At 50.9% G+C, this 115,343-nt stretch carries 105 protein-coding genes, 7 tRNA genes, 4 pseudogenes and 1 CRISPR repeat array (2 of these 117 cut by a window edge); of the genes and pseudogenes, 57 read left to right on the forward strand and 59 right to left on the reverse strand.

Annotated features, from left to right (window positions below; genetic code table 11):
- From MON40_RS08835 to cas2, 10 genes and pseudogenes are all read left to right on the forward strand, one after another.
- Positions 1-738 carry the final stretch of a CRISPR-associated helicase/endonuclease Cas3 gene (locus MON40_RS08835; RefSeq protein WP_003777787.1) on the forward strand. Its footprint begins 1,545 nt before the window's first position, so 738 of the gene's 2,283 nt are visible here — the last part of the coding sequence; its start codon lies off the left edge, out of view; its stop codon occupies positions 736-738.
- Between the two features lie 177 nt (positions 739-915).
- Positions 916-2,658 carry an ATP-dependent nuclease gene (locus tag MON40_RS08840; RefSeq protein WP_003777784.1) on the forward strand — a complete coding sequence of 581 codons (1,743 nt, stop codon included), beginning with the start codon at positions 916-918 and terminating at the stop codon, positions 2,656-2,658.
- The gene (locus MON40_RS08845) at positions 2,658-4,565 is read left to right on the forward strand and encodes an ATP-dependent helicase (RefSeq protein WP_242925873.1); all 1,908 of its coding nucleotides are present in this window, start codon (positions 2,658-2,660) and stop codon (positions 4,563-4,565) included. The genes MON40_RS08840 and MON40_RS08845 overlap by 1 nt, the downstream gene beginning before the upstream one ends.
- Positions 4,566-4,778: 213 nt before the next feature.
- Positions 4,779-5,456, forward strand: a complete 678-nt coding sequence (cas5c, locus tag MON40_RS08850; RefSeq protein ID WP_003777778.1) for a type I-C CRISPR-associated protein Cas5c — start codon at positions 4,779-4,781, stop codon at positions 5,454-5,456.
- Entirely contained in the window at positions 5,453-7,237 is a 1,785-nt protein-coding gene (gene cas8c / locus MON40_RS08855; RefSeq protein WP_003777776.1) for a type I-C CRISPR-associated protein Cas8c/Csd1, read from the forward strand. Before cas5c ends, cas8c begins: the two co-directional genes overlap by 4 nt.
- 11 nt (positions 7,238-7,248) lie before the next feature.
- On the forward strand, positions 7,249-8,115 hold the full coding sequence (gene cas7c, locus MON40_RS08860) for a type I-C CRISPR-associated protein Cas7/Csd2 (protein WP_003777774.1): 867 nt from the start codon (positions 7,249-7,251) through the stop codon (positions 8,113-8,115).
- Between the two features lie 15 nt (positions 8,116-8,130).
- On the forward strand, positions 8,131-8,781 hold the full coding sequence (gene cas4, locus MON40_RS08865) for a CRISPR-associated protein Cas4 (RefSeq protein WP_003777772.1): 651 nt from the start codon (positions 8,131-8,133) through the stop codon (positions 8,779-8,781).
- Between the two features lie 19 nt (positions 8,782-8,800).
- Positions 8,801-9,916, forward strand: coding sequence for a Shedu immune nuclease family protein (locus MON40_RS08870; protein WP_242925874.1), 1,116 nt, complete (start codon positions 8,801-8,803; stop codon positions 9,914-9,916).
- A gap of 92 nt (positions 9,917-10,008) precedes the next feature.
- A pseudogene (gene cas1c / locus MON40_RS08875) lies at positions 10,009-11,012 on the forward strand (type I-C CRISPR-associated endonuclease Cas1c).
- A gap of 74 nt (positions 11,013-11,086) precedes the next feature.
- Positions 11,087-11,380 carry a CRISPR-associated endonuclease Cas2 gene (gene cas2 / locus MON40_RS08880; protein ID WP_003685729.1) on the forward strand — a complete coding sequence of 98 codons (294 nt, stop codon included), beginning with the start codon at positions 11,087-11,089 and terminating at the stop codon, positions 11,378-11,380.
- 189 nt (positions 11,381-11,569) lie between these two features.
- Positions 11,570-11,996: direct repeats of the CRISPR family, unit length 33 nt; unit sequence CAGCCGCCTTTAGGCGGCTGTGTGTTGAAACAG.
- 143 nt (positions 11,997-12,139) lie between these two features.
- Here cas2 and MON40_RS08885 read toward each other — a convergent pair.
- From MON40_RS08885 to yhbY, 8 genes are all read right to left on the reverse strand, one after another.
- Complete coding sequence (locus MON40_RS08885) at positions 12,140-13,036, reverse strand: IS3 family transposase (RefSeq protein ID WP_242925875.1); 897 nt, start codon at positions 13,034-13,036, stop codon at positions 12,140-12,142.
- Positions 12,940-13,290 carry a helix-turn-helix domain-containing protein gene (locus MON40_RS08890; RefSeq protein WP_003756443.1) on the reverse strand — a complete coding sequence of 117 codons (351 nt, stop codon included), beginning with the start codon at positions 13,288-13,290 and terminating at the stop codon, positions 12,940-12,942. The genes MON40_RS08885 and MON40_RS08890 overlap by 97 nt, the downstream gene beginning before the upstream one ends.
- A 161-nt stretch (positions 13,291-13,451) precedes the next feature.
- On the reverse strand, positions 13,452-14,189 hold the full coding sequence (gene ubiE / locus MON40_RS08895) for a bifunctional demethylmenaquinone methyltransferase/2-methoxy-6-polyprenyl-1,4-benzoquinol methylase UbiE (RefSeq protein WP_003760056.1): 738 nt from the start codon (positions 14,187-14,189) through the stop codon (positions 13,452-13,454).
- A 438-nt stretch (positions 14,190-14,627) separates the two neighbouring features.
- Positions 14,628-15,059, reverse strand: a complete 432-nt coding sequence (locus MON40_RS08900) for a gamma-butyrobetaine hydroxylase family protein (RefSeq protein ID WP_003777759.1) — start codon at positions 15,057-15,059, stop codon at positions 14,628-14,630.
- A gap of 30 nt (positions 15,060-15,089) precedes the next feature.
- Positions 15,090-15,347 carry a cytochrome b6 gene (locus MON40_RS08905; protein ID WP_242925876.1) on the reverse strand — a complete coding sequence of 86 codons (258 nt, stop codon included), beginning with the start codon at positions 15,345-15,347 and terminating at the stop codon, positions 15,090-15,092.
- Positions 15,348-15,444: 97 nt separating this feature from the next.
- Complete coding sequence (locus tag MON40_RS08910) at positions 15,445-16,734, reverse strand: CAP domain-containing protein (protein ID WP_242925877.1); 1,290 nt, start codon at positions 16,732-16,734, stop codon at positions 15,445-15,447.
- 296 nt (positions 16,735-17,030) lie between these two features.
- The gene (locus MON40_RS08915; protein WP_003760069.1) at positions 17,031-17,297 is read right to left on the reverse strand and encodes a hypothetical protein; all 267 of its coding nucleotides are present in this window, start codon (positions 17,295-17,297) and stop codon (positions 17,031-17,033) included.
- A gap of 204 nt (positions 17,298-17,501) precedes the next feature.
- Positions 17,502-17,786 carry a ribosome assembly RNA-binding protein YhbY gene (gene yhbY, locus MON40_RS08920; RefSeq protein WP_003760073.1) on the reverse strand — a complete coding sequence of 95 codons (285 nt, stop codon included), beginning with the start codon at positions 17,784-17,786 and terminating at the stop codon, positions 17,502-17,504.
- 108 nt (positions 17,787-17,894) lie between these two features.
- Between yhbY and MON40_RS08925 the strand changes: the two genes are divergently transcribed.
- The 3 genes from MON40_RS08925 (at position 17,895) to recB (ending at position 24,637) form a co-directional block, all read left to right on the forward strand.
- The gene (locus MON40_RS08925; RefSeq protein WP_003777754.1) at positions 17,895-18,515 is read left to right on the forward strand and encodes an RlmE family RNA methyltransferase; all 621 of its coding nucleotides are present in this window, start codon (positions 17,895-17,897) and stop codon (positions 18,513-18,515) included.
- A 64-nt stretch (positions 18,516-18,579) separates the two neighbouring features.
- The gene (gene ftsH, locus MON40_RS08930) at positions 18,580-20,571 is read left to right on the forward strand and encodes an ATP-dependent zinc metalloprotease FtsH (protein WP_003777751.1); all 1,992 of its coding nucleotides are present in this window, start codon (positions 18,580-18,582) and stop codon (positions 20,569-20,571) included.
- Positions 20,572-20,995: 424 nt separating this feature from the next.
- Positions 20,996-24,637, forward strand: coding sequence for an exodeoxyribonuclease V subunit beta (recB, locus tag MON40_RS08935; RefSeq protein ID WP_003777749.1), 3,642 nt, complete (start codon positions 20,996-20,998; stop codon positions 24,635-24,637).
- A gap of 392 nt (positions 24,638-25,029) precedes the next feature.
- On the opposite strand, the gene MON40_RS08940 is transcribed toward recB, so the two are convergent.
- The 6 genes from MON40_RS08940 to tssK form a co-directional block, all read right to left on the reverse strand.
- Entirely contained in the window at positions 25,030-25,248 is a 219-nt protein-coding gene (locus MON40_RS08940) for an HP1242/YdcH family protein (RefSeq protein WP_003760086.1), read from the reverse strand.
- Positions 25,249-25,836: 588 nt separating this feature from the next.
- A complete protein-coding gene (gene tssH / locus MON40_RS08945; RefSeq protein WP_003777748.1) occupies positions 25,837-28,659 on the reverse strand; it encodes a type VI secretion system ATPase TssH in 2,823 nt (940 codons plus the stop codon).
- 71 nt (positions 28,660-28,730) lie between these two features.
- Positions 28,731-29,219 carry an Hcp family type VI secretion system effector gene (locus tag MON40_RS08950; RefSeq protein ID WP_003760091.1) on the reverse strand — a complete coding sequence of 163 codons (489 nt, stop codon included), beginning with the start codon at positions 29,217-29,219 and terminating at the stop codon, positions 28,731-28,733.
- Positions 29,220-29,290: 71 nt separating this feature from the next.
- Positions 29,291-30,931, reverse strand: a complete 1,641-nt coding sequence (locus tag MON40_RS08955; RefSeq protein WP_242925878.1) for an OmpA family protein — start codon at positions 30,929-30,931, stop codon at positions 29,291-29,293.
- Positions 30,932-30,949: 18 nt separating this feature from the next.
- Complete coding sequence (locus MON40_RS08960) at positions 30,950-31,609, reverse strand: DotU family type IV/VI secretion system protein (protein WP_003777744.1); 660 nt, start codon at positions 31,607-31,609, stop codon at positions 30,950-30,952.
- Between the two features lies 1 nt (position 31,610).
- Positions 31,611-32,957 (reverse strand): type VI secretion system baseplate subunit TssK, encoded by a 1,347-nt coding sequence (gene tssK, locus MON40_RS08965; RefSeq protein ID WP_003777742.1) that lies wholly within the window; start codon positions 32,955-32,957, stop codon positions 31,611-31,613.
- 168 nt (positions 32,958-33,125) lie between these two features.
- On the opposite strand from tssK, the gene tssB reads away from it, so the two are divergent.
- The 3 genes from tssB to MON40_RS08980 all read left to right on the forward strand — a co-directional run bounded on the left by tssB (position 33,126) and on the right by MON40_RS08980 (position 36,540).
- Positions 33,126-33,623: a type VI secretion system contractile sheath small subunit gene (gene tssB / locus MON40_RS08970; RefSeq protein WP_003760099.1), complete on the forward strand. Its 498-nt coding sequence runs from the start codon at positions 33,126-33,128 to the stop codon at positions 33,621-33,623.
- A gap of 40 nt (positions 33,624-33,663) precedes the next feature.
- Positions 33,664-35,193 carry a type VI secretion system contractile sheath large subunit gene (gene tssC / locus MON40_RS08975; protein WP_003780432.1) on the forward strand — a complete coding sequence of 510 codons (1,530 nt, stop codon included), beginning with the start codon at positions 33,664-33,666 and terminating at the stop codon, positions 35,191-35,193.
- 339 nt (positions 35,194-35,532) lie between these two features.
- On the forward strand, positions 35,533-36,540 hold the full coding sequence (locus MON40_RS08980; RefSeq protein WP_242925879.1) for an IS5 family transposase: 1,008 nt from the start codon (positions 35,533-35,535) through the stop codon (positions 36,538-36,540).
- Positions 36,541-36,716: 176 nt separating this feature from the next.
- Here MON40_RS08980 and MON40_RS08985 read toward each other — a convergent pair.
- The 5 genes and pseudogenes from MON40_RS08985 to MON40_RS09005 all read right to left on the reverse strand — a co-directional run.
- Positions 36,717-36,842, reverse strand: a pseudogene (locus tag MON40_RS08985) (IS5/IS1182 family transposase); the annotation flags it as partial.
- Between the two features lie 62 nt (positions 36,843-36,904).
- Positions 36,905-38,470: a glutamine-hydrolyzing GMP synthase gene (gene guaA / locus MON40_RS08990; protein ID WP_039862888.1), complete on the reverse strand. Its 1,566-nt coding sequence runs from the start codon at positions 38,468-38,470 to the stop codon at positions 36,905-36,907.
- Between the two features lie 126 nt (positions 38,471-38,596).
- Positions 38,597-38,935, reverse strand: a complete 339-nt coding sequence (locus MON40_RS08995) for a hypothetical protein (protein ID WP_003760104.1) — start codon at positions 38,933-38,935, stop codon at positions 38,597-38,599.
- 178 nt (positions 38,936-39,113) lie between these two features.
- Positions 39,114-39,560 (reverse strand): SsrA-binding protein SmpB, encoded by a 447-nt coding sequence (smpB, locus tag MON40_RS09000; RefSeq protein WP_003760109.1) that lies wholly within the window; start codon positions 39,558-39,560, stop codon positions 39,114-39,116.
- Between the two features lie 166 nt (positions 39,561-39,726).
- Complete coding sequence (locus MON40_RS09005) at positions 39,727-40,371, reverse strand: LURP-one-related family protein (RefSeq protein WP_003777738.1); 645 nt, start codon at positions 40,369-40,371, stop codon at positions 39,727-39,729.
- A gap of 191 nt (positions 40,372-40,562) precedes the next feature.
- Between MON40_RS09005 and MON40_RS09010 the strand changes: the two genes are divergently transcribed.
- Positions 40,563-40,913, forward strand: coding sequence for a helix-turn-helix domain-containing protein (locus tag MON40_RS09010; RefSeq protein WP_242925880.1), 351 nt, complete (start codon positions 40,563-40,565; stop codon positions 40,911-40,913).
- Entirely contained in the window at positions 40,817-41,713 is an 897-nt protein-coding gene (locus MON40_RS09015) for an IS3 family transposase (RefSeq protein ID WP_242925881.1), read from the forward strand. The genes MON40_RS09010 and MON40_RS09015 overlap by 97 nt, the downstream gene beginning before the upstream one ends.
- 66 nt (positions 41,714-41,779) lie before the next feature.
- Here MON40_RS09015 and MON40_RS09020 read toward each other — a convergent pair whose 3' ends face one another.
- On the reverse strand, positions 41,780-42,265 hold the full coding sequence (locus MON40_RS09020; protein ID WP_003760112.1) for a DUF4189 domain-containing protein: 486 nt from the start codon (positions 42,263-42,265) through the stop codon (positions 41,780-41,782).
- Positions 42,266-42,390: 125 nt separating this feature from the next.
- A complete protein-coding gene (locus tag MON40_RS09025) occupies positions 42,391-42,747 on the reverse strand; it encodes a winged helix-turn-helix transcriptional regulator (RefSeq protein ID WP_039862887.1) in 357 nt (118 codons plus the stop codon).
- A 163-nt stretch (positions 42,748-42,910) separates the two neighbouring features.
- Here MON40_RS09025 and MON40_RS09030 point away from each other — a divergent pair, with 163 nt between their 5' ends.
- Positions 42,911-43,783, forward strand: a complete 873-nt coding sequence (locus MON40_RS09030; RefSeq protein WP_003760115.1) for a pirin family protein — start codon at positions 42,911-42,913, stop codon at positions 43,781-43,783.
- Positions 43,784-44,077: 294 nt separating this feature from the next.
- Positions 44,078-44,572 carry a thiol peroxidase gene (tpx, locus tag MON40_RS09035; protein ID WP_003760119.1) on the forward strand — a complete coding sequence of 165 codons (495 nt, stop codon included), beginning with the start codon at positions 44,078-44,080 and terminating at the stop codon, positions 44,570-44,572.
- A gap of 68 nt (positions 44,573-44,640) precedes the next feature.
- On the opposite strand, the gene MON40_RS09040 is transcribed toward tpx, so the two are convergent.
- The 4 genes from MON40_RS09040 to miaA form a co-directional block, all read right to left on the reverse strand.
- Positions 44,641-44,805, reverse strand: a complete 165-nt coding sequence (locus MON40_RS09040) for a hypothetical protein (protein WP_003760121.1) — start codon at positions 44,803-44,805, stop codon at positions 44,641-44,643.
- A complete protein-coding gene (gene hemF / locus MON40_RS09045; protein WP_039862886.1) occupies positions 44,805-45,710 on the reverse strand; it encodes an oxygen-dependent coproporphyrinogen oxidase in 906 nt (301 codons plus the stop codon). The genes MON40_RS09040 and hemF overlap by 1 nt, the downstream gene beginning before the upstream one ends.
- A gap of 161 nt (positions 45,711-45,871) precedes the next feature.
- Positions 45,872-46,594 (reverse strand): tRNA adenosine(34) deaminase TadA, encoded by a 723-nt coding sequence (tadA, locus tag MON40_RS09050; RefSeq protein ID WP_039862926.1) that lies wholly within the window; start codon positions 46,592-46,594, stop codon positions 45,872-45,874.
- Positions 46,595-46,609: 15 nt separating this feature from the next.
- Entirely contained in the window at positions 46,610-47,551 is a 942-nt protein-coding gene (gene miaA, locus MON40_RS09055) for a tRNA (adenosine(37)-N6)-dimethylallyltransferase MiaA (protein WP_003777730.1), read from the reverse strand.
- Between the two features lie 264 nt (positions 47,552-47,815).
- Between miaA and MON40_RS09060 the strand changes: the two genes are divergently transcribed.
- A complete protein-coding gene (locus MON40_RS09060) occupies positions 47,816-48,397 on the forward strand; it encodes a superoxide dismutase (RefSeq protein ID WP_003777725.1) in 582 nt (193 codons plus the stop codon).
- Positions 48,398-48,575: 178 nt separating this feature from the next.
- Here MON40_RS09060 and MON40_RS09065 read toward each other — a convergent pair whose 3' ends face one another.
- The gene (locus MON40_RS09065) at positions 48,576-49,949 is read right to left on the reverse strand and encodes a DEAD/DEAH box helicase (protein ID WP_003777723.1); all 1,374 of its coding nucleotides are present in this window, start codon (positions 49,947-49,949) and stop codon (positions 48,576-48,578) included.
- 337 nt (positions 49,950-50,286) lie between these two features.
- Between MON40_RS09065 and MON40_RS09070 the strand changes: the two genes are divergently transcribed.
- The 7 genes from MON40_RS09070 (at position 50,287) to MON40_RS09100 (ending at position 60,556) form a co-directional block, all read left to right on the forward strand.
- Positions 50,287-51,234, forward strand: a complete 948-nt coding sequence (locus MON40_RS09070; protein ID WP_003777721.1) for a class I SAM-dependent methyltransferase — start codon at positions 50,287-50,289, stop codon at positions 51,232-51,234.
- Between the two features lie 166 nt (positions 51,235-51,400).
- Positions 51,401-52,240, forward strand: coding sequence for a KPN_02809 family neutral zinc metallopeptidase (gene ypfJ / locus MON40_RS09075; RefSeq protein ID WP_003777719.1), 840 nt, complete (start codon positions 51,401-51,403; stop codon positions 52,238-52,240).
- Positions 52,241-52,361: 121 nt separating this feature from the next.
- Positions 52,362-53,744, forward strand: coding sequence for a phosphomannomutase/phosphoglucomutase (locus MON40_RS09080; protein WP_003777717.1), 1,383 nt, complete (start codon positions 52,362-52,364; stop codon positions 53,742-53,744).
- Between the two features lie 744 nt (positions 53,745-54,488).
- Positions 54,489-56,399: an amylosucrase gene (locus MON40_RS09085; RefSeq protein ID WP_039862925.1), complete on the forward strand. Its 1,911-nt coding sequence runs from the start codon at positions 54,489-54,491 to the stop codon at positions 56,397-56,399.
- Between the two features lie 268 nt (positions 56,400-56,667).
- A complete protein-coding gene (locus tag MON40_RS09090; RefSeq protein ID WP_003777708.1) occupies positions 56,668-58,086 on the forward strand; it encodes an MFS transporter in 1,419 nt (472 codons plus the stop codon).
- A 101-nt stretch (positions 58,087-58,187) separates the two neighbouring features.
- Positions 58,188-59,711, forward strand: coding sequence for a phospholipase D family protein (locus MON40_RS09095; protein WP_003777707.1), 1,524 nt, complete (start codon positions 58,188-58,190; stop codon positions 59,709-59,711).
- Between the two features lie 308 nt (positions 59,712-60,019).
- Complete coding sequence (locus tag MON40_RS09100; protein WP_003777705.1) at positions 60,020-60,556, forward strand: C40 family peptidase; 537 nt, start codon at positions 60,020-60,022, stop codon at positions 60,554-60,556.
- Between the two features lie 299 nt (positions 60,557-60,855).
- Here MON40_RS09100 and clpP read toward each other — a convergent pair whose 3' ends face one another.
- The 6 genes from clpP to MON40_RS09130 form a co-directional block, all read right to left on the reverse strand.
- The gene (clpP, locus tag MON40_RS09105; RefSeq protein WP_003760163.1) at positions 60,856-61,476 is read right to left on the reverse strand and encodes an ATP-dependent Clp endopeptidase proteolytic subunit ClpP; all 621 of its coding nucleotides are present in this window, start codon (positions 61,474-61,476) and stop codon (positions 60,856-60,858) included.
- Positions 61,477-61,563: 87 nt separating this feature from the next.
- Positions 61,564-62,874 (reverse strand): trigger factor, encoded by a 1,311-nt coding sequence (gene tig / locus MON40_RS09110; protein WP_003762579.1) that lies wholly within the window; start codon positions 62,872-62,874, stop codon positions 61,564-61,566.
- A gap of 349 nt (positions 62,875-63,223) precedes the next feature.
- On the reverse strand, positions 63,224-65,671 hold the full coding sequence (locus MON40_RS09115; RefSeq protein ID WP_003777702.1) for a DNA translocase FtsK: 2,448 nt from the start codon (positions 65,669-65,671) through the stop codon (positions 63,224-63,226).
- A gap of 172 nt (positions 65,672-65,843) precedes the next feature.
- Positions 65,844-66,644 (reverse strand): phosphatidylserine decarboxylase, encoded by an 801-nt coding sequence (locus tag MON40_RS09120; protein WP_003777701.1) that lies wholly within the window; start codon positions 66,642-66,644, stop codon positions 65,844-65,846.
- A 102-nt stretch (positions 66,645-66,746) separates the two neighbouring features.
- Positions 66,747-67,514 (reverse strand): type I 3-dehydroquinate dehydratase, encoded by a 768-nt coding sequence (aroD, locus tag MON40_RS09125; RefSeq protein ID WP_003777697.1) that lies wholly within the window; start codon positions 67,512-67,514, stop codon positions 66,747-66,749.
- Entirely contained in the window at positions 67,511-68,209 is a 699-nt protein-coding gene (locus MON40_RS09130; protein ID WP_003777695.1) for a TIGR02117 family protein, read from the reverse strand. Before MON40_RS09130 ends, aroD begins: the two co-directional genes overlap by 4 nt.
- Positions 68,210-68,589: 380 nt before the next feature.
- Here MON40_RS09130 and MON40_RS09135 point away from each other — a divergent pair, with 380 nt between their 5' ends.
- The 4 genes from MON40_RS09135 to MON40_RS09150 all read left to right on the forward strand — a co-directional run bounded on the left by MON40_RS09135 (position 68,590) and on the right by MON40_RS09150 (position 71,685).
- Positions 68,590-70,005, forward strand: coding sequence for an SLC13 family permease (locus tag MON40_RS09135; RefSeq protein WP_003777693.1), 1,416 nt, complete (start codon positions 68,590-68,592; stop codon positions 70,003-70,005).
- Positions 70,006-70,112: 107 nt separating this feature from the next.
- The gene (locus MON40_RS09140) at positions 70,113-70,622 is read left to right on the forward strand and encodes a peptidylprolyl isomerase (RefSeq protein WP_003743061.1); all 510 of its coding nucleotides are present in this window, start codon (positions 70,113-70,115) and stop codon (positions 70,620-70,622) included.
- A 485-nt stretch (positions 70,623-71,107) separates the two neighbouring features.
- Positions 71,108-71,446 carry a hypothetical protein gene (locus tag MON40_RS09145; RefSeq protein ID WP_003777686.1) on the forward strand — a complete coding sequence of 113 codons (339 nt, stop codon included), beginning with the start codon at positions 71,108-71,110 and terminating at the stop codon, positions 71,444-71,446.
- Positions 71,446-71,685, forward strand: a complete 240-nt coding sequence (locus tag MON40_RS09150; RefSeq protein ID WP_003777683.1) for an NF038104 family lipoprotein — start codon at positions 71,446-71,448, stop codon at positions 71,683-71,685. Before MON40_RS09145 ends, MON40_RS09150 begins: the two co-directional genes overlap by 1 nt.
- A 223-nt stretch (positions 71,686-71,908) precedes the next feature.
- Here the strand turns inward: MON40_RS09150 and MON40_RS09155 are convergent, their stop codons facing one another.
- From MON40_RS09155 to MON40_RS09165, 3 genes are all read right to left on the reverse strand, one after another.
- Entirely contained in the window at positions 71,909-72,688 is a 780-nt protein-coding gene (locus tag MON40_RS09155; protein ID WP_003777681.1) for a ferredoxin--NADP reductase, read from the reverse strand.
- A 283-nt stretch (positions 72,689-72,971) separates the two neighbouring features.
- On the reverse strand, positions 72,972-73,430 hold the full coding sequence (locus MON40_RS09160; RefSeq protein WP_003777679.1) for an META domain-containing protein: 459 nt from the start codon (positions 73,428-73,430) through the stop codon (positions 72,972-72,974).
- 92 nt (positions 73,431-73,522) lie between these two features.
- A complete protein-coding gene (locus MON40_RS09165; protein WP_003777676.1) occupies positions 73,523-74,680 on the reverse strand; it encodes a trans-sulfuration enzyme family protein in 1,158 nt (385 codons plus the stop codon).
- Positions 74,681-74,861: 181 nt separating this feature from the next.
- Between MON40_RS09165 and folE2 the strand changes: the two genes are divergently transcribed.
- Together folE2 and dsbD are read left to right on the forward strand one after the other, a co-directional pair.
- Positions 74,862-75,635: a GTP cyclohydrolase FolE2 gene (folE2, locus tag MON40_RS09170; RefSeq protein WP_039862883.1), complete on the forward strand. Its 774-nt coding sequence runs from the start codon at positions 74,862-74,864 to the stop codon at positions 75,633-75,635.
- 392 nt (positions 75,636-76,027) lie between these two features.
- A complete protein-coding gene (gene dsbD, locus MON40_RS09175; protein ID WP_003777672.1) occupies positions 76,028-77,833 on the forward strand; it encodes a protein-disulfide reductase DsbD in 1,806 nt (601 codons plus the stop codon).
- An 85-nt stretch (positions 77,834-77,918) separates the two neighbouring features.
- Here dsbD and MON40_RS09180 read toward each other — a convergent pair whose 3' ends face one another.
- From MON40_RS09180 to ccoG, 14 genes are all read right to left on the reverse strand, one after another.
- On the reverse strand, positions 77,919-78,308 hold the full coding sequence (locus MON40_RS09180; RefSeq protein ID WP_003777670.1) for a hypothetical protein: 390 nt from the start codon (positions 78,306-78,308) through the stop codon (positions 77,919-77,921).
- 336 nt (positions 78,309-78,644) lie between these two features.
- A complete protein-coding gene (gene pflA / locus MON40_RS09185; protein WP_003777668.1) occupies positions 78,645-79,457 on the reverse strand; it encodes a pyruvate formate lyase 1-activating protein in 813 nt (270 codons plus the stop codon).
- 292 nt (positions 79,458-79,749) lie between these two features.
- Complete coding sequence (gene pflB / locus MON40_RS09190) at positions 79,750-82,035, reverse strand: formate C-acetyltransferase (RefSeq protein WP_003777666.1); 2,286 nt, start codon at positions 82,033-82,035, stop codon at positions 79,750-79,752.
- Between the two features lie 394 nt (positions 82,036-82,429).
- Positions 82,430-82,519: transfer RNA gene (locus tag MON40_RS09195), tRNA-Leu, on the reverse strand.
- Positions 82,520-82,542: 23 nt separating this feature from the next.
- Positions 82,543-82,620: transfer RNA gene (locus MON40_RS09200), tRNA-Cys, on the reverse strand.
- Between the two features lie 10 nt (positions 82,621-82,630).
- Positions 82,631-82,704, reverse strand: a tRNA-Cys gene (locus MON40_RS09205).
- A gap of 27 nt (positions 82,705-82,731) precedes the next feature.
- A tRNA-Gly gene (locus tag MON40_RS09210) sits at positions 82,732-82,807 on the reverse strand.
- A 22-nt stretch (positions 82,808-82,829) separates the two neighbouring features.
- Positions 82,830-82,905, reverse strand: a tRNA-Gly gene (locus MON40_RS09215).
- A 26-nt stretch (positions 82,906-82,931) separates the two neighbouring features.
- Positions 82,932-83,007 (reverse strand) — tRNA-Gly (locus MON40_RS09220).
- Positions 83,008-83,046: 39 nt separating this feature from the next.
- A tRNA-Gly gene (locus tag MON40_RS09225) sits at positions 83,047-83,122 on the reverse strand.
- A gap of 86 nt (positions 83,123-83,208) precedes the next feature.
- Positions 83,209-83,769, reverse strand: a complete 561-nt coding sequence (gene pgsA, locus MON40_RS09230; RefSeq protein WP_003744331.1) for a CDP-diacylglycerol--glycerol-3-phosphate 3-phosphatidyltransferase — start codon at positions 83,767-83,769, stop codon at positions 83,209-83,211.
- 101 nt (positions 83,770-83,870) lie between these two features.
- Positions 83,871-84,416 carry a hypothetical protein gene (locus tag MON40_RS09235; RefSeq protein ID WP_003777663.1) on the reverse strand — a complete coding sequence of 182 codons (546 nt, stop codon included), beginning with the start codon at positions 84,414-84,416 and terminating at the stop codon, positions 83,871-83,873.
- A 340-nt stretch (positions 84,417-84,756) separates the two neighbouring features.
- Complete coding sequence (locus tag MON40_RS09240; RefSeq protein WP_049222620.1) at positions 84,757-85,269, reverse strand: FixH family protein; 513 nt, start codon at positions 85,267-85,269, stop codon at positions 84,757-84,759.
- Positions 85,270-85,329: 60 nt separating this feature from the next.
- A complete protein-coding gene (ccoG, locus tag MON40_RS09245) occupies positions 85,330-86,841 on the reverse strand; it encodes a cytochrome c oxidase accessory protein CcoG (protein ID WP_003777661.1) in 1,512 nt (503 codons plus the stop codon).
- Positions 86,842-87,357: 516 nt separating this feature from the next.
- Here ccoG and tkt point away from each other — a divergent pair.
- The 16 genes and pseudogenes from tkt to MON40_RS09330 form a co-directional block, all read left to right on the forward strand.
- Positions 87,358-89,337 carry a transketolase gene (gene tkt, locus MON40_RS09250; protein ID WP_003777658.1) on the forward strand — a complete coding sequence of 660 codons (1,980 nt, stop codon included), beginning with the start codon at positions 87,358-87,360 and terminating at the stop codon, positions 89,335-89,337.
- 399 nt (positions 89,338-89,736) lie between these two features.
- Positions 89,737-91,749 (forward strand): LTA synthase family protein, encoded by a 2,013-nt coding sequence (locus MON40_RS09255; protein ID WP_003777652.1) that lies wholly within the window; start codon positions 89,737-89,739, stop codon positions 91,747-91,749.
- A 301-nt stretch (positions 91,750-92,050) separates the two neighbouring features.
- Complete coding sequence (locus tag MON40_RS09260) at positions 92,051-92,488, forward strand: acyl-CoA thioesterase (RefSeq protein WP_039862881.1); 438 nt, start codon at positions 92,051-92,053, stop codon at positions 92,486-92,488.
- 47 nt (positions 92,489-92,535) lie between these two features.
- Complete coding sequence (locus MON40_RS09265; protein WP_039862880.1) at positions 92,536-93,126, forward strand: LolA family protein; 591 nt, start codon at positions 92,536-92,538, stop codon at positions 93,124-93,126.
- A gap of 550 nt (positions 93,127-93,676) precedes the next feature.
- Entirely contained in the window at positions 93,677-94,585 is a 909-nt protein-coding gene (locus tag MON40_RS09270) for a hypothetical protein (RefSeq protein ID WP_039862923.1), read from the forward strand.
- A 37-nt stretch (positions 94,586-94,622) separates the two neighbouring features.
- Positions 94,623-95,042: a nuclear transport factor 2 family protein gene (locus MON40_RS09275; RefSeq protein ID WP_003777642.1), complete on the forward strand. Its 420-nt coding sequence runs from the start codon at positions 94,623-94,625 to the stop codon at positions 95,040-95,042.
- A gap of 115 nt (positions 95,043-95,157) precedes the next feature.
- Positions 95,158-95,403, forward strand: a complete 246-nt coding sequence (locus MON40_RS09280; protein WP_009174195.1) for a GNAT family N-acetyltransferase — start codon at positions 95,158-95,160, stop codon at positions 95,401-95,403.
- Positions 95,404-95,482: 79 nt separating this feature from the next.
- Complete coding sequence (locus MON40_RS09285) at positions 95,483-96,640, forward strand: beta-ketoacyl-ACP synthase III (protein WP_003777638.1); 1,158 nt, start codon at positions 95,483-95,485, stop codon at positions 96,638-96,640.
- Positions 96,641-96,667: 27 nt separating this feature from the next.
- Positions 96,668-97,066 (forward strand): DarG family dialkylresorcinol biosynthesis protein, encoded by a 399-nt coding sequence (locus tag MON40_RS09290; RefSeq protein WP_003777636.1) that lies wholly within the window; start codon positions 96,668-96,670, stop codon positions 97,064-97,066.
- A 231-nt stretch (positions 97,067-97,297) separates the two neighbouring features.
- Positions 97,298-98,290 (forward strand): BtrH-related acyltransferase DarH, encoded by a 993-nt coding sequence (gene darH, locus MON40_RS09300; RefSeq protein ID WP_003777634.1) that lies wholly within the window; start codon positions 97,298-97,300, stop codon positions 98,288-98,290.
- Positions 98,291-98,371: 81 nt separating this feature from the next.
- A complete protein-coding gene (locus MON40_RS09305) occupies positions 98,372-99,115 on the forward strand; it encodes an SH3 domain-containing protein (protein ID WP_039862879.1) in 744 nt (247 codons plus the stop codon).
- A 45-nt stretch (positions 99,116-99,160) separates the two neighbouring features.
- Positions 99,161-99,904, forward strand: a complete 744-nt coding sequence (locus MON40_RS09310; RefSeq protein ID WP_039862878.1) for an SH3 domain-containing protein — start codon at positions 99,161-99,163, stop codon at positions 99,902-99,904.
- Between the two features lie 45 nt (positions 99,905-99,949).
- The gene (locus MON40_RS09315; RefSeq protein WP_003777627.1) at positions 99,950-100,693 is read left to right on the forward strand and encodes an SH3 domain-containing protein; all 744 of its coding nucleotides are present in this window, start codon (positions 99,950-99,952) and stop codon (positions 100,691-100,693) included.
- A gap of 28 nt (positions 100,694-100,721) precedes the next feature.
- On the forward strand, positions 100,722-101,636 hold the full coding sequence (locus MON40_RS09320; protein ID WP_009174199.1) for an ABC transporter ATP-binding protein: 915 nt from the start codon (positions 100,722-100,724) through the stop codon (positions 101,634-101,636).
- A complete protein-coding gene (locus MON40_RS09325) occupies positions 101,633-102,886 on the forward strand; it encodes an ABC transporter permease (protein WP_003777624.1) in 1,254 nt (417 codons plus the stop codon). Before MON40_RS09320 ends, MON40_RS09325 begins: the two co-directional genes overlap by 4 nt.
- Positions 102,886-103,029: pseudogene (locus tag MON40_RS09330) on the forward strand (transposase); the annotation flags it as partial. The gene MON40_RS09325 and the pseudogene MON40_RS09330, both read left to right, overlap by 1 nt.
- A gap of 100 nt (positions 103,030-103,129) precedes the next feature.
- On the opposite strand, the gene MON40_RS09335 reads toward MON40_RS09330, so the two are convergent.
- Positions 103,130-103,981, reverse strand: coding sequence for an alpha/beta fold hydrolase (locus tag MON40_RS09335; protein ID WP_003767211.1), 852 nt, complete (start codon positions 103,979-103,981; stop codon positions 103,130-103,132).
- Positions 103,982-104,038: 57 nt separating this feature from the next.
- On the opposite strand from MON40_RS09335, the gene MON40_RS09340 reads away from it, so the two are divergent.
- Positions 104,039-104,476, forward strand: coding sequence for a hypothetical protein (locus MON40_RS09340; RefSeq protein WP_242925882.1), 438 nt, complete (start codon positions 104,039-104,041; stop codon positions 104,474-104,476).
- A gap of 13 nt (positions 104,477-104,489) precedes the next feature.
- Positions 104,490-104,867 (forward strand): annotated as a pseudogene (locus tag MON40_RS09345) (transposase); the annotation flags it as partial.
- 201 nt (positions 104,868-105,068) lie between these two features.
- Here the strand turns inward: MON40_RS09345 and MON40_RS09350 are convergent.
- Both MON40_RS09350 and MON40_RS09355 read right to left on the reverse strand, forming a co-directional pair.
- Positions 105,069-105,524 carry a DUF6636 domain-containing protein gene (locus MON40_RS09350; RefSeq protein WP_003777618.1) on the reverse strand — a complete coding sequence of 152 codons (456 nt, stop codon included), beginning with the start codon at positions 105,522-105,524 and terminating at the stop codon, positions 105,069-105,071.
- Positions 105,525-105,555: 31 nt separating this feature from the next.
- Complete coding sequence (locus MON40_RS09355; RefSeq protein WP_039862921.1) at positions 105,556-105,957, reverse strand: hypothetical protein; 402 nt, start codon at positions 105,955-105,957, stop codon at positions 105,556-105,558.
- A gap of 301 nt (positions 105,958-106,258) precedes the next feature.
- Between MON40_RS09355 and MON40_RS09360 the strand changes: the two genes are divergently transcribed.
- The 4 genes from MON40_RS09360 to MON40_RS09375 all read left to right on the forward strand — a co-directional run bounded on the left by MON40_RS09360 (position 106,259) and on the right by MON40_RS09375 (position 110,841).
- A complete protein-coding gene (locus MON40_RS09360) occupies positions 106,259-106,549 on the forward strand; it encodes a phosphopantetheine-binding protein (RefSeq protein ID WP_003763573.1) in 291 nt (96 codons plus the stop codon).
- Entirely contained in the window at positions 106,546-107,580 is a 1,035-nt protein-coding gene (locus MON40_RS09365) for a beta-ketoacyl synthase N-terminal-like domain-containing protein (RefSeq protein WP_003777613.1), read from the forward strand. Before MON40_RS09360 ends, MON40_RS09365 begins: the two co-directional genes overlap by 4 nt.
- The gene (locus MON40_RS09370) at positions 107,562-108,296 is read left to right on the forward strand and encodes a hypothetical protein (RefSeq protein WP_003777611.1); all 735 of its coding nucleotides are present in this window, start codon (positions 107,562-107,564) and stop codon (positions 108,294-108,296) included. The genes MON40_RS09365 and MON40_RS09370 overlap by 19 nt, the downstream gene beginning before the upstream one ends.
- A 199-nt stretch (positions 108,297-108,495) precedes the next feature.
- Complete coding sequence (locus tag MON40_RS09375) at positions 108,496-110,841, forward strand: MMPL family transporter (protein WP_003777607.1); 2,346 nt, start codon at positions 108,496-108,498, stop codon at positions 110,839-110,841.
- Positions 110,842-111,075: 234 nt separating this feature from the next.
- On the opposite strand, the gene pyrC is transcribed toward MON40_RS09375, so the two are convergent.
- The 3 genes from pyrC to MON40_RS09390 form a co-directional block, all read right to left on the reverse strand.
- Positions 111,076-112,110, reverse strand: a complete 1,035-nt coding sequence (gene pyrC / locus MON40_RS09380; RefSeq protein ID WP_003777603.1) for a dihydroorotase — start codon at positions 112,108-112,110, stop codon at positions 111,076-111,078.
- Positions 112,111-112,179: 69 nt separating this feature from the next.
- Positions 112,180-112,782, reverse strand: coding sequence for an NMCC_0638 family (lipo)protein (locus MON40_RS09385; protein WP_003777601.1), 603 nt, complete (start codon positions 112,780-112,782; stop codon positions 112,180-112,182).
- A gap of 13 nt (positions 112,783-112,795) precedes the next feature.
- Entirely contained in the window at positions 112,796-113,020 is a 225-nt protein-coding gene (locus MON40_RS09390; RefSeq protein ID WP_039862876.1) for a sulfurtransferase TusA family protein, read from the reverse strand.
- Between the two features lie 108 nt (positions 113,021-113,128).
- Here MON40_RS09390 and MON40_RS09395 point away from each other — a divergent pair, with 108 nt between their 5' ends.
- Positions 113,129-113,740, forward strand: a complete 612-nt coding sequence (locus MON40_RS09395) for a CNP1-like family protein (RefSeq protein WP_003777596.1) — start codon at positions 113,129-113,131, stop codon at positions 113,738-113,740.
- 87 nt (positions 113,741-113,827) lie between these two features.
- Here the strand turns inward: MON40_RS09395 and MON40_RS09400 are convergent, their stop codons facing one another.
- From MON40_RS09400 to fumC, 4 genes are all read right to left on the reverse strand, one after another.
- A complete protein-coding gene (locus tag MON40_RS09400; RefSeq protein WP_242925883.1) occupies positions 113,828-114,241 on the reverse strand; it encodes an IS3 family transposase in 414 nt (137 codons plus the stop codon).
- Positions 114,242-114,298: 57 nt separating this feature from the next.
- A complete protein-coding gene (locus MON40_RS09405) occupies positions 114,299-114,724 on the reverse strand; it encodes an IS3 family transposase (protein WP_242925884.1) in 426 nt (141 codons plus the stop codon).
- Complete coding sequence (locus MON40_RS09410; RefSeq protein WP_003756443.1) at positions 114,628-114,978, reverse strand: helix-turn-helix domain-containing protein; 351 nt, start codon at positions 114,976-114,978, stop codon at positions 114,628-114,630. Before MON40_RS09410 ends, MON40_RS09405 begins: the two co-directional genes overlap by 97 nt.
- A gap of 93 nt (positions 114,979-115,071) precedes the next feature.
- Positions 115,072-115,343, reverse strand: partial view of a class II fumarate hydratase gene (fumC, locus tag MON40_RS09415; RefSeq protein WP_003777594.1) — the 3' end only. Its footprint extends 1,117 nt past the window's final position; the window shows 272 of its 1,389 coding nt (coding positions 1,118-1,389); its start codon lies beyond the right edge, outside the window; the stop codon is at positions 115,072-115,074.

A 115,343-nucleotide genomic window follows, 5' to 3' on the forward strand; every position in this document is an offset into this window, starting at 1 on the left:
CTAGATGAAATCCGAGGTCGTCTGAAAAAGAGCGAACCCTGCCGCGTTATTGCCACCTCCCTAATTGAAGCAGGTGTGGATGTGGATTTTCCGCTGGTGATGCGCGCCGAAGCAGGTTTAGACAGCGTTGCCCAAGCCGCAGGACGCTGCAACCGCGAAGGCAAAAGGCTACCTGAAAACAGCTTTGTATGGATATTCGCACCCGAAGAACAATGGAAAGCCCCGCCCGAACTTGCCGCCCAAGCCGCCGTTATGCGCCTGACCGCCGACAGCTTTTCAGACGACCTCTTATCTACCCAAGCCGTCGCCGCCTATTTCAAAGACCTTTACGACCTAAAAGGCAAAGAACTGGACTACAAACAAATCCTACAAATGCACCGCAACGCCGGGCAAAGCCTCGATTTCCCATTCCAAACCATCGCCAACAAGTTCCGCATGATTGAAAGCCATATGCAGCCGCTGATTATTCCGTTCGATGTTGATGCCGAAAACCTCATTAGCAGCCTGCACCATGCCGACCACATCGGCGGACTCTTACGCAAACTGCAACCCTATACCGTCCAAATCCCCGAAAAAGCCCTCGCCGCCTTGTATAAAGCAGGGCGTATCGAATCGATTAACGAAAAAAACTTTGGCAAACAGTTTTATACGCTGATTGGACTGGATTTGTATGATGAAGTGGCAGGGTTGAGTTGGGAGGATTTGAACTTTTTTAGGGCAGAAGGATTGACCTTTTAATAAACTTTAATTAAATTATCTTCTATAGAAGAATTATATTCACACTAAAGGTGCCGAGTCAGCAATCTTAAATATAATTCTGAGCGGAAAATCAAAGTAACTGACTGTTCGATTAAATTGAGCAATTGGTAGAAATTTTGCAGTTTTAACCAGAAGAAAAGAGATGTTCTGGATTGAATGGGAAATGATGTAATGCTTTTAACTAAAATTCAAATTAGCAATTATCGTGGTATTAAGAATCTTGATCTTGATCTAGCACCAACAACAGTATTGATTGGGGAAAATAATTGTGGGAAAACCACAGTACTGCATGCGTTACGTGCCTGCCTACAGACATTAAAAAATTCAGGTCGTTCAACTCCTTTTGATGAATTTGATTTTCACTTTGATAGTCAGACAGCAGATCCTACAACAGCCCCAAAAATTGAAATTATATTAACTTTTGAAGAATCAAAGCCTGGCGAGTGGTCTGATAAAGTGGAACAAAAGCTAGGTGGTGATGGAGGAGTAATTTCTTTCATACCACCAGATGATAGAGGTCGTGTTCAATTGCGTGTGAATGCTGAATACTCTATGGCTACTCAGGATATTGATACTACTTTTGATTTCCTTGATGCAGCAGGTAATCCACTAAATACAAAGAATCGTAGTCGTTTAGGTAGCTTGCAACAGTTACGGCCGCTGTTCTATTTGTCTGCACTGCGTGATGCAGGTAGAGAGTTTTCTCGAACTTCACAGTTTTGGTCGCCCTTTGTCAAAAACTCCCAGATAGATGAGCCTACCAAGGCTGATATTGAAGAACAACTTGAAAAAATAAATGCCAAAATTATAGAAGCTCACGGCACCTTTAAAGATGTGCGTGAGCATTTGAACAAGGTACAGGAACTCGTCGCCCTAGGGAAGCAAGATGTGGTTAGTGTTGATGCAGTACCTGCAAGAATTTTCGATATACTCAATCGCACCCAAGTCAGTATCTCGTCAACTACAGGTGCGCGATTACCTATTGGCAGACATGGCGAAGGTACACAGAGTCTAACCGTTTTGATGCTCTTTGATGCTTTTTTAAAGTCTGAACTTGCTCGCAAGCAAGGTGTGCAGGAGTCTAAGCCCATTGTTGCGCTAGAGGAGCCTGAAGCTCACTTGCACCCAAATGCTGTGCGGGCACTATGGAAAACGATCAATGATATTGATGGACAGAAGTTGATTGCGACTCATTCAGGAGACCTTTTGTCGGAAGTTGATTTGACAGCAATCCGTCGAATTTACAAGTCTCGGGGATTGGTAAAGGTGGGAAGCATTGCCCCCGATTTATTAAATCCACGTGAGCAACGGAAATTTGATTTTCTGATACGCCGGGCACGTGGCGAACTATTTTTTGCGCGATGTTGGCTATTGGGAGAGGGTGAAACGGAAGCCATTTTATTTTCAGGTGTGGCGGAGGTGCTGGGGTTAGATCTTGCGCAGGAGGGAGTTCGCTGTATTGAATACCGATTAGGCGATATTGACTACTTTTTGAAAGCAGCCAATGCTCTCGGTATTTCTTGGCACTGCCTGACGGACGCCGATTCGCAAGGGCTTGTGGATGCAAGTAAAGCGCAAAATCGTATTCCGGATATGCCTAAACGCAAAGATCGTCACATATCTGTGTTGACCGGAGCATCATCAATAGAGCCGTATTTAGCTAATCATGGTTTTTTAGATGTTTACGAGAGTATTGCAGTGCCAGCAAAGAAGGCCGTGAAACTAACCGCTTCTCAAGGTGCCCCTGAATATGCAGACCAGATTATTCAGTGCATCCCGGACAAACCGAGTGCCGCTTATGCAGTAGTCGAGGCCATGCGTGAGCGTGGTGTAGGTTCAGTTCCAAAAGCACTAGCTGGAGCGGTCATGAAAGCAGTTGCGCTAGCAAGGAGACAGTGATGGATTACTTGAAAAAACTAAACCCTAATCAACTTGTTGCTGCTCAGTGGAATGAAGGGCCGATGCTTGTTCTAGCTGGGCCAGGGTCAGGCAAGACTGCAACATTAACCGCACGTGTTGCTCGACTGATTGAGCAAGGGAGAGATGAATCTTTCCGCATTCTATGTTTGACGTTTACACGCAAGGCTGCTGCGGAAATGCGGGAGCGCCTTTTGAGTCTGGTGCCTGATGCGAAAGAACGGGCATTGCTGACGACTTTCCATTCTTTTGCTACTGATATTCTACGTCAGCATGGTAGTCATTTTAATCTGAGCCCGGATTTTGAAATTTTGGAAGATGCTGAGCGTGTCGGCATTGTTAAATCAGTACTGGAGGGGGGGGAATTTACGAAATTTGTTTCAGCAGAAAAGGCGATGGCAGCAATAGATTTTCTGCTCAGAAATGTAGTGTCTGATGAACAAGTGCTCACGCTATTGAAAGACGAGGAAGCGGGAAGACAACTACAGTTACTTTTTGTCCAATACAAAGAGAGCTTGAAGCAGCAAAACTGCTTAGATTACGGGGCAATCCTTTATTTTTGCGAAGAGCTATTAAGAGCAAGACCGCGTGTCAGTAAACAGCTACGGACGGTGTATCGGTATATTTGCGTAGATGAGTTCCAAGATACCAATGTAGCACAGTTCAGAATACTTCTTGCTATTGCGCCAGATAAGAATTCCAATATTTTTATCGTTGGGGATGACGATCAAGTCATTTACCAATGGAATGGTGCCAGTCCAAAACGAGTGAAGGAGTTGGAGGAACACTACGATCTGACCACCATTCAGTTGCCAGAAAACTACCGATGCCCGTCTGAAGTAGTTGAATTGGCGAATTCACTCATCTTGCATAATAGTGAACGCTCACCGGATAAGAGGCCTTTACTTTCGATGAGGGTAGGCACTGATTCCAACCCAATCGAATTGCTTTCATTTGACGATGAGCAGCAGGAAGCCAATGGGGTCGCAGAGCATGTGGCTGCACGGTTGCGGAATAGCGTGCATCCATCAGACATTGTGATCTTGGCGCGTACCACCAAACTCTTGGAGCGAGTACAGCAGGCACTAAGCAAGCTGTCAATTGAAACTCACATACAGCGACGAAAATCTCAATTTGAAAGTGCACCATTTAGGTTTTTGGTGTCGGCATTGAAACTGGCGTTAGTTCGGTCTGACAAAGACTTAGCTGCGACAGTCACAAAAGCACTTTCCGACTGTGTAAAGCAAGAAATTAGCAGTGAGAATTTGGCTGAATTTTCGACTGTACTTAATGGAGATCAATTAGAAGCGCTTGGAGTGTTGGTTACTACTAGCAATGCGGTGCCACAAGAGCTGTGTCAAGCTGTTCAATCGCTTGTTCAGGGACAGTACGCCCAATTTGTTCAATTAACACTATCCTACTTTGATACTGTAGAGAAGGAGAGTGAAGACGACGGTAATGAGCAGTACGCCGAGTATGAGGCAGAGAGAGCTGTATGGCAGAAAATTCTTCGTGATGATATGGGTGGTGAGAATGATGCTTACTCATTGTCTTTGGGACAGTTCCTGCAAGAACTTGCGTTAGCAAACAAGACACCAGAGGCACCATCAAGCGCTGTGCGATGCTTGACGATTCACAGTTCAAAAGGCATGGAGTTCCAGCATGTGTATTTAGTCGGCATAGCTGAAGATCAACTGCCATCTTTTCAGAGTAAAAAAGCAGGCGATAACAGTCGGGAAATGCAGGAAGAACGTCGAAACTGCTTTGTAGCGATTACAAGAACGATGCAAACCCTGACATTGAGCTATAGTCAGAAGTACAACGGGTGGCATAAAGAGCCTTCAAGATTTTTGTTTGAAATGGGCTTGTTAGAACACAAGAATAACTAATAGGAGAGTAAAAATTTAGTGAAAAACAAAAAACTTGAACATACTAAGTAACAGGCATCTAACTTATATCGAACTACAGATAAATTTAGAGATAGGCCGTCTGAAAAAAAACTAGTGTATACGCAGCCTACGGGCTGTGTGGGTTGAAACTAAAGTAGATAGTTGAAAGTAAAAATCAGCCGCCTTCGGGCGGCTGTGTGTTAAGGAGTTTATATGGCAAATCAAATCCGCCTACACATTTGGGGCGATTATGCCTGTTTTACCCGTCCGGAGATGAAGGTGGAGCGGGTGTCTTATGATGTCATCACGCCGTCGGCGGCGCGCGGGATTTTGGCGGCGGTGCACTGGAAACCGGCGATTCGGTGGGTGATTGACCGCATTTATGTGTTGAAACCGATTCGGTTTGAGTCGGTGCGGCGCAATGAGTTGGGCGGCAAGATTTCGGCGGGTAAGGTCAGCGGCGCGATGAAGCGCAAGAGCGTTGCCGATTTATATACGCTGATTGAAGACGACCGCCAGCAGCGCGCGGCGACGGTGCTTAAAGATGTGGCTTATGTGATTGAAGCTCATGCGGTGCTGACGGCAAAAGCGGGGGCGGATGAGACCGTTACCAAGCATATTGAAATGTTCAAACGCCGTGCGAAAAAGGGGCAATGCTTTCAGCAGCCTTGTTTGGGCGTGCGTGAATTTCCTGCCGATTTTGCCTTGATTGACGAGGGTGAACCGCTGCCGCTGCCGGTATTATCGGAAAGCGAGGCAAACCGCGATTTGGGCTGGATGCTGCACGATATTGATTTTGACCACGGCAACACGCCGCATTTTTTCCGCGCACAAATGAAAGACGGCGTGATTGATGTGCCGCCGTTTTACGCCGAGGAGGTAAAAGCATGATTCTTGCGTCCCTTGCCCGCTATTACCGCCGTTTGGCAGCGGAAAACGATGAAATGGGCAACCCGAAAGTACCGCCTTATGGCTTTAGCGAGGAGAAAATCGGCTGGATTTTGGTATTGGATAAAGAAGGTCGTCTGAAAACCGTTGTGCCGAATCTGACCGCCGATAAAAAGCCGCAGCCGAAGCTGATGAGCGTGCCTCAATCTTTCAAACGCCCTGGTACTACACCCAAGCCATTTTTTCTGTGGGATAAAACTTCTTACGCGCTTGGCGTGGAAGCCAATAAAAACAAAGCCGAAGCCAAAGAAAAACCGTTTACGTCGTCTGAAAAAACTTTTGACGCCTTTAAGCAATACCATCTCGATTTACTGCAAAACAGCGAAGATGAAGGCTTGCAGGCCTTGTGCCGTTTTCTGCAAAACTGGCAGCCTGCACATTTCGCTGCCGAAAATCTGCCAGCTGAAATGCTCGATGCCAACATCGCATTTTCTCTTGAAAAACCGACCGCACTTATCCATAAACGCGAAGCCGCACAAACCTTGTGGGCGGGCTGCCTGAAAAGCGATGAAGCACTCGAGGGTTTGTGCCTGATTAGCGGCGACACCGCCCCGATTGCGCGGCTGCATCCGGCGATTAAAGGCGTGTTTGGCGGGCAAAGCTCCGGCGGTTCGATTATTTCGTTCAACAAAGAAGCCTTTGCTTCTTTTGGCAAGGAGCAAGGCGCAAATGCGCCCGTTTCCGAACAATCCGCCTTTGCCTACACCACCGCGCTGAACTATCTGTTGCGCCGCGAAAATAATCACTGTCTGACCATCGGCGATGCCAGCACGGTCTTTTGGGCGGAAGCGGATGATAGCGCAACGGCGCAGGCTGCCGAGGGCTTCTTCGCGCAAGTGTTCACGCCGCCGGATGATGAACAAGAAAGCGCCAAAGTTTTCAACGTATTGAAACAAATAAGTAACAAAGGCCGTCCGCTGCAAGAAATTGCACCCGAACTCTCTCCCAATACCCGTTTTTATATCTTAGGGCTTGCCCCCAATGCCGCACGGATTTCCGTTCGGTTTTGGCTGGATACCACGTTTGGGCAGTTGGCGGAAAATTTGGCGCAGCATTGGCAAGATTTAGCCCTTGAGCCTTGCGCATGGAAAACGCCGCCGTCTATTTGGCGACTCTTATTGCAAACTGCCGTATTGGGCAAAAGCGAAAATATCTCGCCCGTGTTGGCAGGTGAGATGACTCGCGCCGTGATTTGCGGCACGCAGTATCCCTTGAGTTTACTGTCGCAACTGATTACCCGAATCCGTGCCGACGGCGACGTGAACGGTCTGCGCGTGGCAATGATGAAAGCCGTATTAGAGCGGCGTTTTAGAAAAGGTTTTATCGAAGAAGGAGTTCCTATGAGTTTGAACAATGAAAGCCCGAATCGCGCCTATCTTTTAGGGCGGCTGTTTGCCGTGTTAGAGCGCATTCAATATCAGGCGTTGGGCGAATTAAATGCCGGCATCGCCGACCGCTATTACGGCTCTGCATCCGCCGTGCCGTTTTCGGTTTTTCCGCGCCTTTTGTCGGGTGCAAAACACCATTTGTCGCGCTTGCGTAAAGACAAAGCCGGCATGGCGGTGAATTTGGATAAAGATTTGGGCGAAATCATTGCTAAACTGCCCGAAACCTTTCCGCGCCATTTGAGCATTGACGAGCAAGGCCGCTTTGCCATCGGCTATTACCATCAAAAACAAAGCTATTTTGCTAAAAAAGAAACCGCTGAAACCATTGAAAACTAAGGAGCCAGAAAATGTCTGCCATTCAAAACCGCTATGAATTTGTTTACTTTTTTGACGTAACCAACGGCAACCCCAACGGCGACCCCGATGCGGGCAATATGCCGCGTCTTGACCCCGAATCCAGTAAAGGCTTGGTAACCGATGTCTGCCTGAAACGCAAAATTCGTAATTTTGTCGAAATCAGCAGTGAAAACGAAGCCGGTTACGAAATCTACGTCAAAGAAAAGAGCGTGTTAAACCTGCAAAACAAACGCGCTTATGAAGCACTTGGCATTGAATCTGAGGCCAAAAAATTGCCAAAAGACGAAGCCAAAGCCCGCGACATTACCGCCTGGATGTGCAAAAACTTCTTCGATATCCGCACTTTTGGTGCCGTGATGACCACCGAAGTCAACAGCGGACAGGTGCGCGGCCCGGTACAACTGGCGTTTGCCCAATCCATCGACCCGATTGTGCCGCTGGAAGTTTCCATCACCCGCATGGCGGTAACCAACGAAAAAGACTTGGAAAAAGAACGCACTATGGGGCGCAAATACATCGTTCCTTACGCGCTTTACCGCGTGCATGGCTTTATCTCCGCCAACCTTGCCGCCAAAACCGGTTTTTCAGACGATGACTTAGCCAAGCTCTGGCAAGCACTGACGTTGATGTTTGAACACGACCGCTCTGCCGCCCGTGGCGAAATGGCGGCGCGCAAATTGATTGTTTTCAAACACGACAGCGCGCTCGGCAGCCAGCCTGCACATAAATTGTTTGATGCCGTGAAAGTTGAACGCGTAAACGGCGAATCAGGTACGCCCGCAAGCGGTTTTGGCGATTACAACATCAGCGTGGTTTCAGACGGCCTGAATGGCGTAAGCGTGGAAGAGTTACTTTAAAAAACACTTGAAAAGATGACCGCACTTTCAACCGAAACCCAAAGGGAAAATCAGGACACGCGCTTGATTCCCCTTTCCGCCCTGCAACATTACGCCTTCTGCCCGCGCCAATGTGCATTGATTCACAACGAGCAGGCGTGGGCGGAGAACTATTTGACCGCGCAGGGCAAGGCGCTGCATGAGCGAGTGGATTCGGGCGAGCCCGAAACGCGTAAGGGCGTGCGTTTTGAGCGGACGGTGCATGTGTCGGCGGAGAAACTGGGCATTAGCGGCGTGTTGGATTTGGTGGAAGTGGACACGAAAACAGGCAGCCTGAAACCTGTGGAATACAAACGCGGCAAGCCCAAACCTGACTCGATGGACGAAATCCAGCTCTGCGCCCAAGGCTTGTGCTTGGAAGAAATGACGGGGCAAACCGTCTCTGAGGGTGCGCTGTGGTATATGAAGATCCGCCACCGCGTCCCCGTCGTGTTTTCAGACGACCTGCGCGCCCAAACACTCGCCACCATCGCCGCCGTGCGCGAACTCTTAAACAGCGGACAAACTCCGCCGCCTGACTACGGTAAACGCTGCAAAGCCTGCTCGCTGGTGGAAATTTGCCAGCCGGAGCTGCTGGGGAAATGGGATAGGAGTGTGGGGTATGTGGAGAAGTTGTTTGGGGAATAAAAAATAGGAGATTCATATTATGAAGATATTAGATTTTGTTTTTGATTTTGGTAAACCATCATTTAATGGAACTGGAGGCTTATGTCGAGTACGTACATACGTAACGAAAGACAGTAAACCCGTTACTTTTTTAACTGAATTGGATAAAAATGATGGCCAATCTGTTACGAATGCTGTTGAATTTATTATCGATAAACTAATTTTAGATAGAGGATTTAATGAGCATGTTTTTATAGAACATTATGAACGAGATAACGATATATTGTTTCATGATACCTTTGATATGGTATTTATTGAAAATAAGAAACCCAAGTGGAATCAGTTGAGTAAAATTGAAGTTGAAAACCTTATTGGTAATGATGATTTTACTGACTTAAAAAATGATAGATCATCGAAAAATGAAAGAATATTAAAGCAAGCTGATAGCATTAGATTCAAAAGAAATCCGTGGATTGATTCGCCATATCAAAAGAGTAACTCTTTTATTCAAAGAAAGTTATCAATTGAAAAACAAATGAAATCTAAAAATGATCTTATCAAATTAATTGAAAGTAAATGTATAGAGCAAGATCTTCTAGCTTTTCTAAAGCAAGATTTATCATTTTTTGGAGAGGTATATTCTAATCCTGAAGATGAATATATTGTATTTTCCGAGTTTCCAATTGAAAATGGTTCAAAAGATAAAAATGGTTCTATAGATTTTGTTGTATTTACAGGTCGGAGTCGAATGGATGTAATATTAATTGAAATAAAAGGAGCGAATTTCAATTTATTTAATCAAAATGGATATTGCCAACCTCACGCAGATATTTCGAAAGCTCACCAGCAAATACGAGACAGATTACACGTAGCCTATTACGAGAACATGTCTAGTTTCAGAAAGCAATGTCATATTTTTAGAAATGAAGCTGAAAATGGAAAATCCTCATTTAAAAATTACTTAGTGGGGGCGGAAGGAAAACTACAAGTAGATCCAAATAAAGAAATTAAAATTCGAACAGTAATTATTGGAGGTAGAACACAAGATGACCAAAAAGAAAGTTTGGAAAGGCATAAGTTTGAAAGATCACACACTATACCTATTACTTTAGAATCTTGGGATACATGGATTAGAAAATTGAAACGAGAAAACTAAATTTGAAATTATTGCAGTGATTAGCTACCAATAATTTTCAGGCAGTCCAACTATCACACTTAAAAGTGCGTTCAAAACCCAAGGAGTTTCCCATGCGCAAACTGCAAAACACGCTCTACATCACCACCCAAGGCAGTTATTTGCACAAAGAGCGGGAGACGCTGGTGGTGGAGCAGGAGCGTAAGAAGGTAGCGCAGTTGCCGGTGCATTCCATCGGGCATATTTTCTGTTTCGGGAATGTGCTGGTGTCGCCGTTTTTGTTGGGGTTTTGCGGTGAAAATAATGTGAATTTGGCGTTTTTTACCGAAAACGGACGTTTCTTGGGGCGGCTTCAGGGGCGGCAGAGCGGCAATGTGCTGCTGCGTCGGGCGCAGTATCGGGTGTCGGAGCAAAATCCCGTGCCGATTGCGCGCAATATCATCGCGGCGAAGATTCAGGCGAGTAAGCGGGTGCTTCAGCGGCAGATTCGTAATTATGGCGAAAATGCGGCGATTCAAAGTGCGGTCAATGCTTTGAATATTTCGCTGCGGCAGTTGAAGGGCGCGGCGGAGCTGGACGTGGTACGCGGCATTGAGGGCGATGCGGCGGCGCATTATTTTGGCGTATTCGGGCAGCTTTTGAGCGAAAAAAGCGGCTTTTCTTTTGACGGGCGCAACCGCCGTCCGCCCAGAGACGGGGTGAACGCGCTACTGTCGTTTGTGTACAGCATCTTGGGCAAGGACATTAGCGGCGCGCTGCAAGGCGTGGGGCTCGGTCCTCAGGTGGGCTTTCTGCACGCCGACCGACCGGGGCGCGACAGTTTGGCGCAAGATATTTTGGAAGAATTCCGCGCATGGTGGGTGCTTTCCTTGATTAACCGCGGGCAAATCAAACCGCAGGATCTTGTTACCGAGGCAAGCGGTGCGGTAAACCTGAAAGCCGAGGCGCGTAAGCTGTTGTTCCAAGCTTTGCAGGCGAAAAAGCAGGAAAAAATCGTTCATCCGTTTTTTGGGGAGGAAGTGGAAATCGGGCTGTTGCCGTATATATTCAGGCAATGCTGTTAGCACGCCATTTGCGCGGGGATTTAGCGGGATATCCGCCATTTTTGATGAGATAGGTTTGCAGGCTGCCTGAAAACAGGTCGGACGTTTTCAGACGACCTCTAAAGCAGCCTGCACATGGGAATATAAAATGCTGATGCTGATTACTTACGATATTTCGCTGGAGGACGCGGAAGGACAGGCAAGACTGCGGCGCGTGGCGAAATTGTGTTTGGACTATGGCGTGCGTGTGCAGTATTCAGTGTTCGAATGCGACATCGCGCCCGACCAGTGGGTTGTTTTAAAAGACAAACTCTTGAAAACCTACAACCCCGAAACCGACAGCCTGCGCTTTTACCATCTGGGCAGCAAATGGCGGCGCAAAGTGGAACACCACGGCGCGAAGCCAGCGGTGGATGTGTTCAAGGATACGTTGATTGTGTGAATCGCCAACCTACAGTTCTCATGAAAATGCTGCAAGGTTGGCGAACTGGGATTGTTCTTTAACAATCAGGATATTGTGAATGCGGGTGTAACAGAAAAGGCTGTGTTATACTCGCGTTCACGCTTTTCTTAGGAGCTTAGCGAAATCAGGGCTGCGAAACCTGATGGAGCAAGGCTTTTGAGAGAGGCTCAGCCGCCTTTAGGCGGCTGTGTGTTGAAACAGCCGACCGTTATCTTGAATGGGTTAAGAAACAGCAGCCGCCTTTAGGCGGCTGTGTGTTGAAACAGGGATAAAGGCAACGAATCCCAATGCATCAAAACCAGCCGCCTTTAGGCGGCTGTGTGTTGAAACAGGGATAAAGGCAACGAATCCCAATGCATCAAAACCAGCCGCCTTTAGGCGGCTGTGTGTTGAAACCTGCGTACTCTTACACCATCAAGGGCGCGCCGCCCAGCCGCCTTTAGGCGGCTGTATGTTGAAACAACGGACAAATCGAAGGCAAGAATTTCGACTATTCCAGCCGCCTTTAGGCGGCTGTGTGTTGAAACATCGGCTCAGTCGCAGAACCGCGCATATCTGGATTCATCCGCCTTCGGGCGGCTGTGTGTTGAAACGGGCGGTAAAGTGAAGTCATGCCGCCGTCTGTTTGCCAGCCGCCTTCAGGCAGCTATATATCAGTACAACTCAGAGATTTCTTACAACAAAGGTCGTCTGAAAACTGAACTGGCCCCCAAATCTTGGACGCTCATAAAAGCCTATTCAGGCGCTCTGTGCAAGCTGGGTTCTGTATGCGACAGGACTCAGCTTTTTCAATTTCAAACTGCAACGCTCCCGGTTGTAGTAATCCATATAGTCATCTATCTGCTTCATCAATTCATCTACCGTCAATTCACCTGCGTTATAGAAACACTCCGTCTTCAACACCGCAAAGAAGCTTTCCATCGGCGCATTGTCCCAACAGTTCGCCTTTCGCGACATGCTTTGAACCATGGAATGCTCCGCAAGCAATTCCCTATACCCCGCCGTACGGTACAGCACACCTTGGTCCGAATGAAGCATCGTTCCTTTATCAGTCAGACGGGGGGCGGCTTTTTCGAGCATTTCCTTCACCATTTCGCTGTCGGCTCTGCGGCTCATGGCGTAGGCGACGATCTCGCGGTTGAACAAGTCCAAGATTGGCGAGAGGTACAGTTTGCCGTCCTTTCCTTTGAGTTCGGTAACGTCGGTCAGCCATTTTTCGTTGGGCTTTTCAGCTTTGAATAGGCGTTTGAGGAGGTGCTCCGATATCTCGCCCATGGCGGGATGGCGGTAGGCTTTTTTCGCCCGTATGAGGGCTTTCAGTTCCAACTGCTTCATCAACCGCGCCACTTTTTTGCGGTTCCAATCTAATGCGGCGGCAATGCGCCTTTGTCCGTAGCGTCCTTTATGCCGCCGGTAGGTTTCGACAAGGAGTGCTTTGTCGGCTGCGTCGGGATCGGGTCGGTCTTGGTGATGGTAGTAAAAGCTGCTTTTGGGCAGGTTTGCGATGTGCAGCAGGTATTTGAGCGGGTGTTGCGCCCTCAGTGTTTGGACGGTTTGGCTTTGTCCTTTTCGGTCTGTTTTTGGCTGAGGGCTTTTAACTCCTTTAGGTAGGCGACCTCTGCGCGCATATAGCACAACTCTTCGATAAGCTCTGCCTGCGTTTTTTCTTGGTCGGGTTTGTCGGCGATGAAGGGGTTTTTGCGGTGTTGGGGCATGGTTTTGGATTGGGGATGTTCGAGTGCGCCGATACCGCCTTCTTGATAGGCGCGTATCCATCGTCTCAGGTGGGTTCGGGAAATGCCGTAGTGGTCTGCGGTACGCTGTTGGCTGCGTATATGCAGGTAGTGGAGTACGGCTTGGTATTTGAAGTGTAATGTATATTTGCTCATAAAAAAACTGCACCTTGTGAGTTGGAGGGGATGTCCAACTTTTGGGGTGCAGTTCAAACTTATCAATCGGTTTTCAGACGACCTTTTTCAGCCATCAAAATAAGCCCGATACTTTGGAATAGGCTATGGGCATCAGACAGATAGGTCAGCCGATTCGGGCATCAGAATTTCACACCTTTATGTAAGGCTACGATGCCTGCGCTCATATTATGGTAATCAACGCTGTCGAAACCGGCATCCAGCATCATTTGTTTCAATGTTTCCTGATCGGGGTGCATGCGGATGGATTCTGCCAGATATTGATAGCTGTCTGCGTCTTTGGCAATGAGTTTGCCCATGACCGGCAGCAGTTTGAAGGAATACAAATCGTATGCGCCTTCCAGTGGTTTGTAGACTTTGGAAAATTCCAACACCAAGAGCGTTCCGCCCGGTTTGAGCACACGGTACATTTCTTTGAGCGCGGCATCTTTGTGGGTCATGTTGCGCAAACCGAAAGCAACGGAAACCAAGTTGAAATAGTTGTCGGGAAACGGCAATTTTTCGGCATCGGCCAGCGATACGGGCAGAATCAAACCTTCATTCAGCAGTCTGTCTCTGCCCACTGTCAGCATGGATGAGTTGATGTCGGTCAGCCACACTTCGCCCTCTTTGCCCACACGCTTGGCCCAGCCGCGCGACAGGTCGCCGGTACCGCCGGCGATATCCAGCACTTTATCGCCCTTTTTCAGACGGGCGGTATTGATGGTGAAATGTTTCCAAACGCGGTGCAGGCCGGCAGACATGACATCGTTCATGATGTCGTAGTTTTTGGCTACGGAATGGAACACTTCGGCCACTTTACCTGCCTTTTCTTCTTCGTTTACGGTAGTGAAACCGAAATGGGTTTTGTGGTCGCTCATAGAGGTGCTTTCCTAAAATAATCTGAAATCAATATGGTTCAAACGGTATTTCGATTTTCAGACGACCTTGCTCTAGGGGTCGTCTGAAAGTTTAATCATTGAGAGGCAAACCTGTCTTTCAATTTGTTCATGGCTATGCCGAATGCTGAAATTTCATCTCTGAAGGTGATGGTGTTTTTATCATCATTCACGATATGCTTTTTGCGGACCGGCTTAGCGTAGTCTATCAAATGGATGGCTAAATAATCTTTTTTATTCAGGTAACAACGCAACTCGCCCGTGCAGTGGCATTGTACCCTCAAGACCGTATCTTTCCAGCCGATTCTGTTTGACATCAGACAGGCTGATATATTTTTTCAAGCGAGGAACAGAGCTGCTTTGCCGACATCCTGCTGTCCGTCACAATGCCGCTTCAAAAAGAACAAACACGCTCAGTAATCAATGATGCCCGCCACAACCGCCGCTGCCGCAGGAATGCTTTTTACCGGCAATAAGGTCGGCGGCACTCGGTATTCTGGAAGCTCCGGCTTCTTTTAACCTGCGGAGATAATCCTGCCAAAGCACATCATAATCGTAAGCCAATTTGTAAAGATAAGCCCAGTCATACAAACCGCTATTATGACCGTCTGAAAAAGTAATTTTGAGCGCATACTGACCGACAGGGTCTAAATCAGAAATCGTGACTTCTGCTTTACCCGTCTGCAAGACATCTTGTCCCGCGCCATGTCCGCGCACTTCGGCGCTTGGAGAATAAACGCGGAGAAATTCGGCAGGAAGGGTTTTGCGTTCGCCGCGATAAACCAAAACCAAAGCCGATCGGTCATGTTGCAAACGGATTTCTTCAGGAATGTTGTTATCAACTTGGTTCATGTCATACCCCCATTTTCTTTCGCAGCACCGCTACCCGGATTGAAAAACGCCGCCCAAAAACGCAAACAGCAAGATTAAAATGAGCGAAAAACGGATCAGCGCAATCCGCATCGACATATCCAAGCCCAAATCAAACACTGCCAAAACCACATATATCAGGAAAGAAAGCATCATCAGTCCGATACAGATAAAGGCATAACGCGTATGGGCGGCAATTTTCGGATGGCGGATCATTGTTTGAGAAACAAGAAATAAAATTTCCGCTATTCTAACAGTTTTACGGTTCACCCAAACAATAAAGTATCTTGCCCTACCCTGCTTTGTCTTGTTGCGTATGAAAGAAGGTCGTCTGAAAACCTGTTTGTGTTTCAGACGACCTTGATTGCTATTGCCAGATATAAAGTAAGACCGCCTTATCATTTTCTTCTTTCGGCGTTAACCGGACATCATCGCCTTTGTCTCCGGTAACCCGTACCACCATACCGCCGATCTGACGCTCCATGACTTCGAGTTTCGCTTTGCCACGTTGGCGGTAAACATACTCCTCGCATTCCCGCTGACACCAAAAATCCTTCCAATGAATGAAATATTTCTTACCCGATTCAACTGCCAATTTTTCTCCGCCTTTAACGATAAAGTAAGGATAATCAGGCTTTTTCGTTCGGAAAGTCCATTCGGCTTTTTCAGATTTGCCATTGCGCTCATACTCGAATACGGCACGATACGCGGTATCGTATTCCAAAGGCAATAAAGGAAATAAGGCAAATTGACGATCAGAAAACGTTTGATTCGGATCATTGCTTGCCGTCAACACCTTGACCTTCTCTATCTCGGATTTGCCCTGATAAAGCTTGAACGACCGCATTTTGATTTTTCCGGCAGATTCCGAAAAAGCGATACTGACCGGATTGCCGGTAAATTCGTGTCCCGGCATGGGATCGGGGCGTTCGCCGTGAAAATCCGGCATGGCAAAATCACCTTGCGGATAAACGACATATAAGAACTCGCGTTGCGCCTTGACTTCGTCCGCATAAACAATGGCATTGTTGTTGCAGGCATTTTGATAATAACGCCGCCCCGGTTCAGGATAAACCCTGCCTAAACCGCAATAAAAATTAAACTGATGATTTCCCTGATTGATGGCAACCGATATCCGCCCATCACGATGCTCAAATGCCGCACCGGCTTCATCAATGCCTTGTTCCAACAGAGAGAAGCGGTGATAAATAGCGGTCATCAAACCGTCAATCTGCTGCTGAACCGGCAAATTGGTATCCATATCTTCAGGATACGGATAAAAACCGGTGGTGATATTTTCATGTACGCCATCATAAAGATAACCGACCTTGCGGGCGCGTTCATTCGGGCGGTAACCGGTAAAAAACGGATTGCTGCGATGACGTTCGTCATGACCGTCTTCGGGGTTCTGCAACAAATAACGCGCATGATTGCGGGCGGACTTTTCTAAAACCGACGAATACGCCAAAGTCGGCAGCCCCGCGCCTGCACGCAAAAAATTCAGGTAAGCCAATCCGCCGAATGAAGACACGGAAGACCTGTCATGCGGCGACTCAGCATGAATCAGTTCGTCCTGAGAAATTCTATGGTTTTGCTGATAATAAAAAAAACCGAAAGCCGCAGCCAACAGCGCAAGCCAGAAAATGAGATTTTTCATATTGTTATAAATAGATAGTGGATTAAATTTAAATCAGGATAAGGCGACGAAGCCGCAGACAGTACAGATAGTACGGAACCGATTCACTTGGTGCTTCAGCACCTTAGAGAATCGTTCTCTTTGAGCTAAGGCGAGGCAACGCCGTACTGGTTTAAAGTTAATCCACTATAAGTAAGAAGACGGCTAAAGATATGCCCATTTCATTGCCAATCCCGAATCATACAGGATAAAGGTCGTCTGAAAAACCAAAACCCCGACTACAAACCATGTAATCGGGGTCGGCATTAAAAAAAGACTTAGTATTGGTATTGATTCTGCTCAGGATATTGGTTCTGCGCCGGGTAGGGATATTGATTCTGTCCGGACATTTGAGGCTGTACTTGTTGGCGGTTGTCGATTCTGCTGCCGGTACGTTCCAATGCCTGACCTGCCTTACCGATACCGTGTCCAATACCGCTGACAGAACGCCCGATAATGCGTGAACCATCTTCCCGAACGCCGTTCCAAGTATTGTGACAGCCTGCCAAAGTCAATAAAACCAGTGCAACAGATAATGCTTTCATGATGTGCTCCTATCGTTAGTATAGCCAATCCGCAGCTTTAAAAACTGCGGGTATGTTCCCATTGACAGTAATCAATCTCAGAGAGTTTATCGATTTTCCTGATTTTACGAGCGCATAACAAAAACACTTGGTAAGAGTCATAAATATTTTCAGACGACCTTTTGTACATCTGTCCTTAAGATGTCTGAATATGCTCTTGAAGAATCAAACCTCCAAGTTTTTACGCCACAACACCAACAGTTTGCCGATATGCTGAACCAGTTGCGCATCGACGGCTTCGCACAATGCATTGCAAATTTCAACGCGCTCGGCGCGGTCGTCGCCGAATACACGGACTTTGATTAACTCATGCGCCGTCAGGGCGGCATCGGTTTCTTTGATAACGGACTCGGTCAAACCTTGCTGTCCCACCATTACAACAGGATGAAGGTGATGGGCGCGGGCTTTCAATTCCAAAATTTCTTTAGTGCTTAATTTATTGTCAGTCATGTTCTAGTGCTTGAAAAGAAAGAATAATGCGGCATTGTACGCGATTTGGCGCAATCTCGGGGGAAAATAACGTACAATACGGCGTTTCTCTAAATCATTAAATAAATTATGGCAGTACGTTCAAAATCATCAAAAGCCTGGCTTCACGAACACGTCAACGATCATTACGTCCACATGGCGCAAAAAGACGGCTATCGTGCCCGCGCCGCATATAAACTGCTGGAAATCAACGAAAAAGACAAATTAATCAAACCCGGCACGGTTTTGGCGGATTTAGGCAGCGCGCCGGGCAGCTGGTCGCAAGTAGCGGCAAAACTGGTCGGCAATTCAGGGCGCGTGTTCGCATTGGATATCCTGCCTATGGATGAAATAGAAGGCGTTTCTTTTATTCAGGGCGACTTCAGGGAGGACGAAGTATTAGCGCAATTTGAAACCCTGCTGGACGCCCGCCCACTAGACCTTGTAATTTGCGATATGGCACCCAATATGTCGGGTAACGCCATAACCGACCAAGCCCGCAGCTTTTACTTGTGCGAACTGGCTTTGGATTTTGCCGCCAATCATTTGAAAACGGGCGGCAGCTTTTTGGTGAAGGTATTTCAGGGAGCGGGCTATCAGGAATATATGGCAGCCATGCGCGAAATCTTCGGAACGGTGCAGACGCGCAAGCCCGAAGCATCACGCAATCGTTCCAGTGAGATTTATTTATTAGGAAAAAATAAACGCTGACAATACAGGCAGCGTGTTTTAAAATCTTCCTTTCGTTTATCTTAATATCATGGAGTCTGGCTAAGTGGGGAATACCTTTAAGTCCATCCTGTTATGGGTCGCTTTGTGCGTCGGTCTGATGGCTGCGTTCAACGCACTGACCAGCAAGCAGGAAAACAAGCAGCAAATCGAATACTCTCAATTTATCCAACAGGTAAACAACGGTGAAGTGAGCAACGTCAAAATCGAAGGCTCCGCCATCATCGGCTATCTGATCAAAGGCGAACGTACCGATAAATCCACTTTCTTCACCAATGCGCCTTTAGACGATAATTTGGTCAAAACGCTTTTGGACAATAAAGTCCGCGTCAACGTTATCCCTGAAGAAAAACCGAGTATCTTTACCAGCCTGGTTTTCAGCCTGCTGCCGGTATTGCTGCTGATTGGTGCATGGTTCTACTTCATGCGTATGCAGAACGGCGGCGGTGGCAAGGGCGGCGCATTCTCTTTCGGTAAAAGCCGCGCCCGCCTGATGGACAAAGAAACCAATAAAGTTACCTTTGCCGATGTTGCCGGTTGTGATGAAGTAAAAGAAGAAGTACAAGAAATCGTTGATTATCTGAAATCCCCCAACCGCTATCAAAGCTTGGGTGGTCGCGTTCCGCACGGCATTTTGCTGGCAGGAAGCCCGGGCACCGGTAAAACTTTGCTGGCAAAAGCCATCGCAGGCGAAGCCGGTGTGCCGTTTTTCAGCATTTCAGGCTCCGACTTTGTTGAAATGTTCGTCGGCGTCGGTGCAAGCCGCGTGCGCGATATGTTTGAACAAGCGAAGAAAAACGCCCCTTGTATCATTTTCATTGACGAAATCGACGCTGTCGGCCGTCAACGCGGTGCCGGCTTGGGCGGCAGCAACGACGAACGTGAACAAACCTTGAACCAACTTTTGGTCGAGATGGACGGTTTTGAAAGCAATCATACCGTTATCGTCATCGCCGCAACCAACCGTCCCGACGTACTGGATCCGGCATTGCAACGCCCAGGCCGCTTCGACCGTCAGGTTGTTGTTCCGCTGCCCGATATCCGCGGTCGCGAGCAAATCCTGAAAGTCCACGCGAAAAAAGTACCTTTGGACGAATCCGTAGATTTGACATCATTGGCACGCGGCACACCCGGCTTCTCCGGTGCGGATTTGGCCAACTTGGTCAATGAAGCCGCCCTGTTTGCAGGCCGCCGCAACAAAATCAAAGTTGACCAAAGCGATTTTGAAGATGCCAAAGACAAAATCTATATGGGTCCCGAACGCCGCAGCATGGTAATGCACGAAGACGAAAAACGTGCGACTGCCTACCATGAAGCAGGTCATGCAATTGTTGCCGAAAGTCTGCCGTTTACCGATCCGGTTCACAAAGTGACCATTATGCCGCGCGGCCGTGCGCTCGGTTTGACTTGGCAGCTTCCCGAACGCGACCGTATCAGCATGTATAAAGACCAAATGCTGAGCCAATTGTCGATTCTGTTTGGCGGACGCATTGCCGAAGACATCTTCGTCGGCCGTATTTCTACCGGCGCATCCAACGATTTCGAACGTGCCACCCAAATGGCGCGCGAGATGGTCACCCGTTACGGCATGAGCGATAAAATGGGCGTGATGGTTTATACGGAAAACGAAGACGAAGTATTCTTGGGACGCAGCATTACCCGTTCCCAAAACATTTCCGAAAAAACCCAACAAGAAATCGACGCAGAAATTCGCCGCATCTTGGATGAGCAGTATCAAGTAGCTTACAAAATCCTTGATGAAAACCGCGATAAGATGGAAATTATGTGTAAAGCCTTGATGGATTGGGAAACCATAGACCGCGATCAAGTGCTGGAAATTATGGCAGGCAAGCAACCCAGCCCGCCTAAAGACTACAGTCACAATCTGCGCCAGGACAATCCGGAACAATCTGAAACCAAAGAGGCTACACAAGCTCCGGAAGCAATCAGTCAGCATGAACCTGCTTCCACAGAAACAGCTCAAGAGCCAACTGTTAAAGCCCAAGAGTTATCTGACAAACCGGAAGACCAAGCTTAATCGCACAAAAGAAAACGGCAGCCTAAAAGCTGCCGTTTTTTTGTTTGCCTCACCCTATTTTAGGGCTGATATCAACAATTATAGTGGATTAACTTTAAACCAGTACGGCGTTGCCTTGCCGTAATATCTGTATTGTCTGCGGCTTCGTCGCCTTGTCCTGATTTATAGTGGATTAAAATAAAAATGAGACAAGGCGGCAACGCCCGCCGTGTACGGGTAGTACATAAGGGCGTTAGCAACGCCGTATCATTGCAATTTTAATCCACCATAAATTTAATCCACTATAAATCCAACGGAACGCAACCAAAAATCGCAAGCCTGCCATACAACCAAGCCAAAGCCCGTTTTCACTCCAAGCTCCCCACCGTTTTCAGACGACCTCTGCTATGATTACGCCTTCTGTCCGTACTTCCCTCCTTTTATCATGCCCGCTAACGCCTCCATTCCAGCATTCGATCCCCTAAGCATCCCCATAGCAGGTACCAATCTGATTGAAGCCTCTGCCGGCACGGGCAAAACCTACGGCATTGCGGCTTTGTTCACGCGCTTGGTCGTGCTTGAACAGATGCCGGTCGAAAGCATTTTGACCGTTACTTTTACCAAGGCGGCAACGGCGGAATTGAAAACCCGTTTGCGCGCACGTTTGGACGAAGTATTGCAGGCTTTGGAGAGCGTGGAGGATACGGACAATCTTTCAGACGACCTTGAAGCATACTGCCGAGACAATCATCCGGGCGATGTGTTTCTGACCGGTTTGCTCAAACAGGCATTGGCTCAAGAAAGTCGGGCGCGGCTGATTGTCCGCCTCAAGGCTGCCATCGGGCAATTCGACAACGCCGCGATTTATACCATTCACGGCTTCTGCCAACGCATTTTGCGCGATTATGCATTTTTGTGCCGCGTGCCTATGGATGTTGAGTTGACCGAAGACAACCGCGACCGCCTGCTGATTCCCGCTCAAGATTTTTGGCGCGACCGCATCGTCAATCATCCCGTTTTAGCGAAGTTGGTATTCCAACGCCGCCAAACGCCGCAAACCATGTTGGCGGCAATACAAAAGTTCGTCAGCCGTCCGTATTTGGTTTTCAGACGACCCGAAGCAGACTTAATCGCCGCGCAGGAAAACTTTCGGAAAACATGGGAAAAAGTGCGTTCCAAACTGGACGCTTTGGAAGAAACATTCTGGCGCATCCGTCCGATATTAAATGGGCAATCCTATCAAGAAAAAACATTCAAGACCGTCTTTCTCGAACTCCACTCCGCCTCCCAATCCGATGCCCTTCCTTCTTTTAGCAAAACGACGGCAGAAAAGCTGCCCATGTTTGCCGTAGAAGCTTTAGCGTCCAAAGTCAAAAAAGGCAATACTCCCGATGCTGCCGCCTTTGCCGATTTGCAGATATTGGCGAATCTCGGCGCGGATTCGGCTGCCATCGCGCAAGCCGAAGAAGAGACGCTTACCCTGCTCCACCTCGACCTGCTCGACCATCTTAATGCCAGTCTGAACGAACAGAAAAAATCCAAGCGCGAACGCGGTTTCGACGATTTGCTGCTTGATGTTTACGACGCATTAACCGACAACCCGCAGGCCGATTCACTGGCTCAGGCGGTAGCTCAAAACTGGCGAATCGCTTTGATTGACGAATTTCAAGACACCGACCCGCTGCAATACGAAATCTTCCGAAAAATCTTCATCAGCCAAAACAAGCCTTTATTCTTAGTCGGAGACCCGAAACAAGCCATTTACAGCTTTCGCGGCGCCGACATTTACGCCTATCTGCAAGCCGCAGCAGACGCGCAACACAGCTACACGCTGGCGACCAATTACCGCAGCCATGCCAAGCTAATTAACGGCATAGGCGCATTGTTCCGCTGCAAAAACCGTCCTTTCGTCTTAGACGGCATAGACTATACCGAAGTCGGCGCCGCACGTTCCGAAAGCCGGCTTTCGCCGCCCCAAACCGCCATACAGATACGCTGGCTCAACGGCAAAGACGACGAAGTGCTCAACAAAGACATCTTGCGCCGCCGTGCCTCCGAATATTGCGCCGACGAAATCGCCCACACGCTCAACGAAGCTGCCGAAGGTCGTCTGAAATTCAAAAACAGACCGGTCGTTTCAGGCGATATTGCCGTCTTGGTCAGGACGTTTAACGAAGGCGTGATGATAGCAAAAGCGCTGAAAACGCGCGGCATACAAAGCGTTTTACTCTCAAGGGAATCGGTTTTCACCACGCCGGAAGCCCTCGCCCTTGCCGCGCTGTTGGATTATTGGCTCAATCCCGGACAAATCGGCTCGCTGCGCTTCGTCTTATCCGGCACATTGTTCGGCTACGACGCGCAAGCCTTGTATCAACTCAACCACAACGAAGCCGAATTATTAAACTGGATAAACACCTCCGCCGAATCCGTTGCCATTTGGCGGAAAAGCGGGATTTATGCCGCGCTGCAACACTTCTCCTCGTTGCACGGCATCGAAACCGAATTGCTTGCACGCGGCGACGAGCGCGGCCTCACCAATTTCCATCAGCTTTTAGAGTGTCTCTCCGAAGAAGAAGGACAAAGCCTCAGTCCCGCTGCCCTACATCAATGGCTCAACGACCAAATCAGTCTGGCGCAAGACCGATCTGTCGGCGAATCAGGGCTGTTACGGCTTGAAAGCGACGAAGCACTGGTCAAAATTGTCACCATGCATGCCTCCAAAGGTTTGCAATATCCTTTGGTCTATTGCCCTTTCGTTTGGGACGCGAAAGACATGAAGCCCGCCGATTGGCAAATCCTCCACACCGCCGACCACACCACGGAACTGCTTGCCAAATCGCAACTCAACGATGAAGACCGTATCCACCTTGCCGACGAAGAAATGGCGGAACGCCTGCGCCTGCTGTACGTCGCGCTGACCCGTGCCGAAGAGCAGCTCGTCCTTTATGCCGCCCATTGCGGCGATACCGCCGATTCCCCTTTCGCCTACCTGCTTGAAGGCAGCACCGACAGCAATCAGGTGTCTACCCGCCAAGCTTATGAACAAGAACGCAAAGCAAACAAAGCCCTAGGCGAGCTGCAAATGCTGAAAAACAACTGGCTGCGTTTCCTCAAAAATCCTCCCGAACATACCGACTTCAGCTTTTCCGAAGACGCGCCGCAACCCGCTGCCGCGCAAAACCGCCATCTTTCAGACGACCTCTATCAAGCCGCCGTTATCCCCGCCCGCGGATTTCAGTTCATCCGGCATACCAGCTTTACCGGCCTCAGCCGCCAAGTCAAAACCCGAGACGACGAACGCGAAGAATTACAACCCGCACTCGATCCCGCAGAAACCGCCGCCGAAACAGAAAGGTCGTCTGAAACCGCCCTCCCCGTTTCAGACGACCTCCCGAATACCGACATCCACCATTTCCCGCGCGGCGCCAACGCTGGCGTCTGCCTGCATGAAATGTTGGAAAAATTCGACTTTGCCCAAAGCACCGAAAGCCAAAGCAGCCTGATAGCCGAAACCTTGACCCGCTACGGCTTCGACCTACTCTGGACAGATGCCGTCAAACAAATGCTCGACACCTGCCGCAAAACGCGCCTTGTTGCACAAAGCCTGTCTGAAATCCCACCCGAGCGCCTCCTTCCGGAAATGGGATTTACCCTCTACACCGAAGACTTCAAACTCCATGACCTGCGCCGCTGGTTTGCCCGCGAAAACAGTTCACTGCCGCCGGAATGCATCGAAGCCGCAGAAAGATTAGATTTCCAAGACGTACAAGGTTTTCTCAACGGCTTCATCGACATGGTCTGCCAAGATTCAGACGACCTTGTGTGCATCATCGATTACAAATCCAACCATCTGGGCGACAGCGCCGAAGCCTATACGCAACAAGCCATGAACGAAGCCGTAGCAGACCACCACTACTACCTGCAAGCGCTCATCTACGCCATCGCCGTGGCCCGCTATTTCAAACTGCGCGGCAAACCGTTACCCAAAATCGCCATCCGATACCTCTTCCTGCGCGGATTGGACGGCACGGACAACGGCATCTGGCAATGGGACTTGGATACCGAATCCTTAGCACAATGGCTGTAAATGGAATGGAAAAGGTCGTCTGAAAATATACGCGCAAGCGTTTTCAGACGACCTTTACTTGGTGTTCATAATATAGTGGATTAAATTTAAATCAGGACAAGGCGACGAAGCCGCAGACAGTACAGATAGTACGGAACCGATTCACTTGGTGCTTCAGCACCTTAGAGAATCGTTCTCTTTGAGCTAAGGCGAGACAACGCCGTACTGGTTTAAAGTTAATCCACTATACGTGCAAGCGTTTTCAGACGACATTTGCTTTGTATTCATGCAATAAACCAGCACCTGTTTATTGTCTGTACTTCCCTTGCCTTATCCCGTCCTACGTTTCATCCGCAAACAAAAAGGTCGTCTGAAATCCCGATATCGGTTTCAGGCGACCTGAGAAACTCGAATTATTTGCCTGCTGCTTTTTGCAGAAGAGCGTACAACTCGTCTTTCAGTTTCAATTTAGCTTTTTTCAGCTCTTCGATTTCTTCAGAGCCGCTGGTAACAGGGTTGTTTACCAAACCGGTAATTTTGTCATCCAGCTCGTTATGCTCATCAAACAATCGTGCAAAATGCGCATCTTCTTGTTTTAATTTTGAAATTAAATCGCGATATTCTGGAAACATTTTGTTTTCCTCTTTCGTTAATATGGATAAAACGGCGCAATGCCAAGAAACTGATGGAAATCTCTATAGTTTCATTATAACAAAGCTATCGCTTTTATTCAGCCTTTTTTATCAGGCTGAGTCTGAGCGATATCAAACCCATTCGTTCGTAGAACAGCTTTTAAATATCCGTGTTTTGACACAATATAAAGAAAGTAACAAGACATTATTTTCTCAATATTTATCAATACACTGCATAAAACCCGATTAAGCCCGCAATCCCAATATAGTGGATTAACTTTAAACCAGGACGGCGTTGCCTCGCCTTAGCTCAAAGAGAACGATTCTCTAAGGTGCTGAAGCACCAAGTGAATCGGTTCCGTACTATCTGTACTGTCTGCGGCTTCGTCGCCTTGTCCTGATTTAAAGTTAATCCACTATATAATGGGTTTCAACAATACGTTAGCTATAAAAAGTCGTCTGAACTAAGAAAAGCTTTTTTTCAGACGACCTTTCTAATGACTCTTGGGATGCGTTATCAATAAAGTGAAAGATTAATGAAGATCGTCTGAACAACATAATGATTTCAGACGACCTATTCTCTTCCCATTATTCAAATAAAACGTCTATACCATCTTCGCCCAACTCCAATTTTGCATGTTCAGGCATATGCCCTGCGGTTTGCTGCCATTGCAAAAAGCTTTGCGCGATAGCAGGCATGACTTGGCGGTTGAGCAAATGGTCGATATTGCGTGCGCCGCTGTCGCCGGTAGTGCAAGAATCAGCCAGAAGCGCTGCAAAATCTTCGCTGTAACTGAGGCGTGTTTGATGGGCTTCGTACAGTCGGTCAGCAATTTTGTCCAGCTTCAGTCTGACGATTTGAGCCAATGCCTCTTTTTCCAACGGACGATAAGGAACAACCTGCATACGCGCCAACAGAGCAGCTTGGAAATGGTCTGTCAGTATCGGACGAATCGCTTCTGCCAACTCTTCCAGACTGAATTCAGGCGTTTCATCGGTTTCAACAGGGTCGTCTGAAACGCAGGCGTTTTCAGACGAGCCATCAGGCATTTGTGCAGAAAGTTCGACTTCAGTGTCCACAATCTGCTCTTCTTGCACGTTTTGCTCTTTACCCTCTTCTGCAACAGCTTCTTCTGTTTCTTCAGGTTCTTGCGGTTTCAGCAATTGGGTCAATTCGTTCGCACCCAAGTTTGACGTCATCAGGATAACGGTATTTTTGAAATCGATTTCCCGACCTTCGCCGTCACGCATCATGCCTTTGTCAAAGACTTGGTAGAAGAGATTGAGAATGTCTTTATGGGCTTTCTCAACTTCATCCAATAATACGACGCTGTAAGGTTTTTGACGTACTGCTTCGGTCAAAACGCCGCCTTCGCCATAACCGACATAACCCGGAGGCGAGCCTTTGAGTTGGGAAACGGTATGCGCTTCGCGGTATTCGGACAGGTTGATGGTAATCAGCGATTTTTCGCCGCCGAACAGCGCATCTGCCAAAGCCAGCGCCGTTTCTGTTTTACCTACACCGGACGGACCGCTCAACAGGAATACGCCCAATGGGGAATCGTTGGTTTTCAAACCGGCTTTAGCGGCTCTCAAACTTTGCGCGATAGCATGAATGGCTTCACTTTGCCCAACCACGCGTTTCTCAAGCAGGCTTTCCAGTTGCAGCAGGTTTGCCAGTTCGTCTTTGAGAACGCTGCCTGCGGGGACGCCCGTCCAATCGGCAATAATATCGGCGATTACGGTCTCATCAACGCTGGTGAAAATCAACGGTTTACCGGCGACAACGGCATCAAGCTGTTGCTGTTTCTCGGTCAGACTGTGTTGCGCGGCTTGTCGCTCTTCAGAAGTCAATTCTGTATTCTTGGCAGCTTCCATCAAGGATTGGATTTCATCCGCCAATTGTTTTTCTTCCTGATATCGGCGGTTCATTTCTTCGCGCTCTTCATTCAATTGGGCAATCTCTTGCTCAACTTGTCGAATGTTATCTTGCTGCGAAGCATTCAGACGACCTAATTGCTTGTCGGCATCCAATGCTTCCAGCTCGCGCTGCAGTGAAGAAATTTGGGCATCCATCAAACCGAAAATATGAGGCACGGTATCCAAACTCATACGGACGCGTGCGGCTGCCGTATCCAACAAATCTACGGCTTTGTCCGGCAGTTGGCGGCCGGTAATGTATTTTCGGGAAAGTTGTACGGCTGCGATGACGGCGGAGTCCTGAATATGGACTTTATGGTAAGCGGCATAACGTTGCTTCAAACCGCGGAGCATGGTGAATGCAGCCTCATCATCGGGTTCGTCAACTTTGACCATTTGGAAACGGCGTTCCAACGCGGCGTCTTTTTCAAAGTATTGTTTGTATTCGCTCCAGGTTGTCGCTGCGATGGTACGCAATTCACCCCGCGCCAAAGCCGGTTTTAAGAGGTTGGCTGCATCCGCGCCGCCCGCGCTGTTTCCGGCACCGATTAATGTATGCGCTTCGTCGATGAATAATAAAACGGGTTCTTCAGAATTCTGAACAGCCTCGATAACATTGCGCAGGCGTTGTTCAAATTCACCCTTCACCCCCGCACCCGCTTGCAGAAGACCTAAGTCCAACACTAATACTTGGGTGTTTTCCAATACCTTAGGCACCTCGCCTGAAGCGATTTTCAATGCCAGACCTTCTACCAATGCAGTTTTACCGACACCCGGTTCGCCAACCAAAATAGGGTTGTTTTTGCGGCGACGCGATAAAATATCCATCATTTGACGGATTTCAGTTTCACGTCCAAATACAGGGTCAATACCGCCCTGAGCGGCTTTTTCAGTCAAATTGACGGTAAAACGTGCAAGCGCATCGTTTTGTCCTGCTGTAGCGGTTTGTTGGGGTTTAGATTCTGCTGAAACTGTATGCTGACCTTCTTCTGAAGCCGGCTGCGCAAATGTATTATTCTCACCTTCGATAGAAACCTCGTCCAACCAGGTTTTCAGACGACCTATCTGTGTTTCAGTCAGGCTTAATAAGGGCCATGCTTCCTGCGTCATCAGACGGTAAGGAGATTTCAGCAATGCCTGATACAGGAAAGCTGAACGGATCTCAGATGCACCTTCGTCACTTGCCAACAACCATGCATCCGACAATAAACTAATCAATGATTTAGACAAAGAAGGATTACCACGAACATTGCGTGGAAGTTTGTCCATCGTACTCAACAAAGGATTCCAAATATTTTCTAAATCAATTTCGTAACGCCTCAATAAGGCATTAACGTCTCCATCCCCTAGTTCGAGCAATTTGATAAATAAATGGTCAACCGTAATTTCGGCATGACCTCGTGTTTGACATAAGCCGGCTGCAGCTTCCATCGCCTGCTGACAATGCGTGTTCAGACGACGTAATAATAATGCTTGATCATGTGCAGACATTTGATATCCCTGATGTAAAAATGTGTTATAAAAAAGTGCTACCTTTATCAGGCAGCACTTTATGTGGATTATTAAGCGCGGCTTTCGTTCCAGCTGTCGGAATGAATGATGTTTCCGTCTTTATAAGTCCAAGTGATTTTTTCGTAACGCAATTCAACGCGTTCCAAGTGATTGTAACGTTCACGAGCAGGATCTTTGATGTTGTGCATTACAGGACCCACTGCTACAACTTTAACGTTGTCCAGTTTGGTATTGAAATACTCTTTCTCTTGACCGGAAGCGTCAATTTGGTACCACTTGATTTCTACTTCTTTCAAAGTTTGACCAGTTGTTACTGCTTTGTACAGGTATGGTGAAGAAGCATCGTATTCTTTGAACAATACGATAGGTTCGTGAACGCGAGTACCTGTCAGTTTGCCGGTATTGGCATCCGTAGGAATACGGACATTGTGCAGAAACTCAACGATTTCAACGCTGTCTTCGCGACCATTGACGTCAACAGAACCTTTAATAACGGAACCGCCATCGTCTTTCAACCACATATAAGCAGGAATTGCCATATTTTTACTCCTTAGTTTTATTGAAAACGCCTTAAGTTGTGAGGCTTAAAGCAACTTGTGCTGCATTAAATTTACTGTTTTACAGCCGGAATCAGTATGATCTCAACCCTACGGTTTTTGGCCTTACCTTCTTCCGTCTGATTATCTGCAATAGGCTTGGTATCACCCAATCCTTTAACCTCAAACCGACTCTCCGGAACATTAGAAGAGATAACCAACCAATCTTTGACCGATTGAGCACGCTTTTCTGATAACTGCTGATTAGAAACAGGATTTCCAACATTATCAGTATGTCCTTCAACTAAAATTCGTGTATCAGGATGTGACTCGATTGCTTTTAATGCACCAATCAATGCTTTATTGGCATTATTTTTTAGTTCAAACTGACCTGTTTCAAACAAAGCCAAGCTGTCTAAAGTAATAACTACAGGTTTCACAGGTTCCGGTTTTATCGGTTTTGGAGGTGGAGGATCTTTCGGCATTAAGGCTTTTAACTTTGGAATATATAAATCCGCACGATATAACCCTAATCCTAAATGTGCTGGTACACCCTCATCACGGTATTTCTCAAGCAATTGCAAATCCTGCTTTAGCAATACCAAATGTTGTTGCCGCTCATTTGAATTTGCCTCAGACCGAACATTTTCTACATGCCGGCTGATTTGTTCTATTAAACGGCTATTGTTTTTCATAGAGAAAAACGAAGCAGATAAAAAACCTAATGCACAAACAGATAATACTTTAAAAAGTATATCAATAGCATGATTTTTATGATAAACGGTATATTTATCTGACAATTCGGTATGAATATATTGAAATTGATTACCTTGATAATTATTAAAAGAATGGATTAACCCTTGTGTATTCTTAGAAATATAAGTTGCCCATACTGATTTGGCTTGGCAGTCTCCATCGTCAACTACGCTTAAGCTGCGCACATCGACATATTCCCACCCCCCGTCTGTACGATTCAACAATTGCTCCTCGACGCAATTGAGTGCCTCGATCAGCCATATATATTGACAGCCGTTTGATTGTTTATTTTGCTGTAAAAACTCAATAGACAGACTTTCTTTAAAATCAGTAAAAAACTGATTAATATTTAATACATTCCATCTGCCTTGAGTTTTTAAGGCAAAAAATAGCTCTCTTTTATCTGAAGACTCTTTGAAAAGAAAGGGAGCACGAATAACAAAACTTACAGGTATAGATATACCCATCTTTTTTTGCAAAAACAATATATTGCGCAACCACCCCCGCATAACCATAGATACATCGGCATTTATGGCGGGAGACAACACCAGCTCTATGCTAAGTGAGATTTGTTTACGGGCTATATTCTGAAGCAGATTCCAAACTACAGTGTATAAATGTTCTGGATTAAAAATATTTATATATACTGTGTCATCATACCTCTCGACTAAATTCGACATCTTCACTGCAGAATCAGGCATACGTAAAACGTAACGCCCAGTAAATCCAGTATTATTTAATTCTGTCGCAATTTGCTGCCAAACTTCTGAACCAATACTGATATTTTCCTTGTTCTTACGCTGCCTGATTAACCAAGCACAAAATATAGCAACAATTGACAAAGCTAGAATACCGCCTTTCAGCATCCAACTAGCTTGCCAATATATTGCCAATACATAAAACAGTATAAGCTCAACTACTATAAAAATAATGAAAGACGAGAGCTTTTGATAAGTCATTATGAAATTACTCTAAATTTATAATGCTTGAGTTTGTTCAACCAAAGTATCCAGATAGTATCCAAATGCAAAATAAGCTACTACTACAATAACAGAACAACAGATAAATACCCATATCGGACTAATCGTCAGCAAACTCTTAAGAGGCATGCTTTTACGATCAACATAGAATATTTGCCCATCTTGAGTTACCGCATTGCTAGACAACCCAGCAACCATTTTTTTCAAGCTATTTTGTGAATTTTGAAGAGCCATTTCATCTAAAATATAACGTCCCTTGAAGCCCAAATTGATTACACTCAAATATGCCTCAGCGATCAAAGAATTGGCACTGCCTGTTTTGCACAGCTTTTCAATTTTGTCGCACAATACATCGCCTGCATTGTATGATTGGAAGAAATGTACTTGCATGGGATTCATTTCCCACACTTCTCGATCACTTCCTTGCAAATTCTGCAATGCAACCTCATCCAAAAGCGCACACTGCGCATAAGAAATCTCTTCAATCTCCTCTGCACTACGACCAGAGCTTGCTAAATTCTTTCTTAAATTCTCTACCAAAGTTTTGCCATACTCATACCATGTTGAGGCATGCTCGGGACTAAAACCTGCCGATAATGCGGATACGGTCAAAGCAGTATCTCTTAATTCACTTCGAATCAATGGATTATGGTTCATATTAAATACTCACTACTGCAAACAAGCTTAAATGTAAATTGGGTATAGATGTTGGAACGTAAATACTACATACCTGCGATTGCATCATTCTTGAAAATGCCACATGCCGTTTGTCTAATCTGAAGTAAACATTATCCATTCGGAACGGCAAACCAGGAGGGGTTTGATTCAACAACTGCAAAGGCACTCCCATTACTGCCGTATTGATAACGCGTTCCACGTCTTCAGGTGCACCAATTTTGCTAACCAATGGCAATTGCTTCTGCAATTCAGCAAAAACAACGGAATCAGAATGTGCCGAGATATAAAACTCCGCATTATCATCAATTCTGCTGTCAAATATCTGCGCTCGCCAATGTGTGGATTTTGTATGTTCTAACGACAATTCGATGACAGGCGATGGAATGACTTCATCTAACAGACTGCGGATTTTCAACTCCAAACGGTTGAAGGTTCCAAACAGATCAAAATGATCGTATGGTTCCATCTCATTCACAGATTCACTCACCCTGAATGTGTACAACATACCAAGTAAACGAACCAAGAGCTTATAAAGCTCCTCTGGATGTTGCTGCGGGTAATCATTCAAATGTTTCAATTCAGGATAAATCGTATTTAATCCGTGCAAGAACCAGAACAAGGTCGAGTCAGACACAGAAAAATCGACCGTATTTTCACTACGCGCCCGGCGGCGGGCAGATAAGTTATCTATACGGGACAACACCAGCAAAGTGATTCTATTCAGACATGAAAGTAAAACTTCCGAACCTGTAATCGACAATAATGGAGGGATGTAGTCTTTAGACCAAATCAATGCTCCATTCTCGTTTTTTTCCACTACGCCGATGGGGCATGTAATGTAATCGTCATTATCCTCGAAATCAAAACGAATTTGTAAATTTAATTGCTCAACGGCAAGTTCTGCCTCCTCAGCGGAAAATAAATCCTCAACTTGCTCGAACTTTTTCACAAACCGTCTGGGGGTATTTCCAGCCCCGTTTTCATCCACCAAATTCGGTACATGCGCTTGATAAACCGGGAGAGCCAGCAACACTGTATTTCGCGCTCTCATAGGCAGGCTATTAATATCACGAACTTCAACAGAGCCACTGCCCGACTGCAAGTCGATTAGAGTTCCGTCCGGCAGGCAGGCCTGAAGCTCATTCAATTTAATTTTTCCTAATTCAAGCGTCTGCTGGTCGAACTCGCAACGAAAACATCCCCACCTGAATTCACCCATCAATTTTATTACTGTTGCATAAATGTAACTATTAAAAACGTTTTGTTGTTGGAAGTGCTGAGGAGAGAGCAAGACACCCTCTTCCCATAATGGTTTATGAAATTTCACTGTTTATACCTTTTAAATACCTTTTGTCAGATAAATTTTGAATGCAATAGACAACAGTATACCTAACATTTATACTATTTAGATAGAAATATATCCAAATTTAGTATTTATATTTCATTTGAAACGAAAGATTTTCCCTTCAACACATAACAGAGAATAGGATTAGCCGTGAGCAAAAGTTTCCAAAACGAAGTTCCACCTTCACGTATCAATATCAAACTAGACCTCCATACCGGAGGCGCACAGAAAAAAGTCGAGCTTCCGCTCAAACTTTTAGTCACCGGTGATTACAGCAATGGTCAAGACAAACGCGACCTTGCCGAAAAAGAAAAAGTCAATATCAACAAAAACAACTTTGATTCCGTATTGTCCGACTTCAATCCTAAAGCCAACCTGACTGTGAAAAACACCCTCTCTCCTGCCGGCGGCGAGATGAACATCAATTTGAATTTCAAATCTATGCGGGATTTCCATCCGGAACAAATTGCACAAAATGTTCCCGAGCTGCGCGCTTTATTGGCTATGCGTAACCTGCTCCGTGACTTGAAATCCAACCTGTTAGACGATTCTGCATTCCGTCGCGAACTGGAAACCATCTTGCGTGACGAAAATCTGTCTGCCGAACTGCGCGACCGCCTCGAAAAAATTGCACCTGTTAACAAATAAAACACAAGGTCGTCTGAAAACACCCGTAAGGATTTAAAATATGCAAAAACGCCAAGAAGCCCAAACAACCGTTATAGAACAAGAAAACACAGCCAGTGTTTATGAAACACTGTGTCAAAAAATCAACTTAAACGCCGTCGACTCCGTCATCGATATCGAACAGTTCCAAAGCGCCGAAAAAATGTCCGAAGCCTCTGCGGATGAACGTATCGCAGCAGCGGTCAGCGTATTTTTAAAGATGATTCAGGACTCATCTCAAAAAGTAGAACGCCTCGACAAAAGTCTGTTGGACTACCACATCGCACGCATTGACGAACAGCTCAGCCGCCAATTAGATGAAATCCTCCATAACGAAGAATTCCAAAAAATCGAATCTGCATGGCGCGGTCTGAAATTCTTGGTTGACCGTACAGACTTCCGTCACAATGTTAAAATCGAAATCCTCGACGTCTCCAAAGAAGACTTGATTCAAGACTTTGAAGATGCCCCTGAAATTGTCCAAAGCGGACTGTATCGCCACACCTATAGCAACGAATACGACACCCCGGGCGGCGAACCTATCGGCGCAGTCATCTCCAACTACGAATTTGACCGCAGCCCGCAAGACATGGCTTTACTGCGCAATATTTCACGCGTCTCCGCCTCTGCACACATGCCATTCATCGGCTCTGTCGGCCCATCTTTCTTCGGTAAGGAAAGCATGGAAGAAGTCGCCGGCATTCAGGACTTGGCGAACTATATGGACCGTGCCGAATACATCAAATGGAAAAGCTTCCGAGAAACCGATGATGCGCGCTATATCGGCCTGACCCTGCCCCGCTTCCTTGCTCGTCTGCCTTACGGTAGCGATACAGTTCCTGTACGCAGCTTCAATTACGAAGAACAAGTTAAGGGCACCGAACACGATCGTTACTTATGGGCAAACGCATCCTTTGCCTTCGCTGCCAACATGGTTCGCAGCTTCATCAACAACGGCTGGTGCGTTCAAATCCGCGGACCACAAGCCGGCGGTCTAATTGAAGACTTGCCTATCCATATGTATGATTTGGGTACCGGCAATCAAGTAAAAATCCCTACCGAAGTCCTGATTCCCGAAACCCGCGAATTTGAATTTGCCAATTTGGGCTTCGTACCGCTGTCTTTCTATAAAAACCGCGATTACGCCTGCTTCTTCTCGGCCAACTCAACACAAAAACCTGCGCTCTACGAAACCAAAGAAGCAACGGCAAACAGCCGCATCAATGCCCGTTTGCCTTACGTTTTCCTGCTTTCCCGTCTGGCTCACTATCTCAAGCTGATCCAACGCGAAAACATCGGTACAACCAAAGACCGCCGTATGCTCGAACTGGAATTGAACACTTGGATCAATACATTGGTTACTGAAATGACAGACCCAAGCGACGAGTTGCAGGCAACACATCCTCTGCGTGAAGCCAAAGTCTTGGTTGAAGATATCGAAGACAACCCCGGCTTCTTCAAAGTCCGTCTGTTTGCCCGTCCTCACTTCCAAATCGAAGGCTTGGATGTGAACCTGTCCTTGGTATCTCAAATGCCGAAAGAGAAAAAATAAACCCTTGAATAACGGTATCGCATGATTTGTCTTCCATATATTCATGCAATGAATCATTAAGACAGCAGAGCCTTAATCGTTTACTGCTGAAGACAATCTAAAATGATGCTGGACTCAAGCGGTCGTTCTGTATTTGCTACATGAACGACCGCTTTATTTTTTGGCAAATGAAATTCATTAGGACGACATCGCGTTTTCTCCTTATATAGTGGATTAAATTTAAATCAGGACAAGGCGAGGTAACGTCGTCCTGGTTTAAAGTTAATCCACTATATTGAGACCTTTGCAAAATTCCCCAAAATCCCCTAAATTCCCATCAAGACATTTAGGGGATTTTCCATGAGCACCTTCTTCCAGCAAACCGCACAAGCCATGATTGCCAAACACATCGACCGCTTCCCATTATTGAAGTTGGATCAGGTGATTGATTGGCAGCCTATCGAACAATACCTGAACCGTCAAAGAACCCGTTACCTTAGAGACCACCGCGGCCGTCCGGCCTATCCCCTGTTGTCCATGTTCAAAGCCGTCCTGCTCGGACAATGGCACAGCCTCTCCGATCCCGAACTCGAACACAGCCTCATCACCCGCATCGATTTCAACCTGTTTTGCCGTTTTGACGAACTGAGCATCCCCGATTACAGCACCTTATGCCGCTACCGCAACTGGCTGGCGCAAGATGACACCCTGTCCGAATTGCTCAAACTGATTAACTGCCAACTGGCCGAAAAAAACCTAAAAGTAGAGAAAGCATCCGCCGCCGCCGTTGACGCCACCATTATTCAGACCGCCGGCAGCAAACAGCGTCAGGCCATAGAAGTCGATGAAGAAGGACAAGTCAGCGGCCAAACCACACCGAGTAAAGACAAAGATGCCCGCTGGACAAAGAAAAACGGCCTCTACAAACTCGGTTACAAACAACATACCCGTACCGATGAGGAAGGCTATATCGAGAAACTGCACATCACCCCCGCCAATGTCCATGAGTGCAACCATCTGTCCCCTTTGTTGGAAGGTATTGCCGAAGGCACGACCGTCTATGCCGACAAAGGCTACGACAGTAAGGAAAACCGGCAACATCTGAAAGAGCATCAGTTGTTAGACGGCATTATGCGCAAAGCCTGCCGCAACCGTCCGCTGACGGAAGCGCAAACCAAACGTAACCGATATTTGTCGAAGACCCGTTATGTGGTCGAACAAAGCTTCGGTACGCTGCACCGTAAATTCCGCTACGCCCGAGCAGCCTATTTTGGTCTGTGTAAAGTGAGTACGCAAAGCCATCTGAAGGCGATGTGTTTGAACCTGTTGAAAGCGGCCAACAGGCTAAGTGTGCCTGTTGCTGCCTAAAAGGTGGCCTGGATGCCTGATTATGAGGCGTCCGGGGAGGATTAAGGGGGCATTTGGGTAGAATCGGGAGTGATTGGGGCGGAAACAGCCGAAAACCTGTGTTGGGGTTTCGGTTGTCGGGAGGAGGGCTTTTTTGCAAAGGTCTCATATTATCTAAATGCACTTCAGCCATCTCATTGTTCCATTATTCTTTTATATAGTGGATTAACTTTAAACCAGTACGGCGTTGCCTCGCCTTGCCGTACTATCTGTACTGTCTGCGGCTTCGTCGCCTTGTCCTGATTTAAATTTAATCCACTATAAAAACCAAAAGGTCGTCTGAAACCATTTCAGACGACCTTTTTATGCGTTTATCTCTTTACTTTTATTCCCACTCGATCGTGGCAGGCGGTTTGCCGCTTACATCGTAAACCACGCGGTTGATGCCTTTGACTTCGTTGATGATGCGGTTGGACACGCGGCCGAGCAGCGAGTACGGCAGTTCTGCCCAGTGTGCGGTCATGAAGTCGCTGGTGATGACTGCGCGCAACGCGACGACGTAGTCGTAAGTGCGTCCGTCGCCCATTACGCCGACGGATTTTACGGGCAGGAACACGGCGAAGGCTTGGCTGGTCAAGTCGTACCAAGATGTGCCGTTTTCGTCGGTGGTGTTGCGCAATTCTTGGATGAAAATGTCGTCCGCTTGACGCAGCAAGTCGGCGTATTCTTTTTTCACTTCGCCCAAGATGCGCACGCCCAAACCGGGGCCGGGGAACGGATGGCGGTACACCATTTCACGCGGCAAGCCCAAAGCGACGCCCAGTTCGCGCACTTCGTCTTTGAACAAGTCGCGCAACGGCTCAAGCAGCTTGAGTTTCATGTTTTCAGGCAGGCCTCCGACGTTGTGGTGCGATTTGATGGCGTGGGCTTTTTTGGTTTTCGCGCCTGCGGATTCGATTACGTCGGGGTAAATCGTGCCTTGCGCCAGCCATTTGGCGTTGGTGAGTTTTTTTTCTTCAGCATCAAATACTTCGATAAATTCCGCACCGATGATTTTGCGTTTTTTCTCGGGATCGGTAACGCCGGCGAGTTTCGCCATGAATTGCTCTTCGGCATCGACATGAATCACTTTCACACCCAAATTGCGGGCGAACATATCCATCACCATTTTGCCTTCGTTCAGGCGCAAAAGACCGTGATCGACGAACACGCAAGTCAGTTGGTCGCCGATGGCGCGGTGAATCAGCGCGGCGGCTACGGAAGAGTCCACGCCGCCCGACAGACCCAAAATCACTTCGTCGCTGCCGACCTGTTCGCGGATTTTGGCAACGGCTTCTTCGATGTAGTTCGGCATCGTCCAGCTGGGTTGCGCGCCGCAGATGTCCAAGACAAAGCGGTTCAACAGGGCGCGGCCTTGTTTGGTGTGGGTCACTTCCGGGTGGAATTGGATGCCGTAGAATCGTTTTTCAACGTTTTCCATCATGGCAATCGGGCATGACGGAGTATCGCCGATCACAGCAAAGCCGTTGGGCAGTTTGGATACTTTGTCGCCGTGGCTCATCCATACGTCCAGCGTATTCGGCGCGTCGTCGTAAATATCGCGTGTCAGTTCGCTATCGATGGTTTTGACTTGCGCGTAACCGAATTCGCGCTGGTTGCCGGGCTGAACTTCGCCGCCCAAGTGGTGCGCCATAAACTGCATTCCATAGCAGATACCCAAAACCGGAATACCCAAATCAAAGATGCCGGTATCGGCTTGATAGTCGGATTCGTAAACGGAATTGGGGCCGCCGGAAAGGATGATGCCTTTCGGATTGAAGGCTTTGATTTCGTCCAAAGGCATGTCGAAAGAATGCAGCTCGCAGTAAACATGAGCCTCGCGCACGCGGCGGGCGATCAGCTGGGTAACTTGCGAACCGAAGTCGAGGATGAGGATTTTGTCTTGGGTCATGGCGGAAACTTTGCAGAGTGATAGGGAACGGTCTGACTGTTTCAAAACGGGATTCCGATAACAAAACAGGTCGTCTGAAAACGGCGGATTATACCATTTTCAGACGACCTTTGCAGAGAGAGGGGCTTAGTTATCCTGCTGTTTATGCTGCTTATAAGGCACCATATCGCTGCGCGAAAGCAGCAGCAGGCAGCCCAGTACCATCATTCCCAAAGCAACCAGCGGCGAATAACCGAGCCAGTATTGATTGTGCAGATATACCGCCGCGCCGATATACACCAGCAGCGGGCCTGAAACGATAGACTGCTTGTTGACACCGTCCATCACCAAAACCGCAATCCCCGCCAGCACCATACCGGCGGACACGATGGTCGAAGTTGCGGGCAGGATGTCCGTCGTTTTCAAAAACCAAACGGCACCGAAGATAATCAAAAACAGCGGCAGGAAAAGCGAAGAGCGGGACATGGCGTTACTCCGTAAAATTTCAGACGACCCTGATTATTGGGTCGCAGGGGTCGTCTGAAAAGCCTGAAGAAAGCAATCTTGGGTATGTTTTTGCAAACATAGGGCTTGATGTGTAAAAAGCAGATACAAGTTTGCAGCAGCATCGGCGCCCAGCGTTCCATTCACGCTGTTATCAGTCTCAGCGCACATTTTTCATCAAACGTTGTTTTTCGCGTTTCCAGTCGGCTTCTTTCAGGCTTTGGCGTTTGTCGTGTTGTTTTTTACCCTTCGCCAGACCGATTTCCATTTTGATTTTGCCGCGCGTAAAGTGCAGGTTCAACGGGACGATGGTATAACCCGCACGCTCGGTTTTACCGATGAGCTTGTTGATTTCGGATTGCTTGAGCAAAAGCTTGCGCGGACGGACGGGGTCGGGTTTGACGTGCGTCGAGGCAGTCGGCAGCGCGGTAATATGGCAGCCGACCAGATAAAAAGCGTCTTTTTTCCAGTAGATATAGCTTTCTTTCAGCTGCACCCGTCCGGCGCGGATGGCTTTGACTTCCCAACCTTCCAATACCAGGCCGGCTTCGAGTTGGTCTTCGATAAAGAAGTCGTGAAAGGCTTTTTTATTATTGGCAATACTCATTATTTTGATTCTTCTATACTTTTCAGACGAGCTATTTTATCAGCGCGTCCTAGAAATGAAAATGTTTGAATGTGAATGGATGCGATAAACCTTGAGCGGCCCTGTCCTCAAAATCAAATGCCCGACATTTCATCCGCAAGCCTGCCTTAACGCTATACCGCCCTGTTTATCCTTTATTTCTCTCCATCAACAAAAACAACATCACCGAATTCAATATCAAGATATCGTCGTTCAAACTCGCTTGGGCTTCTTTGTGCAGGCTGAATTTCCCTTCCCATAACGCCCTCAATTTCTTCAAGCGGTACACCAAAGTCCCGTCGGGTCGGGTAATCAAATAAGTAGGGTTGAAAAAAAGACCCGTCAGCGAACCCAGATAAGGAATCTGCCCTGCCATTTTGTCCAATACTGCCACCCACGGATTTTTTTCACGGATATGGAAAAGCAGCTGATCTTCCGCATCCGTCACCTGATAGCTGGTGCGCCAAAGCGACCCGACGCCATCATGCACCACTTTCCCCAACACCTTGCCGGAGGCATCTTGGATGATATAGGTCGCACCAAAATCAATAATCTGTTCCGAATGAATGGTGAATACGGGCGTATCCTGATTGCGATTAGGGAAAACATTAATCAACTCTTTGAGTTTAAACATTTTCTGCCGCGTATAAGCGATTTCGTTACCCGCTTCGTCTTTGACAAAAAAATCATTGGCAATGGATAAAAGTTTGAAATTGAAATAAAGCGGAAAGCGCAGACTTTTGGTTTCATGAGAAGCGCTCATGCTTTCATACATTTTTATATAATCAATCATCAGATTTTTCCTTGCCGTTTTATAGTGGATTAACTTTAACCCGGTACGGCGTTACCTCGCCTTGTCCTGATTTAAAGTTAATCCACTATACATAGAAGATGAATTGAAAGGTCGTCTGAAAGCCGTTATGTGGTTTGAACTGCACCCCAAAAGTTGGACATCCCCTCCAACTCACAAGGTGCAGTTTTTTTATGAGCAAATATACATTACACTTCAAATACCAAGCCGTACTCCACTACCTGCATATACGCAGCCAACAACGTACCGCAGACCACTACGGCATTTCCCGAACCCACCTGAGACGATGGATACGCGCCTATCAAGAAGGCGGCATCGGCGCACTCGAACATCCCCAATCCAAAACCATGCCCCAACACCGCAAAAACCCCTTCATCGCAGATAAACCCGACCAAGAAAAAACACAGGCAGAGCTTATCGAAGAGTTGTGCTATATGCGCGCAAAGGTCGCCTACCTAAAGGAGTTAAAAGCCCTCAGCCAAAAGCGGACCGCAAAGGACAAAGCCAAACCGTCCAAACACTGAGGGCGCAACACCCGCTCAAATACCTGCTGCACATCGCAAACCTGCCCAAAAGCAGCTTTTACTACCATCACCAAGACCGACCCAATCCCGACGAAGCCGACAAAGCCCTCCTTGTCGAAACCTACCGGCGGCATAAAGGACGCTACGGGCAAAGGCGCATTGCCGCAACATTGGATTGGAACCGCAAAAAAGCGGCGCGGTTGATGAGGCAGTTGGAACTGAAAGCCCTCATACGGGCGAAAAAAGCCTACCGCCATCCCGCCATGGGCGAAATATCGGAAAACCTCCTCAAACGCCGGTTCAAAGCCCGAAAGCCCAACGAAAAATGGCTGACCGACGTTACCGAACTCAAAGGGAAGGACGGCAAACTGTACCTCTCGCCAATCTTGGACTTGTTCAACCGCGAGATCGTCGCCTACGCCATGAGCCGCAGAGCCGACAGCGAAATGGTGAAGGAAATGCTCGAAAAAGCCGCCCCCCGTCTGACTGATAAGGGAACGATGCTTCATTCGGACCAAGGTGTGCTGTACCGTACGGCGGGGTATAGGGAATTGCTTGCGGAGCATTCCATGGTTCAAAGCATGTCGCGAAAGGCGAACTGTTGGGACAATGCGCCGATGGAAAGCTTCTTTGCGGTGTTGAAGACGGAGTGTTTCTATAACGCAGGTGAATTGACGGTAGATGAATTGATGAAGCAGATAGATGACTATATGGATTACTACAACCGGGAGCGTTGCAGTTTGAAATTGAAAAAGCTGAGTCCTGTCGCATACAGAACCCAGCTTGCACAGAGCGCCTGAATAGGCTTTTATGAGCGTCCAAGATTTGGGGGCCAGTTCAGTTTTCAGACGACCTTTTTACACCGCTTATTGCGATTTCAAGCGGTTTAACAACGTTTTGACCGTACCGCCGTAATAAGCGCTTGAAGTGCAGTACACCGTTTCCAAGCCGCATTGACCTTGCGAGCCGTATTTTTTAATACACTGATTCAGCGCAACCTGATGCACGCTCTTAAAACGCGGCGAAGTAATCACAACCGCATTGTTTGTCGTCAGCTTGCCTTCCGATTTCGGGTATGCGACGGCGATGCAGGTGTTATGAAGCGGAACAACGGATTTACAGCCTGTCGCCTCGCCGTTTTGCACGCCCGAAAGCGTGTCCTGCCCGCGGCAAAACGCTTCCAGCTCCGCATTTGCCTCGATTTGCGACATATTTTCTTTAGTCGTTTTAATCAGCAGCGCATCATTGCCGTCTTGCGGGTTCTGCCACATGGCGAGATAACCATAAGTATCCGCTGCATTTGCGCCTGCTGACAAAATGGTGGCGATAAGTGCCGTTACAATTTTTTTCATTATTGATTCCAAATGCTTATGTCGTTATGTTTGACTGTCATCATTATAAAGCAAAGCCCGTTGCGAATATATGCCCGCATCACTTTTCATTTTAAAGGCCTGACCAAGAGGTCGTCTGAAACGGCTTACTCTTGCGGCTGCTTTCTGTGTTTTGCACATTCTGCGGCATATTGCTCGCCCCAGCGGTGCATCGCCTCGATGACGGGCATCAATGTCTGCCCGAACGCGGTCAGCGAATACTCCACTTTCGGCGGCACCTGCGGATACACTTCGCGATGGACAATACCGTCGTGCTCCAACTCGCGCAATTGCAACGTCAGCATCCGCTGGGTAACGCCCGCCAGCAGACGCTGCAACTCGTTGAATCGTCGGGTTTCCCCGTGTAAATAATATAAAATCAACACCTTCCACTTGCCGCCGATAATATCCAAGGTATTAACGACCGGACAGCAGGCGCCGTGTGTCGGTTCTGTTTCCGCCATTATTGACCTCCGAATGACAGTATAAAAATTGTGCGTACTTGCGAATAAGTTTGTACCCCATATAATACACGCAACAAAGTATGGCAACCATGACATTATTAATTTCATTACACAAAGGTCGTCTGAAAAGATTTCAGACGACCCCACAAGAAGGAACCTCATCATGCGCAACGTCAAACAAATCTACCGTGCAACCAGCCAACACTGGGTCGGCGACGGATTCCTCGTCCAACCCCTGTTCTCCCACATGGGCGACGACCGCGGCACCAACCCTTTCCTGATGCTCGACTACGCCGCACCCTATGAATTCTCCACCAACGAAGCCCGCAGCCCGCGCGGTGTTGGACAACACCCGCACAAAGGCTTTGAAACCGTTACCATCGCCTACCACGGCGAAGTGGCACACCGCGACTCCAGCGGCGGCGGAGGCATCATTTACGAAGGCGACGTGCAATGGATGACCGCAGGTTCGGGCATCATCCATGAAGAATTCCACTCCGAAAACTTCAGCAAAAAAGGCGGACTGTTTGAAATGGTCCAACTTTGGGTCAACCTGCCCGCCAAAGACAAAAACACGCCGCCGCGCTATCAGCATCTCGCCAAAGCCAGTATCCCCGTGGTTGAGCTCCCTGACGAGGCAGGCCGCCTGCGGCTGATTGCAGGAGAATACAAAGGCGTAAAAGGCGCAGCCGACACCTTCACCGAAATGAACGTCTGGGACATCGTTTTGAATGCCGGTAAAAAAGCCGTATTGGAAATACCTGAAACCCACAACCTGTCCATGGTCGTCCTGCGTGGCAACGTTACCCTAAACGGCAAAGAGCAGGCGGACGCAGGACAACTGGTCGGCTTTGAGAAAAGCGGCGGCAACGTACACATAGAAGCCGGCAGCGAAGAAGTCAAAATCCTTTTGCTCTCCGGCGTCCCGATTGACGAACCCGTCGTCGGCTATGGCCCGTTTGTGATGAACACCGCCGAAGAAATCCGCCAAGCCATCAGCGATTTCAAAAGCGGCAAATTTGGAAGCATCGATTGAGCATCTGCGCCGAAACAAAATAGGCTGTCCGCAAGCAGACTTCTCATGCTGAAAACGGATATCACGCGTTTCACTATAGTGGATTAAATTTAAATTAGGACAAGGCGAGGCAACGCTGTACTGGTTTAAAGTTAATCCACTATAAAAGCCAATAGACAATGGTTTCGGCTATACTGTCGGCTGTCGCGGCGTTGGCCTATTTTGCTCTGCGCAATCTGTAAGCCATCGCCCGATATTGATAACCTATTCATTTCGCTCTATTTATTTTCCGTCAACCCCAAAAAGGAAACCCTTATGGCTCAAATTACCTTCCACGACAACCCTGTCCATACTTCCGGCGACCTGCCCGCTGTCGGTCAAACCGCGCCTGCATTCAGCCTGACCGCCGCCGACCTGTCCGACAAAACTTTGGCGGATTTTGCGGGCAAACGCAAAGTATTGAACATTTTCCCAAGCGTCGACACCGGCGTGTGCGCCCAATCTGTGCGTACGTTTAACCAACGCGCGTCTTCTTTGGACAACGCGGTCGTGTTGTGCATCTCCGCCGACCTGCCGTTTGCCCAAGCCCGCTTCTGCGGCGCGGAAGGTTTGGACAATGTTGTGAACCTGTCTACGTTCCGCAGCAGCTTTGCCGCCGATTACGGCGTCGCCCTGACCGACAGCCCGTTGCGCGGACTGACTGCGCGCGCCGTTGTGGTTTTGGACGAAAACGACAAAGTCCTGCACAGCGAACTGGTTGCCGAAATCGCCAACGAGCCTGATTACGACGCGGCTTTGGCTGTTTTGTAAACAAGGGTTTTAAAGCAGAAAAAGGTCGTCTGAAATATTTCAGACGACCTTTTGTCTTTCTTCCTAAACTATTTTGCAGGCGGCTTCAATTCAAACACTTCGGGATGCGCCTTAAAATATTCTACGGCGATAAATCCGCCGCCGATGATGATCACCAGGAACACCGCCATGACAATCATGGCAAGGATGAATTTATCGGAAGGATGGGCGTCGGGCTTGCGTTTATCCGCCATTATTTCATCTCCGAGAGCCAGTCGCGGGCGGTGAGAAACTCGTTCAGCCGCGCTTCGGGCGAACCTTCTTCCGGCGCATATTGATACTCGAAACGCACCAAAGGCGGCATGGACATCAAAATACTTTCCGTGCGTCCGCCGCTTTGCAGGCCGAACAGCGTGCCCCTGTCCCAAACCAAATTAAATTCCACATAACGACCGCGCCGGTAAAGCTGGAAATCGCGCTCGCATTCACCGTATGGCGTGTTTTTGCGTTTCGCCACAATCGGCAGATACGCCCCGATATAGCCTTCGCCGACCGCCTTGATGAAATTCAGGCAGGTGTCGAAATCCCAGCGGTTCAAATCATCGAAAAACAAACCGCCCACACCGCGCGTTTCGCCGCGGTGTTTCAGGTAAAAATACTCGTCGCACCATTTTTTGAACTCGGGATAAACCGCTTCCCCAAACGGCGCACACACGTCCCGCGCCACCGTGTGCCAGTGCAAAATATCTTCTTCAAACGGATAAAACGGCGTCAAATCAAAGCCGCCGCCGAACCACCACACAGGCTCGCCGCCTTCCGGATACGCGATAAAAAAGCGCACGTTCGCATGGCTGGTCGGTACATACGGATTTTTCGGATGAATCACCAGCGACACACCCATCGCCTCAAACGCCGCGCCCGCCAGTTCAGGACGGTGCGCCGTTGCCGAAGCGGGCATTTTGTTGCCCTTCACATGCGAAAAATTCACGCCCGCCTGCTCGAATACCGCGCCGTTTTTCAAGACGCGGGTTTCGCCCACGCCCAACTTGCCCGTCCATTCTTCACGCGCAAACACCGCCCCGCCGTCTTCTTGCTCAAGCGCGGCGCAGATTTGGTTTTGCAGGTTTTTCAATACAGTTAAAACGGTTTCGGTGTGCATGGCGGGTTCCTTATGGATGGGGTCGTCTGAAAACCGTATTTTAATACGGCGCGCCGGATATTTATCAGAATTGCTGAAAAACGGGATGAAACAAAGTTCGCAATCTCTCAAAAGGTCGTCTGAAATCTTGGATTTAAGCTTTCAGACGACCTTTTTTGCGCTTAATACTGTTTCCGCCTCGTCTGAAAAAACGCCTGCAAAACGGCTTTGCATTCGTCTTCCAAAATGCCGCCTTTGATTGCCGTGTGTTTGTTCAGCAGCGGGTTGGCAAACAGATTGACTACGCTGCCTGCCCCGCCGGTTTTGGGTTCAGCCGCGCCGTAGATGACGCGGTGGACGCGGGCCTGGATGATGGCGGAGGCGCACATGGCGCAGGGTTCGAGCGTGATGTAGAGGTCGCAGCCGTCGAGGCGGTAGTTTTGGAGGGCGGCACCTGCGGCGGCAAGGGCGCGGATTTCGGCGTGGCGGCTGATGTCGTGGTCGCTGACGCAGGTGTTGTGGGCGGCGGCGATGATTTGGTTGCTGGAGACGACGACCGCGCCGACGGGGATTTCGCCGATGCGAGCGGATTGTTCTGCCTGCGCCAAGGCAGCGCGCATGAAGGTTTCCATTTCAGACGACGTGGGGAAAACGGCGACGGGCGGATGGTTTTTAAGGGCTTGTTCCAAAGCGGTTTTCTGCGTTTGCGGTAGGTCTTGCGATTTGATACCGAGCAGCAGGGCTTCGAGTTGCCAAAGCGTGCTGCGGGTAACGGTCAGTCCGGCGGCTTTGAGCAGCAGAAAGGCTTGGACGGAACCGGTGTCACGCAGCTCCTCTACGCTGCGGATGCCGAGGGCTTGCAGGGCGGCTAAGGTTCGCGGGGCGACGGGCGGCGTGGTCAACAGGGTCGGCATAGCGTTTTAAATTTGGAAATGGCGGCGCACGAGTGCTAAGGTCGTCTGAACGTGGTTGCCGTCAGTGTAGGGGTCGATGCTGTGCGCCAATGGGATTTTGCGCAGCCAAGTCAGTTGGCGCTTGGCAAGCTGGCGGGTGGCGGCAATACCTTTTTCGACAAAGGTGTCGTAATCGGTCAAGCCTTCGAGGTAATCCCATGCCTGTCGGTAGCCGACGCAGCGCATAGAGGGCATATCGGCGGTCAGCTCGGAATATTTTTGACGCAGGGCGCGTATTTCGTCGATGAAGCCTTGTTCCAGCATTTGCGTGAAACGGCGGGCGATGTTGTCGTGCAGCAAGGCGCGGTTTTCGGGAATCAGGGCGGTGGTGCAGAGGTCGAGCGGCGGGGTGTATTCGGCTTTTTCGACAAAATGCGCGCTCAAAGGCTTGCCGGTCAGGTGGTACACTTCCAAAGCGCGTTCGATACGTTGGCTGTCGTTCGGTTTCAGACGACCTGCGGTTTCAGGGTCTATGGTTTGCAGGCTTTGATACAGATGCGCCAAGCCGTATTGTTGTTTTTCTTCCTGCAACCGGGCGCGCACGGCGGCATCGGCTTCGGGCAGGTCGTTCAAGCCTTCGGTCAGCGCGTGGAAATACATCATCGTGCCGCCGACAATCAAAGGCAGCCTGCCGCGCGCGCGGATTTCCTCCGCCAGCTGCACGCAATCGCCGACAAACTCCGCCGCGCTGTAAGACTCCGTCGGCGGGATGATGTCGATAAGGTGGTGCGGCACGGCATTAAGCTCGGCAGCCGTCGGCTTTGCCGTGCCGATGTCCATATCGCGGTACACCAGCGCGGAATCGAGGCTGATGATTTCAACCGGCAGGGCTTCGGCGATTTTCAAGGCAAGGGCGGTTTTCCCGCCGGCAGTCGGGCCGAGGATGGCAAAGGCTTTTGGGGTGTTCATATCAAAAGGGGCATGGGGAAACGGACGGATTATAGCAAAAGGTCGTCTGAAATCATTGCTTCATTCATGATAAATATCTGTATCGACACCCGATTTCCCTCAATTTTTCTCAAACTGCAACAGGATCGAAATATCGGCCTGCCCTAGTTTCTTTAATCTAAAGCAGGTAAAATGGCAGCCGTTGCCTGATGCGGGCGAACACCCGCACCATCCGACGAACACTACCAAAATACAATCATATATAAATAATTTAGGAGCACTAAAATGGAACATAAGCTGCCACAACTGCCTTATGAACTGGACGCATTGTCCCCACATCTGAGCAAAGAGACTTTGGAGTTCCACTACGGCAAACACCATCAAACCTACATCACCAATCTGAACAATCAAATCAAAGGTACCGAATTTGAAAACCTGCCTTTGGAAGAGATTGTGAAAAAATCTTCAGGCGGCGTGTTCAACAACGCAGCCCAAACTTGGAATCACACCTTCTACTGGCTGGGTTTCACGCCCAAAGGTCAAGGCAAACCTTCCGGCGAGCTGGCCGCCGCCATCGACGCCAAATGGGGCAGCTTCGAGAAGTTCCAAGAAGCATTCTCCGCTTGCGCGGCAGGTACTTTCGGTTCCGGTTGGGCATGGCTGGTGAAAACCCCTGCCGGCGAATTGGATTTGGTTTCCACTTCCAACGCGGCAACTCCGCTGACCACTGAAAACACTCCGCTGCTGACCTGCGACGTATGGGAACACGCCTACTACATCGACTACCGCAACAGCCGCCCCAACTACCTGAAAGGTTTCTGGGAAATCGTCAACTGGGACGAAGTCGCCAAACGCTTTGCTGCTTAAGTTGAACGTTTAAAATAAAAGGTCGTCTGAAATCGATTTTCAGACGACCTTTTTGTTAGGCAACGCGGTATCAAAGTTTCTTCATATAGTGGATTAACTTTAAACCAGTACGGCGTTGCCTCGCCTTGTCCTGATTTAAATTTAATCCACTATATCCGCTATTGATTTGACTTTAGCATCAGCCTCTTTTCGCTGGACGGTTTGGTTTCGAGCCGAAAGAATCGTTGGCTTTACGTTTGCCTTTGAAGCCTTCGCCGCCTTTCTTAAATCCTTCTTTTTTGAAACCTTCGCCGCGCGATTTGCCACCGAAGCCTTCTTTGCCCGGTTTCTTATCGCCGCGCCAGCCGCCGGATTTTCTATCGCCCCAGCTACCTTTGCCTTTCGGCTTGCCACCTGCGGATTTGCGCTTGCGGGTCGGTTCCATGCCTTCGACGGTCAGCTCGGGCAATTTACGGCCGATGTATTTTTCGATTTTGTGTACTTTGACGTATTCGTTCACTTCGGCGAAGGTAATCGCAATACCTGTGCGCCCTGCCCGTCCGGTACGGCCGATGCGGTGAACATAGTCTTCCGCCTGTTTCGGCAGGTCGTAGTTGATGACGTGGGTAATGGTCGGCACGTCGATACCGCGTGCGGCGACGTCGGTGGCAACCAAAATTTTACAGCGGCCTTTGCGCAAATCCATCAGCGTGCGGTTGCGCCAGCCTTGCGGCATGTCGCCGTGCAGGCAGTTGGCGGCGAAACCTTTTTCGTACAAATCGTCGGCGATGACTTCTGTCATGGCTTTGGTGGACGTGAAAATCACGCATTGATCGATGTTGGCGTCGCGCAGGATGTGGTCGAGCAGTCGGTTTTTGTGGCGCATATCGTCGCAGTACAGCAACTGCTCTTCGATTTTGCCTTGGTCATCCACGCGCTCGACTTCGATGATTTCAGGGTTTTTCGTCAGTTTGCGCGCCAGCTTACCGACCGCGCCGTCCCAAGTGGCGGAGAACAATAAAGTCTGACGGTCGGTCGGGGTGGCTTCGACGATGGTTTCGATGTCGTCGATAAAACCCATGTCCAGCATACGGTCGGCTTCGTCCAAAATCAGCACTTCCAAACGGGCAAAATCGACTTTGCCGCTTTGCATCAAGTCCATCAGACGGCCCGGCGTGGCGACAATCAGGTCAACCGGTTTGCTCAGGGCACGGGTTTGGTAGCCGAAAGATGCGCCGCCGACGATGCTGACGGTGCGGAACCAACGCATATTTTTGGCGTACGCCAGCGCGTTTTTCTCGACTTGCGCCGCCAATTCGCGGGTCGGCGTCAACACCAACGCGCGCGGACCTTTGCCCGGTTTTTCGCTGCGTTTGGTCAGCCGCTGCAACGTCGGCAGCAGGAAGGCGGCGGTTTTGCCGGAGCCGGTTTGCGCCGAAGCCATGATGTCGCGGCCTTCCAAAGCAAACGGAATGGCTTGCGCCTGAATCGGCGTCGGGCTTTCGTAACCCTCGCTGCGCACGGCGGACAAGATGTTTTTATCAAGGTTCAAATCGGCAAATTTAATAGACATGGCTATCCTAAAGAGACAACAACGCGCACGTCTGAACGGTTTTCAGACGACCTGAAGCAAAGGAAAGTAACGATACGGGAAATGTGAAGTTACAGGGTTGTCGCAAGCATCTTGCTTGTGGTTAACATCGACGACAACCTGCACAGAAAGGCTTGGCAAATATGCAAGCAATAAAAGAAACGCGCCCGAAACGGCGGTTTAGGTTGGAAGACGATGGCTTCGTATAAAAAGGCGAACGGCGGATAATATCGATTTTATGGATAACGGTCAAGCAAAAAGGCATCAAGTGCGTTAAAATCCAAACCCTTCCCAATCCTCATTCAGGCCGTCTGAAACCATGACCGACATCACACCCTTCGCCAACCGCATGGGCAAAAACATCAAACACCTCATGAAATGGGCGAAACGCAACGGCATCGAAGCCTGGCGCATTTACGACCGCGACATCCCCCAATTTCCCTTTGCCGTCGATGTTTACGGCGACCAAATCCACCTTCAGGAATACGATACCGGCTGGCTGATGCAGCCCGAAGAATACGAAGCGTGGCTTGCCGAAGTATTGGAAGCCGTCGCCTTCGTTACCGGTTTTGCGCCCGAACAAATCCACCTCAAACGCCGCGAACGCCAAAAAGGCCTGCAGCAATACGAGAAAACCGGCAAAACAGGCGACGATTTTGTCATCACCGAAAACGGCCGCAAGTTTTGGGTCAACCTCGACAAATACCTCGACACCGGCCTCTTTCTCGACCACCGCAACACGCGCAAAAAAGTTGGCGAAACCGCAGCAGGCAAACGCTTCCTCAACCTGTTTTCCTACACCGGCAGCTTCACCGTCTATGCCGCCACCGGCGGCGCGGCATCGAGCGAAACCGTCGATTTATCCAACACTTATCTCGATTGGGCGAAACGCAATTTCGAACTCAACGGCATCAGCCCCGAACAACACAAAATCGTCCGCGCCGACGTATTCCAATACCTGCAAAACGCCGCTGCCGAAGGCAAACAGTTCGACCTCATCGTCATGGATCCGCCCAGCTTCTCCAACAGCAAAAAGATGCTCGACATCCTCGACATCCAGCGCGACCACAAAAAGCTGATTGACGGCGCGATGAACCTGCTCGCTTCAGACGGCATTTTGTACTTCTCCAACAACTTACGCAGCTTTGTCTTGGACGATTCGGTATCGGAACAATACGCCGTCAAAGACATTTCCAAACAATCCGTTCCCGACGATTTCCGCAACAAGAAAATCCATCAGTGTTGGGAAATCAGGCACAAAGCCTGACTGTCCTCGTCGTTGGTTGAAATACCCAACGGTTTACCTGCCCAAAGGTCGTCTGAAAACTCCGTTTGGTGTTTTCAGACGACCTTTTCTCAATATAGGCAGGCATCACGCCGCCCCTTCACGGTATAATCCGCCCCATATCACTTCACAACAAGGAACACACAAGATGGATTGGAAAGGACGCGAACAGAGTCAAAACGTAGAAGACCGACGCGGCAGCGGCGGCGGAGGCGGCGGCGGGAGGACGCCCGGCATCCTCGGCATCATCGTCGTTTTGATCGGCGCTTATTACGGCGTCGATTTGAGCGGCTTGGTCGGCACGCCTTCCATGGGTACGGGTTCAACCCAAACCTCCCAGCTCAAACCTCAAGAAGAAGCCGAGCTAAACGAACTTGCCCGCGTCGTCCTCGCCGACACTGAAAAAGCTTGGGGCAGCTATTTCAAGCAAATCGGACGGACCTACACCCCGACCACGCTGGTGTTATACAACGGCGGTACATCCACCGCCTGCGGCATGGGTCAATCGGCAATGGGGCCGTTTTACTGCCCGGGCGACCAAAAAGTCTATCTCGACTTAGACTTTTATAGGGATATGCAGACCAAACTCAACTCTGCCAGCGATGCCGCGTTTGCCTACGTCATCGCACACGAAGTCGGACACCACGTCCAAAACCTGCTCGATATCCTGCCCAAAGTCCACAGAATGCAGCAGCAGGTCGGCAAAAAAGAAGCCAATGCCCTTTCCGTCAAACTCGAATTGCAGGCGGACTGCTACGCGGGCATTTGGGGGCATTACGCCGTCAACAATAATATCTTCAAACCCGAAGACATCCCCAAAGCCATGCTGGCTGCCGAATCCGTCGGCGACGACCGCCTGCAGAAAGACGGGCAGGGCTACGTCGTTCCCGACAGCTTTACACACGGCTCGTCCGAACAGCGCATGGCATGGCTCAAACGCGGTTTGGACAGCGGCGACATCAATCAATGCAACACATTCGGCAATTGATTGAAACCGCAGTAAATGGTTATTTGATATAACCCCCAAAGGTCGTCTGAAAGCCTTCAGACGACCTTTGCCTATGTTAGAATAAGCCTGTTTTCCATTCATAATCACAAAGGAAACCATCATGGCAAACATTGCCCGCGACATCTTCAAAGCCTACGACATCCGAGGCATTGTCGGCAAAACCCTGACCAACGAAGCCGCCTACCTTATCGGCAAAGCCATCGCAACCCGAGCCGCCGAAAAAGGCATTACCCGCATCGCACTCGGACGCGACGGACGCTTGAGCGGTCCCGAACTGATGGAACACATCCAGCACGGCTTTACCGACAGCGGCATCGACGTCCTCAATGTCGGCATGGTCGCCACCCCCATGCTTTATTTCGCCGCCATCAACGAATGCGGCGGCAGCGGCGTGATGATTACCGGCAGCCACAACCCGCCCGATTACAACGGCTTCAAAATGATGCTCGGCGGCGACACCCTCGCAGGCGAAGCCATCCAAGGACTGCTCGCCCTGATCGAAGCCGACAAACTGACCGCTTCCGACAAAAAAGGCAGCGTAACCGAAAAAGACATCTCCGGCGAATACCACAACCACATCGTCGGCCACGTCAAACTCAAACGCCCCATGAAAATCGCTATCGACGCGGGCAACGGCGTAGGCGGCGCATTCGCAGGCAAACTCTACAAAGGTTTGGGCAACGAAGTGACCGAACTTTTCTGTGAAGTGGACGGCAATTTCCCCAACCACCATCCCGACCCTTCCAAACCGAAAAACCTGCAAGATTTGATTGCCGCGCTGAAAAACAGCGACGCCGAAATCGGCTTGGCTTTTGACGGCGATGCCGACCGCTTGGGCGTCGTGACCAAAGACGGCAACATCATCTATCCCGACCGCCAACTCATGCTGTTCGCCCAAGACGTTTTGAGCCGCAACCCCGGCGCGAAAGTCATCTTCGACGTCAAATCCACCCGCCTGCTGGCTCCGTGGATTAAAGAACACGGCGGCGAAGCCGTCATGGAGAAAACCGGCCACAGCTTCATCAAGTCCACCATGAAAAAAACCGGCGCGCTGGTTGCCGGCGAAATGAGCGGACACATCTTCTTCAAAGAACGCTGGTTCGGCTTCGACGACGGCATGTACGCCGGCACGCGCCTCTTGGAAATCCTGTCTGCCTTCGACAATCCGTCCGAAGTCCTGAACAGCCTGCCGCAAAGCATTTCCACGCCCGAACTCAACATCGACCTGCCCGAAGGCAGCAACGGCCATCAGGTTATCGACGAACTCGCCGCCAAAGCCAAATTCGAAGGCGCGACCGAAATCATCACCATCGACGGCCTGCGCGTAGAATTCCCCGACGGCTTCGGTCTGATGCGCGCCTCCAATACCACGCCGATTTTGGTGTTGCGTTTCGAGGCGGATTCCGACGAAGCCATCGGGCGGATTCAAAACCAGTTTAAAGCCGTCATCGAAAGCAATCCCGCGCTGAAATGGCCGCTGTAAACGGTTAACGCTTTAAAGCTCAAAAGGTCGTCTGAAAACGAGTATTCCCGTTTTCAGACGACCTTTTGTTTCGATGTTTATGCCCTTCAAACTTATAGTGGATTAAATTTAAATCAGGACAAGGCGACGAAGCCGCAGACAGTACAGATAGTACGGAACCGATTCACTTGGTGCTTCAGCACCTTAGAGAATCGTTCTCTTTGAGCTAAGGCGAGGCAACGCCGTACTGGTTTAAAGTTAATCCACTATACTCATGGCAACGCCCTATTCTTCCAAGCCAATACGCCCAAACTTCCCCATCAACGACCTTTGACTTCCATCAAACAAAATTATCTTCTTCAAAAAACGCCCGTTGTCCTTTATCCAAGAAAATAAATGTGTTCACCTCCTCATCCAATACCCAAATATTGCCTATTGGATAAATACACAGCCGACACATCAGCAAATTATTGTTCAGAACATAAAAAATAGAGCCATTTATCTAAAAAATAACCACCCAATTAACATTAAATACCAAACATTCAAACCCACTCCAACCCATACAAAAAAATCCATGCCGTTTTCAGACGACCCCAACCCGATTAAAAGCCTATTTTCCCAACCATTTCAGGCTACTATGCACAAACAGCTTCTTACAGTATGATGGACTTCTCAATTTTGCCTTAAGCCTGCATGCGTTTCAGCGGCGCAGGCAGCAGGAATCAGGCTTCCAAACAAATCCAACCTCAACTCGGAGTAAACATCATGTTGACCCAGACCCAACAGGTCGATTTGACCCTGCATCATCTCAAAGAGCGCGCCTTGGCAGAATATAGCCCCAAACAGCGTGCGACCGTCGAAGCTTCCGAAGACTGGAAACAGTTTGACCGGCGTTTGAAAGAGCATTTCCCCAAGCTGATGCACGAGCTGGACAACGTTTACAACGACAACGAAGCCGTCCTGCCCATGCTGGAACAACTGATTGCCCAAGCATGGCAAAGCTATTCCCAACGCGACAAGTCTCTGAAAGCCATCGATGCCGCGCGTGAGAATGACCCCGATTGGATTTTGTCCAATAAACAGGTCGGCGGCGTGTGCTATGTCGATTTGTTCGCAGGCGATTTGAAAGGCTTGAAAGCCAAAATCCCTTATTTTCAAGAGCTGGGGCTGACCTATCTGCACATGATGCCCCTGTTTAAATGCCCTGAAGGCAAAAGCGACGGCGGCTATGCGGTCAGCAGCTACCGCGACGTCAATCCGGCTTTGGGTACGATAGACGATTTGCGCGATGTCATTGCCGCGCTGCACGAAGCGGGCATTTCCGCCGTCGTCGATTTCATCTTCAACCACACTTCCAACGAACACGAATGGGCGAAACGCTGTGCCGCCGGCGACCCGCTTTTCGACAATTTCTACTATATCTTCCCCGACCGCTGGATGCCCGACCAATACGACCGCACCCTGCGCGAAATCTTCCCCGACCAGCATCCGGGCGGCTTCTCCCAATTGGAAGACGGACGCTGGGTATGGACGACGTTCAATTCCTTCCAATGGGATTTGAATTACAGCAATCCATGGGTATTCCGCGCTATGGCAGGCGAAATGATGTTCCTCGCCAATCTGGGGGTCGATATCCTGCGTATGGACGCCGTCGCCTTCATTTGGAAACAAATGGGTACGGATTGCGAAAACCTGCCGCAAGCCCACGCCTTAATCCGCGCGTTCAACGCCGTCATGCGCATCGCCGCACCTGCCGTGTTCTTCAAATCCGAAGCCATCGTCCACCCCGACCAAGTCGTCCAATACATCGGACAAGACGAATGCCAAATCGGCTACAACCCGCTGCAAATGGCATTGTTGTGGAACACCCTCGCCACCCGCGAAGTCAACCTGCTCCACCAAGCCCTCTCCTACCGCCACAATCTGCCCGACCATACCGCATGGGTCAACTACGTCCGCAGCCATGACGACATCGGCTGGACGTTTGCCGACGAAGACGCATGGCAGTTCGGCATCCACGGCTACGACCACCGCCAATTCCTCAACCGCTTCTTCGTCAACCATTTCGACGGCAGCTTCGCGCGCGGCGTCCCTTTCCAATACAACCCCAACACCGGCGACTGCCGCGTCAGCGGTACTGCCGCCGCACTGGCTGGTTTGGCGCAACACGACCCCCACGCCGTTGACCGCATCAAACTTTTGTACAGCATCGCCCTGAGTACCGGCGGCCTGCCCCTGATTTATCTCGGTGACGAAGTCGGCACGCTCAACGACGACGACTGGTCGAACGACCGCAACAAGAGCGATGACAGCCGCTGGGCGCACCGTCCGCGTTACAACGCCGAGTTATACGAACAGCGCCACGACCCGTCAACCGCGGCAGGGCAAATCTATCAAGGCCTGCGCCACATGATAGACATCCGCCAAAACAACCCGCGTTTGAACGGCGGCCGTCTGGTTACCTTCAACACCAACAACAAACACATCATCGGCTACATCCGAAACAATGCGCTGTTGGCGTTCGGCAACTTCAGCGAACACCCGCAAACCATCAGCGCGCACACCCTGCAAGCCATGCCCGCACGCGCCAAAGACCTCATCAGCGGCAAAACTGTGGCACTGAATCAGGATTTGGTGCTGCGCCCCTACCAAGTAATGTGGCTCGAAATCGCCTGATGATTGAAGCAGCTTAAAAACGCAAAGGTCGTCTGAAACTCGGCATTGCCCGTTTTCAGACGACCTTTTCGACAAAATAAATGTTCCACACACAACCTGCCCACCGCCTTTCCCCATAGGCGCAAGCCGTTCGTTTCTTCATCCTCCAGTCAACAAATCTGTCAAAAATCCATTCATTCAACAGTCATCCGGTTCTCATCCCAAAGCCTGAAAAACACCAAGCCGCCTTTCAGACGACCTCCTGCCAAATCAGTTACAATTCATCCCTATGAACAAAACCGAATCAAACGTTTCGGAAACGCCGCCCGTCCGCCCGTCCCAATGGCTGCCCCTACTGTTGGCGATTGCGATTTTCATGCAAATGCTGGACGCAACGATTCTGAACACCGCCCTGCCCGAAATCGCCAAAGATTTCAATGTATCGCCGCTCAATATGCAGCTGGCGGCGATCTCCTATACGCTGACCGTTGCCCTGCTGATTCCTTTAAGCGGCTATTTGGTGGACAGGTTCGACACTAAAAACGTATTTTTCGGTTCAATCGGCATTTTCATGCTCGGATCGGCATTGTGTGCGGCGGCAGCCAATCTGCCCATGCTGGTGATGGCGCGGGTGATTCAGGGCATAGGCGGGTCGATGTTGGTACCCGTACCGCGCCTGACGATTTTGCGTGTGTACGACAAATCCCAACTGCTCAACGCCATCAACTATGCCGTGATGCCCGCGCTGATCGGCCCGATATTCGGACCTTTGGTCGGCGGCTATTTGGTTGAATACGCATCTTGGCATTGGATTTTCCTGATGAACCTGCCCATAGGGCTGCTCGGCGTCTTGCTGGGCTGGCGGATTATGCCCGATGTCAAAGGCGAAAATACGATTCTGGACTTGAGTGGCTACCTGACTTTCACTTCGGCGGCGTGTCTCTTGATGTTGGCGGTGGAAATGGTGTCCCACTCTGGCGCGGTTTGGTTTTCACTCTTGCTCGCGCTCGGCGGTACGGCATTCGCCCTGCTCTACTACCGCCACATGAAAACCGCCGCCAACCCGATTTATGCGGCGGATTTGTTCCAAGTCCGCACCTTCCGGCTGGGTCTGACAGGCAATCTGTTCAGCCGGCTCGGCATCAGTTCCATCCCTTTTTTGCTGCCGCTATTGTTTCAAGTCGCGTTCGGCTTTGCCGCCAGCGTATCTGGCTGGCTGGTCGCGCCCGTCGCTTTCGCCTCGCTTGTTGTCAAACCGCTCATCAAGCCCCTGATGTCGCGCTTCGGCTACCGCAACGTGTTGATTTGGAACACGCGCCTCCTCGCCATACTGATTATGCTGCTTGCCCTACCCGACGCCGACACGTCCTTAAGCGTCTGGATAGTCCTGCTGCTCCTCATCGGCACCTGCAACTCCATCCAGTTTTCCGCCATGAACACCCTGACCATCGCCGACCTGCGCGCGCACCAAACCGGCAGCGGCAACAGCCTGATGGCGGTCAACCAACAACTCGCCATCAGCCTCGGCATTGCGCTCGGCGCGCTTATCCTGCAAAACTGGTCGCAAAGCAGCTTCACCGCAGGCAACCTCCACCTCTCATTCCGCCTTACCCTGCTTTCCATCGGTTTGATTACACTCGTCTCCAGCACCATATTCAGCCGCCTGCACATTTCCGACGGACGCAACCTAACGACTTCAAAAAAATAGGTTAAAATGCGAACCGTATAAACATCGAACTTCTTTTCAGACGACCCTTCTAAATAAAAATACCGTTTCAGCGAAAAAGGTCGTCTGAAACGCCCTCAAGAATGAAAAAAATCCATCTCATCCTTATGCTTCCGGTTTTTCTGACAGGTTGCGCCGGCCTGCCCTCACTGGACGATCGCCCTGAAAGCCACTACCTCGACATCCGTTCCGCCCCGCGCATGGATGCTCTGCTCAACACCGCCACTGCCAAAACCGGCGGCGATATTTCCAATGTCTATCTGCTCAACGACGCGCACGAAGCCTTCGTCGCCCGCGCCGCCCTGATTGAAGCCGCCGACCACACCCTGGACCTCCAATACTACATCTGGCACAACGACATCTCCGGCAAGCTCATGTTCAACCTGATCCACCGGGCCGCCGAACGCGGCGTGCGCGTGCGCCTGCTGCTGGACGACAACAACACCAACGGTCTGGACAACGTCCTGCTCGCCCTCGACAGCCATCCCAATATCGAAATCCGCCTGTTCAACCCCTTCGTCCGCCGCAAATGGCGCGCGCTGGGCTATTTGACCGACTTCCCGCGCCTCAACCGCCGGATGCACAACAAATCCTTCACCGCAGACAACCGCGCCACCATCCTCGGCGGGCGCAATATCGGCGACGAATATTTTAAAGTCGGCGAAGACACCATCTTTGCCGACCTCGACATCCTCGCCACCGGCCGCGTCGTGACCGAAGTTTCCCAAGACTTCGACCGCTATTGGGCAAGCCATTCCTCCTACACTGTCGCCAGCATTATCAAAAAAGGCGATATCGAAAAAGGCTTCCAAGAGCTGGGTTACAACGACAAAGACAAAAACGAAACCCTCAGCCGCTACCGCAGCAGCATCGAAAATTCCGAACTCTACAAAAAAATGCAGAGCAACAGCATAGACTGGCAAAGCGTCCACACCCGCCTGATCAGCGACGACCCCGCCAAAGGGCTGGACCGCGACCGCCACAAACCGCCCATTTTCGACCGCATGCAGGACGCTCTGAAAACGCCCGAAAAAAGCGTCTATCTCGTTTCGCCCTATTTCGTTCCCACCAAATCAGGCGTGCGCGCGCTCGACCAACTCGTCCAAAACGGCGTGGACGTAACCGTCCTGACCAACTCGCTCCAAGCGACCGATGTCGCCGCCGTCCATTCAGGCTACGTCAAATACCGAAAACCCCTGCTCAAAGCCGGTGTTAAACTCTACGAGCTGCAACCCAACCACGCCGTCCCCACCACCAAAGACCGCGGCCTGACCGGCAGCTCCGCCACCAGCCTGCACGCCAAAACCTTTATCGTGGACGAAAAACGCGTCTTCATCGGCTCATTCAATCTCGACCCGCGCTCCGCCAGACTCAACACCGAAATGGGCGTCGTCCTCGAAAGCCCCAAAATCGCAGGCGAAATGCAGCGCACCCTCGTCAATACCACCCCGAAATACGCCTATCAGGTTACCCTCGACAAATACAACAAACTTCACTGGTACGACCCCACCACCCAAAAAACCTACTCCGCTGAACCGGAAGCCAAATTCTGGAAACGCGTTACCTCCAAAATCCTCTCCATCCTGCCGATAGAAGGATTGCTGTAAAACCCAAACGAAAGGTCGTCTGAAAACCTGTATTTCAAGTTTTCAGACGACCTCAAGACAAAAATACGGACAAAACCATCACACAAATATAGTGGATTAACTTTAAACCAGGACAAGGCGACGAAGCCGCAGACAGTACAGATAGTACTGAACCGATTCACTTGGTGCTTCAGCACCTTAGAGAATCGTTCTCTTTGAGCTAAGGCGAGGCAACGCCGTGCTGGTTTAAAGTTAATCCACTATAGAAAAACCTTTTTCAGACGACCTCTTGTCAAACCTCGTCTGAAACGTCCCTAAAAAGGAATCCCATGAAACCGATTATCCGCACCGTCCTGACCGCCGCCATCATCCTGCCCCTCGCCTCCTGCGGCCTTTTTTCCGGCAAACATCACCCGAAGACCAAAACCCACACCACCGTCCGAACAGTCCAACCCATCCGCATCAGCAACATCGACCGCACTCAAGGCTCGCAAGAACTTATGCTGCACAGCATGGGGCTAATCGGCACGCCTTACAGATGGGGCGGCAGCAGCACTGCCACCGGCTTCGATTGCAGCGGCATGATTCAATTCGTCTATAAAAACGCCCTCGATGTCAGCCTCCCGCGAACCGCCCGCGACATGGCGGCAGCCAGCCGCAAAATCCCCGACAACCAATTAAAAGCCGGCGACCTCGTCTTTTTCAACACCGGCGGTTCATCCCAATATTCCCATGTCGGCCTCTACATCGGCAACGGCGAATTTATCCACGCCCCAAGCAGCGGCAAAACCATCAAAACCGAAAAACTCTCCAGCCCGTATTACGCTAAACATTATCTCGGCGCGCATACTTTCTTTACGGAATAAGGCATACAGCGGGATTCTTCATCTATCGGCACAAAACAAAAACGAACCAACGTCGTTAACGTAATCTCAATTCCAATACGGCAAATCAAAAAGGTCGTCTGAAAACCTGTTTTTCAAGTTTTCAGACGACCTTTTCGTCAACTCCATTTAAACACCGCCGCTAGCGACGCTTCAACAAAACCGCTCTTTCCTTACCCAAGCAGTTTCATCAAAAACAGCCGCTCCGTTGTACAGGCGAAATAGCGGAATAATCAGCGCGTCTTCTGTCCGCGTGTGTTCAAATCGCCGAAATCAAACATTTAAGCCTGCAAAGAAGCGCGATTTTCCAGAACTTGGTCAATAAGACCATATTCTTTGGCTTCTTCGGCGGACATGAAGTTGTCGCGGTCGGTGTCACGTTCCAAATCTGCCAAGTCGCGGCCGCAGTGTTTCGCCATCAGGCGGTTGAGTTTCTCTTTGATTTTCAACAGCTCGCGGGCATGGATTTCAATGTCGGATGCCTGACCGCCCAAACCGCCGCTGATTAAAGGCTGGTGAATCATGATACGGCTGTTGGGCAGGGCGAAACGTTTGCCTTTTTCGCCTGCCGAGAGCAGGAATGCGCCCATGCTTGCCGCTTGTCCCAAGCACAAAGTGGAGACGTTGGGCTTGATGAAATTCATGGTGTCGTAAATCGACATGCCTGCCGTTACCGAGCCGCCGGGGGAATTGATGTAGAAGAAAATATCTTTGTCCGGATTTTCACTTTCCAAAAACAACAGCTGGGCAACCACCAGATTGGCGGACTCGTCGGTTACCGGACCGACCAAAAATACGATGCGCTCTTTCAAAAGGCGCGAGTAAATATCAAATGCACGCTCGCCGCGGCCGCTTTGTTCGATAACGGTAGGAACGAGGTAATTATTGAAATCGAAGGACATTTTTGTCTCCTGTCAATGTTGCGAAAGCACCAAAGGGGTGCTTTGGTGCTTTCAAGTTGCCTGTTTCAGACGACCTTTTGAAGATGATTAGGCTTGTGCGCCCATCACTTCGTCAAAAGACAAAGCTTTTTCGGTTACTTTGGCTTTGCCCAAAACGAAATCAACGACGTTGCTTTCTACTGCCAAAGAAGTCGGACCTTGCAGGCGGGAAGGCTCTGCGTAGTACCAGTCGATCACTTCTTGAGGATCTTCGTAGCTTTCTGCGAAGTTGGCAACAACGGCTTTGATTTGCTCTTCAGTCGGTTCCAGTTTGTTTTCTTCAACCAGTTTGGCCAAAATCAGACCCAAAGATACGCGGCGTTCGGCTTGCTCTTTGAACATATCCAAAGGCAGATCCAAGTTGGCAGCGTCAGCCATGCCTTGGTTGACGAAGTTTTGTTTCATTTCGTTTGCCAAGCGGGCGGCTTCTTCATTTACCAAAGCAACAGGCGCTTTCAGCTCTACGGCTTTGAGCAGCGCGTTCATTACAGATTCTTTGGTTTGTTCGTTTACGCGGCGCTCAACTTCGCGGCCTACGTTTTTCTTCACTTCTTCGCGCATTTTGGCAACGTCGCCGTCAGCGATACCCAATGCTTTGGCGAAGTCGGCATCAACTTCGGGCAGGGTGGGTTCGGATACGTTGTTCAATGTGATGGTGAAGACAGCGGATTTACCGGCAACGTCTTTACCGTGGTAGTCTTCAGGGAAGTTGACGGTAACGTCTTTGCTTTCGCCTGCCTTCATGCCGACTACGCCGGCTTCAAATTCAGGCAACATTTGACCTGCGCCCAATACGAAGGCGTAGTTTTTGGATGCGCCGCCGGCGAAAGGTTCGCCGTCGATTTTGCCTTCGAAGTCGATGATGACGCGGTCGCCGTTTTGGGCTTCGCGTTCAACATGGTTGAAGCGGGTGCGTTGTTTGCGCAAGATTTCTACGGTTTGGTCCACTTCGGCATCGCCGACGGAAGCGGTTACTTTTTCGACTTCTTGTGCAGACAAATCGCCGATAACGACTTCAGGGAACACTTCGAAAATCGCAGCGATTTTCAGGGATTCTTTATCGTCTTGTTCTTCAACGCCTTCGAAACGCGGATAGCCGGCAACTTTCAATTCTTGGGCAACGGCAACATCGTAGAAGCGGCGTTGGACCATTTCATTGATGACATCATTTTGAGCGCTTGCACCGTACATTTGTGCAATCATTTTTAAAGGTGCTTTACCCGGACGGAAACCGTCGATTTTTGCACGGCGTTGGGTTTGTTTCAGTTTTTTATCGGTTTCTGCATTGATTTCGGACCAAGGCAGAGACAACACTACTTTGCGTTCCAGATTTTCTAAAGTTTCAACAGTTACGCTCATCGTAAGACCTTAATTTGTTGTGTTAAATAAAAAATGGGAATCCTTTTGCCAATGATGACTGCAAAAGCGGCCCCGACCCATCGGGGCTTTATCGTCCGTTGCTTGCAAAAGGCAGGAAAATTAGCTGGCTAGTATATCACAATGTTTGATTGACTGGATAATATAGTGGATTAACTTTAAACCAGCACGGCGTTGCCTCGCCTTGTCCTGATTTAAATTTAATCCACTATATCGCCGAAAGGCGGGCCGATTTTGCCCCGATAAAATAAGGTATTGAATCCGACATCATAAAAGGTCGTCTGAAAACAGGTATAACCGGTTTTCAGACGACCTTTGGTAATTATTGAGATTACAACTGGTCTTTTTGCGCCAGAATCCTGCGGCTGCCGTTGATGTCTGCGGGGGAAACGACACCGGCGTTTTCGAGCGCTTCCATCAGGTTGGCTGCGCGGTTGTAGCCGATGCGCAACTGGCGTTGCAGGGAGGAGATGGAGGTTTTTTTGCTTTCCAAAATGTAGGCGACGGCTTGGTCGAACAATTCGTCGCTGCCCGCATTTGGATTGACGATGTTGGTGGTTTCCAGCGCGGCTTCACCGCTGAGCAAACCTTCGACATAGTCGGCGGGGGCTTGCGATTTGACGTAGTTGACGACTTGATGCACCTCGTCGTCTGAAACGAACGCACCTTGCAGGCGGGTCGGCTCGGCGCTACCCGGTTGCAGGAACAGGGAGTCGCCGTATTTCAGCAGTTCGTCCGCGCCCATTTGGTCGAGGATGGTGCGGCTGTCGATTTTGCTTTGCACGGTAAACGCCATGCGCGTCGGGATATTCGCTTTAATCAAGCCGGTGACGACATCGACGCTCGGTCGTTGGGTCGCGACAATCATATGGATACCGGCGGCACGCGCTTTTTGGGCGAGGCGGGCGATTTGTTGCTCGACGGCTTTGCGTTCGGTCATCATCAGGTCTGCCAACTCGTCGATAACGACCACAATCATCGGCAGTTTTTCCAGCGGCTCGGGGTCGTCCGGATTCAGGCTGAACGGGTTGGGCATGGGTTTGCCCGATGCTTTGGCGGCTTCGACTTTTTGGTTGAAGCCTTCCAAGTTGCGCACGCCGGCGTGGGAAAGCAGGCGGTAGCGTTTTTCCATTTCGGCGACACACCAGTTCAACGCCTGCCCCGCTTCACGCATATCGGTAACGACCGGGCAGAGCAGGTGCGGAATGCCGTCGTAAATACTCAATTCGAGCATTTTCGGGTCTATCATGATGAAGCGGACTTCGTCGGGCGTGGCTTTGAAAAGCATGGACATAATCATACCGTTCACGCCAACGGATTTACCCGAACCGGTCATACCGGCGACCAAAAGATGCGGCATTTTTGCCAAGTCGCCGACGACGGGCGTACCGGAAATGTCTTTACCCAACGCGACGGTCAGCTTGGATTTGGCTTCAGTAAACACGGGCGAAGACAAGATTTCGCTCAACATCACGTCTTGGCGTTTTTCGTTGGGCAACTCGATGCCCATGGTGTTTTTGCCCGCGATGGTTTCCACGATGCGCACGGATTGCAGCGACATGGAACGCGCCAAATCTTTAGACAGGGCAACGATTTGGCTGCCTTTTATGCCTTGCGCGGGTTCGATTTCATAACGCGTAATCACAGGGCCGGAAGTGGCGGAAACGACTTGCACGCCGATGCCGAATTCTGCCAACTTGGATTCAATCAATTCGGCAGTGCGCTCTAATTCGGCAGGATTGATGCTGACGGGTTCGCCGTTGGGCAGGCGCAGCAGGTTCATGCTGGGTTTGTGGTATTCGCCTGTCTGTTGCGGCTCGTTGTCTTCAAACAAGGAAGCCTGAATTTTGGGTGGTGGCGCGACGGAGACCGCAACGGATTTGCGGTTGCTGGTGCTGCCTGCAAGCGGAGTAACTGGCGTAGCGGTGATGTTTTTGGCTTCTTTCACCATGCGGCGGGTGTTTTCCGTTTCCAAGGCTTCGGCAGTCGAGCCGTCGTCCTTGCGTCTGCCCAATGCCTTTTTCAGACGACCCCAAATGCCTGAAAACAGGCTTTCGGTATTGCGTCCTGTTTTTGCCATGACTTCCAGCCAAGACACTTGCGCCAGCAAGGAAACGGAAAGCAGCAGCATGACACACATAATCAGCAGGCTGCCGGATTTGCCCAGCAGCCAAGCCAAGCCCGAACCAGCCAAAGCGCCGACCAAACCGCCCGCACCGACAGGCAGGGTTTCGTCCAAAGTATTTTGAAGGGTGAAATATTCGAGAATCGGGCTGCACACCAAAAGCAGGAACAAAGCCAGCGCGGCAACGCCGTGGTTGTACGATTTGTAGTTTTCGCGCTTTTGCAGCGGGCGGAAATTTTTATAGAGGAAAACGCACGAAGCGGCGATCCACCACCAAAACGACAGTCCAAAAAGATAATAGCCGACATCGGAAACATACGCGCCAAAGAGCCCGCCGAAATTGGCGATGTCGTCCGATTTCGGCACGCTGCGCGACCATGCGGGGTCGGTCATTTTGAAGCTGGCGAGGGAAATGGCGATGAAGACCGTCACCATCAGCCCAAAGAGCCACAGCGCGTCGTTAATCAGATTGACGACATGCTCGGGGCGCGCTTTTTTTTCTTCATTTTTTTGCAGCGCTTTGGCAGCCTTCAAACGCTCGGAAACCTTGTTCGGCTCTGTCTGCACCTTCGTTTGGCTTTGACGGCGCGTGCTCGGTTTGGCGTTTGTTTTGGCTTTAGTTTTTGATGCGGTTTTAGAGGATTTTGCGGTCATGGATGGATTTTTGATATTCGGTACAGGTCGTCTGAAAAGGGAAAACCGACGGGGAATCAATCCGTCGGGTGTAATGTGTGTTGGGTTCAAATTATACCGTATTTACCGTTTCTGATAAAACAAGGTCGTCTGAAAAAGGTTTTCAGACGACCTCTTGTTCAGCTTTCAGCCGTCAGTCTTTCAATGACTGCTCTGCGGCATTGCGGACTTTATCGGCAGCCGCTTCGATTTCGGATTGGACTACTTCGGCAGCAGCTTGCGCCGGAGCGGGCGTTTCCGCTTGCGCGGCGCTGGTGGTTTCAGTCGGCGCGGCAGCTTCAGGGGCTTGGAGCGGCAGGCGCGCCAAAACGGTGCGCACGCCGGTGACTTTGTCGCCGATGGCGACTTGTGCCTGCGCGTCAACCGGCAGATACATATCGACGCGCGAACCGAAGCGGATAAAGCCGTAACGTTCGCCGCGGGTCAGTTTCTCGCCTGCTTTGGTGTAACACAAAATACGGCGGGCAACTAAACCTGCGACTTGGACGAAGGTGATTTCGCGGCCTGACGCGGTAGTCGCCAGTACGGCGTTGCGTTCGTTTTCGGTACTGGCTTTGTCCAAATCGGCATTGAGGAATTTGCCTTTATTGTATTCGACGGCGGTCACGGTGCAGTCGGCAGGCGATTTTTGCGAGTGGACGTTGAAGACGTTCATGAACACGCTGATTTTCAACGCTTCGGTATCACGGTAAGGATCGCGCGCGCGCTCGACAACGACGATGCGCCCGTCAACGGGGCTTAAAATCGCTTCGGGGTCTTGCGGGATTTCGCGGGCGGGATCGCGGAAAAATTGCAGGGCAAATACGGTGAAAATCCAAAACGGCAGCGACCACCAGCCGCAGCAGGCAGACACCAGCAAACTCAATACCAAACCGCCGCCGATAAACGGCCAGCCCTCGCGGGCGATAATCGGGTGGGGGTACAGACGGTTCATAACTTTCCTTTTCTATTCAAATTGCCGCCATTATAGCGGAATATCCTAAAAAGGTCGTCTGAACGCTGTTTCAGACGACCTTTTGTCTTTTTGTATTTATTGTTATCCGGCGGTGTTACCGTTTTCCAAAACATCCAAGATGTTTTTCAGGTTGGCGGAATCGAGCTGACCGGGGGCGGAGGCGGCTCCTGCCGTGCCGAACGTGATGGCGGAGCCGAAGGTCGAGCCTGCGACGCGGCTGACGAGTCCGAGCTTGCCCATGGAGATGGTAACAATCGGGCGGTTTGCGGTTTGACGGGCTTCCCAAGTGGCGTCCAAAAGCGTCAGGACATCGGCGGGGCTTTGGGGCATCACGGCGATTTTGCAGATGTCCGCGCCTGCCTCTTCCATTTTTTTCAGACGACCTGTGATGTCCGATTTGGCGGGCGTTTGATGGAAATCGTGGTTGCTCATCAGGACGGCGGTGTTGTGCGCTTTGGCGGCGGCAACCGCTTGGCGGACTTCGCCTTCGCCGGCGGAAAGTTCGATGTCGATGATGTCGATGATGCCTGAAGCGGCGGCTTTATCGAGCAACTCGAAATAATACGCTTTGCTGCAAGGGTATTCGCCGCCTTCCTCTGCTCGTCTGAAGGTGAACAGCAGCGGGGTTTCGGGAAAGGCGCGGCGTACGGCGGCGGCTTGGGTAAGCAGGTATTCGGGGTTGCCCACCTGGTCGAAATAGTCGGCTCTGAACTCGATAATATCGAAACAGGCGTGTTCGAGGTTTTTCAGGGCGGCAGATAAGGCTGCTTCGTCTCGGGCAACCAAGGGAACGGCGATTTTCGGCTGTCCGCTGCCGAGCGTGAGATGGCGGATGGTCAGGGTTTTCATGGTTTTTCTGCTGTATTGGTACGATGGCTGTCGAGCAGCGGATCGGGGAACGGTGTCCAAACGACGCCGTTGATGCCGCTTTCGGTCAGGCGGCGGTTGAGCCAGCTGTTGCACGTATTGAAAAGATGGTAGCGTCCTTCTGCCTCGTAGAATGCGTCGTCAGCGCTGTAATGTGCACCGGCGACGGGGATGGCTTTGCCCGCTTTCAACTTGAAATGGCGCATCAGGTTGGCACTCAGGCGGCGGTATTGTTCGCGGCTGACGGTGAATTTGACGGTATTTTCGCCTTCTCTCGGCGGCTCGCGGTAGTAGATGGCGTGAATCAGCGTGCTGTTGACTCCGCTTAACGCCTGTACTGCCGTAGAGGCGGTCAAATCCGACCACTGCGGCGTTTTCAAATAGAAATTGCGCTCGCCCCAACCTATGCCGACGTAGCGGATGGGGGCATCGCCTTGCCCTGCGGGGCTGTCGGCAGGGTTGATAATGCTGGTCCAGTCGAAAAGGTCGTCTGAAAGCGGCATGACGATGTCGGCGTGTACGCCGTTGCTGTGCAGGTAAAGGGTTACCTCGCCGTCGGAGGCTTCAATGCTGTCCTGCGGAATCTTACCAAGTATGTAGGCGGCGGCAAAGTAAAGGATGGCGGCGATGATAAATGCCAACAGGGCTTTCAGGAGGATTTTGAATATTTTTTTCATTGACGTGACGGCGTCGTTAAAGATGCGGCATCATATCACGATAACGGCATGTTTTAGACATTTCAGACGACCTTAACGCTTTAACTACAAAGGAGGTCGTCTGAAAATCAACAAAAAGATATTTTTAGTTTCCCATCAATCCGTTTTCGTAAAAAACCGCGCCCGATTGTTAACATTATATTTACACTACACCCGATTACAAATATACTCATTACCATGCCGCACGGCTTTGTTTGCTTGAAATCCAAAGCTTGCGAACAACCCGCTGCGGGAAACAAGAAAAACCGATTCAGTGAAATCAATAAAAAAGCAATGTTAGGCGATGAGCCCAGGCATCCGTGGTTTTAGCGATTTCACGTTATGTTTCAGAGGAATACTCCATGGACTTACATGCAAAGGACAAAACCCAGCATCCTGAGAATGTCGAGCTGCTCAGTGCGCAAAAGCCGATTACCGACTTTAAAGGCCTGCTGACCACCATCATCTCCGCCGTCGTCTGTTTCGGCATTTACAGCATCCTGCCTTACAGCACCGATGCCAACAAAGGCATCGCGCTGTTGATTTTCGTTGCTGCGCTTTGGTTTACCGAAGCCGTCCACATTACGGTAACCGCATTGATGGTGCCGATTCTCGCCGTTGTGCTCGGCTTCCCCGATATGGACATCAAAAAAGCGATGGCGGGCTTTGCCGACCCGACGATTTACATCTTCTTCGGCGGCTTCGCGCTTGCCACCGCCCTGCACATGCAGCGCCTCGACCGCAAAATCGCCGTCAACCTCTTGCGCCTGTCGCGCGGCAATATGAAAGTCGCCGTATTGATGCTGTTTGCCGTTACCGCCTTCCTGTCCATGTGGATCAGCAATACCGCGACCGCCGCCATGATGCTGCCTTTGGCAATGGGTATGATGAGCCACCTCGACCAAGAAAAAGAACGTAAAACCTACGTCTTCGTCCTGCTCGGCATCGCCTACTGCGCCAGTATCGGCGGTTTGGGTACCGTGGTCGGTTCGCCGCCGAACATGATCGCCGCCAAAGCGCTGAATCTGGATTTCGTCGGCTGGATGAAGCTCGGTCTGCCGATGATGCTGTTGATTCTGCCGCTGATGCTGTTCTCCATGTACGTCATCCTCAAGCCCAATCTGAACGAGCGCGTCGAAGTCAAAGCCGAGTCTATCCCTTGGACGCTGCACCGCGTGATCGCGCTGTTGATTTTCTTGGCTGCTGCCGTTGCCTGGGTATTCAGTTCCAAAATCAAAGAAGCGTTCGGCATTTCCAACCCCGATACCGTCATCGCCCTGATTGCCGCCGTCGCCGTCGTCGTATTCGGCGTGGCGCAATGGAAAGAAGTCGCCCGCAACACCGACTGGGGTGTGTTGATGCTCTTCGGCGGCGGTATCAGCTTGAGCGCGCTGCTGCAATCTTCCGGCGCATCCGAAGCCTTGGGTCAGCAGGTGGCTACCACTTTCACCGCTGCGCATCCGCTGCTGGTGATTTTCGTAGTCGCCTCCTTCATCATCTTCCTGACCGAGTTCACCAGTAACACCGCCTCCGCCGCGCTGCTTGTACCTATTTTCGCCAGCATCGCCACGCAAATGGGGCTGCCCGAACAAGTCTTGGTATTCGTCATCGGCATCGGCGCATCTTGCGCGTTCATGCTGCCGGTTGCCACGCCGCCCAACGCGATTGTGTTCGGTACAGGCTTGATTAAGCAACGCGAAATGATGAACGTCGGCTTGCTGCTGAACGTCCTTTGTATCGTATTGGTTGCGCTGTGGGCTTATTTCATTCTGATGTAAACCCATAAAACCCTAGCCAAGGTCGTCTGAAAGAATATTTTTCAGACGACCTTGAAGTTTTTCCGCCCAGCTCCATTTGTAAAAAGATTCTTAACGAAAGGAAACCCATGATTATCCTGCACACCAACAAAGGCGACATCAAAATCGAACTCGACTTCGACAAAGCCCCCGTTACCGCCAAAAACTTCGAACAATACGTCAAAGACGGCTTCTACGACGGCGTAATCTTCCACCGCGTCATCAAAGGCTTCATGATTCAAGGCGGCGGCATGGACGAGAACATGAACGAAAAAGAAACACGCGAGCCGATTCAAAACGAAGCGTCCAACGGCCTGCCCAACGAAAAATACACCATCGCCATGGCGCGCACCTCCGACCCGCATTCCGCCAGCGCGCAATTCTTCATCAACACCGCCGACAACGCCTTCCTGAACTTCCGTTCCAAAGAGCTGTACGGCAAAACCGTCGTCCAAGACTGGGGCTACGCCGTATTCGGCAAAGTCGTCGATGGTTTTGATGTAGTCGATGCCATCGAAGGCGTCGCCACCAAACGCCACGGCTACCACGACGACGTACCGACCGAACCTGTCGTCATCACCAAAGCCGAAGTAGTATAAGATTGACGCGTTACATCCCATGACGCAAAAAGCAGCCTGAAACGGGCTGCTTTTTTATTGGGCAAATATTTGAACGCAATCCGCCGCGCTTGTTTTCAGACGACCTTTTGTACAGAAACCGTCGCCTACGGATTCAAACCCGCTTTGCCCCATCTCAAAAGACGATTTATAGTGGATTATAGTGGATTAAAATAAAAATGAGACAAGGCGGCAACGCCCGCCGTGTACGGGTAGTACATAAGGGCGTTGGCAACGCCGTATCATTGCAATTTTAATCCACTATAAATTTAAATCAGGACAAGGCGACGAAGCCGCAGACAGTACAGATAGTACGGAACCGATTCACTTGGTGCTTCAGCACCTTAGAGAATCGTTCTCTTTGAACTAAGGCGAGGCAACACCGTACTGGTTTAAAGTTAATCCACTATAATCCGCCATGGATTTTCCGTTACAATTAAAACTGATTTTGTTCACAGGTACCCATCATGCAGATTCAACCCTACCAAGCCGACATTGCCGAAAGAATGCTGGTCGGAACGACCGGAGAAACCATTCATCCCGATGCCCAATTCGTCCACACCGAAAACGGCTATTGGATCGCGTGGCATGACCAAACCGCCGCCCTACTCGCTCCCGATACGCCGCCCGATATCCCCTGCTTTTGGGTCGAAGGGGCGCAAAGCCTCGAAGAGCTTGTCGCGCTGGTTGAAAACGGCGAATTTGACGAAATGGAAGAATTCGACGGCGACGACGAAAGCTGGCACGAAGCGGCTTCCGGATGCAGCGGCGGACACCACGACCATCAATGCGGATGCGAACATTGATGAACATAAAAGCCCTTCTTCTTCCCGTGTTCCTCAGTTTGGCACTCAGCGGCTGTATCGTTACCAGCGCCGTCAATCTGGCCGCCACCACCGTCATGACCGCAGGTAAAATCGCCGTCAAAGGCACAGGCGCGTTAATCAATGCCGCCATTCCCGACAAGGACAAAAAGAAGGACAAAGAAAAGAAATCCCGCGAACAACAGGCGGAGGATTACTTAGAAGAACCGCGTGAAGAATAAGCAGCCGCGCCCCACACCGACGGCTGAAAAACCATTCAAACAAAAGGTCGTCTGAAACGGCAAACCGTTTTTCAGACGACCTCTTTTGCTTCTATAGTGGATTAAATTTAAATCAGGACAAGGCGACGAAGCCGCAGACAGTACAATAGTACGACAAGGCGAGGCAACGCCGTACTGGTTTAAAGTTAATCCACTATATTAAGACCTTACCGGATCATCAGGCTCAAAACCCGTTTTCCATCATGATTTCGCCCGGGATGCGGTTGCGGTGCATGGCGAAGCCCAAGTCCATCAGGGCTTGGAACGTGTCTTTGACCATGGCGGGATTGCCGCAGACCATAAAGCGCGTGTCGGCTTTGGTGAACTTGAATCCCGCGTATGTTTCGAGGCTGCCGTTTTTCAGCAGCTCGGGAATGCGCTTGCCGCTCAACGCGCCTTCGGTTTCCTCGCGCGTGGTAATGGGGATGAAGCGGAATTTGTGGAAATATTCGCCAATCAGCGGATGGTCTTTCAACGCTTCAACACGTCGTCTGAAAATCAGTTCGCCGGAGAAAGAAACCGAGTGCGCCAAAATCAAGCGGTCGAAACGCTGCCAGATTTCTGGCTGCTCGATGATGGAAAGGAAAGGCGCGATGCCAGAACCGGTGCAGAGCATGACCAAGTCCTTGCCGTCGGGAAAGCGTTCGGGCAGGAGGAAGCCCGTAGCAGTTTTGTCGAGCAGTATGGTGTCGCCCTCTTTCATGGCGGCAAACCGCGCGGACATGGGGCCGCCTTCGATCAAAACGGCAAAATATTCAAGCGTGTCGGCGTATTCGGCGGACACGACGGAATACGCGCGCCAGATAAAGCCTTCGCCGTCGCGAAACCCGAGCCGCGAAAACTGCCCCGCCGAGAAGCGGTAGGATTCGGGGCGGCTGATGGCAAAAGTCATCAGTTTGGGCGTATGGTGTTTAATCCACAAGACTTTTTCTTCGGTAAACTTGGCTTCGGGCGAGGCTGCCATAATGGGATTCCTTGTGTATGCGGTATGGGAAACGGAAGGTATAGTGGATTAACTTTAAACCAGTACGGCGTTACCTCGCCTTAGCTCAAAGAGAACGATTCTCTAAGGTGCTGAAGCACCAAGTGAATCGGTTCCGTACTATCTGTACTGTCTGCGGCTTCGTCGCCTTGTCCTGATTTAAATTTAATCCACTATATTATACCCGTTCGCTTGACGAAAGGTCGTCTGAAAACCTGATTGCCCGGTTTTCAGACGACCTTTAAGCGGAACTGAAACTCAAATTTTACGGCTGACGGCGCAGGCGCATGGTTTTGCCGTTTTGCTCCAAAATCAAATCATTGCCGTCGAAACGATAGTTCCACACGCTTTTCATGTTCAAGAAAGCCTCTTCCAGCTTCATGTCTTCACACAGCATCATCGTCGTGGCAATCGGACCAAAATCAATTTTGCCCGCTCCGGCTTCCTGCGCTTGAAGCGTCAAATGATTGCAACCCATCTTGCCATGAGCCTTGGGCATTTTGCTCAAATCCAAAAAAGCCGTTCTGCCCGCCAAATCTTTTTCGGTGAATTTGTCGAAAGAAACCACAAACCATTTCGCCGCCAAAGCCGGCGTTGACGCTTGACGCGGTTCGGATGGTTTTTCAGACGACGTGACAGGCTGGGACGGCTGCGGTTTTTCAGCAGGCGAAGTACAGGCGGTCAGAATGATTGCGGTCATAAGGGTGGGGATCAGGGTTTTCATGATTTTGCCTTTCTAACGTGAGGTCAGCTAAAAGGTCGTCTGAAACCGCTTCAGCGAAACCCGCTACGCACTTTTCAGACGACCTCTTTATCTTACAGCGTCAAATCCAAAGCCTTGGAAATGTCGTTCCAAATATCGTCCGCGTCTTCAATGCCGATGGAGAAGCGCAACAGGCCGACTTTGATGCCCATTTCCATTTTCACATCATGCGGCACGCCGCTGTGGGACTGGGAATAGCAATGGTTGACCAAACTTTCGACGCCGCCGAGGCTGGACGCCATTTTGACCAGTTTCATGTTTTTAATCACGCTGTTTGCCGCTTCGCGCGTGTCGTTTTTCAAATAAACCGTTACCACGCCGCCTATGCCTTTGGGCATTTGGGTTTTCGCCAGTTCGTAATGTTCGTGCGACGGCAGGCCGGGGTAGAACACTTTTTCCACGGCAGGATGGGCTTCGAGGCGGCAGGCGATGTCGAGCGCGTTTTTGCAGTGCGCCTCCATGCGCAAGGTGAGCGTTTTGATGCCGCGCAACACCAGCCAGCAATCCATCGGGCCGGCAATCGCGCCGGTATGCACCATCATGTCGTGCAACGGTTTTGCCAGTTCTTTGGTTTTGACAGCAACGATGCCCATCAATACGTCGGAGTGTCCGCAAAGGTATTTGGTGGCGGAGTGGAACACGATGTCGCAGCCCATTTCCAGCGGCTGTTGCAGATACGGCGTGGCGAAGGTGTTGTCGATGCCGACCAACGCGCCGGCTGCGTGGGCTTTGGCGGCAAGCGCTTTGATGTCCACCAGCCGCAAAAGCGGATTGGACGGGGTTTCCAGCCAAACCAGTTTCACCTTGTGCGCGGCAAGCAGTTCGTCCAAGCGGTTGGGGTTGCCCAAATCGGCAAAGACAACGTTCACGCCCCACTCTTTATAGACGTCAACCAACAAGTCATACGCGCCGCCGTAAATATCGGCGACGGCGACAATGGTATCGCCCGGACGCAGGAAGGTACGCCACACGGCATCGATGCCCGCCATGCCGCTGGAAAAGGCAAAACCCGCCGCTCCGTGTTCCAAGTCGGCAACCGTGTCTTCCAAAACCTGACGGGTCGGATTGCTCAGGCGCGAATAGCGGTAGGGAACCTGCTCGCCGATTTCGTGCAGCGCGAACATACTGTTCTGATAAATCGGCGGCATCAGCGCGCGGTTGTGTTCGTCGCAATCGTAGCTGGAATGGATGGCTTTGGTGGCGAATTTCATCTCGGTTCGACCTTGTAAAGATGTGAATAATTCAGGATTTTATCACTATCCGAAAAATAGAAACAATCAATGCGGACACGGTTTGCAAGTGATATAATCTCGCATTTGCAAAACGGACGGCATGAATCCGTTTCCAAACGACACACACCCCAACAATCCGACAATTAAGGACAAACAACGCATGAACGCCATTGCAGACGTGCAATCCAGCCGAGATTTACGCAATCTGCCGATTAACCAGGTCGGTATTAAAGACTTGCGCTTTCCGATTACTTTAAATACCGCCGAAAGCAGCCAATCCACCGTCGCCCGCCTGACCATGACGGTTTTCCTGCCCGCCGACCAAAAAGGTACGCATATGTCGCGCTTCGTGGCGTTGATGGAACAACAAACCGAGGCTTTGGATTTCGACAGGCTGCACAAACTCACCGCCGAAATGGTCGCGCTTTTAAACTCTCATTCCGGCAAAATCAGCGTTTCCTTCCCCTTCTTCCGCAAAAAATCCGCCCCTGTTTCCGGCATCCAATCCCTGCTGGACTACGACGTTACCCTGACGGGCGAAATCAAAAACGGCGCATACAGCCACAATTTGAAAGTCATGGTGCCCGTAACCTCGTTGTGCCCGTGTTCCAAAGAAATTTCCCAATACGGCGCGCACAACCAACGTTCACACGTTACCGTCAGCCTGACCGCCAACGCCGAAGTCGGTATCGAGGAAATCATCGACTGTGTCGAAGCGCAGGCAAGCTGCCAGCTTTACGGCCTGCTCAAACGCCCCGATGAAAAATACGTTACCGAAAAAGCCTATGAAAACCCGAAATTCGTGGAAGACATGGTGCGCGACGTAGCCACCGCGCTGATTGCCGACGGACGTATCGAAAGCTTCATCGTCGAAAGCGAAAACTTCGAGTCGATACACAACCACTCGGCTTACGCCTATATTGCTTATCCTTAAACAAGCAAAAAAATCGGAAAGGTCGTCTGAAAACCGGAAAATCAGTTTTCAGACGACCTTTCCCGTTCCAATCGACTATGAAAAAGAGACAATCCGACGGGCATCATCTATCAAGCAGTCCGATAATTCCCCCTCGCAACGATATAGTGGATTAACTTTAAATCAGGACAAGGCGACGAAGCCGCAGACAGTACAGATAGTACGGAACCGATTCACTTGGTGCTTCAGCACCTTAGAGAATCGTTCTCTTTGAGCTAAGGCGAGGCAACGCCGTACTGGTTTAAAGTTAATCCACTATAAAAAACAATCGCTGCTTTTAATATAAATTAAGGCCTATAAACGGCTGCTGCGTTTATAATGCGCCTGTTCAACCCTTCCACTGAGAAGACGCCATGAAAAAACTCCTTTACTTCTTTACCGCCTTTTTTGCCCTGTGTTCCAGCGCGTTCGCTGTAAACGCCGACGATTTGCTGCCGCCTGAAAAAGCGTTCGTGCCGCAAGTGAACGTTACCGACAAAGGCATCAACGTCGAATTCAAAATCGCCGACGGCTACTATATGTACCAATCGAAAATCGTCGCCGCCACCGCGCCTGAAGGCGTATTGGGCGAACCCGTTTTCAGCAAAGGCGAAGCCAAAGAAGATGAGTTTTTCGGCAAACAAACCGTGTTCCACCGCGCCGCTCAGGTCAACTGGCCTTACAAAAAAGCCGCGCCGACCTACAAGCTGACGCTGACTTATCAAGGTTGTGCCGAAGCCGGCGTATGTTACCCGCCTGTGGACACTTCTTTCGAGATTAATGGTAACGGCCTGTACCAGCCGCAAAGCGACGAACCCATATCCGCCAAAGACCGCTTCCTGCAACCCGATTCCGCCAAACCATCCCCCGCCGCCGCGCCTAAAGCCTCGCAAAACGACGACAGCAGCCGCTTCAAATTATCGTGGGACACATTAAACGCCAACCTGTTGGCGTTTTTTACCGCAGGGGTATTCTTGAGCTTTACCGCCTGTATGTATCCGCTTTTGCCGATTGTTTCCAGCATTATTGTCGGCGATAAAACCGCCGGCAAAGGCCGCGCTTTCGCTCTGTCCGTAGCGTATGTGCAAGGTTTGGCACTGACCTACACGCTGGTCGGCGTCATCGCAGGCTTGACGGGCGCGCTTCTGACCGTATGGCTGCAACAGGCATGGGTCGTCCTTGCCGCCGCAGGTCTGATGGTCGTCCTCGCGCTTTCCATGTTCGGACTCTTCAACATCCAACTGCCCAACGCCGTCCAATCCTATTTCCAAAACCAAAGCAGCAAACTCTCCGGCGGCAAAATCTTCTCCGTCTTCGTCATGGGCATACTCTCCGCGCTGATCGTCGGCCCCTGCGTCGCCCCGCCGCTCGGATTCGCCTTGGGCTATATCGGACAAACCGGTGATGCCGTTTTGGGCGGACTGGCGCTGTATGTCTTGGCACTCGGCACCGGCGTTCCGCTGATCCTCATCGGCACATTCGGCGGCCACGTCCTGCCCAAAGCAGGCGACTGGATGAACGGCATCAAATACGCCTTCGGCTTCATCCTGCTTGCCGTAGCCGTCTATCTCGCCACACCGCACCTGCCCTACTACCTCGTGGTCGCGCTTTACACCCTGCTCATGATCGTCCCTGCCGTCATGTTGCTGGTTAAATCCGGCAAACAAAAAGGTCGTCTGAAAACCGCAGCCTCCGTTTTAGGCTTCCTACTCATCATCGGCGGCGCATGGTTCGGCTGGCAAAGCGCAAACAAACAAACCACCGCCCTGCACCACTTCCTGACGCTCTCTCCCCCGTCCGAAGCAGGCAAAACCACCGACCACGGCAAAATGTTCACCGACGTCGCCGAACTCAAAGCCACCATGGACGCCGCATTGAGAGCCAACCCCGACAAACCCGTCGTTTTGGATTTCTACGCCGACTGGTGTATTTCCTGCAAAGAAATGGCAAACTACACGCTCAACCAGCCGCAAGTGCATGAAGCCGTCGATATGGAACGCTTCTTCCAAATCGACGTAACCGCCAACACGCCCGAACATCAGGCACTCTATAAAGAATACGGAATCTACGGCCCGCCGGGCATTTTCGCCATCCACGCCGACGGCCGCCGCAGCGACCCCTTGCTCGGCTTCGCCAAACCGGACGAATTCATCAACTGGTACAAACAAAACGAAAAATAAAGACGAAAGGTCGTCTGAAAACCTGAAACAGGGTTTTCAGACGACCTTTTTAAATGGTGGGTTTCAACCCCGCCACTGGTTACACCTATTTAATTTTCAAAATTGGAAGATTAAGATGTCTTAATTCATTTTGTTTCGGACATGAGGTCTTTAACGAGCCTTTCTTACCCTTTTCTACATCCAGGCGTATCGATATGAAGCATTGATTTTTATCATGAATATATTCATCTACATCATAACCCACACCCGTTTCTTCATCTGTATCAATTTCCAAATCCCCTGATTTTAATTTTGCCACGCCTTGCATCAAAGAATTTTTCCCTGAATTGCGCGGGTTATATATATCGAATTGTATATTTCCATTTTTCAAATGCTTTGTCTGAAGCAATAGCCCTGTTTTGCTTACTCGATATGTCCCTGAATAGGCTGACAAGGGTATAAAAAGTAAAAACACATATAAAAACTTTTTCATCATACTGCTCTTTCCTCAATTATAGTGGATTAAAATAAAAATGAGACAAGGCGGCAACGCCCGCCGTGTACGGGTAGTACATAAGGGCGTTGGCAACGCCGTATCATTGCAATTTTAATCCACTATAAATTTTAAAGATAAGAATGCTCTAGTAATCCAAGTTTGAACCGATACCACGTTGTCTCAACTTAGCCCAAAGATTGCGACTGAAGGTCTAAAATGACAATAGATTTATATGGTAACTGATTGATGCAATGGGCTGCAACAAATGGGATGAACGGCGAAAAGGTCGTCTGAAAGCGAATATTTCATTTTCAGACGACCCTTTTGGATTTGAACTCAATAAATAATGTTTTTGCCGTAACTTTCTAAAATTGATTTGATTTTGAGGATGGTTTCTTTGGGGGGCGGATGTACGCCGGTGAGTTTGTAGGTGTCGCCGCACAATGCCCATTTGTGCGCGCCCAGTTCGTGATAAGGAAGGAGTTCGACCATTTCGACGTTGTCCATGTCTGCGATGAATTCGCCGAGCAGGTGGGCGGAACGGTCGTCGTCGGTATAGCCTGGGACGACGACGTAGCGGACGCGTGCGGGCTGTTTGCGTTCGGCGAGGTAGTGGGCAAATTTGAGGGTTTTGGTGTTGGGGATGCCGACGAGGACTTTGTGGATTTCGGGGTTGATTTGTTTTAAATCGAGCATGACGAGGTTGGTATGGTCGAGCAGGTCGTCGAGGATGGAATCGTAATGCAGGGCGTAGCCGTTGCTGTCGAGGCAGGTGTGGATGTCGTGTTCTTGGCAGGCGGTGAACCAGTCGCGTACGAATTCGTATTGCAGGAGCGGTTCGCCGCCTGTGGCGGTAACGCCGCCGCCTGTGGCGCGCAGGTAGTGGCGGTAGGACATGACTTGCTTCATGACTTCGGGCACGGTCATTTCTTGGGCTTGTTCGGTGTGCAAGTCCCATGTGTCGCGGTTGTGGCAGTAGAGGCAGCGCATGAGGCAGCCTTGCAGAAAGAGGACGTAGCGCAACCCGGGACCGTCCACTGCGCCGCAGGATTCTACGGAATGGACGATGCCTTTGCCGTTGTAATGGCGGTGTCCGAGGTCTTTGGCGGGGGCGGGTATTTCGGGGTTGATGGCGATGGATGTCTGCATGGTGTCTGATGTACCGGATATTGGGGTCGTCTGAAAACTTGTTTTTGTGTTGCAGAGGGTTCTTCTTATTGGATTAATATGCGGGCATTGCGTTCCCTGTTGTGAGAAGTTTATGGGCTGTTTTTAAATAGGTAAATGGGTTTTAATGATAACTCTATTGTACCGCCTTCGGTCGTCTTGATTTAAAGTTAATCCACTGGATTTTGATATTATCAAACCATTGCTTCAGGCAAAATCAAGCCGGGTTCCGGATAATCCGTCCCCCGGCTTGGTTTACTGTAAACCCTTTGCTTTACATGGTTTGTGTAAAGGTACGGGTAATCACGTCAAGCTGCTGTTCTCGGGTCAGCGAGTTGAAGCGTACGGCGTAACCGGACACGCGGATGGTCAGTTGCGGATATTTGTCCGGATTGTTCATCGCGTCTTCCAGCGTTTCGCGGGTCAATACGTTGACGTTCAGGTGTTGACCGCCTTCCACTTCTCCTTCTTCGTGGTGGAAGTAACCATCCATCAGGCCTGCGAGGTTGCGTTCGCGGGAATTTTCGTCTTTACCTAATGCACCCGGCACGATGGAGAAGGTGTAGGAAATACCGTCTTTGGCAAATTCAAACGGCAGTTTGGCTACGGAGGTCAGCGAAGCGACGGCGCCGTTGACATCGCGGCCGTGCATCGGGTTGGCGCCCGGACCGAACGGTGCGCCTGCGCGGCGGCCGTCAGGCGTGTTGCCGGTTTTTTTGCCGTACACGACGTTGGAGGTAATGGTCAGCACGGACTGGGTCGGCGTCGCGTTGCGGTAAGTTTTGTGGGTCGCCACTTTTTTCATAAAGCGTTCCACCAAGTCGCAGGCAATATCATCCACGCGGTCGTCGTTGTTACCGAACTGCGGGTATTCGCCTTCGATTTCAAAGTCAACGGCAATACCGTTTTCGTCGCGAATCGGTTTGACTTTGGCGTATTTGATGGCGGACAGCGAGTCGGCGGCCACAGACAAACCGGCGATACCGCAGGCCATAGTGCGTTTCACGTCGCGGTCGTGCAGCGCCATCAACGCGGCTTCGTAGCTGTATTTGTCGTGCATGTAATGAATGATGTTCAGCGCGGTAACGTATTGGGTTGCCAACCAATCCATGAATTTGTCCATGCGCGCAAAGACAGTGTCGTAGTCCAAGACTTCGTCCATAATCGGTTCGGTTTTCGGACCAACTTGGTCTTTGGATTTTTCGTCCACGCCGCCGTTGATTGCGTACAGCAGGGTTTTCGCCAAGTTGGCGCGTGCGCCGAAGAACTGCATTTGTTTGCCGACCACCATCGGGCTGACGCAGCAGGCAATGGCGTAGTCGTCGCTGTTGAAGTCCGGACGCATCAAATCGTCGTTTTCGTATTGGATGGACGAGGTGTCGATGGACACTTTGGCACAAAACTCTTTAAAGCCTTGCGGCAGTTGTTCGGACCACAACACAGTGATGTTCGGTTCGGGAGACGGACCCATGTTGTACAGGGTGTGCAGCACGCGGAAGTTGGTACGGGTTACCAGCGTGCGTCCATCCAAACCCATACCGCCGATGGATTCGGTTGCCCAAATCGGGTCGCCGGAGAAGAGTTGGTCGTATTCGGGCGTACGCAGGAAACGAACCATACGCAGTTTCATCACCAAATGGTCGATAAATTCTTGCGCTTGGGTTTCGGTAATTACGCCGTTTTTCAGGTCGCGCTCGATGTAGATGTCCAAGAATGAAGACACGCGACCGAACGACATGGCGGCGCCGTTTTGCGATTTAACGGCGGCAAGGTAGCCGAAGTAAGTCCATTGGATGGCTTCTTGTGCATTTTTCGCAGGGCCGGAAATGTCGTAGCCGTAAGAGGCTGCCATTTCTTTCATTTGACCCAAGGCTTTGTATTGTTCGTTGATTTCTTCGCGGCGGCGGATAACTTCTTCCAAATCCACGCCGTTTTCCAAATCGGCTTGCAGCGAGTTGAACTGGTTGAGTTTGTCTTTCATCAAGAAGTCGATACCGTACAATGCCACGCGGCGGTAGTCGCCGATGATGCGACCACGACCGTAAGCGTCCGGCAAGCCGGTAATCACGCCTGATTTACGGCAACGGCGGATGTCGGGCGTATAAACGTCAAACACACCTTGGTTGTGGGTTTTACGGTATTTGGTGAAGATTTCGCTAACTTCGGGGTTCAACTCGACGTTGTACACTTTGCACGCGTCTTGTACCATTTTCAAACCGCCGAACGGCATGATCGAGCGTTTCAGAGGCTCATCTGTTTGCAGGCCGACGATGGTTTCCAAATCTTTATTGATATAACCCGGCGCATGGCTGGTAATGCCGGACACGACTTGCGCGTCAATTTTGTAGGGTTCGTGCGTGCGGTTTTCGACTTTGATGCCTTCCATCACGTCCGCCCACAATTTGGTCGTAGCCTCGGTCGCAGGTGCGAGGAAAGACGCATCGCCTTCATAAGGCGTGTAGTTTTTCTGAATAAAATCGCGCACGTCGACATTGGTTTCCCAATTACCGCCGACAAAACCTTCCCAAGCGGCAGGGCGTTGCTGTACATCGGTTGACATATCAAGCTCCTAATTTGTCAGATAGAATTTATAGGTAGAAGAAATTTACCTTTGCAGAATAGCACTTTAGCTCTATGAAGTGTAACGATTGGCGGAGATGTGAACGTTTACCCGATATTTTTTTGACTTACATCAATGAGAACAGTTATTACTTAAAACTACATTTTATTTTTCAAGCCTTTAGCGTGTAAACAAGTGTAGAATATAAAATTAAGCCCTGAAAACTTGTCCGGTTTTCAGGGCTTTTCCTTAGGTATTTGATTTCATGCAATTACATTGTGTAAAGGTCACAAGTTGGACACAAATTGGACACAAAGCAAAAAGACAGCCTGAATTATAAGCTGTCTTTTGGTAATTTAGAGTCTTAGATTATTCAATAAATTCATAGATTTATTGGTGCCCGGAGCCGGAATCGAACCGGCACGGCCGGTTTAGGGCCGACGGATTTTAAGTCCGTTGTGTCTACCTATTTCACCACCCGGGCGCAGACTGTTTTATATTGAAATTTGGAGGCGGGGGCGCGGATTTGAACCGGCCTATATAAGGGTTGCACCCCTTATAGCATAAACACTCTGCCACCCCGCCATGAAATGAGTGGAGGCGAGAGTCGGAATCGAACCGGCGTCCACGGATTTGCAATCCGCTGCATTACCACTTTGCTATCTCGCCAAACAAACTACCAGGTAGTGTTCAAACTGGAGCGGGAAACGAGTCTCGAACTCGCGACCTCAACCTTGGCAAGGTTGCGCTCTACCAACTGAGCTATTCCCGCATATCCAAATGTGCCTGAACGATGGAGCGGGAAACGAGTCTCGAACTCGCGACCTCAACCTTGGCAAGGTTGCGCTCTACCAACTGAGCTATTCCCGCATGGGGCACATCTGAAAATTAAACTGTGGAGCGGGAAACGAGTCTCGAACTCGCGACCTCAACCTTGGCAAGGTTGCGCTCTACCAACTGAGCTATTCCCGCATCGGAGAAACTTTATAGCAACTTAAGACAGGATTCGTTTGGAGCGGGAAACGAGTCTCGAACTCGCGACCTCAACCTTGGCAAGGTTGCGCTCTACCAACTGAGCTATTCCCGCCGAATGTCTGTTTCTTGCTGCTGTTTCTGAAGAAGACGCAATTATTATGGATTTAAAACTTGTCGTCAAGGGGTTTGTTTTATTTTTTATTTGATTTCCTGCCACGCCATTTTCAGATAATAGAACATTGACCAGAGGGTTAATACAGATGCGATAAACATCAATATGTTACCTGTCAGGTAAAAAATATTGTCAAATCGATTGGAGGCTAAGAGCAATAAAAATATGGCAACCATTTGCGCGGCGGTTTTAAATTTGCCGATCGTGGCAACGGCAACGCTGCTGCGCCTGCCCATTTGCGCCATCCATTCCCTCAAGGCGGAAATGGTAATTTCCCTGCCGATGATGATGATGGCGAAGATAACATAAGTACGGCCAAGGCTGACCAGCAGCAATAATGCGGTCGCTACCATCAATTTATCCGCAACAGGATCGAGGAAGGCGCCGAAATCGGAGGTTTGTTTCCAAAGCCTTGCTAAAAATCCGTCAAACCAATCGGTTACGGCTGCGAGTGCGAAAATGATAGCGGCAGTCCAATTGACGGTTTCCGGTGCAATCCACCCTTTTGGCAGGAAAAACAGCAAAGTAAAGACCGGAATCAGCAAAACGCGCATCCAAGTCAGAAAAATCGGTATGTTCCAAGGCATGATTTACCTTTGATGTGGTTATGATAGTTAATTTGCCTATTATAACGGACTTGTCTGTCTGAAAGCATATGTTTTCACCATCTTTCAGACAGCAAAAGCCTTCAAGTCCGTTTGTTTTTTCGATAAAACCTGCATTGAGGCAGCCATTCTTTTTGGCACGGGTCGTCGATAAACGACTTTAAAATCTTTTGAAAGGTTTGATTTTGGGCGTTGTATATGTTGCCTTTTAGATAACACGACGCGTAATAATGCGCCAATAAATCCGCCTGCTGCTCCATATTCAGCATACCGAAATGATAAATATCAGACAGATTGGGATAGAGATAGGCACGGCGGCGGCGGTAGCCTCCGCTGACGAACAAAAACAATCCGCCCAACCAGGTTTTAAATCCTTGCTGGTACTGCCAAACATGGGTCAATTCATGAATCATCCATATTTGATGGGACTCGGAAGCGAGGGCAAAGTCGTCAGGACAGTTATTGCGCGGGAAATAGATGTTCCCGTTGGGCGAAACGGCAACCTGCATGGTCGGCAGGCAAGGAATGCCTTGATAGATTTTGACGCGGGCGTAATCAATGCTGTCGGCAAAAATCAGCTTTGCCATTTTGATTTCGTTGTCCGTCAGCCTGCGCCAGCGTTTGCTCATACCTTGTCCTTGTTACTTTCATGACGACCGGGGTCGTCTGAAAACGGTTATCCTGCCTTAGCAGTCATTCAGCTACGTTTACAACCGATACTGCCCTACCCGCTTTATAGTGGATTAAATTTAAATCAGGACAAGGCGACGAAGCCGCAGACAGTACAGATAGTACGGAACCGATTCACTTGGTGCTTCAGCACCTTAGAGAATCGTTCTCTTTGAGCTAAGGCGAGGCAACGCCGTACTGGTTTAAAGTTAATCCACTATATTTGCACCAACATCATCACAAACCTTACAACATGAAGGTCGTCTGAAATTTTTCAGACGACCTTTTGAGCCTGTCAAACTATTGTCCTGAATCTTTCGGCTTCTGATTGGCGTTCTCAAACAACTTGTTCATAGGGGTCAGATTGATTGCATTGCCTTGACTGACTATCCATTTATCCTCCACCCGCCAAACACCCGAGGTATCTTCCACGCGCAGATACCAGTGGTTGGTCGGCGGCAGGGGTTTGAAAGTCGCTTCATACTCCATACGACCGTTTTGGATTTCCGCACTGACGGGGTGCAATTTGACGGTTTGGTCTTCCGATTTTTTAGTCGGGTGCATCAAAAGGAGATTCAAAGGCTGCTTGGGATCGAATTCCCCACTGACAAACACTTTGGCCGCATCCTTATCCGGACTGATCAGCACTTGCACCTGCATATGCCGCTTCACTGCCTCTTCATCGCGGTGAAGCTGGATGTCGATGTGTTTGCCGTCTTTGTAATAGTCGTCCGTTACCAAATCGGTTGCATGTTCTTTGGCGACGAAGAACATGGCGACACTGGCAATCACGACGAAAATAGGACCCGCCATCAACACCCACGGCCAAATGTGTTTGTACCAAGGTTTGACTTGTTTTTGCTCGGACACGTTTTATTCTCCGATAAAGGTTGCTTCTTCTTCCAAGATAGTAGGTTTGCCATCTGCTTTGCCGGTTTCGCGATAAGTGAAGGTAAACTCAATCGGATGGCTGCCCTTGTCGGCGTATTCGGGAATGGTGGAAACTTGGACAGGGATGGTCAACGTTTGGCGCGGTGCGATTTTCACGCCGCCTTCCGGCAATCCGGTCAGGGCAATTTCTTCAAAGCCTTTGACTGCCGCAGTCATCACTTGTTCGTTTTCACTATTGTTGATAATGCGCAGGTTGTATGCGTTTTCCAGCCAACCTTTGCTGTTTTCGCGCACCATCACGCCGCGGTCTTTCAAAATATCGACTTCGACCATTTTGCGGGTGGAAAGTCCGACCAAGAAAGCAATAATAACCACCAGCAAAACAGCGCCGTATCCCGCCACACGCGGACGTTTCAAGCGTTTTTTGATGTCGCTTTCAGGATATTCGTGTTCCAACGCGCCTTCGGTCGTATAGCGTATCAAACCGCGCGGATAACCCATTTTATCCATGATTTCGTCGCAGGCATCAATACACGCCGCACAGCCGATACATTGATACTGCAAACCGTCGCGGATATCGATACCGACGGGACAGACCTGTACGCACATGGTGCAGTTGATGCAGTCGCCCAATCCGCTGTCTTCTTTGTTGGCGGTTTTCTTGCGCGCGCCGCGCGGTTCGCCGCGTTCGGTATCGTAAGAAATAATCAGCGTGTCTTTGTCGAACATCGCGCTTTGGAAGCGTGCATACGGACACATATGCAGGCACACTTTCTCACGCATAACGTGGGCAAAGAAGAAGGTCATGAAGCCGTAAAACGCTGCGGCAAACATTGCGCCGCCGCCTGCCACTCCGGCAAACAAGTCGGGAACGAACTGGCGGATCGGGACAAACCAGCCCGCAAAGGTAATGCCTGTCCACGCGCAGACAAGGAAAATCAGCAGGGCTTTAGTTGCTTTGATGCGGATTTTAGTAAAATTCCACGGCGATTTTTCCAGCTTCAGGCGTTTGTTGCGGTCGCCTTCGACCAAGTTGTCGATCCAAAGCATGATTTCGGTGTAAACCGTCTGCGGGCAGGAATAGCCGCACCACAAGCGTCCGGCAATCGTCGTCCACCAAAACAGCCCGAAGGCGCAAATCATCAGCAGCAGGGCAAGGTAAATCAAGTCGCCCATACCCAACGACAGCCCGAAAATGAAGAAATGCCGGTCCGGAATATTGAAGAGTACCGCCTGACGGTCGCTCCAGTTGAACCACGGAATCACATAAAACACAAACTGCGTCGCCAATACGGCGGCTATACGCAATTTGGCGAACCGCCCTTCCGCTTTTTTCGGATGGATGCGTTCGCCTTCGGGATGGATTTGGATGACGCTGGATTTGGGTTTTGAGGGTTTGGGCGGAGCGGTTTTTGCCGGTTTCTCGGACTGCTCTTTCGAGGCAGCGTTTTTTTCTTCTGACACAGCGTTTTCGGCTTGGTTTTCTGTTGACATTTTTCAGTGTTCCTTCGTGTGTTTGCGCGCAGGTCTTTTATTCTGATTACTGGTTTGATTGGTTTTTCAGACGACCTTTTATATGCGTCGGAATCATATCATTTGAACTTGACCAAAGCAAAAAGCCCTACTTGGCTTTTATATGCCACCCGTTTTGATTTTTCCGTTGCCCAAGTCTGAAATCAGCGATATTCAAGCAGTTGCATATAACCGATGATGCTATGTTTATAGCGAATCGCTATATCTCTGATAAAAATTTATAAACTACTGTTTCAAAACGGAATAACAGTTAATCTCATCTGCTTTGCCTGTTTCAGACGACCCCTTATGCGGACAATTTTTAAAACAGGACAATGCGAAACCGATGCCGTACCGGTTTGAAGTTGTCCTTCTGATAGACGGAAAGGTCGTCTGAAAGCCGCCCATATCCTTGAAAGCCTGCCCGAATCGGGCGATAATCAACGGGATTTTCTTTACCGTTACCGTTTCAAACCAATACAGCAAGGAAGGTACAAAATGTCTCAACTGGCAAACGCAATCCGTTTCCTCTCGGCCGATGCCGTTCAAAAAGCAAATTCCGGCCACCCCGGCGCGCCCATGGGTATGGCGGAAATGGCGGAAGTATTGTGGACGAAATTCCTGCGCCACAACCCCGCCAACCCCAAATTCTACAACCGCGACCGCTTCATCCTCTCCAACGGCCACGCGTCCATGCTGTTGTACAGCCTGTTGCACCTGACCGGCTACAACCTGAGCATTGAAGACCTGAAAAACTTCCGCCAATTGCACAGCAAAACCCCCGGCCACCCCGAATACGGCTACACCGATGGCGTGGAAACCACGACCGGTCCGTTGGGACAAGGCATTGCCAACGCGGTGGGTATGGCATTGGCGGAAAAAATCCTTGCCGCCGAATTTAATAAAGACGGTTTGAACATCGTCGATCATTACACCTATGTCTTCATGGGCGACGGCTGCATGATGGAAGGCGTATCGCACGAAGCCTGTTCGCTTGCCGGCACCTTGGGCTTGGGCAAACTGATTGTTTTGTATGATGACAACAATATTTCCATCGACGGCAAAGTGGACGGCTGGTTTACCGAAAACATCCCGCAACGCTTTGAAAGCTACGGCTGGCATGTCGTTCCCAACGTAAACGGCCACGACACCGCCGCCATTCAAGCCGCCATCGAAGCCGCCCGCGCTGAAACCGGCAAACCGTCCCTCATCTGCTGCAAAACCTTAATCGGCAAAGGCAGCGCCAACAAAGAAGGCAGCCACAAAACCCACGGCGCACCTTTGGGCGCGGACGAAATCGAAGCCACGCGCAAACATTTGGGCTGGACTTACCCCGCCTTTGAAATTCCGCAAGAAATCTACAACGCATGGAGCGCGAAAGAACAAGGCGCAAAACTGGAAGCGGAATGGAACGGGCTGTTCGCGCAATACCAAGCCAAATATCCCGCCGAAGCCGCAGAATTCGTGCGCCGCATGGATAAAAAACTGCCGGAAAACTTCGATGCCTATATTCAGACGGCCTTGAAAGAAGTGTGTGCCAAAGCCGAAACCATCGCCACCCGCAAAGCCAGCCAAAACAGCATCGAAATCCTCGCTAAAGAGCTGCCTGAACTGGTGGGCGGTTCTGCCGACCTGACCCCGTCCAACCTGACCGACTGGTCGGGCAGCGTCTCCGTTACCCGCGACAAAGGCGGCAACTACATCCACTACGGCGTGCGCGAGTTCGGCATGGGTGCCATCATGAACGGCCTTGCCCTGCATGGCGGCGTGAAACCCTTCGGCGCGACTTTCCTGATGTTCAGCGAATACGAACGCAACGCCCTGCGCATGGCGGCGCTGATGAAAATCAACCCCGTCTTCGTCTTCACCCACGATTCCATCGGCCTCGGCGAAGACGGCCCGACCCACCAACCCATCGAGCAAACCGCCACCCTGCGCCTGATTCCGAACATGGACGTATGGCGTCCGTGCGACACCGCCGAATCGCTGGTGGCATGGGCGGAAGCGGTAAAAGCCGAAGACCATCCGTCCTGCCTGATTTTCAGCCGTCAAAACCTGAAATTCCAAGCGCGCAACGAACAACAACTGAACGACATCAAACGCGGCGGCTACGTCATCAGCGAAGCCCAAGGCAATGCCCAAGCCGTCATCATAGCCACCGGTTCCGAAGTCGAACTGGCTTTAGAAGCGCAAAAAGCCCTCGCCGCGCAAAACATCGCCGTGCGCGTCGTTTCCATGCCGTCCACCAACGTGTTCGACCGCCAAGACGCCGCCTATAAAGCCGCCGTCCTGCCCGAAGGCCTGTCGCGCATCGCCGTAGAAGCCGGACACGCCGACGGCTGGTACAAATATGTCGGACTGAACGGCGCAGTCGTCGGCATCAACCGCTTCGGCGAATCTGCCCCTGCCGAACTGCTGTTCAAAGAATTCGGCTTTACCGTGGAAAATGTGGTGGATACTGTGAAATCAGTGCTGTAAACGGCAGCCATCGCATCAAAGGTCGTCTGAAAGCGGAAGATGAAGGTTTTCAGACGACCTTTTTCCTTTATAGTGGATTAACTTTAAACCAGGACGGCGTTACCTCGCCTTGCCGTACTATCCGTACTGTCTGCGGCTTCGTCGCCTTGTCCTGATTTAAATTTAATCCACTATAAAACCGCCCAAACCGGTTTAACAAAAATCCAAATACCTATACAGTGGCGCGACCCTTCCTACGCCAACGAAGTTGCATAGAAACGCCTAATAAAGCAGCGTCTGAAGCCCCTCCTATTCCCGATAATCCTTTGCCATATCTTGAAAGCCATACCGCTAAACCGTAAAATCACACCTTACCCAATTTGATATAAATTTACATCCAACCCATCTTACCCGCCAATTATGATGACCCGCCTTACCGCCTATCGGAAAACCCTCCTCATCTGCCTGATTTTATGGGCATCCATCATCGCCGTTTTCTCCGCCGAACGTTTCTTCATGCTGCACCATTTCGTTTCAGACGACATCCGCAGCCGTTATTCGGGCGACTTGGCGGCTTTGTTTGTCAAAGGGCTGCTGTTCGACATCAAAATCGCCTCCGTTGCCGCCGCCTTCCCCTTCCTGATCGGGCTGTTCGGACTGGCTACGCAGAAAACCGCCGCCTTTACCCTACGCCTCCTGCCTACCGTCGCAACCGTCCTTTTCCTGACCGCCTTCGCCGCCGCGCTGGGCAACTGGTTCTATTACAGCGTTTACGACCGTCAATTTGACGTCTTCGTCTTCGGGCTGGCGGACGAAGATACCCGCGCTGTCCTGAAAACCGTCTGGTCGGACTATCCCGTCATCCCCTGTCTTGTCGCCTTGATTGCCGCAGCTTTCGTTTTCGGCAAAATCTTCAGCCTCATCCGCCGCCGTACCCGCTTTCAGACGACCTCATGGGGGAAAACCGCTTGGATTGCCGCCATCCTCTTACCCGTCCTCGCGCTTGCCGCAGGCATACGCGGTTCGTTCGGCAAATTCCCCCTGCGTCAGACCGCCATGCAGATTTCCGCCGCACCGCAAATCAACAAACTCGTTCCCAACGCCCTGACCTCCCTAAGCTGGGCAATCAACGAATACCGCAACAGCAACGACTTCCACCCCGTCTCCGATGAAGACGGCAGCCGGCTCATCAGCACCCTGCTCGATAAAAAAACTGACGCCGACTTGACGCAGCTCTTTGCCCAAACCGCCGCAAACGCCGCCGTCGAAAAACACCGTCCCAACGTCGTTCTCACCGTCATGGAAAGCATGAGTGCGCATCTCTTGAACATGGACAATCCCGAACGGGACCTCTTGGGCGAACTGGTCAAACACTGGCAGCAAGACTGGGTGTACCGCAAATTCGTTTCCGAGGGAGACGGCACCAGCGACACCCTGCACCGCTTCTTCGTCCGCAGCCCGCGCCTCAACCTCAGCCAATCCCTTGCCAAAAACAAAACCTTCCCCGGCAATATGTTCAAACCCTATCTCGATGCCGGCTACCGCGTCGTCTATATTACGGCGGGCAACGGCGGCTGGCGCGATTTCGACACCTTCCTGCGGCACTTGGGCGTCAACGAAATCATCGATGAAAACACCCTCAAAACCCACTATCCCGAAGCAAAATCCGACACATGGGGTGTACCCGACGAATTCATGTTCCGTTATGCCGAAGAAGAACTCGCGCGCGCCGAAAAAAACGGCACGCCCGTATTCATCATGATGATGTCCGTGACAAACCATCCGCCCTACCGCCTGCCCGCGCCGCATCAGGCGAAAAACTTCCGTTTGGACGAACAAGAGCAAAAACGCCTTGCCAACCTCGCCTCAGGCAAAGAGCTGAATGAAATTTTCAACACCTTCCGATACAGCAACGACCAACTCGGCCGCTTTATCGGCAAAGTGAAAACCATCGCGCCCGACACCATTATCGCCGCCACCGGCGACCACAATATGCGCGCCATCGGCTATCCCGAATCCGCCGATGCCGCACTCGGCCACAGCGTCCCCTTCTACCTTTACGTCCCGCAAGCCTACCGCGGCAGCGCCGAATACCATCCCGAACGCGCAGGTTCGCACAAAGACATCCTGCCGACCCTCTACAACTTAAGCCTGTCCAAATCGCGCTACTACCAAACCGGCTGCAACCTCACCGCCCCGCAACCCGATTCCGCATGGTGCGGCTACGGCTACAACCCCGAAGTCATCATTACCGAACGCGGTTTCTATCATCAACACAGCAAAGCATTCCACAAATGGGACAACAAAAACATCCAAACCGCCGAAAGCCGCCCAAGCACGCCGGATAACGAAGACCAAGCCATTATCCGCCGCGCCTCGGCATATACGCCGTTTCTTGAATGGCAGATCAACCGGATTATCAGCACCCAATAAATCCGTTTATAGCCAAAGGTCGTCTGAAAAGTTTCAGACGACCTTTTTGCAAACCAACCATACCCCGGGCACTCCCGGCTTAAAGCAGATGCCGAACCATACCGTCATAGTGTAGTAAAATATAGTGGATTAACTTTAAATCAGGACAAGGCGAGGCAACGCCGTACTGGTTTAAAGTTAATCCACTATGAAACACACCTCAAACATCGCACCACATTACATCCGCGCAAACAACGCCTTACCGTTTGGCAGCAAATCCGCTATATAATCTATGCCGCTTGCGCCCCACACAAGGAACCTCATGAAAAAACACATCTACTGCCGCCACAGCTTTGAAATCGAAGTCCAGTTTTTCGATGTGGACGCCATGCACATCGTCTGGCACGGCAACTATGTGAAATACCTCGAAACCGCCCGCTGCGCCTTTTTGTCCGCCATCGGCTACGACTACAATGAAATGGCGCGGCAGGGATACAGCTGGCCGATTGTGCAGATGAACCTCAAATACATCCGCCCCGCCCGCTTCGGTCAAAAAATCCGCGTCGATATGGACATCGTCGAAATCGAAAGCTGCCTGCGTATCGACTACACGATTTATGATGTTGAAACCAACGAAAAGCTGACCCGCGCCTCGACCACCCAAGCCGCCGTTTCGCTTTCAGACGGCCTGATGCAGTTTCAAACGCCCGGCAGTTGGCTGGAAGCCGTGAAAAGGCATCCGACTTTTCAGGCCGTCTGAAACCGCAGCACAAACCCGACATCCGAAACATTCAAAGGAAATTGAAGATGAAAAAAACCATCGCCGCCGCCCTTCTCTCCCTCGCCAGCCCCGCCTTGTGGGCGTTTTCCACCGCCGAACTCGCCCAAACCCTGCAAAAACCGTCTAACGTACAGGGCGCGTTTACCCAGCAGCGGCAGTTGAAATCCCTGAGCAAACCGATGATTACCGGCGGGAAATTCGTCCTCATACCGAAAAAAGGCTTGTTGTGGCAAATGCAAAAACCGTTTGAAACCACCCTGCGCGTGCGTGCGGATGGCATCATGCAATGGAACGGCAGCGCATGGACCAACCCCAACCAAGGCAAGGTCGGACAAAGTCAGCAAATCAAGCTCTTCCTCGACCTGCTCGGCGGCAACACGCAAGGCTTGGAAAAACAATTCAACCTCGCCCTCTCCGGCACTGAAAAGCAATGGACGCTGAATTTGACGCCGAAAACCGCCGTTACCCGCCAGATTTTCAACCGCATCGCCATCAGCGGCGATAACGTGGTGCGTAAAATCGAGTTGGACGAAAAACAGGGCGACAAAACCGTGATGCAGTTCAGAGAGGTGCAAACCGGCAAGCCGCTGGACGATTTCTCCCAGAAAGCCTTGTAAGCGCCGCCATCCGACAGGCTTCCCGAAAGTCCGGGCCGTCCAAATCTCTCGAAAAAACAAACCTGACGGTCTGTTGCCTCCCCCTCTCCCCGTATGAGTGGAGAGAAAGCAGATTGTCAGAAAACCTGAAAACGGGTCGAGTTTAAGCGGCGTTAATCGGGCATTTATACCCGACAAATGCAGGCCGCGGCAGCGACGGAATTTCAGACGGCCTTTTCACCGCAACGGCAATCTTGCCCCCCTTCCCCTGCGGGAGAAAGGGCTGTTGCCAAATCTCAATACAGGCCTGCCTTTGTATCCGCCGGATGGTGTGCCGCCGCTATTTTTTATTCGGCGATTTCATATACATCTTTGCGGGCACAAGGTTTCGCAGCAAGCCTGCCTGAATGATGAAGGAGAGGCCGTCTGAAAGTCGTTTTCACGCCGGTTAAACCCTTTCAGACGGCCTCCGTTTCATCCGCCTTACCTTATTGTTCTTTAAATAATTTTACAGAAAAGCTATAATAGCCGTTCATCGAATAATTTTTGTTAATACATAATGGGAAACGACGTGAAAAAAGTGCTGCTGGTGTATTACTCGCAAACCGGACAGCTGGCGGAACTGGTGCGGAATTTCGCCGAACCTTTGCGGCAGGGCGGCGTCCATGTGGATTGCGTGAACCTTGAGCCGCAAGAGCCGTATCCGTTCCCGTGGTCGTTTTGGCGGTTTTTCAACACCTTTCCCGAAACCGTCCACCTGAAACCCGCGCCGATTCTGCCGCCCGCCATTCCCGCCGACGATTACGACGCCGTGGTTATCGCTTATACCGTCTGGTTCCTCTCTCCCGCCCAGCCGATTACCGCCTTCCTGCAACGGGAAGAAACCCGCCGCCTGCTCAACGGCAAACCCGTGGTAACGCTTATCGGCTGCCGCAATATGTGGTTGGGCGCGCAGGAAAAAATGAAGTCGCTTTTGGCACGCAACGGCGCGAAACTCATCGGCAACATCGTTAAAATCGACGCATGCAACAGCGCCGCCAGCTTCATCACCACCCCCGCATGGCTGCTGTCGGGCGACAAACAATACTTCCGCGCCCTGCCCTCCGCCGGCATCGCAGACGGAGAGCTGGCCGACGCGGCGCGCTTCGGTGCGAAAATGCGGGATACCCTGTTGCAAAACAAAACCTTGGACGAAACCCTGTTTCAAAACATGGGCGCGGCCAAGGTAAACGAAAAACTGATTTTCAGCGAAAAAGCCGCCGGACGCAGTTTTTTCCTGTGGGGCAGGCTGCTGATGGCCGCCGGACGTGTGTCCCCCCTGCTTCGCCGCACCCTGCTGTGTTTTTATATCCTGTTTCTGCTGGCTATGATTCTGGTGTTGGTACCGGTGAGCGTATTGGTGAAAAAACTGCTGCATCCGTTGCTTAAAGGCCGTCTGAAAAAACTGGCGGATTATTACGGCCAACCTTCCGGCGGATGAATCGGATTGCGGGCGGCAACCTGTAAGGAGACTGTATATGGACGATTTTGAACGCATTTACCGCGACTGGCACGAATATGCCAAAAACCGCGACACCGACGCGCTGATTGCGCTGTATGCCGACGACGCCGTATTTGAAAGCCCGCTGGTGCCCGCGATTATGGATACCGACAGCGGCATCCTGTGCGGCAAGGCCGAAATCCTGCGTTTCTTACAGGAAGGCACGCGCCGCCGTCCCAACGATTTGGTGCGCTGGTATCGGGACGGCCGCTATTTCGTTACGGGCGATACGCTGGTGTGGGAATACCCGCGCCAGACGCCCGACGGCGATCAGGTGGATATTTTGGAAGTGATGCGGCTGGAAAGCGGCAAAATCAAGCACCACCGCATTTATTGGGGCTGGTTCGGCACGCAGATGCTGACAGCTTCGGCACTCGCCAAAGCGGTTAAGGCTTGACGCCGGAAGCCGCACCGACGTTGGCAGAGGCCGTCTGAAAACGACCAAAATGTTTTACAGCAACGGCCGACGACAGTTTTGCTTTTCAGACGGCCTCAAATACAGAAAGCACTCCATGCCCGAAGTGATCCATTACCCCGAACGCCGCCGCTTCCAAATCGACATCAACGGTTTGGAAGCAGGCTACATCAGTTATACCGAACACAACGGAAGTTGGGACGTAGACCATACCGAAGTTTCGCCCAATTTCCGCAATCAGGGCATTGCCCGAATGCTGGTGGATGCGTTAACGGCATATGCCGAAGCACACGGCATCCCGCTCACCGCAAGCTGCGATTACGCGGCGCGGTTTATCGGCTGACCACTTATCATAGTGAGACAAAACAAGGCAAGGCAACGCCGTAGTATCCATATTTTGTTTCGCCATATAACAAAGAACCATGATTCCAAATAACACACTCAAAAACGTTTACCTCAACCGTACCACCGCCTTCCTGCCCAACACGCCCGTCGGCAATGATGCGATAGAAGCCGTACTCGGCATGGCGGGCGAGCTGCCCTCGCGCGTGCGGCGCATGATTTTGCGTTCCAACGGCATCCAAACGCGGCACTACGCCATAGACCCCGACAGCCGCCGCGCCACGCACACCAATGCCGAACTTGCCGCCGAGGCAGTCCGCCGGCTGTTCGCACAAGGCATCAAGCCTGAAGACATCACCAGTCTGTCGTGCGCCACGTCCTATCCCGACCAAACCATGCCCGGACATGGCGTGATGGTACACGGCCTCTTGGAGATGCCCTCCTGCGAAGTGTTGAGCATGGCGGGCGTGTGCGCGGCAGGCATGGCGGCGATGAAACACGCCTACAACGCCGTACGCACCGGCGAACACGCCCACGCCGTCGCCGTCGCATCGGAAAACGCTTCGGCGGTGATGCGCGGCGAAGTGTTCCAACACGAAACCGACCATAAAAAGCTGGAAAACGCCTCCCCCGAAATCGGTTTTGAAAAAGACTTTTTGCGCTGGATGCTGTCGGACGGAGCAGGCGCGGCATACTTGTCCGACCGCCCCAATTCAGACGGCCTCAGCCTGAAAATCCGCTGGATAGAGCTGCTCTCCTACGCCAACGAAATGCCGCCCTGCATGTATGCCGGCGCAGAATTCCGCGACGGCGTGTTCGAAGGCTGGAAACACGCCGATCCCGAATACAGCCGCCGCCACAGCCTGATGGTGGTCAAGCAGGACGTAAAACTATTGAACGAAAACATCGTCCGCTACACAGTAGAAAAACCGCTCGCGCAAATCGCCGCCAAACACGGCATCCGCGCCGACGAAATCGACTGGTTCCTGCCCCACTACTCTTCCGGCTTTTTCCGCGACCGCCTTTCAGACGGCCTGAAAAATATCGGCTTTGAAATCCCGCAGGAAAAATGGTTTACCAACCTCTACACCAAAGGCAACACCGGCTCGGCATCGATTTACATCATCCTTGAAGAATTTATGCGCACTTTCCCATTGGAGCGCGGTCAAAAAGTTTTGTGCTACGTTCCCGAAAGCGGGCGTTTCTCAACTTGCTTTATGCTTTTGGAAGCGGTATAGCAAACTGAAAAAAGGTCGTCTGAAACTATGGAAATCAAAGACATCCCGCAAGATGACAGCGAAAGCTACCACGGACATCTGAAAGTCATTTACGGCACACGCGACGGGCGCTACGAAGCCGGTACCAGCAGCGGCTGGCAGGACGAAGCCTACGCCACCGAAATGGCGGTCGCCGAACTCGACGAACAAACCCGCGCCGCCCGCGAAGCGGTGGCACGGGGCGAATATTCGCCGCTGTATTACCATATGTTCCGCTTCCGCCACGACGAAGCCGGTTTGGCAATGGCCGCGGGCGTATGGAAATGGCAGCTCCGCCGCCACCTGCGTCCCGAAATCTTCGCCAAGCTGCCCGACAAAACCCTGCAAAAATACGCCGACGCGCTGCAAATCAGCATAGACGAATTGAAGCGGACGGACGCGGATTAAGGCGAACCGACCTTTGCTGACGGCGGCAACCTGCCCTGATTTGTTTTTCAGACGACCTCATCTGTGTTTGAAACACAGCCGCCTAATCACTATAGTGGGCTCAGTTTAAATCAGGACAAGGCAACGAAGCCGCAGACAGTACAGATAGTACGACAAGGCGAGGTAACGCCGTACTGGTTTAAAATGAACCCACTATAAATTACTCTAAACAGACACCCGATTGACACCCTCATGACCGAATTCCCACACCAACATACCGCCCACTGCGAAAGCGGCGTAATGTCCACGCTGCTCAAATACCACGGCCACGACTTGGACGAAGCCATGATTTTCGGCATCGCCCATGCGCTGACCTTTGTCTGGCTGCCCGTCGTTAAGTTGGGCGGCATGCCGCTGGTTTCCTACCGCATCGCACCGCGCGGCATCATCAAAAACACCTGCAAGGCATTGGGGCTGAAATTGTCCGCCCGCAAATTTTCCAATGCCCAAAAGGGACAAGACGCGCTGGATGCCGCGCTTTCATCGGGCAAACTGGCGGGTTTGCAGACTTCCGTATTCTGGCTGCCGTATTTCCCGCCGCAAATGCGTTTCCATTTCAACGCGCACAATCTCTTGGTGTACGGCAAAGACGGCGGCGACTACCTGATCAGCGACCCCGTGTTTGAAACAGTGCAGCGCTGCGCCGCCGAAGATTTGCACCGGGCGCGTTTCGCCAAAGGCGTATTGGCCGCCAAAGGCATGATGTACACGCTGGAAAACGACAGGCCGTCTGAAAAAGTTAAGGCCGACTTACCCGCCATCATCCGCAAAGCCATACGCAAAAACGCCAAACAAATGCTCCCGCCCGTTTTTTTCGTCGGCGTCAAAGGCATCCGCACGTTGGCAAAAAACATCGAAGCCCTGCCTGCCAAACAAAATGCAAAATACCAAAAGCTGTTCCTCGGCCATCTCGTGCGGATGCAGGAAGAAATCGGCACCGGCGGCGCGGGTTTCCGCTATATCTACGCCTATTTCCTCGAACAGGCCGCCCGTATCTGCGACAACCCCGCGTTTCAGACGGCCTCGGAACAAATGACCGCCATCGGCGACCAATGGCGGCAGTTTGCAGCGATGTGCGTGAAGCAGTGCAAAAAGCCGTCCGAAAACGGCTGCCGCGAAATCGCCGCATTTTTGCGCAAGATTGCGGATGATGAAGAAGCGTTGTGGCGAGGATTGTTGAAATAATGGGGAATCATGCGGCATAACTCAATCCGCCGCGTACAGTTTTGAAATTAGGTCGTCTGAAAACTCAAAGAAATGATAAAAATGCGTTACTTAGCTGCTCTCTTATTATTGTGTTCCGCCCTAACCCATGCCGCACCGCCGAACGGCTTTGCCTTAGTGCATGATGCCGACGGACACACCAACTTCCGCGAAAGCCCTGATTTGAATGCCAAAGTCTTGGCAAAAATCCCCAACGGCACGCCGTTGGAATGTTTGGGTGATGGCGGCGAAGGCAGTTTGACTTTCTGTACTGCCCAGCTGCAACAACCTGCCGCAGAAGACTACGGTTTCATCCATTACAGCCGTCTGATATTTCCTGCCTCCGATAAAAGCTTCGTCCGCCTGCGCGAACACTTCGGTCGCGACGACACACTGACTTTGTCTGGCAACGGACAAACAGTACACATCGTTGCTCGGGGTATTCACCCTAAACGCAGTGATTTCTCAGGTATCAGCAAAAACAAATATACCGCTCGCCTTTATCAAGGCAAACCGTTCTACGGCACAGACAGCACCATTCCGAAAAGCGTGTTCGCGCTTGAACGTATCACGCTAAACGGTCAAACGGTTCCCGCTGCCGAACTGCAAGGACTGTTCTCGCCCGATTTTGCCGCCACTGCACGCGGCAGCAATGTATATCAAGGCTGGGAAGCCTATTACCGCCGTACCGACAAGACACTTTATCTATTCGGTAGACAAGGCTCGGGCGCCGGTAGTTTCGATGTCTGCTTTATATTTAAGGACGGCAAATTCCAGCGCCGCTATTTATGGAATGCTGCGCTATAAATATCGCTAAAAAAGGTCGTCTGAAAACTCAAAGAAATGATAAAAATGCGTTACTTAGCCACTCTCTTATTATTGTGTTCCGTCTTAACCCACGCTGCGCCGCAGGACGGCTTTGCCTTGGTGCATGATGCCGACGGACACACCAACTTACGCAAAAGACCTGATTTGAATGCCAAAGTCTTGGCAAAAATCCCCAACGGTACGCCGTTGGAATGTGTGGAAGAACTCAATGAAACCAGGTCGGACTTCTGTTTTGTTCAGCTACAACAGGCAAGCGCCGACGATTCTGGCTTTATCCATTACAGCCGTCTGATATTTCCCGCCGCCGACAAAAGCTTTGTCCGCCTGCGCGAACAATCAGGTCGCGACGATACGCTGACTTTGTCCGGCAACGGACAAAAGGTACACATCGTTGCCCGCCGCATCCACCCCAAACGCAGTGATTTCTCAGGTATCAGCAAAGACAACTTCACGGCGCGTCTCTATCAAGGCAAACCGTTCTATGGTGTCGACTCTATCATTCCCAAAAGTGTGTTCGCGCTTGAAAGCATCACGCTAAACGGTCAAGCGGTTCCCGCTGCCGAACTGCAAGGACTGTTCTCGCCCGATTTTGCCGCTACTGCACGCGGCAGCAATATCTATCAAGGCTGGGAAGTTTATTACCGCAGCAGCGATAAGACGCTTTATCTGTTTGGCAGACAAGGTTCAGACGGCAATCCTTTCAGCGTTTGCTTTATATTTAAGGACGGTAAATTCCAGCGCCGTTATTTATGGGGTGCTGCGATTTAAATATCGCTCGAAAAGGTCGTCTGAAAACTCAAAGAAATAATAAAAATGCGTTACTTAGCCACACTCCTATTATTGTGTTCCGCCTTAACCCATGCCGCGCCGCCGGACGGCTTTGCCTTGGTGCATGATGCCGACGGCTACACCAATTTGCGCGAAAATCCTGATTTGAATGCCAAAGTTTTGGCAAAAATTCCCAACGACACGCCGTTGAATTGCGTGGGCGAAGCCAGTAACGACAATCCGAATTTCTGTACCGCACTGTTGCAACAGGCTGCCATCGGCGATTACGGCTTTATCCACCGCAGCCGCCTGATATTTCCCGCCTCCGACAAAAACTTCGCTACACTGCGTGAACACTTCGGTCGCGACGACACACTGACTTTGTCCGGCAACGGTCAAACGGTACACATCGCCGCCCGGCGCATCCACCCCAAACGCAGCGACTTTTCAGGTACAGCCCCAAATAGTGACAACGCTCCTCTCTATCGGGGCAAACCATTTTATGGCACAGATGGCTCCATTCCAAAAAGCGTCTTTGCCATAGAACAGATCACGCTAAACGGTCAAGCAGTTCCCGCTGCCGAACTGCAAGGGCTGTTCTTGCCCGATTTTGCCGCCACTGCACGCGGCAGCAATGCGTATGATGGCTGGGAAGCCTATTACCGCCGTACCGACAAGACGCTTTATCTGTTTAATTCGGTGAATAATGATGCCGGTTCTTTCGGTATGTGTTTCGTATTTAAGGACGGTAAATTCCAGCGCCATTATTTGTGGGATGCATTACTATGAATATTCATTAAAGGGCAATTTGGAAGCCATGATTCAAATCCAATCCCTCTCCCACCGTTATCCCAAAGCCGAAACCGCCGCGCTGGACAATGTGTCGTTCGATATTGCCGACGGCGAATGTTTGGGGCTGCTCGGTCATAACGGTGCGGGGAAAACGACGCTGATGTCGCTTTTGGCAGGCTTGCAGGAAGTACGGCAGGGCGAAATTTTGTTTGACGGCAAGCCGTTGCGCCTGTTGAGCCGCAGCGAGCGGCAGAAAATCGGTTTGGTGCCGCAGGATTTCGCGTTTTATCCGCAGCTTTCTGTGTGGGACAACCTGCTGTTTTTCGCCTCGCTTTATAAAGTACGCGACAAGGGTCGTCTGAACGCGCTGTTGGAACAGACCGACCTGACCGCCCACAAAAACAAAGCGGCAAAGCATCTTTCGGGTGGACTTAAACGTCGTCTGAATTTTGCCATCGGCCTGATTAACACGCCGCAACTGGTGTTCCTCGACGAAATCACAGTCGGCATCGACCCGCAGTCGCGCCGCTTTATCCTCGACAGCGTGGCGGATTTGACACGGCAGGGGGTAACGGTGGTTTACACCTCGCACTATCTGTCGGAAATCGAGCAGCTTTGCGGCAAAATCGCGCTGCTGCAACACGGCAAGCTGGTGTACCACGGCGGTTTGGACGAGCTTTTAAGCACGCAAACAGGCGTCGTGCGTTTTACCGTCGAACCGCCGCTGCCGCCTCAAACGCTGGCCGCCTTGGGTGCAAAGCAAGTGGACAGCCGCGGCATGATGGAAACGGCGCACGATGCCGCCGCCGTTTACGCCGCCCTGCAACAAAGCGGCGCGCAAATCCGCTACTTCCAGCAGGGACACGGTTCGCTGGAAACGTTTTACCTTGATTTCCTGCGCAAAGATGAGCCAGCAACAGATAAGCAAAACCCACAATGACAACCTCTTCCCTCCTCAAAGAACTCAAACTGCTCTGCCGCGACCTGCACGGTTTGGCCGTGTTGTTTGTGATGCCCATCGCCTTCATGCTGATTATGTCGTTGGCGCTGAGCCGCGACCAAGACCCGCACACCGACAGCCGCATCGCGCTGGTCGGCGCGGCAGACGACAGCGTCAATACCGCGCTGGCAGCCGCGTTGGAAAAAGAGCAGATTCATGTCACGCTGATGTCGTCTGAAAAACTGACCGACGCGCAAAACGGTCTGCACGACAAGCGTTTCCAACTGGTGCTGCACAACCCGAACGCCGCCTCCGGCAAAATCGCCGACAACAAAGCCTTGCAAATCTATGTACCGCCCGATACCGAGCCTTCATGGCTGGCGGCGGTTAAAGGCGTTTTGCAGCAGCACTACACCCAAACGCGGCTGGACGCTTATTTCGACAACAACGACGGCATCAAAATCGACAATAAAAAACTGCCCCGTTCCATCCGCAAAGACATCCAGAAAAAAGTCGATGAAAAAAACGACGAACAATTCGCCGCCGTGCGCAGCTTTTTAGATAAAAAAATGCTGGAAGAACACTATCTGAGCGCAGGCAGCGGCACGGTGGAAAAACCCAACGCCGTACAGCACAGCGTACCCGCATGGCTGATTTTCGGTATGTTTTTCATTATGATACCGCTGTCGAACGTCATGGCGCTGGAACGCCAGACCAACACCATCACCCGCCTGCGCCTCGCCCGCGCCTCCGCGTCCGGCCTGATTGCCGCCAAACTTGTCCCCTATTTCCTGATTAACCAGCTCCAATTTGTCGGAATGCTGCTGCTCGGCCGCTACCTGCTGCCCGAAATCGGCGTGCCCGCCCTCATACTCAACGGCAGCCTTGTTCCCTACGCGCTGCTGTCCGCCGCCGTCAGCGCCGCCGCACTCGGCTACGCGCTTTTGGTCAGCGTCTGCGCCAAATCCACCGAACACGCCGTCGTCCTCGGCGGCGGCGGCATCATCCTGATGGCGGCAATCGGCGGCATTATGGTACCCGCCCACGTCATGCCCGAAACCATGCAGCAACTCACTTGGATTTCCCCGATGGCATGGGGCTTGAAGGCTTTTCAAGAACTGCTGCTCAATCGCAGCGGACTGGACGGAATCAGCCGCTACCTCATCCTACTGTCCGCCTTCTCCTCCACGACCCTGATTGCCGCCGTGCTGGTTTACCGCAGGCAGTTGCAGACGCAGGTACGGTTTTAAAACTAGAAGCTACTAACAACCTCATCAAAGTCATCAAGCAAAACGCTTTCGGCTTTCGGAACTTTGACAATTTTAAAACTAGAATCCTCATCGCTTTGAACATCAAAAAGGAGAGGACTGATTTAGTCCTCTCCAGATTATAACTTTTCATCAACCCACTACAGTTGACAAAGAGCCCGAAAAAGAGGGATAAGTTGCAGATAAGTGAAAACCTCTAAAGTTGGAAAACTTTAGAGGTTCATGCTAAGGTTGAAAATGCTGGTGCAAGATAGCAAAGTAATCCTGCGGATTATGAAGAAATGGGAAGTGGCCGCTGTTTTTAATCGTAAAGACTTGGGCGCTAGGGTAGCGGCTGATGACAAAATGTCCACTGGCACCAAAAATATCATTGTCACCAAAGGTCACAGTGATAGGAAAAGGAGGATGTTCTAGGCGGGGCAAGAGAGGGTAGGCAGTGATTTCCTTTCTCGTTTGATTGCTTGCCTGGACTGAAACATTGCTCATGTCTAGTTTCACATCATGAAAGGCTGGATAGTCGGCATTGTAATTACGGACAACTTGGCGAAAGAGAGCCTGCGAAGCCTTGGAACTACCGAGACCGCCAAGCAGAGTGTTGAGCCCCATTTTCGTCCACTCAAGAAAAGTGCAGTGTTTTCGATTGTAGCGCATCATCTCCTTTTCCATTTCTTGCCACTGGGAGCCTGTCCCTGTTCCTGACGAGGAAAGCAAGAGACTAAGGAGGCGGTCGGGATTTTTATTGGCGTAGATTTGCGCGTACAGACCGCCCCAGGAATGTCCAAAAAGGTGAAATTTTTCTAGTCCGAATTGGTTGGCGATTGTGTTAATGTCTGCTATGTAGGCTTCTATGCTATAATCACCGCTCAGGCAGGGAGATTTTCTGGTTCCCCGCTGGTGAAAGGTGATGATTTGGAAGTTTTCTTCAAACTCTGGCGCAAACCAAAGAAAGTCGTCAGGTGCTCCCGGTCCACCGTGTAGCAAGATAATCGTTTCCTTGTCGGGATTGGGGTAGCAGATGGTGTAGAGCTGGTCGGAGCCATTTCGGATCATCGTTTCGATTTTTTGAGAATGAGTCATCGTTTTCCTTTCTTTTAATAGAGCGTCCACCACTGATAAAGAGACCAGTAGAGGAGATTGAGTATTGTAATAAGCGAAGCGCTGCTGGTTAAGCAGGTCAAGACCTTTTTACTCTTGCTCACTTGGAATTTGGAGCGCATGAAAAATGGGGCAATCAAGCTAATCAGAAGGCTAGCACCTATTGCCGCAAAGCCCATAGAAAACCAAACACGGTCGCTTTGTGAGCTACTAAGTTTTAGGACGCTTTGGATAAAGAAGAAAAGTAGCAGCATGGTAGACAAAATAAGCCCACAAGTCAGGTGTTGCCAGAGCGACCAAGCAAAGGGAGCAGACTGGCTGTTTTTTCGTGTTTTTGGTAGTAATTTTCAATCTTCTGACCGATTTGGTCGTAAGGTGTGCCTGACGGCAACTTTTGCTCATCAGCTTGGACTTGCGCCGCTCCAAAAGCGAGCAAGCCACAGCTTACTAACGCCACAGCGTTTTTCAAAAGCTTGAAAATCATTACAATGACATGTTTAGCCCCTACTACGATATTGCCAGAAAACTATTTCCTTCTGCGAAAATTGTCCTCGACCACTTTCACATTGTACAACATCTTCAAGAGAAAAAAACTGAGCATTTCTTTGGACTCATTGAAGATACCATTTCTTATGTAAATCCTATTTTTCAAACTGTTTTTAAGACCTTCTTGAAAAACAAGGATAAGATCCTGAACGCACTGGAACTGCCCTACTCAAACGCAAAACTAGAAGCTACTAACAACCTCATCAAAGTCATCAAGCGAAACGCTTTCGGCTTTCGGAACTTTGACAATTTTAAAACTAGAATCCTCATCGCTTTGAACATCAAAAAGGAGAGGACTGATTTAGTCCTCTCCAGATTATAACTTTTCATCAACCCACTACAGTTGACAAAGAGTCTAAAAAACCTTGTCAAAACCATAAAAAAGGCTGTCCGAAATTATGTTTAAATTTCGGACAGCTTTTTTTTAGAGCTATAACAATTTCAAATTGCTTCGATAATCAAGACAACCCCATAGCAACTCTATTGTTAACCCCATCAGGTAAACATACGGCCACTATATGTATTAAAACAACTTCTGCATTTTTTGGCTAACCTTAAACCCATGTTTATCTTGATTGGAGCAAGTCACCTCCGAACCAGAAGCCGTACATTGCCAGCCATTGCCTTTCACTGTTTCTCCGTCTTTCAAGATACGGGCTTTAGGATTAAAAGGAAAATCACTGTGGCAAACCATATCTGCTTTGCCGGTTTTACCTAAGAAAAATGTTCCGCCCCATTCGAGGTCGCAATCCTTGGGACGCGGTAAAACAGGTTTGCCTTTAATTTCAGTCAGACATGATATACCCTGAGCCAAATCAGATGTTTTCGCATCGCCGCCGCAATAAATCTTACCGTTTCCGGCACGAAAATCGATGTTATACAGCCCGCTATTTATCTCATTTTCAGTTCCTTCCGAAGAAGGTGCCGCAAAAGCTGCAACCGAGAAAGTGAGCGATGTCAAAATAAATAATTTTTTCATATAAAGATTCCCATATAGTGGATAACAGAGGTTAAAAACGTTTCAAGGCTTTCAGGTGCGCTTGTGATTGTTCAATGCTGCATTTAAGGATATACCAATCAGCCGCAGATTTCAGATCATTGTCATTTTTCGGGTCAGAGCAAAGTTGCTCTTTATACTCTCCCCAAGTTTTACGTACCTTATTAAAATAAGAAGCTGGCAAACCATGTAAGGCAGCATCTTTATTCTTTACCCGTTGGTACAGTATTTTATATTGTTCATCAATTTCTTTTGCCAGTCGCCCATCCAGTATATCTAGGCAATCGTAGTCAACCTCTTCAATATTTTCCAGCATGCTTTTAGGGCAAACATCTTTATTATGGGCAGCATTTTCTTGCGCATAACAAAAAGCCGTACCCATTAAAGCCACAGAGAAAAACAATACTTTTTTCACTTTTTCAATGTTCCTTAAATTTGTAAAAAATCGGCGCATTATAACCACACCGGCAGCATGATGCATAACGTATCAAATTTTAGCCATCCATATTTTATCTGCTTTTTCTAAATAAAACCCAATCATTTTAAGTTTCTTTATCACTCAGTTTTAGCAAGACATTTGCATTTGAGCGAGATAGGCAGATAGAGGCATGATAAAATGCTGCATGAGAAATTAAAATTATATCAGTTTGGAAAACCTTAGGCCGTTTGAAAACACAAGCCGACATCCATCCCCACCCCAAACACGAAAGCAAAAAATGTCCTACACCTTTACCTTGGCAGAACACGCGCTGGAAGCGGAATTGAAAAAGCTGATTCTGCAAGAAGCCGACAAGACCGATGATGTTGCTGCTGAAGACTTTACCGACGATGCGCCGTTGTTCGGCGACGGCAGCCCTGTCGATTTGGATTCGCTCGACGCGCTGCAAATCTGTGTCGCGCTGCAACAGTATTTCCAAGTGCGGCTGCAAGGCGACCGCATGGTGCGCAAGCATATGATGTGCGTGCGCGATTTGGCGGCGTTCGTCCGCGCGGAGCATGGAGCGTGAGCTGGGTTTGCGGTACGGCGGCCACTTCCGCGCTGAATCCGCAGGCGGATTTCAGACGACCCGATGCGGTGTCTTATACGTTTTTAAACCAGCCGCAGCAGGCCGCTTATTTCCGCGCTTTTGCCGACGACAGCTTGGGGAGTACCGCTTTTGCAGATATTGCCGAACAACATTTGCGCCGCGCCGCCGAAGATGCCGGATGGCCGTCTGAAAGCTGGCACGACGCGCCGGTGTTCATCGGTTCGAGTTCTTACGCCATCGCCGAATACGAAAACCGCCGCCGCGCGGGCAATACGGACATTGGGGAACACGGCCTGCTCTATCTTGCCGAAGATTTGCGCAAACGCAGCGGCAACCGGCAGATTTTCAGTTTGGCGACCGCCTGCACCTCGTCTGCCCATGCGCTGATTCAGGCAGACAATTGTTTGCGCGGCGGGGCGGAACGCGCCTTCGTCCTCGGTATCGAAAACCTTAACCACCTGACCCTGCTGCATTTTCACAGCTTGGGTTTGTTTACCGAACGCTATCGGCCCTTCGGCGGCAACGGTCTGATTTTGGGCGAAGGTGTCGCCGCACTCGCCCTCTCTGCCTCGCCACCCGACTGTACAGGCCGTCTGAAACTCGTCGGCCACGCCGCCAATACCGGCAACGACCTGATTCAAAGCAACAGTAAGGCGTTGGAACAAGTTATCAGCCGCGCCTTAAACATCGCCGCCGTTGCACCCGAAAACATCGCCGCCGTCAAAACCCACGGCATCGGTACCGCCGACAGCGACGCCGCCGAACTGGCTGCGCTGGAAAACGTGTTCGGCGCACTGCCGCCGCTGATGGCGTTCAAAGCGCAAATCGGCCACACCCTCGGCGCAACCGCCGCCCTCGAAACCGCGCTGCTCTTGTCCGCCCTGAAACAAGGCGGCGGCACCGATTATCAAGGACGCGAAATCCGTTTTTCAGACGACCTTTTCTGTCTCGCCAACCATTTCGGTTTCGGCGGCAGCAACACAGCTATGGTATGGCAATGGCAATCATAAACCCCGACATCCGCATCACCGCCGCCGCGCGTTTCGATACCGAAGCCGCCGTCGGCAACAAAATCCTCAAACAAACCTTGCAACAGCAAAGCGGCACGGACGCCCGCCGCCTCAGCCGCCTGAGCCTGATTGCCGCACTAGGTACAGACCTGCTGCGCGGACAAGGCAAAATCCGCCCCGATTGCGCCGTCTTCCTCGGCACGCCGTTTTCCTCGCCGTCCGTGTTTGAAAAAATGGCGGACAACGTGCTCAACCACCATGCCGCCATGCCTTTCGACTTCATCGCCAACCTGCACAACGCCCCCGTTTTTCATGCCGCGCAAACCCTAGGCACGCACGGCGCAACGTTGGCGGTTGCCACCGAACGCCATTTGGAAACCCGTTTCCACCCCCTGCTGCTCGCCGCACAATCCTTGCCAAACGGCGGACAGGCCGCAGTCGGTTGGGCATACGAACACCAAGCCACCCACGCCGATACGCGCGAAGGCAGCATTTGGATTTTGCTCGAACACGGCGCGGAACACGGCGTTCCCGTTACCTTGGGCGGACAAACTAAAGAAGCTGAAAGGCCGTCCCGTCAGGCGGCTGCGCACTCTGAAACGCAAGGATATTATTGGCAGGATGTTGCCGATATTTTAGAAACATTGTGCCTTGCCGACGATTTATCATCTGACAAACCCAACCCAATCATGATGGCGCGCGCAGAAATTCTATGAGGTCGCAAACGCGAAACGTGTTCCGAAATACGTCGCTGCCTCCGCGCCGACAGGTCGTCTGAAAATCCGAAACTGTCTTCTGTTTCAAACACATTTTCAGACGACCTGTTTCTTTCCCCTGCCGATTATCCATTCGGATTGTCAATGCACCCGACTTCCCCATAAAATGCCGTAGACACACTTCAAACCCATTTGAAAAATGATGACTACCTACCGCCGCGCCTACACCATCTTCACCGCCCTGCTGACCCTGTTCCTCATCTACACCGTCTCCACGCAAAATTGGCTGCAAACCGACCTGACCGCGCTGCTGCCGAGCGAACAGCAGCCTGACGCGCTTTTGACGGCGGCGGACAAGGCGGGCGAAGAGCAGTTGAACACGCAGGTGATTTTGCTGGCGGGCAGCAAAGACGCGGAAACGGCGTTTCAGACGACCTCCGAGATTGCGGCTTTGTGGCGTAAAAGCGGTGTGTTCGAGCAAGTGGACAGCAGCGTGACGCCCGACTTGGACAAGGTGCGCAAGGACATCGGCAAGCTGGGGCTGGCACTGCTGCCAAACGAACAGGTGCGCCTGCTGTTTGAGCATCCGCAAGCGTATTTTCAGGCGCGGGCGGAAGCGGCGGTCAACCCGTTTGCCGCGCCCTCGCCTTTGTCTTTGGAACAAGACTGGCTGGGCTTCGGGCGTTTTGTCGCAGGCAAAGCGAATCCGCAAAGCCGTTTGCAGTGGAACATGGACAACGGAATGCTGTTCACCGAAGGCGATGACGGGAAAACTTGGGTTTGGCTGCGCGGACGGCTGGCGGCGGGCGACAATTTTTCCGGCAACGACGCCCTCCTGCCGCTGATGGCGGAAAGCCGCAAACTGGCAAAAGCCAAAGGCGCGGACACGTTGGCGGCAGGCGGCGCGCTGTTTGCCGCCGCATCCAAAACAGAGGCGGAGCAGGAAAGCCGGCTGATGAGTACGGTCGGGATGCTGCTGACCTTCGCGCTGCTGCTGTGGGTATTCCGCAGCGTCCGCGTGTTCTGGCTGACGCTGCCTTTGGCGGCGGGTATGCTGACCGGCCTGGCGGCGGCTTTGCTGTTCTTCGGCGAAGTGCATATCCTGACCATCGTCATCGGCACGAGCCTGGTCGGGATGTTGGTGGATTTCCCGCTGCACTGGCTCGCGCCTTCGGTATTCGGCACACGGGTGAAAAACGGCAAAACGGCTTTTTCAGACGACCCCGTCTGGCAGGCAGAACCCGCCATGAAACATGTCTTGCCGAGCTTTACCGTCAGCCTGCTGATTACGGTATTGGGCTACGCGCTCTTGTGGTTCACGCCGCTGCCCGTATTGCGGCAGACCGCCGTGTTTTCAGGATTTGCGCTGGCGGGCGCGTTTGGCGCGACGGTGTTGTGGCTGCCGCCGCTGTTTCAGCGTTACCGCGCCAAAACCGTGCCGTTTGCCGCGCTGACCGAACGGCTCTACGCGCTGTCGGGTCGTCTGAAAATCCGTCTGCACAAACGCGGCTGGCTGATGGTCGGCAGCGTGTTGCTGGCGGTCGGGCTGTGGCGTAGCGACTGGCGCGACGACATCCGCCAGTGGGTCAACATGCCGTCTGAAATGCTGGCGGAAGTGCAACGCATCGGGCAGTTGAGCGGCGCGGATTTCGGCGGCAAATACTTGGTTGCCGAAGCGCCGAGCGAAGACGCTTTATTGATGAAAACCGCCGAACTCGGCCGCGCGCTGCAACCTTTAGTCGCGCAAGGCAAGCTCGTCAGCTTCCAATCTCCCGACCAGCTCCTGATGCCCGTATCCGAACAGAAAAAACTGCAAAACCGCCTGCGCGAGCTGTCCAAGCTGCCCGAAAGCCGCCAACCGCTTGTCGATATCGGCATTCCGCACAAAACCCTACGCAACGCGCTGCTGCAAGCCGCCGATGCGCCGCCGCTGACGCTTGCCGACGCGCTGAAAACCGATTTGGCGGAAGCCTGGCGGCCGCTGTATTTGGGTGAAGTCGAAAAAGGCCGTTTCGCCGCCATCGTGCGCCTGAACGGCATGACCGACGACACCGCCGTCCGCTCCGCCGCGCAAAGCGTAGCGGGCGTACATTGGGCGGACAAACGCGCCCACCTGAACGACCTTTTCCACCATACGCGCAATCAGGCGGCATGGTTGAAACTGGCCTCCTACGCGCTGGCATGGCTGGTTTTATGGCGTATGTTCGGCATGAAGCGCGGCACCAAAATCCTTGCCGTACCGCTTGCCGCCGCTGTCTGCACCGTCGCCGTACTCGGTCTGGCAGGCATCCCCGTCAGCCTGTTCGCCATGTTCGGCCTGCTTTTGGTGTCCGCCATCGGCGTCGATTACGCCGTCTATGCCCTCACCGCGCGACACAGCGCACCCGCGCGGCTGGGCGGGATGCTGCTCGCCGCCGCCACTACCGCCATCTCCTTCGCCCTGCTCGCCCTAAGCGGCACGCCCGCCGTCGCCGCCTTCGGCATTACGGTCACGGTCGGCGTAGCGTTCAATATTTGGCTGGCGGGGGCTTTGTTGAAAGATTGATGTTTAAAATTTAAAAAACAAAAAGGTCGTCTGAAAACAGGTTGGCGCAAAATCCGCCATACCCGTTTTCAGACGACCTTTTTGACAATATCAAACGTAATCAAGCCGCTGTCTTCTTGCAGAACATAAGTGGTTTAAGAAACAGCCTAAGGATGCCCTTTATCCGCTCCCTCATCAAACCCAAATGCCTGCCTCTTTTCGGGCAGGCATTTTCATGCGGTCATGGTGTGCGGCTCAATATTTGACTGTCCAGCCTATCTCGCCGCCCGCGCGCATCGGGACGAGTTCGCCGTCGCCGTAGGGAACGCTTGCGGGGACGGTTTGGCTTTGTTTGACGAGGGTGATCGTGTCGGTGTTTTCGGGAATGCCGTAGAACCTTGCGCCGTTTTTCGAGGCGAAGGCTTCGAGTTTGTCCAACGCGCCTGCTTTTTCAAACACTTCGGCGTAAAGCTCGATGGCGGTCATGGCGCTGAACATGCCGGCGCAGCCGCAAGCGTTTTCTTTGGCGGATTTGGCGTGCGGCGCGGAGTCAGTGCCGAGGAAGAATTTATGCGCCTTCTCGCCGGTAACGGCGGCGACCAATGCCTGACGGTGGGTTTCGCGTTTGAGTACGGGCAGGCAGAAATGATGGGGGCGCACGCCGCCGACCAAGAGGTCGTTGCGGTTGAGCAGGAGGTGTTGCGGGGTCACGGAGGCGGCAACGTTGTCGCCTGCGTCCAAAACCAAGCGGGCGGCTTCGGCGGTGGTGATGTGTTCAAACACGACTTTAAGATTCGGCACTTGCGCCAAAACGGGTTTCATTACGCGCTCGATAAAGGCGGCTTCGCGGTCGAAAATGTCGATTTCGGGGTCGGTTACTTCGCCGTGAACGAGGAACAGGATGCCTTGTTTTGCCATTTCTTCCAACACGGGGATGAGTTTGAACAGGTCGGTTACGCCGGAATCGGAATTGGTCGTCGCGCCTGCGGGGTAGAGTTTGAAGGCGACGATACCGGCGGCCTTAGCTTTGCGCACCAGCTCGGGCGTGGCTTGGTCGGTCAGGTAAAGCGTCATCAACGGCTCAAACGCGCTGCCTTCGGGCAACGCCGCCATGATGCGCGCTTTGTAGGCAAGCGCGTCGGCAACGCCGACGACGGGCGGTTTGAGGTTGGGCATGATGACGGCGCGCCCCATCTGGCGGGCGGTATAGGGTGCAACGGCTTTGAGCGCGTCGCCGTCGCGCAGGTGCAGGTGCATATCGTCGGGGCGGGTTATGGTCAGGGTTTGCATGGGTGTTCCTTTTTAGATTTTTGGGTTTCAGACGACCCCTTGATGCTCCCTTAAAGGTCGTCTGAAAGGCTATTGCACAAGGACAGGCTTGCCGTTGTAGGACTGATGCGTCAGGTAAAACACCGCCTGCACGGGCAGCTGGTCGGACGGGGTGGTTTTGACGGTCAACAGGGTTTCTTCCGAGCTGCCCGAAGCGCGCCACGCGTAGGACAACTGGCGGATCGGAACCGGAGATTCGGAGGCTTGATCGGTGCGCAATTCGTTGTTCAGACCCTTCGGCGGGTTTTCCACCAATACCATAAACTGCTTGCGTATCAAGTTTTCGTCCGCCCGCGCCGTCTTCACGCTGCAACTGTCGCCGGTCAGGCTCAAATAATAATCCGCGCCGTCCTGCGTTTTCTTCCAAACGGCAAGCGCATCCGGCTCGATGAAACCTGCGGGCAGCCTGCCGATTTCTTCCGCGTTCAAAGCCGTCAGCTTTTCATTATCGGCAAACGAGCGCACTTTATCGGCAGCCCCGTCAAAAGCGACGCAGCCTTGACGGAACAATTCCGCCGCCGCGTTCGCACGATCCGCCATCTGCTCGGGCGGCACTTCTTCCCTGCCGCACGCCGTCAATAAAACGGAGAAAACAGCAAGCGTCAAAAGTCTTGAAATCGGACGTTTCGCCATTTTCAGACGACCTCTATTTGTGTTTCACAACCAGCGTGAACACGCCGTCTTCTTCGCGCGATTCGAGCAAGACATGTCCGGTCTGACGGCAAAACGCCTCAAAATCGCCGGGCGCGCCGCCGTCGGTCGCCAACACGGTCAGGACTTCGCCCGCCTGCATTTGCGCCAAGGCTTTTTTGGTTTTCAAAATCGGCAAAGGGCATCTGAGCCCCTTCAGGTCTAAGGTGTGTGCATTCATATTTTCCGATGTTCCGTTAAAAGGATTAACATGAATTATACCGTACTTACTTGCACCCCACCCCGCCGAACCCATAAAATAAAGCCGTTTTTCACTTTGGAGCACACCATGCGCCGTCTCGCCCTCCTGACCCTCTGCCTCGCCGCCACGGCAGTCAACGCCGCCGGATTCAGCGAAAAAGATACCCCCTTCAACACACGCTACAAAGAAAGCCCCGAAGAAGCCGCAGCCCGCGAGTTCGCCGAACAAAAAACCGCGCTCCCGCCACTGCCCGACACCCAATCCGGCGACTGGTTCGACCTCTACGTCAGCGAAGACTACGGTAAGCAGCCCAAAATCCTCCTCAGCAGCCTGCAAATCATGCCCTCTCCCGACGGCAGCATCCGCTACATCCTCAACGTCCGTTCCGACAAAGGTCATGACAACCTGACCGTCGAAGGCCTCTTCTGCGCCCGTTCTTCCTTCACATACGGCAAAGACAAACGCTCGTCTTATAAAGTGTTCGGCTACGGCGACACCGTCAACCGCCGCTGGATCGAGCCGCGCAAAGCCGAATGGAAACCCATAGGCTCGACCTTCAACAAAAACGACGCGATGCGCGCCGTCCTCTACCAGGCCTTCTGTGTCGACGGCGTACCGAACACCACCGAAGGCCTGGTCAAACGCCTCAAAGAACGCGCCGGACGCTACGCGCCGAAAATGGTGCGCCACGACAAATAAAAGCCGTTTGACGGTTTCAAACATCAAAAAAGGTCGTCTGAAATATTTGAACTGGCCCCCAAATCTTGGACACTCATAAAAGCCTATTCAGGCGCTCTGTGCAAGCTGGGTTCTGTATGCGACAGGACTCAGCTTTTTCAATTTCAAACTGTAACGCTCCCGGTTGTAGTAATCCATATAGTCATCTATCTGCTTCATCAATTCATCTACCGTCAATTCACCTGCGTTATAGAAACACTCCGTCTTTAACACCGCAAAGAAGCTTTCCATCGGCGCATTGTCCCAACAGTTCGCCTTTCGCGACATGCTTTGAACCATGGAATACTCCGCAAGCAATTCCCTATATCCCGACGTACGGTACAGCACGCCTTGGTCCGAATGCAGCATCGTTCCTTTAGCAGTCAGACGGGGGGCGGCTTTTTCGAGCATTTCCTTCACCATTTCGCTGTCGGCTCTGCGGCTCATGGCGTAGGCGACGATCTCGCGGTTGAACAAGTCCAAGATTGGCGAGAGGTACAGTTTGCCGTCCTTCCCTTTGAGTTCGGTAACGTCGGTCAGTCATTTTTCGTTGGGCTTTCGGGCTTTGAACCGGCGTTTGAGGAGGTGTTCCGATATCTCGCCCATGGCGGGATGGCGGTAGGCTTTTTTCGCCCGTATGAGGGCTTTCAGTTCCATCTGCTTCATCAACCGCGCCACTTTTTTGCGGTTCCAACCCAATGCTGCGGCAATGCGCCTTTGTCCGTAGCGTCCTTTATGCCGCCGGTAGGTTTCGACAAGGAGGGCTTTGTCGGCTGCGTCGGTGTCGGGCCGGTCTTGACGGTGGTAGTAAAAGCTGCTTTTGGGCAGGTTTGCGATGTGCAGCAGGTATTTGAGCGGGTGTTGCGCCCTCAGTGTTTGGACGGTTTGGCTTTGTCCTTTTCGGTCTGTTTTTGGCTGAGGGCTTTTAACTCCTTTAGGTAGGCGACCTCTGCGCGCATATAGCACAACTCTTCGATAAGCTCTGCCTGCGTTTTTTCTTGGTCGGGTTTGTCGGCGATGAAGGGGTTTTTGCGGTGTTGGGGCATGGTTTTGGATTGGGGATGTTCGAGTGCGCCGATACCGCCTTCTTGATAGGCGCGTATCCATCGTCTCAGGTGGGTTCGGGAAATGCCGTAGTGGTCTGCGGTACGTTGTTGGCTGCGTATATGCAGGTAGTGGAGTACGGCTTGGTATTTGAAGTGTAATGTATATTTGCTCATAAAAAAACTGCACCTTGTGAGTTGGAGGGGATGTCCAACTTTTGGGGTGCAGTTCAATTTTCAGACGACCTTTGCCGTATTTCAAACCGTCAATCAGCGCGGATGAACCATATCGGCGGGAACGACCAGTTCGTCAAACTCTTCGCCTGTCAGCAAGCCCAACTCAACGGCGGTTTCGCGCAGCGATTTGTCGTTTTTATAGGCGGTTTTGGCGACTTTAGCGGCGTTTTCGTAGCCGATTTTGCGGTTCAGCGCGGTAACGAGCATCAAGGAATGGTGCAGGAAATAGTCGATTTTTTCCGGCACGGGTTCGATGCCCTCGGCGCAGTTTTCGTTGAAGCTGTTGCACGCGTCGCCCAAGAGGC

Source organism: Neisseria macacae ATCC 33926, assembly GCF_022749495.1.
Classification (GTDB): domain Bacteria; phylum Pseudomonadota; class Gammaproteobacteria; order Burkholderiales; family Neisseriaceae; genus Neisseria; species Neisseria macacae.

Bases quoted from the DNA above. Each gene is read 5' to 3' on its own strand.
- MON40_RS08840 (WP_003777784.1), top strand. From the start codon at position 916: ATGGGAAATGATGTAATGCTTTTAACTAAAATTCAAATTAGCAATTAT.
- MON40_RS08845 (WP_242925873.1), top strand. From the start codon at position 2,658: ATGGATTACTTGAAAAAACTAAACCCTAATCAACTTGTTGCTGCTCAG.
- cas5c (WP_003777778.1), top strand. From the start codon at position 4,779: ATGGCAAATCAAATCCGCCTACACATTTGGGGCGATTATGCCTGTTTT.
- cas8c (WP_003777776.1), top strand. From the start codon at position 5,453: ATGATTCTTGCGTCCCTTGCCCGCTATTACCGCCGTTTGGCAGCGGAA.
- cas7c (WP_003777774.1), top strand. From the start codon at position 7,249: ATGTCTGCCATTCAAAACCGCTATGAATTTGTTTACTTTTTTGACGTA.
- cas4 (WP_003777772.1), top strand. From the start codon at position 8,131: ATGACCGCACTTTCAACCGAAACCCAAAGGGAAAATCAGGACACGCGC.
- MON40_RS08870 (WP_242925874.1), top strand. From the start codon at position 8,801: ATGAAGATATTAGATTTTGTTTTTGATTTTGGTAAACCATCATTTAAT.
- cas2 (WP_003685729.1), top strand. From the start codon at position 11,087: ATGCTGATGCTGATTACTTACGATATTTCGCTGGAGGACGCGGAAGGA.
- MON40_RS08890 (WP_003756443.1), bottom strand. From the start codon at position 13,290: ATGAGCAAATATACATTACACTTCAAATACCAAGCCGTACTCCACTAC.
- ubiE (WP_003760056.1), bottom strand. From the start codon at position 14,189: ATGAGCGACCACAAAACCCATTTCGGTTTCACTACCGTAAACGAAGAA.
- MON40_RS08900 (WP_003777759.1), bottom strand. From the start codon at position 15,059: ATGAACCAAGTTGATAACAACATTCCTGAAGAAATCCGTTTGCAACAT.
- MON40_RS08910 (WP_242925877.1), bottom strand. From the start codon at position 16,734: ATGAAAAATCTCATTTTCTGGCTTGCGCTGTTGGCTGCGGCTTTCGGT.
- MON40_RS08915 (WP_003760069.1), bottom strand. From the start codon at position 17,297: ATGAAAGCATTATCTGTTGCACTGGTTTTATTGACTTTGGCAGGCTGT.
- yhbY (WP_003760073.1), bottom strand. From the start codon at position 17,786: ATGACTGACAATAAATTAAGCACTAAAGAAATTTTGGAATTGAAAGCC.
- MON40_RS08925 (WP_003777754.1), top strand. From the start codon at position 17,895: ATGGCAGTACGTTCAAAATCATCAAAAGCCTGGCTTCACGAACACGTC.
- recB (WP_003777749.1), top strand. From the start codon at position 20,996: ATGCCCGCTAACGCCTCCATTCCAGCATTCGATCCCCTAAGCATCCCC.
- MON40_RS08940 (WP_003760086.1), bottom strand. From the start codon at position 25,248: ATGTTTCCAGAATATCGCGATTTAATTTCAAAATTAAAACAAGAAGAT.
- tssH (WP_003777748.1), bottom strand. From the start codon at position 28,659: ATGTCTGCACATGATCAAGCATTATTATTACGTCGTCTGAACACGCAT.
- MON40_RS08950 (WP_003760091.1), bottom strand. From the start codon at position 29,219: ATGGCAATTCCTGCTTATATGTGGTTGAAAGACGATGGCGGTTCCGTT.
- MON40_RS08955 (WP_242925878.1), bottom strand. From the start codon at position 30,931: ATGACTTATCAAAAGCTCTCGTCTTTCATTATTTTTATAGTAGTTGAG.
- MON40_RS08960 (WP_003777744.1), bottom strand. From the start codon at position 31,609: ATGAACCATAATCCATTGATTCGAAGTGAATTAAGAGATACTGCTTTG.
- tssC (WP_003780432.1), top strand. From the start codon at position 33,664: ATGCAAAAACGCCAAGAAGCCCAAACAACCGTTATAGAACAAGAAAAC.
- MON40_RS08980 (WP_242925879.1), top strand. From the start codon at position 35,533: ATGAGCACCTTCTTCCAGCAAACCGCACAAGCCATGATTGCCAAACAC.
- guaA (WP_039862888.1), bottom strand. From the start codon at position 38,470: ATGACCCAAGACAAAATCCTCATCCTCGACTTCGGTTCGCAAGTTACC.
- MON40_RS08995 (WP_003760104.1), bottom strand. From the start codon at position 38,935: ATGTCCCGCTCTTCGCTTTTCCTGCCGCTGTTTTTGATTATCTTCGGT.
- smpB (WP_003760109.1), bottom strand. From the start codon at position 39,560: ATGAGTATTGCCAATAATAAAAAAGCCTTTCACGACTTCTTTATCGAA.
- MON40_RS09005 (WP_003777738.1), bottom strand. From the start codon at position 40,371: ATGATTGATTATATAAAAATGTATGAAAGCATGAGCGCTTCTCATGAA.
- MON40_RS09010 (WP_242925880.1), top strand. From the start codon at position 40,563: ATGAGCAAATATACATTACACTTCAAATACCAAGCCGTACTCCACTAC.
- MON40_RS09020 (WP_003760112.1), bottom strand. From the start codon at position 42,265: ATGAAAAAAATTGTAACGGCACTTATCGCCACCATTTTGTCAGCAGGC.
- MON40_RS09025 (WP_039862887.1), bottom strand. From the start codon at position 42,747: ATGGCGGAAACAGAACCGACACACGGCGCCTGCTGTCCGGTCGTTAAT.
- MON40_RS09030 (WP_003760115.1), top strand. From the start codon at position 42,911: ATGCGCAACGTCAAACAAATCTACCGTGCAACCAGCCAACACTGGGTC.
- tpx (WP_003760119.1), top strand. From the start codon at position 44,078: ATGGCTCAAATTACCTTCCACGACAACCCTGTCCATACTTCCGGCGAC.
- MON40_RS09040 (WP_003760121.1), bottom strand. From the start codon at position 44,805: ATGGCGGATAAACGCAAGCCCGACGCCCATCCTTCCGATAAATTCATC.
- hemF (WP_039862886.1), bottom strand. From the start codon at position 45,710: ATGCACACCGAAACCGTTTTAACTGTATTGAAAAACCTGCAAAACCAA.
- miaA (WP_003777730.1), bottom strand. From the start codon at position 47,551: ATGAACACCCCAAAAGCCTTTGCCATCCTCGGCCCGACTGCCGGCGGG.
- MON40_RS09060 (WP_003777725.1), top strand. From the start codon at position 47,816: ATGGAACATAAGCTGCCACAACTGCCTTATGAACTGGACGCATTGTCC.
- MON40_RS09065 (WP_003777723.1), bottom strand. From the start codon at position 49,949: ATGTCTATTAAATTTGCCGATTTGAACCTTGATAAAAACATCTTGTCC.
- MON40_RS09070 (WP_003777721.1), top strand. From the start codon at position 50,287: ATGACCGACATCACACCCTTCGCCAACCGCATGGGCAAAAACATCAAA.
- ypfJ (WP_003777719.1), top strand. From the start codon at position 51,401: ATGGATTGGAAAGGACGCGAACAGAGTCAAAACGTAGAAGACCGACGC.
- MON40_RS09080 (WP_003777717.1), top strand. From the start codon at position 52,362: ATGGCAAACATTGCCCGCGACATCTTCAAAGCCTACGACATCCGAGGC.
- MON40_RS09085 (WP_039862925.1), top strand. From the start codon at position 54,489: ATGTTGACCCAGACCCAACAGGTCGATTTGACCCTGCATCATCTCAAA.
- MON40_RS09090 (WP_003777708.1), top strand. From the start codon at position 56,668: ATGAACAAAACCGAATCAAACGTTTCGGAAACGCCGCCCGTCCGCCCG.
- MON40_RS09095 (WP_003777707.1), top strand. From the start codon at position 58,188: ATGAAAAAAATCCATCTCATCCTTATGCTTCCGGTTTTTCTGACAGGT.
- MON40_RS09100 (WP_003777705.1), top strand. From the start codon at position 60,020: ATGAAACCGATTATCCGCACCGTCCTGACCGCCGCCATCATCCTGCCC.
- clpP (WP_003760163.1), bottom strand. From the start codon at position 61,476: ATGTCCTTCGATTTCAATAATTACCTCGTTCCTACCGTTATCGAACAA.
- tig (WP_003762579.1), bottom strand. From the start codon at position 62,874: ATGAGCGTAACTGTTGAAACTTTAGAAAATCTGGAACGCAAAGTAGTG.
- MON40_RS09115 (WP_003777702.1), bottom strand. From the start codon at position 65,671: ATGACCGCAAAATCCTCTAAAACCGCATCAAAAACTAAAGCCAAAACA.
- MON40_RS09120 (WP_003777701.1), bottom strand. From the start codon at position 66,644: ATGAACCGTCTGTACCCCCACCCGATTATCGCCCGCGAGGGCTGGCCG.
- aroD (WP_003777697.1), bottom strand. From the start codon at position 67,514: ATGAAAACCCTGACCATCCGCCATCTCACGCTCGGCAGCGGACAGCCG.
- MON40_RS09130 (WP_003777695.1), bottom strand. From the start codon at position 68,209: ATGAAAAAAATATTCAAAATCCTCCTGAAAGCCCTGTTGGCATTTATC.
- MON40_RS09135 (WP_003777693.1), top strand. From the start codon at position 68,590: ATGGACTTACATGCAAAGGACAAAACCCAGCATCCTGAGAATGTCGAG.
- MON40_RS09140 (WP_003743061.1), top strand. From the start codon at position 70,113: ATGATTATCCTGCACACCAACAAAGGCGACATCAAAATCGAACTCGAC.
- MON40_RS09145 (WP_003777686.1), top strand. From the start codon at position 71,108: ATGCAGATTCAACCCTACCAAGCCGACATTGCCGAAAGAATGCTGGTC.
- MON40_RS09150 (WP_003777683.1), top strand. From the start codon at position 71,446: ATGAACATAAAAGCCCTTCTTCTTCCCGTGTTCCTCAGTTTGGCACTC.
- MON40_RS09155 (WP_003777681.1), bottom strand. From the start codon at position 72,688: ATGGCAGCCTCGCCCGAAGCCAAGTTTACCGAAGAAAAAGTCTTGTGG.
- MON40_RS09160 (WP_003777679.1), bottom strand. From the start codon at position 73,430: ATGAAAACCCTGATCCCCACCCTTATGACCGCAATCATTCTGACCGCC.
- MON40_RS09165 (WP_003777676.1), bottom strand. From the start codon at position 74,680: ATGAAATTCGCCACCAAAGCCATCCATTCCAGCTACGATTGCGACGAA.
- folE2 (WP_039862883.1), top strand. From the start codon at position 74,862: ATGAACGCCATTGCAGACGTGCAATCCAGCCGAGATTTACGCAATCTG.
- dsbD (WP_003777672.1), top strand. From the start codon at position 76,028: ATGAAAAAACTCCTTTACTTCTTTACCGCCTTTTTTGCCCTGTGTTCC.
- MON40_RS09180 (WP_003777670.1), bottom strand. From the start codon at position 78,308: ATGATGAAAAAGTTTTTATATGTGTTTTTACTTTTTATACCCTTGTCA.
- pflA (WP_003777668.1), bottom strand. From the start codon at position 79,457: ATGCAGACATCCATCGCCATCAACCCCGAAATACCCGCCCCCGCCAAA.
- pflB (WP_003777666.1), bottom strand. From the start codon at position 82,035: ATGTCAACCGATGTACAGCAACGCCCTGCCGCTTGGGAAGGTTTTGTC.
- pgsA (WP_003744331.1), bottom strand. From the start codon at position 83,769: ATGCCTTGGAACATACCGATTTTTCTGACTTGGATGCGCGTTTTGCTG.
- MON40_RS09235 (WP_003777663.1), bottom strand. From the start codon at position 84,416: ATGAGCAAACGCTGGCGCAGGCTGACGGACAACGAAATCAAAATGGCA.
- MON40_RS09240 (WP_049222620.1), bottom strand. From the start codon at position 85,269: ATGGCGGGTCCTATTTTCGTCGTGATTGCCAGTGTCGCCATGTTCTTC.
- ccoG (WP_003777661.1), bottom strand. From the start codon at position 86,841: ATGTCAACAGAAAACCAAGCCGAAAACGCTGTGTCAGAAGAAAAAAAC.
- tkt (WP_003777658.1), top strand. From the start codon at position 87,358: ATGTCTCAACTGGCAAACGCAATCCGTTTCCTCTCGGCCGATGCCGTT.
- MON40_RS09255 (WP_003777652.1), top strand. From the start codon at position 89,737: ATGATGACCCGCCTTACCGCCTATCGGAAAACCCTCCTCATCTGCCTG.
- MON40_RS09260 (WP_039862881.1), top strand. From the start codon at position 92,051: ATGAAAAAACACATCTACTGCCGCCACAGCTTTGAAATCGAAGTCCAG.
- MON40_RS09265 (WP_039862880.1), top strand. From the start codon at position 92,536: ATGAAAAAAACCATCGCCGCCGCCCTTCTCTCCCTCGCCAGCCCCGCC.
- MON40_RS09275 (WP_003777642.1), top strand. From the start codon at position 94,623: ATGGACGATTTTGAACGCATTTACCGCGACTGGCACGAATATGCCAAA.
- MON40_RS09280 (WP_009174195.1), top strand. From the start codon at position 95,158: ATGCCCGAAGTGATCCATTACCCCGAACGCCGCCGCTTCCAAATCGAC.
- MON40_RS09285 (WP_003777638.1), top strand. From the start codon at position 95,483: ATGATTCCAAATAACACACTCAAAAACGTTTACCTCAACCGTACCACC.
- MON40_RS09290 (WP_003777636.1), top strand. From the start codon at position 96,668: ATGGAAATCAAAGACATCCCGCAAGATGACAGCGAAAGCTACCACGGA.
- darH (WP_003777634.1), top strand. From the start codon at position 97,298: ATGACCGAATTCCCACACCAACATACCGCCCACTGCGAAAGCGGCGTA.
- MON40_RS09305 (WP_039862879.1), top strand. From the start codon at position 98,372: ATGCGTTACTTAGCTGCTCTCTTATTATTGTGTTCCGCCCTAACCCAT.
- MON40_RS09310 (WP_039862878.1), top strand. From the start codon at position 99,161: ATGCGTTACTTAGCCACTCTCTTATTATTGTGTTCCGTCTTAACCCAC.
- MON40_RS09315 (WP_003777627.1), top strand. From the start codon at position 99,950: ATGCGTTACTTAGCCACACTCCTATTATTGTGTTCCGCCTTAACCCAT.
- MON40_RS09320 (WP_009174199.1), top strand. From the start codon at position 100,722: ATGATTCAAATCCAATCCCTCTCCCACCGTTATCCCAAAGCCGAAACC.
- MON40_RS09325 (WP_003777624.1), top strand. From the start codon at position 101,633: ATGACAACCTCTTCCCTCCTCAAAGAACTCAAACTGCTCTGCCGCGAC.
- MON40_RS09335 (WP_003767211.1), bottom strand. From the start codon at position 103,981: ATGACTCATTCTCAAAAAATCGAAACGATGATCCGAAATGGCTCCGAC.
- MON40_RS09350 (WP_003777618.1), bottom strand. From the start codon at position 105,524: ATGAAAAAATTATTTATTTTGACATCGCTCACTTTCTCGGTTGCAGCT.
- MON40_RS09360 (WP_003763573.1), top strand. From the start codon at position 106,259: ATGTCCTACACCTTTACCTTGGCAGAACACGCGCTGGAAGCGGAATTG.
- MON40_RS09370 (WP_003777611.1), top strand. From the start codon at position 107,562: ATGGCAATGGCAATCATAAACCCCGACATCCGCATCACCGCCGCCGCG.
- MON40_RS09375 (WP_003777607.1), top strand. From the start codon at position 108,496: ATGATGACTACCTACCGCCGCGCCTACACCATCTTCACCGCCCTGCTG.
- pyrC (WP_003777603.1), bottom strand. From the start codon at position 112,110: ATGCAAACCCTGACCATAACCCGCCCCGACGATATGCACCTGCACCTG.
- MON40_RS09385 (WP_003777601.1), bottom strand. From the start codon at position 112,782: ATGGCGAAACGTCCGATTTCAAGACTTTTGACGCTTGCTGTTTTCTCC.
- MON40_RS09390 (WP_039862876.1), bottom strand. From the start codon at position 113,020: ATGAATGCACACACCTTAGACCTGAAGGGGCTCAGATGCCCTTTGCCG.
- MON40_RS09395 (WP_003777596.1), top strand. From the start codon at position 113,129: ATGCGCCGTCTCGCCCTCCTGACCCTCTGCCTCGCCGCCACGGCAGTC.
- MON40_RS09410 (WP_003756443.1), bottom strand. From the start codon at position 114,978: ATGAGCAAATATACATTACACTTCAAATACCAAGCCGTACTCCACTAC.